Source organism: Rhizobium sp. 01T417 (genome assembly GCF_056398905.1).
Genome location: NZ_JBFTQH010000012.1, coordinates 1 through 112,148, shown reverse-complemented (window position 1 = coordinate 112,148; position 112,148 = coordinate 1). Strand labels below are relative to the sequence as shown.

General features: G+C 61.3%; 109 protein-coding genes, 2 tRNA genes, 1 other RNA gene and 2 pseudogenes (1 of these 114 running past the window's edge). 52 read left to right on the top strand and 62 right to left on the bottom strand.

Annotated elements, in window-relative coordinates:
* From AC1DPR_RS14610 to purU, 5 genes and pseudogenes are all read right to left on the bottom strand, one after another.
* Positions 1-287, bottom strand: the 5' end (the start) of a protein-coding gene (locus AC1DPR_RS14610) for an ABC transporter substrate-binding protein (protein WP_026371532.1). It extends 1,243 nt beyond the left edge of the window; the window shows 287 of its 1,530 coding nt (coding positions 1-287); its start codon is at positions 285-287; the stop codon falls past the left edge of the window.
* Between the two features lie 121 nt (positions 288-408).
* The gene (locus AC1DPR_RS14605; RefSeq protein ID WP_018855334.1) at positions 409-1,449 is read right to left on the bottom strand and encodes a P1 family peptidase; all 1,041 of its coding nucleotides are present in this window, start codon (positions 1,447-1,449) and stop codon (positions 409-411) included.
* A gap of 109 nt (positions 1,450-1,558) precedes the next feature.
* On the bottom strand, positions 1,559-1,753 hold the full coding sequence (locus tag AC1DPR_RS14600) for a hypothetical protein (RefSeq protein WP_007529092.1): 195 nt from the start codon (positions 1,751-1,753) through the stop codon (positions 1,559-1,561).
* 521 nt (positions 1,754-2,274) lie between these two features.
* Positions 2,275-5,201 (bottom strand): annotated as a pseudogene (locus AC1DPR_RS14595) (aminotransferase).
* A gap of 109 nt (positions 5,202-5,310) precedes the next feature.
* Entirely contained in the window at positions 5,311-6,195 is an 885-nt protein-coding gene (gene purU, locus AC1DPR_RS14590; RefSeq protein WP_018855336.1) for a formyltetrahydrofolate deformylase, read from the bottom strand.
* Positions 6,196-6,543: 348 nt separating this feature from the next.
* Here purU and AC1DPR_RS14585 point away from each other — a divergent pair, with 348 nt between their 5' ends.
* Positions 6,544-6,879 carry a hypothetical protein gene (locus AC1DPR_RS14585; protein WP_026371533.1) on the top strand — a complete coding sequence of 112 codons (336 nt, stop codon included), beginning with the start codon at positions 6,544-6,546 and terminating at the stop codon, positions 6,877-6,879.
* A 240-nt stretch (positions 6,880-7,119) separates the two neighbouring features.
* Here the strand turns inward: AC1DPR_RS14585 and AC1DPR_RS14580 are convergent.
* Positions 7,120-7,204, bottom strand: a tRNA-Leu gene (locus AC1DPR_RS14580).
* Positions 7,205-7,381: 177 nt separating this feature from the next.
* Between AC1DPR_RS14580 and AC1DPR_RS14575 the strand changes: the two genes are divergently transcribed.
* Positions 7,382-7,810, top strand: a complete 429-nt coding sequence (locus tag AC1DPR_RS14575; RefSeq protein WP_018855338.1) for a BA14K family protein — start codon at positions 7,382-7,384, stop codon at positions 7,808-7,810.
* A 2-nt stretch (positions 7,811-7,812) separates the two neighbouring features.
* On the opposite strand, the gene AC1DPR_RS14570 is transcribed toward AC1DPR_RS14575, so the two are convergent.
* Positions 7,813-8,109 (bottom strand): Rdx family protein, encoded by a 297-nt coding sequence (locus AC1DPR_RS14570; protein WP_018855339.1) that lies wholly within the window; start codon positions 8,107-8,109, stop codon positions 7,813-7,815.
* Between the two features lie 119 nt (positions 8,110-8,228).
* Here AC1DPR_RS14570 and AC1DPR_RS14565 point away from each other — a divergent pair, with 119 nt between their 5' ends.
* Complete coding sequence (locus AC1DPR_RS14565) at positions 8,229-8,966, top strand: type 1 glutamine amidotransferase (RefSeq protein WP_018855340.1); 738 nt, start codon at positions 8,229-8,231, stop codon at positions 8,964-8,966.
* A 27-nt stretch (positions 8,967-8,993) separates the two neighbouring features.
* Here the strand turns inward: AC1DPR_RS14565 and AC1DPR_RS14560 are convergent, their stop codons facing one another.
* The 6 genes from AC1DPR_RS14560 to AC1DPR_RS14535 form a co-directional block, all read right to left on the bottom strand.
* Positions 8,994-10,907, bottom strand: coding sequence for a glycoside hydrolase family 127 protein (locus tag AC1DPR_RS14560; protein WP_192304051.1), 1,914 nt, complete (start codon positions 10,905-10,907; stop codon positions 8,994-8,996).
* A 25-nt stretch (positions 10,908-10,932) separates the two neighbouring features.
* Positions 10,933-11,796, bottom strand: coding sequence for a carbohydrate ABC transporter permease (locus tag AC1DPR_RS14555; RefSeq protein WP_477816580.1), 864 nt, complete (start codon positions 11,794-11,796; stop codon positions 10,933-10,935).
* The gene (locus AC1DPR_RS14550) at positions 11,796-12,710 is read right to left on the bottom strand and encodes a carbohydrate ABC transporter permease (protein ID WP_018855343.1); all 915 of its coding nucleotides are present in this window, start codon (positions 12,708-12,710) and stop codon (positions 11,796-11,798) included. The genes AC1DPR_RS14555 and AC1DPR_RS14550 overlap by 1 nt, the downstream gene beginning before the upstream one ends.
* Positions 12,711-12,783: 73 nt before the next feature.
* Positions 12,784-14,022 (bottom strand): ABC transporter substrate-binding protein, encoded by a 1,239-nt coding sequence (locus AC1DPR_RS14545; protein ID WP_018855344.1) that lies wholly within the window; start codon positions 14,020-14,022, stop codon positions 12,784-12,786.
* 41 nt (positions 14,023-14,063) lie between these two features.
* Entirely contained in the window at positions 14,064-15,086 is a 1,023-nt protein-coding gene (locus AC1DPR_RS14540) for a LacI family DNA-binding transcriptional regulator (RefSeq protein WP_018855345.1), read from the bottom strand.
* A 182-nt stretch (positions 15,087-15,268) separates the two neighbouring features.
* Positions 15,269-16,558 (bottom strand): ABC transporter substrate-binding protein, encoded by a 1,290-nt coding sequence (locus tag AC1DPR_RS14535; protein WP_018855346.1) that lies wholly within the window; start codon positions 16,556-16,558, stop codon positions 15,269-15,271.
* Positions 16,559-16,698: 140 nt separating this feature from the next.
* Here AC1DPR_RS14535 and AC1DPR_RS14530 point away from each other — a divergent pair, with 140 nt between their 5' ends.
* From AC1DPR_RS14530 to AC1DPR_RS14520, 3 genes are read left to right on the top strand one after another with little or no spacing between them, the layout of a single operon-like run.
* Positions 16,699-17,718, top strand: coding sequence for a LacI family DNA-binding transcriptional regulator (locus AC1DPR_RS14530; RefSeq protein ID WP_018855347.1), 1,020 nt, complete (start codon positions 16,699-16,701; stop codon positions 17,716-17,718).
* Between the two features lie 14 nt (positions 17,719-17,732).
* Complete coding sequence (locus AC1DPR_RS14525) at positions 17,733-19,589, top strand: DUF2264 domain-containing protein (RefSeq protein ID WP_477816579.1); 1,857 nt, start codon at positions 17,733-17,735, stop codon at positions 19,587-19,589.
* Positions 19,586-20,596 carry a hydroxyacid dehydrogenase gene (locus tag AC1DPR_RS14520; protein WP_113470476.1) on the top strand — a complete coding sequence of 337 codons (1,011 nt, stop codon included), beginning with the start codon at positions 19,586-19,588 and terminating at the stop codon, positions 20,594-20,596. Before AC1DPR_RS14525 ends, AC1DPR_RS14520 begins: the two co-directional genes overlap by 4 nt.
* On the opposite strand, the gene AC1DPR_RS14515 is transcribed toward AC1DPR_RS14520, so the two are convergent.
* Both AC1DPR_RS14515 and AC1DPR_RS14510 read right to left on the bottom strand, forming a co-directional pair.
* Complete coding sequence (locus AC1DPR_RS14515; protein WP_018855350.1) at positions 20,593-21,867, bottom strand: Gfo/Idh/MocA family protein; 1,275 nt, start codon at positions 21,865-21,867, stop codon at positions 20,593-20,595. The two genes, AC1DPR_RS14520 and AC1DPR_RS14515, sit on opposite strands and share 4 nt — an antisense overlap.
* A 158-nt stretch (positions 21,868-22,025) precedes the next feature.
* Complete coding sequence (locus AC1DPR_RS14510) at positions 22,026-22,703, bottom strand: TetR/AcrR family transcriptional regulator (protein ID WP_025659756.1); 678 nt, start codon at positions 22,701-22,703, stop codon at positions 22,026-22,028.
* 200 nt (positions 22,704-22,903) lie between these two features.
* On the opposite strand from AC1DPR_RS14510, the gene AC1DPR_RS14505 reads away from it, so the two are divergent.
* The 7 genes from AC1DPR_RS14505 (at position 22,904) to AC1DPR_RS14475 (ending at position 31,622) form a co-directional block, all read left to right on the top strand.
* Positions 22,904-24,190, top strand: coding sequence for an ABC transporter substrate-binding protein (locus tag AC1DPR_RS14505; RefSeq protein ID WP_477816578.1), 1,287 nt, complete (start codon positions 22,904-22,906; stop codon positions 24,188-24,190).
* A gap of 5 nt (positions 24,191-24,195) precedes the next feature.
* Positions 24,196-25,152: a carbohydrate ABC transporter permease gene (locus AC1DPR_RS14500; protein WP_025659754.1), complete on the top strand. Its 957-nt coding sequence runs from the start codon at positions 24,196-24,198 to the stop codon at positions 25,150-25,152.
* Positions 25,145-26,029, top strand: coding sequence for a carbohydrate ABC transporter permease (locus AC1DPR_RS14495; RefSeq protein WP_018855354.1), 885 nt, complete (start codon positions 25,145-25,147; stop codon positions 26,027-26,029). Before AC1DPR_RS14500 ends, AC1DPR_RS14495 begins: the two co-directional genes overlap by 8 nt.
* 21 nt (positions 26,030-26,050) lie before the next feature.
* Positions 26,051-27,124, top strand: a complete 1,074-nt coding sequence (locus AC1DPR_RS14490) for a Gfo/Idh/MocA family protein (protein WP_018855355.1) — start codon at positions 26,051-26,053, stop codon at positions 27,122-27,124.
* Between the two features lie 24 nt (positions 27,125-27,148).
* Complete coding sequence (locus tag AC1DPR_RS14485) at positions 27,149-28,228, top strand: ABC transporter ATP-binding protein (protein WP_477816577.1); 1,080 nt, start codon at positions 27,149-27,151, stop codon at positions 28,226-28,228.
* A gap of 66 nt (positions 28,229-28,294) precedes the next feature.
* Positions 28,295-29,170, top strand: coding sequence for a phosphotransferase (locus AC1DPR_RS14480; RefSeq protein WP_477816576.1), 876 nt, complete (start codon positions 28,295-28,297; stop codon positions 29,168-29,170).
* A gap of 1 nt (position 29,171) precedes the next feature.
* Positions 29,172-31,622: a GcvT family protein gene (locus AC1DPR_RS14475; RefSeq protein WP_477816575.1), complete on the top strand. Its 2,451-nt coding sequence runs from the start codon at positions 29,172-29,174 to the stop codon at positions 31,620-31,622.
* A gap of 260 nt (positions 31,623-31,882) precedes the next feature.
* Here the strand turns inward: AC1DPR_RS14475 and AC1DPR_RS14470 are convergent, their stop codons facing one another.
* Both AC1DPR_RS14470 and uxaC read right to left on the bottom strand, forming a co-directional pair.
* Positions 31,883-33,337: a mannitol dehydrogenase family protein gene (locus tag AC1DPR_RS14470; protein WP_112642205.1), complete on the bottom strand. Its 1,455-nt coding sequence runs from the start codon at positions 33,335-33,337 to the stop codon at positions 31,883-31,885.
* Positions 33,334-34,749: a glucuronate isomerase gene (uxaC, locus tag AC1DPR_RS14465; protein ID WP_113471391.1), complete on the bottom strand. Its 1,416-nt coding sequence runs from the start codon at positions 34,747-34,749 to the stop codon at positions 33,334-33,336. The genes AC1DPR_RS14470 and uxaC overlap by 4 nt, the downstream gene beginning before the upstream one ends.
* A 181-nt stretch (positions 34,750-34,930) precedes the next feature.
* Here uxaC and AC1DPR_RS14460 point away from each other — a divergent pair, with 181 nt between their 5' ends.
* Together AC1DPR_RS14460 and AC1DPR_RS14455 are read left to right on the top strand one after the other, a co-directional pair.
* The gene (locus tag AC1DPR_RS14460; protein ID WP_018855361.1) at positions 34,931-35,140 is read left to right on the top strand and encodes a SlyX family protein; all 210 of its coding nucleotides are present in this window, start codon (positions 34,931-34,933) and stop codon (positions 35,138-35,140) included.
* A 118-nt stretch (positions 35,141-35,258) separates the two neighbouring features.
* The gene (locus AC1DPR_RS14455) at positions 35,259-35,702 is read left to right on the top strand and encodes a PACE efflux transporter (RefSeq protein ID WP_113471390.1); all 444 of its coding nucleotides are present in this window, start codon (positions 35,259-35,261) and stop codon (positions 35,700-35,702) included.
* A 72-nt stretch (positions 35,703-35,774) separates the two neighbouring features.
* On the opposite strand, the gene AC1DPR_RS14450 is transcribed toward AC1DPR_RS14455, so the two are convergent.
* Both AC1DPR_RS14450 and AC1DPR_RS14445 read right to left on the bottom strand, forming a co-directional pair.
* Positions 35,775-37,256 carry an NAD-dependent succinate-semialdehyde dehydrogenase gene (locus tag AC1DPR_RS14450; RefSeq protein ID WP_018855363.1) on the bottom strand — a complete coding sequence of 494 codons (1,482 nt, stop codon included), beginning with the start codon at positions 37,254-37,256 and terminating at the stop codon, positions 35,775-35,777.
* Positions 37,257-37,288: 32 nt separating this feature from the next.
* Positions 37,289-38,566 (bottom strand): 4-aminobutyrate--2-oxoglutarate transaminase, encoded by a 1,278-nt coding sequence (locus tag AC1DPR_RS14445; protein WP_018855364.1) that lies wholly within the window; start codon positions 38,564-38,566, stop codon positions 37,289-37,291.
* 199 nt (positions 38,567-38,765) lie between these two features.
* Between AC1DPR_RS14445 and AC1DPR_RS14440 the strand changes: the two genes are divergently transcribed.
* From AC1DPR_RS14440 to AC1DPR_RS14430, 3 genes are all read left to right on the top strand, one after another.
* Complete coding sequence (locus tag AC1DPR_RS14440; RefSeq protein ID WP_477816574.1) at positions 38,766-39,572, top strand: MerR family transcriptional regulator; 807 nt, start codon at positions 38,766-38,768, stop codon at positions 39,570-39,572.
* Positions 39,573-39,645: 73 nt separating this feature from the next.
* Positions 39,646-40,269, top strand: a complete 624-nt coding sequence (locus AC1DPR_RS14435) for a ribonuclease D (protein ID WP_477816573.1) — start codon at positions 39,646-39,648, stop codon at positions 40,267-40,269.
* Between the two features lie 230 nt (positions 40,270-40,499).
* Positions 40,500-42,044 carry a hypothetical protein gene (locus tag AC1DPR_RS14430; RefSeq protein WP_477816572.1) on the top strand — a complete coding sequence of 515 codons (1,545 nt, stop codon included), beginning with the start codon at positions 40,500-40,502 and terminating at the stop codon, positions 42,042-42,044.
* Between the two features lie 84 nt (positions 42,045-42,128).
* Here AC1DPR_RS14430 and rpsA read toward each other — a convergent pair whose 3' ends face one another.
* From rpsA to AC1DPR_RS14415, 3 genes are all read right to left on the bottom strand, one after another.
* Complete coding sequence (rpsA, locus tag AC1DPR_RS14425) at positions 42,129-43,832, bottom strand: 30S ribosomal protein S1 (protein WP_018855368.1); 1,704 nt, start codon at positions 43,830-43,832, stop codon at positions 42,129-42,131.
* Between the two features lie 166 nt (positions 43,833-43,998).
* Positions 43,999-44,646, bottom strand: a complete 648-nt coding sequence (gene cmk, locus AC1DPR_RS14420; protein ID WP_025659740.1) for a (d)CMP kinase — start codon at positions 44,644-44,646, stop codon at positions 43,999-44,001.
* 8 nt (positions 44,647-44,654) lie between these two features.
* Positions 44,655-45,296, bottom strand: coding sequence for an FMN-binding negative transcriptional regulator (locus AC1DPR_RS14415; RefSeq protein WP_018855370.1), 642 nt, complete (start codon positions 45,294-45,296; stop codon positions 44,655-44,657).
* A gap of 238 nt (positions 45,297-45,534) precedes the next feature.
* Here AC1DPR_RS14415 and AC1DPR_RS14410 point away from each other — a divergent pair, with 238 nt between their 5' ends.
* The 4 genes from AC1DPR_RS14410 (at position 45,535) to AC1DPR_RS14395 (ending at position 47,896) form a co-directional block, all read left to right on the top strand.
* On the top strand, positions 45,535-45,921 hold the full coding sequence (locus AC1DPR_RS14410; protein ID WP_018855371.1) for a TIGR02300 family protein: 387 nt from the start codon (positions 45,535-45,537) through the stop codon (positions 45,919-45,921).
* A gap of 150 nt (positions 45,922-46,071) precedes the next feature.
* Positions 46,072-46,147: transfer RNA gene (locus tag AC1DPR_RS14405), tRNA-Ala, on the top strand.
* A 188-nt stretch (positions 46,148-46,335) separates the two neighbouring features.
* Positions 46,336-47,046 (top strand): YoaK family protein, encoded by a 711-nt coding sequence (locus AC1DPR_RS14400; RefSeq protein ID WP_018855372.1) that lies wholly within the window; start codon positions 46,336-46,338, stop codon positions 47,044-47,046.
* 64 nt (positions 47,047-47,110) lie between these two features.
* On the top strand, positions 47,111-47,896 hold the full coding sequence (locus AC1DPR_RS14395) for a YdcF family protein (protein WP_477816571.1): 786 nt from the start codon (positions 47,111-47,113) through the stop codon (positions 47,894-47,896).
* A 5-nt stretch (positions 47,897-47,901) separates the two neighbouring features.
* On the opposite strand, the gene AC1DPR_RS14390 is transcribed toward AC1DPR_RS14395, so the two are convergent.
* The gene (locus AC1DPR_RS14390; RefSeq protein ID WP_018855374.1) at positions 47,902-48,384 is read right to left on the bottom strand and encodes a hypothetical protein; all 483 of its coding nucleotides are present in this window, start codon (positions 48,382-48,384) and stop codon (positions 47,902-47,904) included.
* Between the two features lie 124 nt (positions 48,385-48,508).
* Between AC1DPR_RS14390 and AC1DPR_RS14385 the strand changes: the two genes are divergently transcribed.
* Entirely contained in the window at positions 48,509-49,144 is a 636-nt protein-coding gene (locus tag AC1DPR_RS14385; protein WP_018855375.1) for a trimeric intracellular cation channel family protein, read from the top strand.
* A 2-nt stretch (positions 49,145-49,146) separates the two neighbouring features.
* Here the strand turns inward: AC1DPR_RS14385 and irrA are convergent, their stop codons facing one another.
* Positions 49,147-49,566, bottom strand: a complete 420-nt coding sequence (irrA, locus tag AC1DPR_RS14380; protein ID WP_018855376.1) for an iron response transcriptional regulator IrrA — start codon at positions 49,564-49,566, stop codon at positions 49,147-49,149.
* A 305-nt stretch (positions 49,567-49,871) separates the two neighbouring features.
* Here irrA and fabA point away from each other — a divergent pair, with 305 nt between their 5' ends.
* Genes fabA through fabI form a run of 3 tightly spaced genes read left to right on the top strand, consistent with a single transcriptional unit; the run spans position 49,872 to position 52,480 of the window.
* Positions 49,872-50,387 carry a 3-hydroxyacyl-[acyl-carrier-protein] dehydratase FabA gene (gene fabA, locus AC1DPR_RS14375; protein WP_016552232.1) on the top strand — a complete coding sequence of 172 codons (516 nt, stop codon included), beginning with the start codon at positions 49,872-49,874 and terminating at the stop codon, positions 50,385-50,387.
* A gap of 58 nt (positions 50,388-50,445) precedes the next feature.
* Positions 50,446-51,669 carry a beta-ketoacyl-ACP synthase I gene (fabB, locus tag AC1DPR_RS14370; RefSeq protein WP_018855377.1) on the top strand — a complete coding sequence of 408 codons (1,224 nt, stop codon included), beginning with the start codon at positions 50,446-50,448 and terminating at the stop codon, positions 51,667-51,669.
* A gap of 4 nt (positions 51,670-51,673) precedes the next feature.
* Complete coding sequence (gene fabI / locus AC1DPR_RS14365) at positions 51,674-52,480, top strand: enoyl-ACP reductase FabI (protein ID WP_025659735.1); 807 nt, start codon at positions 51,674-51,676, stop codon at positions 52,478-52,480.
* Between the two features lie 50 nt (positions 52,481-52,530).
* Here fabI and AC1DPR_RS14360 read toward each other — a convergent pair whose 3' ends face one another.
* The 11 genes from AC1DPR_RS14360 to rimP all read right to left on the bottom strand — a co-directional run bounded on the left by AC1DPR_RS14360 (position 52,531) and on the right by rimP (position 65,150).
* Positions 52,531-52,938: a nuclear transport factor 2 family protein gene (locus AC1DPR_RS14360; protein ID WP_113471387.1), complete on the bottom strand. Its 408-nt coding sequence runs from the start codon at positions 52,936-52,938 to the stop codon at positions 52,531-52,533.
* Positions 52,939-52,969: 31 nt separating this feature from the next.
* Positions 52,970-53,986, bottom strand: a complete 1,017-nt coding sequence (locus AC1DPR_RS14355) for a class I SAM-dependent methyltransferase (protein WP_477816570.1) — start codon at positions 53,984-53,986, stop codon at positions 52,970-52,972.
* A gap of 75 nt (positions 53,987-54,061) precedes the next feature.
* Entirely contained in the window at positions 54,062-56,212 is a 2,151-nt protein-coding gene (pnp, locus tag AC1DPR_RS14350; RefSeq protein ID WP_018855381.1) for a polyribonucleotide nucleotidyltransferase, read from the bottom strand.
* 319 nt (positions 56,213-56,531) lie between these two features.
* Positions 56,532-56,801 carry a 30S ribosomal protein S15 gene (rpsO, locus tag AC1DPR_RS14345; RefSeq protein WP_025659731.1) on the bottom strand — a complete coding sequence of 90 codons (270 nt, stop codon included), beginning with the start codon at positions 56,799-56,801 and terminating at the stop codon, positions 56,532-56,534.
* Between the two features lie 157 nt (positions 56,802-56,958).
* Complete coding sequence (locus AC1DPR_RS14340; protein ID WP_113471385.1) at positions 56,959-57,810, bottom strand: alpha/beta fold hydrolase; 852 nt, start codon at positions 57,808-57,810, stop codon at positions 56,959-56,961.
* Positions 57,811-57,934: 124 nt separating this feature from the next.
* On the bottom strand, positions 57,935-58,867 hold the full coding sequence (truB, locus tag AC1DPR_RS14335; protein WP_018855384.1) for a tRNA pseudouridine(55) synthase TruB: 933 nt from the start codon (positions 58,865-58,867) through the stop codon (positions 57,935-57,937).
* 12 nt (positions 58,868-58,879) lie between these two features.
* Positions 58,880-59,290, bottom strand: a complete 411-nt coding sequence (gene rbfA / locus AC1DPR_RS14330; RefSeq protein ID WP_018855385.1) for a 30S ribosome-binding factor RbfA — start codon at positions 59,288-59,290, stop codon at positions 58,880-58,882.
* A gap of 75 nt (positions 59,291-59,365) precedes the next feature.
* The gene (gene infB / locus AC1DPR_RS14325) at positions 59,366-62,089 is read right to left on the bottom strand and encodes a translation initiation factor IF-2 (protein ID WP_477816569.1); all 2,724 of its coding nucleotides are present in this window, start codon (positions 62,087-62,089) and stop codon (positions 59,366-59,368) included.
* Positions 62,090-62,190: 101 nt separating this feature from the next.
* Complete coding sequence (locus AC1DPR_RS14320) at positions 62,191-62,880, bottom strand: RNA-binding protein (protein ID WP_018855387.1); 690 nt, start codon at positions 62,878-62,880, stop codon at positions 62,191-62,193.
* Complete coding sequence (gene nusA, locus AC1DPR_RS14315) at positions 62,880-64,484, bottom strand: transcription termination factor NusA (RefSeq protein ID WP_007798988.1); 1,605 nt, start codon at positions 64,482-64,484, stop codon at positions 62,880-62,882. The genes AC1DPR_RS14320 and nusA overlap by 1 nt, the downstream gene beginning before the upstream one ends.
* 60 nt (positions 64,485-64,544) lie before the next feature.
* Positions 64,545-65,150 (bottom strand): ribosome maturation factor RimP, encoded by a 606-nt coding sequence (gene rimP, locus AC1DPR_RS14310; protein WP_018855388.1) that lies wholly within the window; start codon positions 65,148-65,150, stop codon positions 64,545-64,547.
* A gap of 228 nt (positions 65,151-65,378) precedes the next feature.
* On the opposite strand from rimP, the gene AC1DPR_RS14305 reads away from it, so the two are divergent.
* On the top strand, positions 65,379-67,010 hold the full coding sequence (locus AC1DPR_RS14305) for an MFS transporter (protein WP_018855389.1): 1,632 nt from the start codon (positions 65,379-65,381) through the stop codon (positions 67,008-67,010).
* 8 nt (positions 67,011-67,018) lie between these two features.
* Positions 67,019-67,474 (top strand): GNAT family N-acetyltransferase, encoded by a 456-nt coding sequence (locus AC1DPR_RS14300; RefSeq protein ID WP_018855390.1) that lies wholly within the window; start codon positions 67,019-67,021, stop codon positions 67,472-67,474.
* 7 nt (positions 67,475-67,481) lie between these two features.
* Here AC1DPR_RS14300 and AC1DPR_RS14295 read toward each other — a convergent pair whose 3' ends face one another.
* Both AC1DPR_RS14295 and recR read right to left on the bottom strand, forming a co-directional pair.
* Positions 67,482-68,735: a lytic murein transglycosylase gene (locus tag AC1DPR_RS14295; RefSeq protein WP_018855391.1), complete on the bottom strand. Its 1,254-nt coding sequence runs from the start codon at positions 68,733-68,735 to the stop codon at positions 67,482-67,484.
* A gap of 8 nt (positions 68,736-68,743) precedes the next feature.
* Positions 68,744-69,349 (bottom strand): recombination mediator RecR, encoded by a 606-nt coding sequence (gene recR / locus AC1DPR_RS14290; protein ID WP_018855392.1) that lies wholly within the window; start codon positions 69,347-69,349, stop codon positions 68,744-68,746.
* A 56-nt stretch (positions 69,350-69,405) separates the two neighbouring features.
* On the opposite strand from recR, the gene AC1DPR_RS14285 reads away from it, so the two are divergent.
* Positions 69,406-70,029: an MOSC domain-containing protein gene (locus AC1DPR_RS14285; protein WP_477816568.1), complete on the top strand. Its 624-nt coding sequence runs from the start codon at positions 69,406-69,408 to the stop codon at positions 70,027-70,029.
* Here the strand turns inward: AC1DPR_RS14285 and AC1DPR_RS14280 are convergent.
* On the bottom strand, positions 70,026-70,562 hold the full coding sequence (locus tag AC1DPR_RS14280; protein WP_018855394.1) for an RBBP9/YdeN family alpha/beta hydrolase: 537 nt from the start codon (positions 70,560-70,562) through the stop codon (positions 70,026-70,028). The two genes, AC1DPR_RS14285 and AC1DPR_RS14280, sit on opposite strands and share 4 nt — an antisense overlap.
* Before the next feature lie 109 nt (positions 70,563-70,671).
* Between AC1DPR_RS14280 and AC1DPR_RS14275 the strand changes: the two genes are divergently transcribed.
* On the top strand, positions 70,672-71,154 hold the full coding sequence (locus AC1DPR_RS14275) for an Lrp/AsnC family transcriptional regulator (RefSeq protein WP_113471380.1): 483 nt from the start codon (positions 70,672-70,674) through the stop codon (positions 71,152-71,154).
* A gap of 83 nt (positions 71,155-71,237) precedes the next feature.
* On the top strand, positions 71,238-71,765 hold the full coding sequence (locus tag AC1DPR_RS14270; RefSeq protein ID WP_018855396.1) for a DUF992 domain-containing protein: 528 nt from the start codon (positions 71,238-71,240) through the stop codon (positions 71,763-71,765).
* Position 71,766: 1 nt separating this feature from the next.
* On the opposite strand, the gene AC1DPR_RS14265 is transcribed toward AC1DPR_RS14270, so the two are convergent.
* From AC1DPR_RS14265 to ffs, 4 genes are all read right to left on the bottom strand, one after another.
* Positions 71,767-72,378, bottom strand: a complete 612-nt coding sequence (locus tag AC1DPR_RS14265) for a LysE family translocator (RefSeq protein WP_018855397.1) — start codon at positions 72,376-72,378, stop codon at positions 71,767-71,769.
* Between the two features lie 72 nt (positions 72,379-72,450).
* On the bottom strand, positions 72,451-72,774 hold the full coding sequence (locus tag AC1DPR_RS14260) for a YbaB/EbfC family nucleoid-associated protein (RefSeq protein ID WP_018855398.1): 324 nt from the start codon (positions 72,772-72,774) through the stop codon (positions 72,451-72,453).
* A 22-nt stretch (positions 72,775-72,796) separates the two neighbouring features.
* Positions 72,797-74,665, bottom strand: a complete 1,869-nt coding sequence (locus tag AC1DPR_RS14255) for a DNA polymerase III subunit gamma/tau (RefSeq protein WP_113471379.1) — start codon at positions 74,663-74,665, stop codon at positions 72,797-72,799.
* A gap of 46 nt (positions 74,666-74,711) precedes the next feature.
* Positions 74,712-74,808: signal recognition particle sRNA small type (ffs, locus tag AC1DPR_RS14250), an RNA gene on the bottom strand.
* Between the two features lie 88 nt (positions 74,809-74,896).
* On the opposite strand from ffs, the gene AC1DPR_RS14245 reads away from it, so the two are divergent.
* The 5 genes from AC1DPR_RS14245 to AC1DPR_RS14225 all read left to right on the top strand — a co-directional run bounded on the left by AC1DPR_RS14245 (position 74,897) and on the right by AC1DPR_RS14225 (position 77,742).
* Positions 74,897-75,307, top strand: coding sequence for an HIT domain-containing protein (locus AC1DPR_RS14245; RefSeq protein ID WP_026371535.1), 411 nt, complete (start codon positions 74,897-74,899; stop codon positions 75,305-75,307).
* Complete coding sequence (gene nudC, locus AC1DPR_RS14240) at positions 75,304-76,272, top strand: NAD(+) diphosphatase (RefSeq protein WP_018855401.1); 969 nt, start codon at positions 75,304-75,306, stop codon at positions 76,270-76,272. Before AC1DPR_RS14245 ends, nudC begins: the two co-directional genes overlap by 4 nt.
* Before the next feature lie 17 nt (positions 76,273-76,289).
* Positions 76,290-76,973, top strand: a complete 684-nt coding sequence (locus AC1DPR_RS14235) for a helix-turn-helix transcriptional regulator (RefSeq protein ID WP_018855402.1) — start codon at positions 76,290-76,292, stop codon at positions 76,971-76,973.
* Between the two features lie 72 nt (positions 76,974-77,045).
* Entirely contained in the window at positions 77,046-77,270 is a 225-nt protein-coding gene (locus AC1DPR_RS14230) for a hypothetical protein (RefSeq protein ID WP_477816567.1), read from the top strand.
* A gap of 103 nt (positions 77,271-77,373) precedes the next feature.
* Positions 77,374-77,742, top strand: a complete 369-nt coding sequence (locus tag AC1DPR_RS14225; protein ID WP_018855404.1) for a VOC family protein — start codon at positions 77,374-77,376, stop codon at positions 77,740-77,742.
* 48 nt (positions 77,743-77,790) lie between these two features.
* On the opposite strand, the gene AC1DPR_RS14220 is transcribed toward AC1DPR_RS14225, so the two are convergent.
* Complete coding sequence (locus tag AC1DPR_RS14220) at positions 77,791-78,651, bottom strand: prephenate dehydratase (RefSeq protein WP_018859768.1); 861 nt, start codon at positions 78,649-78,651, stop codon at positions 77,791-77,793.
* A 10-nt stretch (positions 78,652-78,661) separates the two neighbouring features.
* A complete protein-coding gene (locus AC1DPR_RS14215; protein WP_113471377.1) occupies positions 78,662-79,417 on the bottom strand; it encodes a 3-deoxy-manno-octulosonate cytidylyltransferase in 756 nt (251 codons plus the stop codon).
* A gap of 154 nt (positions 79,418-79,571) precedes the next feature.
* Between AC1DPR_RS14215 and AC1DPR_RS14210 the strand changes: the two genes are divergently transcribed.
* Positions 79,572-80,147 (top strand): c-type cytochrome, encoded by a 576-nt coding sequence (locus tag AC1DPR_RS14210; protein ID WP_018859766.1) that lies wholly within the window; start codon positions 79,572-79,574, stop codon positions 80,145-80,147.
* A 59-nt stretch (positions 80,148-80,206) separates the two neighbouring features.
* On the opposite strand, the gene AC1DPR_RS14205 is transcribed toward AC1DPR_RS14210, so the two are convergent.
* Positions 80,207-81,154 (bottom strand): AEC family transporter, encoded by a 948-nt coding sequence (locus tag AC1DPR_RS14205; RefSeq protein ID WP_113471376.1) that lies wholly within the window; start codon positions 81,152-81,154, stop codon positions 80,207-80,209.
* Positions 81,112-81,360 carry a hypothetical protein gene (locus AC1DPR_RS14200; RefSeq protein WP_162763461.1) on the bottom strand — a complete coding sequence of 83 codons (249 nt, stop codon included), beginning with the start codon at positions 81,358-81,360 and terminating at the stop codon, positions 81,112-81,114. Before AC1DPR_RS14200 ends, AC1DPR_RS14205 begins: the two co-directional genes overlap by 43 nt.
* A 298-nt stretch (positions 81,361-81,658) precedes the next feature.
* On the opposite strand from AC1DPR_RS14200, the gene AC1DPR_RS14195 reads away from it, so the two are divergent.
* The 4 genes from AC1DPR_RS14195 (at position 81,659) to AC1DPR_RS14180 (ending at position 84,210) form a co-directional block, all read left to right on the top strand.
* Positions 81,659-81,868 carry a cold-shock protein gene (locus tag AC1DPR_RS14195; protein ID WP_018859764.1) on the top strand — a complete coding sequence of 70 codons (210 nt, stop codon included), beginning with the start codon at positions 81,659-81,661 and terminating at the stop codon, positions 81,866-81,868.
* A 52-nt stretch (positions 81,869-81,920) separates the two neighbouring features.
* Entirely contained in the window at positions 81,921-82,460 is a 540-nt protein-coding gene (locus AC1DPR_RS14190) for a hypothetical protein (protein ID WP_113471397.1), read from the top strand.
* A gap of 347 nt (positions 82,461-82,807) precedes the next feature.
* Positions 82,808-83,047, top strand: a complete 240-nt coding sequence (locus tag AC1DPR_RS14185; protein WP_062375539.1) for a hypothetical protein — start codon at positions 82,808-82,810, stop codon at positions 83,045-83,047.
* Positions 83,048-83,217: 170 nt separating this feature from the next.
* Positions 83,218-84,210, top strand: coding sequence for an adenosine kinase (locus tag AC1DPR_RS14180; RefSeq protein WP_018859761.1), 993 nt, complete (start codon positions 83,218-83,220; stop codon positions 84,208-84,210).
* Here AC1DPR_RS14180 and AC1DPR_RS14175 read toward each other — a convergent pair.
* The gene (locus AC1DPR_RS14175; protein WP_018859760.1) at positions 84,203-84,742 is read right to left on the bottom strand and encodes an SH3 domain-containing protein; all 540 of its coding nucleotides are present in this window, start codon (positions 84,740-84,742) and stop codon (positions 84,203-84,205) included. The genes AC1DPR_RS14180 and AC1DPR_RS14175 overlap by 8 nt on opposite strands.
* 181 nt (positions 84,743-84,923) lie before the next feature.
* Between AC1DPR_RS14175 and AC1DPR_RS14170 the strand changes: the two genes are divergently transcribed.
* Entirely contained in the window at positions 84,924-85,925 is a 1,002-nt protein-coding gene (locus tag AC1DPR_RS14170) for a 2-hydroxyacid dehydrogenase (RefSeq protein ID WP_018859759.1), read from the top strand.
* Here AC1DPR_RS14170 and AC1DPR_RS14165 read toward each other — a convergent pair.
* The 3 genes from AC1DPR_RS14165 to recF are packed head-to-tail and all read right to left on the bottom strand — an operon-like array spanning position 85,922 to position 88,337.
* Positions 85,922-86,395, bottom strand: a complete 474-nt coding sequence (locus tag AC1DPR_RS14165; protein WP_025659715.1) for a GNAT family N-acetyltransferase — start codon at positions 86,393-86,395, stop codon at positions 85,922-85,924. The two genes, AC1DPR_RS14170 and AC1DPR_RS14165, sit on opposite strands and share 4 nt — an antisense overlap.
* Positions 86,392-87,216: a molybdopterin-synthase adenylyltransferase MoeB gene (locus AC1DPR_RS14160; protein WP_113471373.1), complete on the bottom strand. Its 825-nt coding sequence runs from the start codon at positions 87,214-87,216 to the stop codon at positions 86,392-86,394. The genes AC1DPR_RS14165 and AC1DPR_RS14160 overlap by 4 nt, the downstream gene beginning before the upstream one ends.
* Positions 87,213-88,337, bottom strand: a complete 1,125-nt coding sequence (recF, locus tag AC1DPR_RS14155; RefSeq protein WP_113471372.1) for a DNA replication/repair protein RecF — start codon at positions 88,335-88,337, stop codon at positions 87,213-87,215. Before recF ends, AC1DPR_RS14160 begins: the two co-directional genes overlap by 4 nt.
* A 159-nt stretch (positions 88,338-88,496) precedes the next feature.
* Between recF and AC1DPR_RS14150 the strand changes: the two genes are divergently transcribed.
* The 3 genes from AC1DPR_RS14150 to AC1DPR_RS14140 all read left to right on the top strand — a co-directional run bounded on the left by AC1DPR_RS14150 (position 88,497) and on the right by AC1DPR_RS14140 (position 90,706).
* Entirely contained in the window at positions 88,497-89,210 is a 714-nt protein-coding gene (locus tag AC1DPR_RS14150) for an LssY C-terminal domain-containing protein (RefSeq protein WP_477816566.1), read from the top strand.
* Positions 89,211-89,307: 97 nt separating this feature from the next.
* Positions 89,308-90,144 (top strand): carbon-nitrogen hydrolase family protein, encoded by an 837-nt coding sequence (locus AC1DPR_RS14145; protein ID WP_477816565.1) that lies wholly within the window; start codon positions 89,308-89,310, stop codon positions 90,142-90,144.
* A gap of 94 nt (positions 90,145-90,238) precedes the next feature.
* Entirely contained in the window at positions 90,239-90,706 is a 468-nt protein-coding gene (locus AC1DPR_RS14140; protein WP_477816564.1) for a group III truncated hemoglobin, read from the top strand.
* 8 nt (positions 90,707-90,714) lie between these two features.
* On the opposite strand, the gene AC1DPR_RS14135 is transcribed toward AC1DPR_RS14140, so the two are convergent.
* The gene (locus AC1DPR_RS14135) at positions 90,715-91,236 is read right to left on the bottom strand and encodes a GNAT family N-acetyltransferase (protein WP_477816563.1); all 522 of its coding nucleotides are present in this window, start codon (positions 91,234-91,236) and stop codon (positions 90,715-90,717) included.
* Between the two features lie 21 nt (positions 91,237-91,257).
* On the bottom strand, positions 91,258-91,824 hold the full coding sequence (locus tag AC1DPR_RS14130; protein ID WP_113471394.1) for an XRE family transcriptional regulator: 567 nt from the start codon (positions 91,822-91,824) through the stop codon (positions 91,258-91,260).
* Positions 91,825-91,964: 140 nt separating this feature from the next.
* On the opposite strand from AC1DPR_RS14130, the gene lepA reads away from it, so the two are divergent.
* Positions 91,965-93,797: a translation elongation factor 4 gene (lepA, locus tag AC1DPR_RS14125; RefSeq protein ID WP_477816562.1), complete on the top strand. Its 1,833-nt coding sequence runs from the start codon at positions 91,965-91,967 to the stop codon at positions 93,795-93,797.
* 63 nt (positions 93,798-93,860) lie between these two features.
* On the opposite strand, the gene AC1DPR_RS14120 is transcribed toward lepA, so the two are convergent.
* Positions 93,861-94,316, bottom strand: a complete 456-nt coding sequence (locus tag AC1DPR_RS14120; RefSeq protein ID WP_018859749.1) for a GFA family protein — start codon at positions 94,314-94,316, stop codon at positions 93,861-93,863.
* 661 nt (positions 94,317-94,977) lie between these two features.
* Between AC1DPR_RS14120 and AC1DPR_RS14115 the strand changes: the two genes are divergently transcribed.
* Genes AC1DPR_RS14115 through AC1DPR_RS14095 form a run of 5 tightly spaced genes read left to right on the top strand, consistent with a single transcriptional unit; the run spans position 94,978 to position 100,429 of the window.
* Positions 94,978-96,558 carry a peptide ABC transporter substrate-binding protein gene (locus tag AC1DPR_RS14115; RefSeq protein WP_018859747.1) on the top strand — a complete coding sequence of 527 codons (1,581 nt, stop codon included), beginning with the start codon at positions 94,978-94,980 and terminating at the stop codon, positions 96,556-96,558.
* A 48-nt stretch (positions 96,559-96,606) separates the two neighbouring features.
* Positions 96,607-97,530 carry an ABC transporter permease subunit gene (locus AC1DPR_RS14110; protein WP_018859746.1) on the top strand — a complete coding sequence of 308 codons (924 nt, stop codon included), beginning with the start codon at positions 96,607-96,609 and terminating at the stop codon, positions 97,528-97,530.
* A complete protein-coding gene (locus tag AC1DPR_RS14105; protein ID WP_062375524.1) occupies positions 97,527-98,444 on the top strand; it encodes an ABC transporter permease in 918 nt (305 codons plus the stop codon). The genes AC1DPR_RS14110 and AC1DPR_RS14105 overlap by 4 nt, the downstream gene beginning before the upstream one ends.
* Position 98,445: 1 nt before the next feature.
* The gene (locus tag AC1DPR_RS14100) at positions 98,446-99,453 is read left to right on the top strand and encodes an ABC transporter ATP-binding protein (protein ID WP_113471369.1); all 1,008 of its coding nucleotides are present in this window, start codon (positions 98,446-98,448) and stop codon (positions 99,451-99,453) included.
* Positions 99,446-100,429 (top strand): ABC transporter ATP-binding protein, encoded by a 984-nt coding sequence (locus tag AC1DPR_RS14095; RefSeq protein ID WP_018859743.1) that lies wholly within the window; start codon positions 99,446-99,448, stop codon positions 100,427-100,429. Before AC1DPR_RS14100 ends, AC1DPR_RS14095 begins: the two co-directional genes overlap by 8 nt.
* Positions 100,430-100,509: 80 nt before the next feature.
* On the opposite strand, the gene AC1DPR_RS14090 is transcribed toward AC1DPR_RS14095, so the two are convergent.
* From AC1DPR_RS14090 to AC1DPR_RS14050, 9 genes and pseudogenes are all read right to left on the bottom strand, one after another.
* Complete coding sequence (locus AC1DPR_RS14090) at positions 100,510-101,967, bottom strand: MltF family protein (RefSeq protein ID WP_113471368.1); 1,458 nt, start codon at positions 101,965-101,967, stop codon at positions 100,510-100,512.
* Positions 101,968-102,075: 108 nt separating this feature from the next.
* Positions 102,076-103,104, bottom strand: coding sequence for a trans-3-hydroxy-L-proline dehydratase (locus tag AC1DPR_RS14085; protein ID WP_113471367.1), 1,029 nt, complete (start codon positions 103,102-103,104; stop codon positions 102,076-102,078).
* Between the two features lie 9 nt (positions 103,105-103,113).
* Positions 103,114-104,758, bottom strand: a pseudogene (lhpI, locus tag AC1DPR_RS14080) (cis-3-hydroxy-L-proline dehydratase).
* A gap of 83 nt (positions 104,759-104,841) precedes the next feature.
* Positions 104,842-106,092 (bottom strand): NAD(P)/FAD-dependent oxidoreductase, encoded by a 1,251-nt coding sequence (locus AC1DPR_RS14075; protein ID WP_018859739.1) that lies wholly within the window; start codon positions 106,090-106,092, stop codon positions 104,842-104,844.
* A 7-nt stretch (positions 106,093-106,099) separates the two neighbouring features.
* Positions 106,100-106,822 carry an amino acid ABC transporter ATP-binding protein gene (locus tag AC1DPR_RS14070; RefSeq protein WP_018859738.1) on the bottom strand — a complete coding sequence of 241 codons (723 nt, stop codon included), beginning with the start codon at positions 106,820-106,822 and terminating at the stop codon, positions 106,100-106,102.
* On the bottom strand, positions 106,815-107,468 hold the full coding sequence (locus tag AC1DPR_RS14065; RefSeq protein WP_018859737.1) for an amino acid ABC transporter permease: 654 nt from the start codon (positions 107,466-107,468) through the stop codon (positions 106,815-106,817). The genes AC1DPR_RS14070 and AC1DPR_RS14065 overlap by 8 nt, the downstream gene beginning before the upstream one ends.
* Positions 107,469-107,480: 12 nt before the next feature.
* Complete coding sequence (locus AC1DPR_RS14060) at positions 107,481-108,146, bottom strand: amino acid ABC transporter permease (protein WP_113471366.1); 666 nt, start codon at positions 108,144-108,146, stop codon at positions 107,481-107,483.
* 69 nt (positions 108,147-108,215) lie between these two features.
* Positions 108,216-109,025, bottom strand: coding sequence for an ABC transporter substrate-binding protein (locus AC1DPR_RS14055; protein WP_018859735.1), 810 nt, complete (start codon positions 109,023-109,025; stop codon positions 108,216-108,218).
* A 184-nt stretch (positions 109,026-109,209) separates the two neighbouring features.
* On the bottom strand, positions 109,210-110,727 hold the full coding sequence (locus AC1DPR_RS14050; RefSeq protein WP_477816561.1) for an aldehyde dehydrogenase (NADP(+)): 1,518 nt from the start codon (positions 110,725-110,727) through the stop codon (positions 109,210-109,212).
* 150 nt (positions 110,728-110,877) lie between these two features.
* Between AC1DPR_RS14050 and AC1DPR_RS14045 the strand changes: the two genes are divergently transcribed.
* Positions 110,878-111,915, top strand: coding sequence for an Ldh family oxidoreductase (locus AC1DPR_RS14045; protein WP_113471364.1), 1,038 nt, complete (start codon positions 110,878-110,880; stop codon positions 111,913-111,915).
* The last annotated feature ends 233 nt before the right edge of the window (positions 111,916-112,148 follow it).

The window sequence follows — 112,148 nt, the reverse complement described above, 5'->3', positions numbered from 1 at the left end:
TCCGGGGAAACCTCCCAGCTCTTGGCGAGCTGTGGCTGGATCTTCCCGGTCTCGTCAATCGTTACAAGGCCTTCGAAAACGTTCTGCCAGGTGACCTGGCCGATCGCGACAGGGGCTGCGATCGTCGGATCAAGGCCGGTTGGCTCCACCGTCATGCCAAGGGTCAGCGTGGTCTTGGCGGCTTCCGCGGGGGTCTGCCCCAGCAGCACGAGGCCAACTGAAACCGCCGCACCGAGATAAAATCGCCGAGCCAACAGCGCCGACGGCGCACGCGAAACCTTCATCAATTTATTCCCCTGTCTGCCCGCCGCCGTGGCGATGACTTTTATGAGCCAACTTGTCACTCCCAAAACGCACACCGCCTGGCGGGAATTAAGGCCGAGATCTGCATTCGGGGTCTCCGTCGATTTAGGCGCTTTGTTTAGACGAACTTGCGCGATCAGGGTAGCGGTCTCCAGGGTAGCGGTCTCGCCAAGCCTGCTGGGCGCCAGCGACTGGCAGTGCGGTGGCCTCAAAGACTCCCCGCGCAATGGCGCGTGCCATGACCATCGTGGCGAGATGGCAGAGCTCGAAAAAGGCGGGCAAATCCGGTCGGGGCCTCCTGCCCGTCGAGGCAGCAAAGACAGTGTCGCCGTCGAAAGGCAGGTGCGCCGGCAGCAGGGCGCGGGCGAAACCGTCATGGGCCATGATCGCGAGACGGTGCGCCTCCTGCTTGGTCAATTCGGCGTCGGTAACGATGGCGCCAATCGTTGTCGCTATCGTGTTCATGCCCTTTAGCCGCATGCGGATGTCGGCTTGTGAGATTGGCGCGGGCAAGCCGAGGCCGCCAAACTCCCGGCCCTGCTCGAACGGCGCCGACCAGAAATGCGGCCCCTCGCCCACTGTCGCCGAGCCAAGCGCATTGACGGCGACGATCGCTCCAATCCGCAGGCCGGTGCTGGTCTCGCCACTTGCCGAACCGAGCCCACCTTTGACGGTCGCGGTTGTGGCACCGGCTCCCGCACCGACGGAACCGAGGGTAAACGGCCCTTTCGCCGATGTCTTGAAGGCTTGATAGCCCATGTCGCGATAGGGCGACTGCAGCCCCCAATCCTTGTCGCCGCCGTTCAGCAGGTCCATCAGGATCGCCTGCGGAACGATCGGCACCTTCAGGTCGCCGACGGGAAAACCTCGCCCGGCTTCCCGAAGTCCCGCCTGAACGCCGCCAGCCGCGTCAAGGCCGAAGGCCGAGCCACCTGACAGCACGAAGGCATCGACTGCGCCGACCGTCATCGACGGATCGAGAAGCGCCGTGTCACGACCGCCCGGAGCGCCTCCGAGAACCACAGCGGAGGCCGTTGCCGGTTCGTCGAAGACGATCGCGGTCACACCTGAGCCGAGCCTCAGATCCGTCGCGTTTCCGACCGAGACGCCATCAATGTCGGTAATCAGATTGAGCAAGCGCGCCACCCTTGTTGAGCAAGAGCGCGATAGGACCGCAATGGCGGTCAAAACACAAGACCGGCCTCACCTTTGGCAAGACCGGTCTGAAATCTGTCAGGGCTGGTTGGGCATGCCCTCAGGCATGGATAGGCTTCGGGTGACGGCGGGTCATCAGATCATGGATCGCGAGCTTCACCTCAGCCGGCGAGCTGAAATGCTGCTCGTCCAGATCGTGAACGTGAAACTTCACTGCGATGAACTTCAACCGGTTCTCATCCGGGATGACGATCCCGACGGGAACGCCTGCGTATTCGATTACTTCTTTTTTCATGCGTAGAACTCCTGCCGCGCGGTATGCGCTGGCGATGGCGAATTGACTTGTCTGATTCCGTTAAGGGTGGACGAAGGTCACATTCGACAGTTCGGGCGGGAGAGAGCGCCCGGACGGTCATTGCCAAGCACAGATCGCCCAGGGAAATTGGCGAGAGTGTCGATGTCAGTCATGTCTCGTTCCTTTCTCTGGCGTTGCGCTTGTTTGAGGCCCTGGTGTTCCAAGACCGGCGACGGCCGCGCTATTAATCTACTTTGTTGGTAGACTATAGCTAGCAGCCTACAAGAAACATATTCCGAAACGTGTCAAAATATCGACCATTCGGAAAATTTCATTCCATTAAGATCGAATTGACTGAAAGAACTCTATCAAGTCTTTGTGCAATTCGCGTGACAGTCCGACGGTCTCTTTCGATCACGGCGCAGAGATAGGAAGTCCCGCTGATTCCGGCAATGGGCATCTGATGAAAAAACGGGAAAGCCTCGAAATGACCGAAATGGTTAACGCGGGCAAAAAACAGGCTACCACCCCTCGGAGAGCACCTTTTCCAGCATGTCGACGAAGAAATCGGCGCTCTCCACTGTCAGGCAAAGGGGAGGCTTGATCTTCAACACATTGAGGTGATCGCCGGTCGGCTGCATCAAGACCCCGAGATCGAGCAGGCGGCCGCAGATTGCCGCTGTCTCTTCGCTCGCGGGTTCCAGCGTCGTTCTGTCGCGGACGAGTTCGAGCCCGAGGTAAAGTCCCATGCCGTGCACCGCGCCGACGATCGGATAGCGGTCGATCAGCGCGACCAGACGGCTCTTGAGATGATCGCCAACATCGCGCGCATTCGCCTGCAGTTCTTCATCGGCCATGATATCGAGGACGGTCATACCCACCACGGAACTGACCGGACTGCCGCCAGCGGACGAGAAGAAATAACCTTCCTTCTCCAGCGAATCGGCAATGGCCCTGGTCGTGATCACAGCGCCGAGCGGATGTCCATTGCCCATGCCTTTCGCTACCGTGATGATGTCGGGGACGACGCCCTGTTGCTCGAAGCCCCAGAAATGGTGCCCAAGCCGACCGTAGCCCACCTGTACTTCGTCGGCGATGCAGACGCCGCCGCGGGCCCGCACCTGCCTGTAGACTGCGGCAAGGTATCCGTCCGGCAGCGATATTCCGCCGGCATTCCCGTAGACCGGCTCGGCGATGAAGCCGGCCAACCCCTCGCCCCGTGCATCGACGGCTTCAAGGGCGTCGACGACGGCCTCCACGTAACCAATCGTCGATTCCGAACCGCGGAACGCACCACGATAGGTATTGGGCGAGAGGACGGCGTGCACCCAGTCGGGCCGCGTCGTCAAAGCCTCCGGATTGTCGGCGATCGAGGTGGACACCGCATCGCTCGCAACCGACCAGCCGTGGTAGGCTTCGAGAAGGCTGAGCATATGCTTGGCGCCCGTGTGCGCCCAAGCTAGTCGCAGGGCGAGGTCGTTGGCTTCCGATCCGCTGTTGACGAGGAACACCGCATCCAGCCCTTCCGGCGCCAGGGAGGTCAGGCGCTCGGAAAATTCCGCAATGGCGCCATAGTGAAAGCGTGAATTGGTGTTCAGCCGCAGCCACTGTTCGCTGACCGCCTCCGCCAGGCGCGGGTGGCCATGCCCCAGAATGGTGACGTTGTTCAGCATGTCGAGATAGGCACGGCCCTCGACATCGAACATATGCTCCTGCCAGCCGCGCTCCATTTGCGGCGGTATTTCGTAGTAGTTCTTCTGCGGCCTTGCGAGATGGGCCTGCCTGAGCGCGAACAACGCTGCCGACGCCGGCTTCGGCGCATTGACGCCAACGCCCAGAAGGGCAGCCGCGATGGACATAGTTCCGACCAGGCCATGGCCTCCTGCGGAGTGCAGAACAGCGGCGGTTCGACGCCTGGCAAGGTGGAGAGTTGTACGCGCAGCCCGCCGAGAGATCCGCTCTCACCGGATATGGTCCCGAGCGGTTGCCCGGGCTCGACCTCGGCTTCGTTTTCAAGCGACGGCTCAATCCCGTCGAGATGAAGGCTGACACCCTCGCCTGCCAGAACGAAATGGTGATCCTTCCGAATGACCTTCCCCGCGAATGGAGCAGCAACCGTGCTGCCGCCCGCAAGACAGACGTCGGAATGCAGCGTGAAGGTTGCGGATGGGGTGGCGCTCCGAGGCTTCGAGCGCGACAATCGGTATTCGCCGTAACGCGTGGCCGCAGTGCCCGTCTCGGCTGCCGCGCGCGCGAGCAGGCGCCAATCCATGTCGGACTGCGCCCAGTTTCCCGCAGCGAAATGCGGGCTTTGGACACCGAGATCGACGAAGGATATGGTCGCCGGGTCGATGTCGGGCAACAATGGACGCCAGTCCTCCATCGAAACCGCGGCCGTTTCGATGCCCACCGCCTTCAGGACCGCGACTTCCATGAGTTCGAATGGAACGGATACCGCCATATCGAATATGCGGCGTTCGAGCTCGAGATTGCCGCGAACATAGTCGTTCTCGGGATCGATCGAGATCTGCTGCTCGCTGCTGGCGACCAGAATGACCGCGCGGGCAACGACGAGCGGCCAGAGCGCGCGTAGCTCCTCCTCGGTGAGCGGATAGACCTCGTGATATGCCTTCACTGCAGGAAGAATGTACTGCGGATCGCCATCAGCCTGATGTAGCAGCGAGGCGCAGGTGACCGCCAGATCGCCGATCAGCCAGCCGCGAATGATGTCGCCGAAATCGATGACGCCGTCAGGGACCAGATGGCCCCGCTCATCACGACGGCTGACAACGTTGTCGCCGGTCACGTCATGGTGCACGGCCTGTAGCCGCAAGGACGGCGCCAGGGGTTGGATTCGCCTCACGGCTGACACCATCGTCTTGGCGATGCGATCACGTGCGGCGCTGTCGGTGATCGCCGACAACAACTGGACCGCGACCGGACCGGCGCGGCGCAGGTCCCATTGCAGGCTGCGGTCGAGACCAGGATGCGTGAAGTCGGCCAGCGACTGCGCCAGGCGGGCGCAGAGAGCTCCCAGTGCCGCCACCGACTCTTTCGGCAGGTGCTTGAGTTGCGTCAGCCCCTCGCCTTCAAGATACTCCAGCAGTCGAACCTGAAAGGTCTGGTCGCGCACGGTGACAGCGACGATGTCCTGCCCGTCCGTCGATGGGATGACGTGAGGAACGCGCGGCGCATCCTCTTTCGTGCCGATGTGGCGGATGGCTGCGTTCTGCGCCTCGAGCTCCACCGTCTCATAGGTCACATGGCATATCTTGAGCACGTAGCTTCGTTCGCCGGTATCGAGGCGATAGTTGCGATCCTGCTGGCTGCCGAGCTCGGTGATCGCTCCTGACAGGCCATAACGCGACTGAAGGATGTCGCCGGCTTCCGCAGCGGTCACGTCAGGGCGTGGCAACGTCGCGCGATCGGCAAGCGTCTCGTCAGTCATGGCATCCCCCGCGGCATGATTCGATTTCGCAGACTACGCAGATAATCGAATCCTTGCCACCGGCAAGCGAGGAGATCGCGGTCGATCGACGGCAAAGCCGCCGCGGCGATCAGCCCATGCGTTCCGATGCGTAGCTGCCCGGACTTGCGGGAAATACGATCGTGCGGTTGCCGTTCAGGAAGACGCGGCGATGGATATGCGCATGGATGGCGCGTGCCAGAACCTGGCTCTCCACGTCGCGGCCGATGGAGACGTAATCGTCGGCGCTCTGAGCGTGGGTGATGCGGGCGGTATCCTGCTCGATGATTGGCCCCTCATCGAGATCGGCCGTCACATAATGCGCCGTGGCGCCAATGAGCTTCACGCCGCGCTCATAGGCCTGCTTGTAGGGGTTGGCGCCCTTGAAGCTCGGCAGGAAGGAGTGATGGATATTAATGATCTTGCCGGACATCTTGCGGCACATGGCATCGGAAAGGACCTGCATGTAGCGGGCGAGCACAATCAGTTCGGTGCCGGTCTGGTCCACGAGATCAAGGAGCTGAGCCTCGGCCTGCGGCTTGTTTTCCTTCGTCACCTTGATGTGGTGGAACGGAATATCGTGGTTCACCACGACCTTCTGATAATCGAAGTGATTGGAGACCACGCCGACGATATCGATCGGCAGCGCACCGATCTTCCAGCGGTAGAGCAAGTCGTTCAAACAGTGGCCGAAGCGCGACACCATCAAAAGCACCTTCATGCGGCTGGCGCCATCATGGATTTCGGCTTCCATGTCGAATTTCTCTGCGACCGGCTTGAAGCCTTCCTTGAGTGCAGCAAGACCGACGCCTTCTTCTGAAATGAAGCTGACACGGGTGAAGAACTTGCCGGTATCGAGATCGTCGAACTGCGACGAATCGACGATGTTGCAGCCCTGATCGGCCAGGTAGTTCGCGATCGCCGCCACGATCCCGCGCGTCGACTTGCACGTCACCGTCAATACATAGCTCGTCATCTGTTTCCGTCCTTCTCGCGCCGCCTGTCGGCCGGCTGCTTAGATCAAAGAGAAAGTCACGGATAGAGCACCGCGCCTTCATTCGTGCAACTATTTGCAAGAGACGCCATCAGAAGCTTTCAGGTTCCTGGCGCCTCCCCGTCGCGATCAACTTACGGCAGAGCGTGCAAAACTCCGTTCCGCTTGCGTCGTCAAGACGCGTATCCCCGCCGTGGGCCGCACTTGCGCGGCCCCTTCGACGAAGTCACGTTTTCGAGATGACGGCCACCCGAGCGAAGCGCTCGCTTGATGGAAGCCGACGCCGCGCCTACATCGACAATAGAGATGTAATACGACGGATCCGGCGATATGCGGTTCGCAAGAGTGTGGTTGATAGCCTTGGCAGCAACCGGCGCAAGTTTGGCGCCCGGCGCGAGCTTTGCCGCGGATTGGCGGCGAGCCGGCGAGCCGCAGGTCCAGTCGATCTATCCCTATGCAAACCTGCCGGGCGTCAAGGCGCAGCCGGATCCAAAGGACGAGGAACAGTATAGCTGCCGGACGGAGACACGGCCGCTGCGCCGCGGATATGACAAAATCTTCCGGACCGGCGGGCTGCCAACCCTCGTCTACGTCTGCGATCGTGACGGCGTGGAAAGTGTCGGCACGCAGGTGCCGCTGCGCGGACACTATCAGCCGGTCCGCTGACCCGTTGGGCTGCCCAGGCGGTCGCCCCTACTGCGCATTATGAGTGTTCGGGAGCCCGTGCAGCCGGATTTTACGCCCAGCATTGTCCGAACGACAGCTCGCTGGCGACAGCGCGCCCAAGTCCTGATCGCAACCGCAATCAGCAGCCTGATCGGACGTCTTTACCTGCGCTGCTAATGTCTTTGGGGGAAGAAATGGGAAGACCTTATATCGGCCTTCACTTTGCATTTCTTAGGGAAATGGTGCCCAGAAGAGGACTCGAACCTCCACGCCTCGCGGCACAGGTACCTGAAACCTGCGCGTCTACCAATTCCGCCATCTGGGCGACGGAGAGCCATGTACGGGGGCGGCCCCTTGCTGTCAACAGGGTTTTTGAAGTTTTCCTGACAGGCAGCAAAAAAGTCGTTGATGCCACTCTTCGCCAGCGCGGTTGCAATCTGAGGCGGCCGCGATAGCGATTGCTGCAAAGGCGTCCTATATACACAGCAGAAAGGATCGTCTGATGGCCGGCTCTCGTAATTTTTGCCTGATCGCGCTCTTCTCCCTGCTGCCCTACACGGCGTTTGCGATGCCGCTCGGCGTGTCTCCGCCCGCCGCCGGCGCATCGGACATCATCCGTGTTGGGTCGACGATGTGTGACGCGCGCGGCTGCTTCACTTTCGGGCCGGTCCAATCGTTCCGCCCGTCCTATGTGCAGCCGAACTATCGGCCGCCGACGGCCACCGGTCCGACCTACTATCGGCCGGCTGCGCGAGGTCGCGGACCGCTCTATTACGATCCCCCGCCCGTGCGCACGGTGCAGCCGAAGGCACAGGGACAACAGTTCCATGTGGATTGGTGCCGTAACCAGTACCGGACCTACAATCCGAAGACTGATCGGTTCCTGACCTATGAGGGTATCTACAAGACCTGCAATTCGCCTTACGACTAGGCTCAGCTTTCCAGCGAAGTGCGATCGACATGGCCGAGATCCCGGCCGGGTTCGATGATGTCGCGCACGCGCTGCTTCAACTCCTTCGGACCGGGAAAGCCGCCATCGCGCTTGCGCTCCCAAATCAGGTCGCCATCGACCCGGATTTCGAAATTGCCGCCGGTGCCGGGAACGAGCGCCACTTCGCCGAGACTGTCGGTGAAGGTCTGCAGAAGCTCCTGCGCCATCCAGCCGGCGCGCAGCAGCCAGTTGCATTGGGTGCAGTAGAGGATCGTCACGCGGGCTTTCTTGTCGCTCATATCAGGGGTTTCCTTTCGTCACTCCGATTTAAGAACTGCCGTGGCGTGGCGCAATCCGTATTGCAATCACCGGGCGCTCGGTGTTCCTCTCGGAGCCAGAAATCGTACTGGAGATGCTGATGCGGGTCGCCGTCATCGAAAACATGAAAAGCACGCCGCTCGGCTCGCTGGGGCTGGCGCTGGCGGAAGCCAAGGCCGAGATCGAGCACTTCTACCCCTGGATCGACGGCAAGCTACCGGCAGGCATTGCCGATCATGACGCCCTGGTGGTGCTCGGCGGCGAGCAGAATGCGATCGACGACGCGAACTATCCCTACCTGCCAGGACTTGCACAGCTCATGCGCGACTTCGCCGAGGCCGACAAGGCGGTGCTCGGCATCTGTCTTGGGGCGCAGATCCTGGCGCGCGCCTACGGTGCGGAGAACCAGCTGAATGCAGGACTGGAGTTTGGCTGGCACTCGGTCAGCAAGTCCGAGGATGGGCACGCGGATCCGTTGCTCTCCAACCTCGAGGCGGATTTCACGACATTCCAGTGGCACAGCGACACCTTCACACTGCCGCAGGGTGCGACGCGTCTTGCAGTGAGCGAGCTTACTCAGAACCAGGCGTTTCGTATCGGGCGCGCGGCCTACGGCACTCAGTTCCATTTCGAGGCCAGCGCATCTGTCATCGATAGCTGGAAGGGCGAGTTTGCGGAATCGATCGAACAGATGGAGCCGGGCTGGCATGAACGCTACGCGGCGCTTGCCTCCGCGCACGCCGCGGCATCAGATGCCACCGGCCTTGCCATCGGCCGCAATTGGGTCCGCATGATCCGAGCGGAAGTCCGATCACAGCCCATGGTCGCCGGCGTTTAAGCCGGCGACTTGACATCCCTAGCCGGCTTAGGTGGCGGAGCGGATCCAGACGAGCATTTCGCCGGGCGCGCGGTTGTCCCACAGATGGTAAGGCACAAAGCGGGCCGTACCCGTTCCGGCTGCCGGCGGCTTGGTCCGATAGAGCGTCGCACCCCAATCCGACTCATCCTTGGTCACAGCGATATCGAGAGCCACCGCACCACCGAGTTCGGCGATCTCAGCCGTCTTCGCGGATATATCCTCGCCGAGCCTGATTCCGTTCAGGCCTGCGCCGTTATCCGTCGCCTCGACGCAATAGACGAGCGGGCCACGCATCAGGGCAGTCCGTCCGGCATCCTGGCGCACCAGCGGGTTTGCCCAGAGAGCGCGTGCTTCGAGCGGAATGTTCAGGTCGATCTTGTCGCCATCGCGCCATTCGCGTTCGATGCGGGCGTAACCATCGAGTTCGACCGAGCCGAGATCGATTGTCTCACCGTTGACGGCAAGTGTCGTCCCCTTTGCCCATTCCGGGATGCGCAGCGAAACCGCAAAGCGTGCCTGCTTGCTCGTCTTGATGTCGAAGTGGACGGCCCCGTGCCAGGGATAGCGGGTCTTTTGCGTCATCTCGACATTGGCATCCGCGATCTTGAACCGCGCGCGTCCTTCGCCATAGAGGTGGACGGCGATCTCGTCATCCGCGACGCCATACATGTAGGAACCGATAGAGGCGAGCAGGCGGGCAATGTTCGGCGGGCAGCAGGGGCAATGGTGCCAGACCCAGCGATGATGCTTGCCGGCACTTTCCAGCGGGTTCTCGTAGAAGAACGTCTTGCCGTCGAGCGAGAGCCCGGCCATCGCGCCGTTGTAGAGTGCCTGCTCCATGATATCCGCATAGCGCCGGTTCGGGCCGCGGCCGAGCATGCGGTTTGCCCAGAACACCAGACCGACGGAAGCGCAGGTCTCGGCATAGGCGCTTTCGTTCGGCAGGTCATAATAGTCGGTGAAGCCCTCATTGGCAGCCGCCGGCCCGATGCCGCCGGTGACATACATCTGCTTGGTCGTCAGATCATCCCACAAGGTTTCTAGGGCGCCGGTCAGGCTGTCATCGTTGTATTCCGTCGCGATGTCGGCCATGCCGGAATAGAGGTACATGGCACGAACGGCGTGGCCGACGACCTTTTTCTGCTCGCGAACCGGCTGATGAGCTTGGCCGTACTCATAGGTCTTCTGGTGAAAGTCCGCTGCACTGCGGCCGTCGCGGTTCGCCTCGTCGGTGAAGAAGTGCGGCTCGGTTCCGCGCTCATCGACGAAGAACTTGGCAAGGTCCAGATACTTCTTCTCGCCGGTCGCGCGGGCAAGCTTGACCAGTGCCAGCTCGACTTCCTCGTGGCCGCAATAGCCGGGAATCTTGCCCGGGCCATGACCGAAGACCGTAATCATGTAATCGGCAAAGCGGCACATGATGTCGAGCAGCTTGCGCTTGCCGGTGGCCTGATAGTAGGCGACGGCGCCTTCCATCAAGTGGCCGGCGCAATAGAGTTCGTGGTGGTCACGCAGGTTGGTCCAGCGACGCTCGGGCTGAACCCGCTGGAACCAGGCATTCACATAGCCGTCCTTGTCCTGCAGTTTCTCATACATGTCGACGATGGCGTCGACCCGGGCTTCGAGCTCCGGATTGGCCCGGCGATAGAGCGAATAGGCCACTGTCTCGATCGATTTGCCGAGGTCGCTATCCCAGAACATCTGCGTCGACCCGCCCCAGGGACCGATGGGGATCACGACGCCGGGGCTCGGCTTGGTGACGTCGATCGCCTGCAGCATACCCGCCGCGACGCAACGGTCGAGCAGCGTTTCAGCGGTGCTGTCGCAGATCGCGTCCTGGCGCTCCCCGAACAGCCCGTGCACATCGACATCCGGCACGGGAAGCGGGCGAAACTGGCGGTCTCTTTTCAACTTGTTCATGGCTTGATCCATCTTTCTTCAGAAGTCATTTCACCGCGCCGGCCATCAGCCCGCGCATGTAGTAGCGTTGCAGAAGCAGGAAAACGATGAGGCAGGGGATCGTCATGACGGCGACACCTGCCTGCACGGCGCCCCAGTTGATCGCCCCGAGACGGCCGGCGCGCACCGCCATCATCAGGACGGGCAGCGTGTATTTCTCGTTGCTGGAGAGCAGCACGAGCGCGGCCAGAAATTCGTTCCAGGCATTGAGGAAGGCAAAGATCGCCACGGTCGCGACGCCCGGCAGCACAAGCGGCAGCAGAACCAGCACGAGCATCTTCAGGTCATGGGCGCCGTCGATACGCGCGGCCTCCTCGATCTCCTTCGGCACCGCGTCAAAGGCGTTGCGCATCATGAACACCGAGAACGGCAGCTGCAGCGTCACGTAGACCAGCGTCAGGCCGAAGAGCGAGTTGTTGAGCCCGAGCCTGGCGAGGATGATGAAGAGTGGCGTGAGGATCGACTGGAAGGGGATCATCAGCGTCGCGATGATCAGGATGAAGAAGACATTCTTCATCGGAAAGCGATAGCGCGAGAAACCGTAACCGGCGAGCAGGCTGATGACCACGGTCAGCACCACGGTCGCAACCGACACGATGAGCGAATTGAGTGTGTGCTGCCAGATGCCGGCACCGAAACTGTCGAGCGAGCGATAGGAATCGAAGCTGATACCGTTCGTCGGCCATGGCGGCAGCGGTGGCAGCCGCGCCTCCGTGCCATGCCGGAGTGAGGCCAGCAGTGTGATGACAAAGGGAGCGAGAAAGAAGATGGCGATGGCTATACCGGTGCCGTGATAGGCGGCCTGCCCACGGACTACACGGCTTCGCTTGCGACCGGTGACGAGGCTCATCAGCGCTCCTCCCCGACACGCAGCAGCCAAAGCTGCACGACACTGATGACCACGAGAATGGCCAGAAGCGCAATCGACAGCGCCGCGCCGTACCCGAGATTGAAGGACACGAAGGACTGGTTGAAGATATAGTAGACGACAGAGATCATTCGGTTTTGCGGCCCGCCTGAGGTCATGATGTAGAACTGATCGAAGGCGAGGATCGAGCCGGTCACGGAGATGATCAGCGCGAGCGCGATCGTCCTGCGCATCAACGGCAGCGTCAGAAAGCGGAAGCGCTGCCACCAATTGGCGCCATCGACGACGGCGGCCTCCGTCAGATCGGTCGGGATCGCCTGCAGCCCGGTCAGCAGGATGATCATTGTAAAGCCGGCTATCTTCCACACGACCATGACGCAGATCGTCAGGAATGCGCTGTCGAAGGTGGCAAGCAGATTGGGGCTCTTTTCGACAAGTCCGAGCGCCTTCAAGGCAGGACCGATGAAACCGCTGTCGACATTGGCCAGCCACACCCACAGCAGCGATGCAGAGGCCAGACCGACGACGACGGGCAGGAAGATGACGGTGCGATAGGTGCTGACGAAGGCCCGCTGCCGCTCGACGAAAAGAGCAAGCGGAAAGGCGACCGCGAAGATCAGGATCGTCACGATGACCGTATAGTAGGCGGTGAAGTTCAGCGCCGCGACGAAGCGGCCGTCATTGAACATGCGGAAGTAGTTGTTGAAGCCGATCCACCGCTGGGCGCCCATCAGCGGCCAGTTGTGAAGGCTCATCCAGGCGGTAAATCCGACCGGCAGCACGAAGAACATGATCACCAGAAGCATCGCCGGAGCGATATAGAGGAGGCCCGTCCATTCCGGTCGTGGGGCACGTCTGCGCACGCATGCTGTCTGCTTTCGACCCGTCACGGTCATCGAAACACTCCGCATCATCCTAGTAAAATCGGCCGGAGGACTGCCACACCCTCCGGCCACGGCCTCTGGGAGATTATTGGCCGCTGTCGATGATCGACTGCATCTCCGACTGTGCATTCTTGAAGGCGCCGTCGACGTCGTCACCGAAGATGGCCGCATTGGTAAAGGTCGCCCACGGACCGTTGGCGCTGTTGATCAGATCGTTGAACTGCAGCGTGTAAGGTGTCTTGGCGACCGATATGGCCTTCAGGCCGACCTGCAACCTCGGATCGAGGCCCTCGAGCACCTTGTCGGCGATATCACCACGGGTCGGCAGGCTACCGTACTTCGCCATGATCTTCTGGCCGTCCATCGAATAGATATATTCGAGGAATTCCTTCACTGCGTCGATCTTCTTGGTGCCCTTGGTGATGACGAAGTTGTCACCGCCGGCAAAGGAGGACGGATTGCCGTCAACGCCCGGGATGAGCGTCACGCCGAAGTTGATGTCGGGATGCTCGGTCACCAGCGTGCCGATCGCGAAGGCGCCAAGGCTCTGCTGCCCAATCTTGCCGTTGGTGAAGCTCAGGAAGTTGGCACCGTTGTCGCTGGCGGCACTTGCCGGGACGAGGTCCTTCTTCACCATGTCGCGATAATAATCGACCGCCTTGCGCATCTGCGGGGTGTCGAGCGTCGCCGTCTTGCCGTCGGCCGACAGGATATCGGCACCTGCACCCCAGGTGAGCGGCGTGAACGTGAAGATCATGCAGCCGCCGCAGCCGCCGCCGGAGAAATAGAAACCGTAGGTATCGTCACCGACCCTGCGGATCTTCTCGGCGTTGGCGGTGATTTCCTCCCAGGTCGCGGGCGCCTTTTCAGGATCAAGTCCCGCCTTCTTGTAGAGGTCCTTGTTCCAGGCGAAGACCGAGGTTTCGACCGACAGCGGCAGGCCGTAGACGCGGTCCTGATAGGTGCCGAGGCGGACGTGCGACGGCGACAGCGAATTGAAATAAGGCAGCTTCTTTGCCCAGTCTGTCAGGTCTTCCAGCTGTCCCGCAGCAGCAAAGGCCGGGTTATAGATGAGGTCCATCGACAACGCATCCGGCGCCTGGCCGCCAGCGATGGCGGTGGCGTATTTCTGGACAAGCTCCGAGAACGGCACCTCGGTCGCGACGACCTGGTTCTCGTGGCTGGAGTTGTAGGCTTCGACAACCTTCTTGAAGGATTCGCCGATACCGGAACGAACCCACATTTCGACTTTCTCGGCGGCCGATGCTCCGGACACCAGGCATAGGGTGGCAACGCTTGTCGCAGCCAACAGACGCTTAATCATGGCACTCCTCCCAAATTGGCGCACTCCTCCGCGCCGGTTCCTCATCTCCTGGGGCTTTGGGCCCCGCATGACTGCCGCACCACGAGGCGGCACGGCAATTTCCTGACGCCCGGCTCCACTGGGCGTCCTTCGGCCAGCGCCAGAATCGTCAATCCGGCCTGGCGCCCCAGCTCCTTCAACTCCATGTCGACGGAAGTGAGCGGTGGCCGCGTCTGGCCTGCGACAATCTCCCAATTGTCGAATCCGACTACGGAAACATCTTCCGGCACCCGAATACCGCGCTCGCGCAGCGCATCGACAGCACCACGCGCGATCTGATCGTTTCCGCAGAAGATCGCGTCCGGCTTTTCGTCCTGACGGCTCCATATCTGCGCGACGGCCTCGTGGCCCCAGGCCTCCGCCCACCGGCCGAACATGACGATCCCCTCCCCGCCGATAACATTGCGGTAGGCACCCGCGCGCTCGCGAACCGAGAAGAAATCCTCCGGCCCCGTGATATGCGCGATCCGTCGACGGCCCATCTTCACCAGCCACTCCACCGCCAATCGCGCACCCTGCGCGTCGTCGGAGCGGAAGGTGACGCTCGTCGGCGTCCCTTCGGTGAAGGCGTAGACCACGGGGACATGCAGGTTCGACAGATCGACCGGAAGCTGCCGGTCCAATCGCTTGCCGGTGGCGATAATGCCATCCACCTGCTTTTCCAGCATGGCATCGACATGGGTCTGACCGAGCGCCGGATCGTCTTCGATGGCGCAGAGAAAAACCGACACGCCGTGATCGACGAGCGCTTCGGAAATACCGGCCATGACCGGCAGCGTGAAGCGCCCGTAGGTATCGTTGGTCAGCAGCCCGATAGTGAAACTGCGCTTGCTCAAGAGGCCCCGGGCGAGCGCATTCGGGCGGAAACCGACCTCGCCGGCAATGCGCTTTACCCGCTCCCGGGTTTCGACGCTCATCCGACCGGTTTCGTTCAGCGCCTTCGAGGCGGTGGAAATACTGACCCCCGCCGCTGCCGCGACGTCGTGGATGGTAATCCGGCCTCTTTTTCCTCCCGCGACGTTCACCGCGCTTCTCCCCATTTGCAGATGAGAAAAGCTTTTCCCAACCGAAGCGTCAAGTGAGAAAAGGTTTTCTCAAGCAAAAATCATACAATTGCCATCAGCGCCTCAGGAGCGGCCGCGAGTAACGAAAATCGCGGCAGGCCAATGCCCGCCGCGATCCAAAGCTTGAGCGATGTGAGCTTCGATCAGCCTTTGATCGTCTCCTTGCCTTCTTCCAGCAGACGGGCGGCCGCTTCGGCAGGCGTCGTCCGCTCGAATGCAAGCTCATCGGCAATCGGGCGGAAGACGCGCTGGTCGAATTGCGTCGAACCGAGCGGCGCAGGAGCAGGGTACTCGCCCACCTGATCCTTCAGCAGGTTTACATACTGCACGGTAGCCTGTTCGGCTGGATTGAGTTGCGGAAGAATCGCCTCGCGCACGGTAGGCGACATAGGCACGCCGCGCTCCACGCCAAGGATCTTGCCGGCCTCGACGTTATTGACGAAGAAATCGATGAACTTGGCGGCAGCCTCACCGTTCTTCGTGGCTCCGCCGACGCTCCAGATCAACGCCGGGCGATAGTAGTGGCCGGAAGGACCACCCTTCTTTTCGCGCGGCAGGAGCGTGATCGCAAGCTTGTTCTTGGAAATCAACTGGTAGCCGACGAGCTGATTGGAATAGGCCATGCCCATCGCCGACTTGCCGAGCGCGAGTGCGTTCGTGTCGATGGTGTTCTGGTCGAGCGTCTGAACGTCGGCAGCGACCGTACCGCCCTTCTTGCGCAGATCTTCCCAGAACGTGTACCACGCCGTTGCATCGTCGGCATTGAAGCCGAGCTTGCCGTCGGCATAGAGGCTCTTGCCGCGCTGGCGCAGCCAGGCATCGAAGACGTAGGTGTAGCGCGCGCCATAAGGGCCGCCCCAGTAATTGTTCTTGCCGCCGGCCTTCGTCAGCTCGACTGCGATCTTGGCGTACTCGTCCCAGGTCAAATCCGCCGTCGGTACCGGAATGCCTGCCTTTTCAAAGGCCGTCTGGTCGAAGAACAGCGCGAAGGAGTTGAGGCCGAGGCCGATGCCGTAGAGCTTGCCGTCGACCGTCGTCAGCTTCAACATATCCTTGCCGAACGAGTCGACCTTCAGCGTCGAAGGCACGAATTCGTCGAGCGGCAGGCATGCGCCGCGCTTCGAATAGTCGGAGATCGTGCTCGGTTCGAGCTGGAAGACGTCGGGCACGGCGCGGCCGGCCATTTGGGTGGCGAGCTTTGTCCAGTAGCCGTTGCCGTCAAGCGATTCGCCGACGATCGATACGCCGGGGTTCTCGCTTTCATAGAGCCTGGCGACATCAAGCGTGCGTTTGGCGCGATCGTTCGATCCCCACCACATGGCGCGCAGCTTGGCATCTTCCGCAAAGGCCGGAATTGAGCTTGTGGCACCAAAGGCCAGCCCGGCAGCGACGCCTGCCGAACCCATCAGAAATGAACGGCGATTGACCTGCATGTTTCATCCTCCTCTTTCATTGCCCCGCCATCCTCCAACAGCTCTACGGGCTTATGCGGCGTAGATTACGCAAAAAATTCATCAATGCAACAAATTATCTTTTGCTTGCAAATTTGCATTATTTGCATAATCTTCGCCGTATGAACGAGATCAAGACCAAGAGACTGCGACAGGCCGACATTGCCACCATGGCGGGGGTTTCCGTATCCACCGTTTCCCGCGTGCTCGCCAATGAGCCCGGCATCAGCGAAAGCGTCCGCCAGCACATTATCAAGGTGGCGGCCGAAAACGGCTACTCGGCGCGCACCGCAACCGGCGCGCTTCGTGGCACCCTCGCCCTGATTGCGAGCGACGGGGTGACGGGCGGGCTTAGCGTCTTCTACGAAGGGATCGTCGAAGGCTTGCGCGCCGGGGCGCTCGATGCCGGTGTCCCCTTCGAGGTGCGGCTGATCCGCGAGAACAGGGCCACGCCTGATGTGGTCCACGAGTACATGCAGACGGCCGGCGCCGGCGGCTTGTTCCTGGTCGGGATCGATTCAAGCGCCGAGTTGCGCGCCTGGTTAGAGGACGCGGCAATCCCGACGGTGCTGGTCAATGGCACCGATCCGAAGCTCAGGCTCGACGGCGCGTCACCCTCCAACTTCTTCGGCGCATATGAAGCGACGACCCGACTGCTGGATGCCGGCCACCGCAAGATCCTGCATCTGACGGGATCGCATCGAAACACCATCCGCGAGCGTGTGCGCGGCTTCAAGGCCGCGATCACCGACGCGGACGGTGCGGAAGGGCGCCTTGTGTCGATGAGCTTCCAGGGCAGCGCAATTCATGAGGCGCACGAGCTGACGTCCGCAGTACTCGCGGAGAAGGCCGGCTTTACCGCCGCCTTCTGCATGAACGACTTCATCGCCGTCGGCGTTCTCGAAGCCGTCACCGAAGCCGGGCTTCGGGTGCCCGAGGATTTCGCCATCGTCGGCTTCGACGATCTTCCCTGCGCGCTGATGACCAACCCGCCGCTATCGACCATGCGTGTCGATCGCGTGGCGCTTGGCAGGGAGGCGGTCAGTCTCATCGTGGCGCGATTCAGGGACCGCAACGCCCCCGCCCGCCAGATTTGCCATGCCGTCGTTCCGATTGCCGGCGGCACCGTTCCGAACCCCTGACATGAGCAATGCCGATGACCTATGATCCCGCCAGTTCAAATCCGCTTGCCAACAATCCGCTGAAGACGCGCGAGGACATGTCGCGCGCGCTTCGCGACCTCTTCGATCCGCTGCTCCCCTATTTCTCGGCCGGCAATGCCCGCGTCCGCCTTGACGGCGCAGCTGCGCATTTCGACCGCGCAGCAGCGGATCTCGAAGGCTTTGCGCGGCCGCTCTGGGGATTGGCGCCGTTTGGCGCCGGTGGCGGCGACTTTGCCGAATGGCATCGTATTGCCGAGGGTATCGCCAACGGTACGGACCCAAAGCATCCGGAATATTGGGGCACGGTCAACGGCCGAGACCAGCGCATGGTCGAGCTTGCGGCGCTCGGATTTGCCTTGGCGCTTGTGCCGGAGAAGGTCTGGGAGCCGCTTGGCGGCCGGGCGCGCGACAACGTGGTCGCCTATCTCAAGCATGCCCGGCAATTCGACTACGCCGATAACAACTGGAAATTCTTCCGCATCTTCGTCGACATCGCGCTCGACTGCGTCGGCGCCAATTTCGACCGGAGCCTGACCAAGCAGTATCTCGAGGAGCTTGAGGGCTTCTATCTCGGCGACGGCTGGTACCGCGACGGCAATGTTCGCCGGATCGACCATTACATTCCGTTCGCCATGCACTTCTATGGGCTGATCTATTCCAAGCTCGTCGATGACGACTACGCACAGCGTTACCGCGAACGCGCCCTCCTCTTTGCAAACGACTTCAAGCATTGGTTCGGCTCGGATGGCGCGACGATTCCCTTCGGCCGCAGCCTGACTTACCGTTTCGCCTGCGCCGGCTTCTGGTCGGCCCTCGCCTTCGCCAATCTTGAAGCGCTGCCCTGGGGCGAAATCAAGAGCCTTTGCCTGCAGCACCTGCGCTGGTGGAAGGACAAGCCGATGACCAACCGCGACGGCATTCTGTCGATCGGCTTCGGCTATCCCAACCTGCTGATGTCGGAAAATTACAATTCGGCTGGTTCGCCCTACTGGGCGTTCAAGGCGTTCCTGCCGCTGGCCCTGGCCGAAGATCACCCTTTCTGGACGGCTGAGGAAACGCCGCCTTTGGAAACTGTAAGCGTCCTGCCGCAACGCCATCCCGGTATGGTGCTCATGCGCAATGGCGGCGACGTCGTCGCGCTGTCCTCTGGCCAGGAGAACCTGCAGATGCGGTTCGGCACGGAGAAATACGCGAAGTTCGCCTATTCCAGCCGCTACGGTTTCAGCGTCGAATCCGACGAGCGCAACTTCGCCGGCGCGGCCTTCGATTCCGCCCTCGCCTTCAGTGATGATGGCCTGCACTGCCGCGTTCGCGAGACCAACCGCGAAGCCAAGCTTGCGGGTGATGTTCTTTATTCCAAGTGGTCGCCATTCCGGGATGTGGATGTCGAAACCTGGCTGGTGCCGGCGGCGCCATGGCACATCCGCGTCCACCGCATCAACACGCCCCGGCCGCTGCAGACGGCGGAGGGTGGCTTTGCGATCGCACGCCGGGATTTCGAGCTCGATACGCTTTTCGCGAATGGCTCAAGCGCCTATGCGATCGGCGAAGCCGATTTCAGCGGGATCACCGATATCGGCTCCCTGACGCCGCGCGCCGGTCTCACGCAGAAGGCTCCGCCGAATACCAACATGATCGTTGCGAAAACGCTGGTGCCGCAACTGCGTGGTGAAATTCCGGCAGGCCAAACGATCCTGATGACCGCCGTCCTTGCCGCCAACGACGCGGGCACTGTAACCGGCGCTTGGACCACTCCCCCAAAGGCTCCTGACGTTGCGGAGCTTGAAGCGCTTGTTGCGAGCGCGGGCATAAGGGTCAGCGCCATCGAGGCGCCGGGGCAGATGCCATGAAGCGCCCCTCCATCGCACTTGCGATGCAGCCTTCGCGAACGGAGCATGTCCTCACCGCGGAGGCCCTGCACCGGCTTGCCGAGATCGGCCAACTTCTCGATCCTCTACCGCTCCGGAGTTTTAGCGACGATCGCGCCCGGCGCATTCTCGCCGAGACTGACATTCTCATCACGGGCTGGGGATCGCCCTATGTCGGGCGCGAGGTAGTTGCGGCGGCCCCACGGCTGCGGCTGATCGCCCATGCGGCCGGAACAGTTAAGGGAATTGTCGACGAGCAGATCTTCGATGCCGGCATAGCCGTGACGCACGCCGCCGAGGCAAATTCGATTCCCGTTGCGGAGTTCACGCTTGCGGCAATCATCTTCGCCGGCAAGCAGGTATTTCGCTTCCGCGACCTCTATCTGGCGGATCGCAATCGCGACCGGACGCACCCGATGCAACGGTTGGCGATCGGCAACTATCATCGCACGGTCGGCATCATCGGCGCCTCACGCATCGGCCGACGAGTGATCGAGCTCTTGCGACCGTTCGAATATCGCGTCCTTCTTTTCGACCCCACCGTCGATGCGATCGAGGCAATCAGCCTCGGAACCGAGAAGGCAGATCTGCCGACACTGATGACGCAGTCCGACATCGTCTCCGTGCACGCACCGTCGCTGCCATCGACGCGCCATATGATCGGAGCCCGGGAGCTGTCGCTGATGAAAGAAGGAGCGACGCTGATCAATACGGCGCGTGGCGCCTTGATCGACGAAGCCGCGCTGCTGGAGACGCTCAGCACCGGGCGGATCGACGCGATCATCGACGTAACGGATCCTGAAGTCCCGGAGACGGCATCGGCCCTCTATGACCTGCCGAATGTGTTCCTGACGCCGCATATCGCCGGCGCGGTAGGGCTGGAGCGCGGGCGGCTCGGGGATATGGCAGTCGATGAAATAGAGCGGTTCACCAAAGGCGAACCGCTCCTCTATCAGATCCTGCGTCGCGACCTCGCCCTAATTGCTTAGCCGGCTTTCAGATTCGTCGAAGCGCCGCCCGCGACGATCTCAGGCATCAGGTCTGCGATCTTGACAACCTTGCCGCTGCGCGAGCTCGTCAGAGCAGCAATGCCGCACAGCACGGACATTGCGCCGGCCCGCGTCCCGGCACGCTGACCAAGCTTGTCTTCCATGCCCTGCTTGAAGATCATGTTGCGCATCCGGTCGTCGCCGCCGTAGTGGCCGCCCGAAGAATGCGGCACGACGATGCGTTCGACGGCCGGCTTGTCCTTCGGGAAATTGCGGACGAGCAGGATCGTGTCCTCGTCAGGCGTCTCCCATGGCTGTTTCTCGTATTGCCTGAGTTCGATACGCCCATGCGTGCCGTTGAAGGCGATGTGGTGGCCTTCGATCGGCTGGAAGGTGTTCAGCGAATAGGAAACGTGGACGTCGTTCTTGTAGCGGATGCTGACGACCATGGTGTCGGGGATGTCGATATCCTCGCGATAGACGCAGCCGTCTCGGAAGTAGCCGTCAATCTTCGACGGATCCTCGTAGAGCGTGTCGAGGAAGGGATCGGCCTCGAGGTCGAGGAAGTAGTCGCACTCACCCGAATGCGGACAGAGCTTGCAGCGTGGACCACGGAAGGGGCCCTTGCGCCCGTAGTTCTGCAGGTCGGCAAAGGAGGTGACGGCATCCGGATCGCTATCCAGATACCAGTTCAAAAGGTCGAAGTGGTGGGTCGCCTTGTGCACGAAGAGGCTGCCGGAATTTTCCGTGTAGGCGTGCCAGCGGCGGAAGTAGTCCGCACCGTGCTTGGTGTCGAGGTACCAGTGGAAGTCGACCGAAGTGACGCGGCCGATCTCGCCGGCGTTCAGCAGTTCCTTGATCCTGGCGGCCGTCGGCGAATAGCGATAATTGAACGAGACATCCACCCGCTTGCCGCTGCGCTTCTCCGCATCGAGGATACGGCGGATTTTGTCGACCGCTGTGGTCATCGGCTTTTCGGTGATGACGTCGATGCCCGCTTCCAGCGCGCGCACGACGATATCGTCATGCGTATAGTCGGGCGTGCAGACGATGACGAGATCGACCTGCTGCTCGGCGAGCATGGCATCGATGTTTTCGTAGATCGGCGCATTGCTGCCGATCATCGTGCGGGCTCGCTCGGCCCGCAGCGAGTTGGTATCCACGATCGCGACGAGATCCACATGCTCGCGCCAGCCGGCAAGCAGTTCCTTGCCCCACATGGTCGTGCCGCGGTTTCCCGTTCCAATCAAGGCAAAGCGACGTTTCTCCATCGAATGATCCTCCTCATGCGTATGAAACGAACAGCGTCCTGACGCCTGGCCGACAAAAACCGCGCCCCCTACTCGCGGCTCATGGCAAGGCTGTAACTAAACGGTTACCTGACGGCAGAGATGGTTTCCTGTCAATAGCCGATCTCGAATTTCGCGGGTCAGGCAGAAATCGATGCGAGGGTCACGTGGACGATGTGGCGTTCCCAGGCATCGAGATTGCCGGGCTCGACCAGGTCGCGGCCGAAAATCGTCGAAAGCGTGTACTGATTGGACAGGTAGAAATATCCGAGCGAGGCAATCGTCAGATAGACATTGAGCGGATCGGCGTTTGCGATGAAGACACCGGCCTTCTTGCCGCGCTCCAGCACGTCGGAGAGTTCTCCAATCAGATGCGAATGCAGCTCCTTGAGCCGGACGGATTGGCGCAGCCAGCGCGCGCGGTGAAGGTTCTCGGTCCCGAGCAGGCTGAGGAATTCGGGATGCTTCAGAAAATACCGCCAGGTAAACAGCGCCAGTTCGCCAATGCCTTCCTGCGGCGTCCGGTCGCCGATATGCAGCTCGCGCTCGGCGGTGCGGATACCAACATAGGCCTCCTCGAGCACCCTGAGATACAGCTGCTCCTTGTCGCCGAAGTAATGGTAGAGCATCCGCTTGTTTGTCCCGGCACGCTCGGCGATGGCATCGACACGAGCCCCGCCCATGCCGTTCTCGGCGAATTCCTTGGTCGCGGCCTCGAGGATTGCTGCACGAGTCCGTTCCGGATCGCGTTGCAGTACACGCTCGGGCGATTGCCGCCTTACTCTCTTCTTTTCCCCATTTCCGCCGGCGCCTTCCATCGGCTCACCTTTCTAATTTCCCCATTGCGCTCATAATACGTTGAGAACAGATTGTAAAAACGAGAAGCGAGAGGAGGGCTATCACATCAGCGCTTGACAGCCTCAACGCTTCTCCATAGCTTGTAACCAATTAGTTATTTGTTGCAAGAGAAACCAGCAAGGAGCGTGTGGAGGCGCTCCCCAAGGGAGGAGGAGAACAGATGACACTACGCGTAAGCAGACGTAACTTCATGGCGGGGGGAGCAACGCTTCTTTCACTGTCCGCACTGGGATCCAAGGCTTTTGCCGCCGACACCCGCTTGCGGCTTCTATGGTGGGGTTCGCAGCCCCGCGCCGACCGCACCAACAAGGTCTCGCAACTCTATCAGACAAAGAATGCGGGAACGTCGATCACCGGTGAATTCCTCGGGTGGGGCGACTATTGGCCACGCCTGGCGACGCAGGTCGCCGGCCGCAATGCGCCCGACGTCATCCAGATGGACTACCGCTATATCGTTGAATATGCACGGCGCGGCGCGCTCGCCCCGCTCGAGTCCTACATGCCGTCGAAGCTCAATCTTGGCGATTTCGACCCGGCGCAGATCGAGGGGGGCAGCGTTGACGGGCACTTCTACGGCGTCAGCCTCGGCGCCAACGCCGCAGCGACCGTTCTGAACACCACCGCGTTCCAGGAAGCTGGCGTCGAACTGCCGACGCAGGCAACCACCTGGGAAGAGTTTGGCAAGATCGGTGCCGAGATTACCAAGGCCGGCAAGCGCAAGGGCTTCTTCGGCTTTGCCGACGGCAGTGGCAACGAACCGCTCCTGGAAAACTATCTCAGACAGCGCGGCAAGGCACTCTACACGGCCGATTCCAAGGTCGCCTTCGGCGCAGAGGACGTTTCTGAATGGTTCGACATGTGGAGCAAGTTCCGCGAAGCGAACGCCTGCGTGCCACCTGATGTCCAGGCGCTCTACAAGGATACGATCGACACTAGCCCGGTCACGCTCGGCAAGGCTGCTGCCGACTACGCGCACAGTAACCAGTTCGTCGGGTTCCAGGCCGTCAGCAAGGACAAGCTGGCGCTGAACAACTATCCGCGCATCAAGTCGGATTCGAAGGGCGGCCACTACCGCAAGCCGTCGATGTTCTTCTCCGTATCCTCGCAGTCGAAGGTGATCGACCAAGCTGTCGACTACGTCAACTTCTTCGTCACCAACCCCGATGCCGCTCTCGCGCTCGACGTCGAACGCGGTATTCCGGAATCGAAGGCGATGCGCGACGTCGTGGCTGCCAAGCTTGATGCAACAGGCAAGATCGCGCTCGACTATGTCAGCGGCCTTGGTGACCTTGCCGGCAAGTTGCCGCCGCCGCCGCCCTCCGGTGCCGGTGAAGGCCAGGTCGTGCTTCGCACGATCGCCGAGCAGATTGCCTTCGGCCAGCTTTCGCCGAGCGACGGTGGCAAGCAGTTGGTCGACGAACTCAGCCGCATTCTCGCCAAAGGCTGACGCGGATGAGTGATGTGATGCGCACGACCGCCCCGGAGGGTATCAAGAGTGAATATGGGGCGGCAGCCCAGGGGCGTTTCAAACGCCTCTGGACCGCCAATGCCCCAGGCTATCTCTTCCTTTTGCCGTGGCTGATCGGCTTCTTCGGGCTGACGCTCGGACCGGCCGTCATCTCGCTCTACCTCTCGTTCACGGATTTCGACATGATCCGGTCGGCCGAGTGGGTGGGCGCGGCAAACTACGTGCGCATCGCAACCGCCGACCCGAAATTTGCCGCAGCGATGCGGGTCACGCTGACTTATGTGGTGCTGTCGGTGCCCTTCAAGCTGACCTTCGCGCTATTGGTCGCAATGGCCCTTAACAAGGGCGTTCGCGGCCTGCCGCTCTACCGCGCGATCTTCTATCTGCCGTCGTTGTTGGGCGGCAGCGTGGCGATCGCCGTCCTCTGGCGGCAGCTGTTTGCCGGCGACGGACTGGTCAATGCCGCACTTGCCCACTTGGGCATCCAGGGACCGAGCTGGATCTCGCATCCGAGCTACTCGCTCTACACGCTCGTGGCACTCAGCGTCTGGCAGTTCGGCTCTCCGATGATCATCTTCCTGGCTGGTCTGCGGCAGATTCCGACCGACATGTATGAGGCGGCCAGCCTCGACGGAGCATCCAAGTTCCGGCAGTTCTACAAGATCACCCTGCCGCTCCTGACGCCTGTCATCTTCTTCAATGCCGTCGTCCAGACGATCGACGCCTTCAAGGCCTTCACGCCGGCCTTCATCATCTCGGGTGGGACGGGCGGACCGATCAATTCGACGCTGTTCTACACGCTTTATCTCTATCAGGAGGCTTTCGGAAACTTCCGCATGGGCTACGCCTCGGCGCTTGCCTGGATCCTCGTGCTGATCATCGCGATCTTCACTGCCTTCTCCTTCCTGACCTCGCGTTATTGGGTGCACTACGATGACTAACGGGATCACCACTGCTGTCACGGCGCCGCCGTCTGATATCACCAAGCGCAGCTTTCCGACGTCAATCGCGATCCACACGCTGCTGATCCTTGGCTCGCTGCTGATGCTCTATCCGCTGCTGTGGATGGTGTCCGCTTCAGTCCGCCCAGAAAACGAGATCTTCTCGTCTACGTCGCTTATTCCGTCGTCTATCGACTTCTCGTCCTACCTGCGCGGCTGGATCGGGCTCGACATCACTTTCGGTCGCTTCTTCTGGAACTCGCTCGTCATCTCGATTTTGACAGTCATCGGCAATGTCGTTGCCTGCTCGCTGGCAGCCTATGCTTTTGCACGCCTGCGCTTTGCCGGCCGGAACTTCTGGTTTGCGATCATGCTCGGCACGCTGATGATCCCGTATCACGTGACGCTCATTCCGCAGTATGTGCTGTTCCTCAACCTCGGGTGGGTGAACACCATCCTGCCGCTTGTCGTGCCGAAGTTCCTGGCAAGCGATGCCTTCTTCATCTTCCTGATGGTACAGTTCTTCCGCGGTATCCCGCGCGAGCTCGATGAGGCCGCCATGATGGACGGCTGCAGCGCCTGGCGCATCTATTGGAAGATCATGCTGCCGCTGTCGCTGCCGGTGCTTGCGACCGCCGCGATCTTCTCCTTCATCTGGACCTGGGACGACTTCTTCGGGCCATTGATCTACCTCAACGATATGAACACCTACACGATCCAGCTCGGTCTGCGCACATTCGTCGACTCGACCAGCGCATCGGATTGGGGCGGCCTGTTCGCCATGTCCACGCTGACGCTGGTGCCGGTGTTCTTCTTCTTCCTGTTCTTCCAGCGCCTGCTGATCGAGGGCATCGCCACGACCGGCATGAAGCGCTGATGCAATTACGGACATAGGTCAATGAGTATCAAGAGAGTTGCCATCGTCGGCTGCGGTATCGGCCGTTCACACATCGTCGAAGGCTACCTGCCGCATCCCGACAAGTTCAAGGTCGTGGCGATCTGCGACCTGAACGAGGAACGCCTGCGGGAAATCGGCGACGAATTCGACATCGCCAAGCGCACGACCTCGTTTGCCGATGTGCTTGATGACGCGAGTGTCGACATCGTCGATATCTGCACTCCGCCCGGCATTCACCTTGAGCAGGTGGTGGCAGCTCTCGCCGCCGGCAAGCACGTCATCTGCGAGAAGCCGCTAACCGGATCGCTTTCCGGCGTCGACACGATCATGGAGGCGGAGAAGACGGCCAAGGGCACGCTGATGCCGATCTTCCAGTATCGCTACGGCGACGGCATCGAGAAGGCGAAGCGGATCATCGAGGCGGGTATCGCGGGCAGGCCTTATCTGGGCTCGGTGGAGACTTTCTGGCGCCGAATGCCCGAATATTACTCCGTGCCCTGGCGCGGCAAATGGGCAACAGAGCTTGGGGGCGTGTTGGTAACCCATGCGCTGCACCTGCACGATATGCTGTTGCATCTGATGGGGCCGGTGTCGAAGGTGTTCGGTCGCGTTGCAACTCGCGTCAACGACATCGAGGTCGAGGACTGTGCGTCGGCGAGCCTATTGATGCAGAGCGGCGCCTTCGTGTCTCTCTCCTGCACGCTGGGCTCCCAGGAGGAGATCAGCCGTTTGCGGCTGCACTTTGAAAACGTCACCTTCGAAAGCAATCATGAACCTTACTCGCCAGGCAAAGATCCATGGAAGATCATCGCCGCGAATGACGATGTGCAGGCGCGCATCAATGCCATCATCGGTCATTGGCGACCGGTCGCGCCGCGCTTTACCACGCAGATGGAGCATTTCCACGCCTTTCTCAGCGGCAATGGACCGCTGCCGGTGACAACAGGGGACGCGCGCCGCGCGCTGGAACTCGTGACCGCCATCTACCAATCGTCCGATACCGGCAGCGAAGTCATCCTGCCAATCGGATCGGACAGCCCGAAGTACGCCGACTGGCGTGCTCGCACGAAATAATGGACCAGGGAGGATCCTGAGATCATGGCAACAAGCGTCGTTCTCCAGAAGGTCGAGAAGCGGTACGGCTCCCTGGACGTCATTCACGGTATCGACCTGAAGATCGATCCCGGCGAGTTCGCGGTCTTTGTCGGCCCGTCAGGCTGTGGCAAGTCCACCCTGCTGCGCATGATCGCGGGGCTCGAGGCGATTAGCGGCGGCGCACTTCTACTCGACAACGAGCGGATGAATGAAGTGGCGCCGGCCAAGCGCGGCATCGCGATGGTCTTCCAGTCCTATGCCCTCTATCCCCATATGTCGGTTTACAAGAACCTTGCCTTTGGATTGGAGACTGCTGGCTACAAGAAAGCCGAAATCCAGCCGAAGGTGAAGCGCGCCGCCGAAATCCTGCAGATCGAAAAGCTGTTGGAGCGCAAGCCGAAGGCACTCTCCGGCGGCCAACGCCAGCGCGTGGCGATCGGCCGCGCGATCGTACGCGAGCCGCGCATCTTCCTATTCGACGAACCGCTCTCCAACCTCGACGCGGAACTGCGCGTGCAGATGCGTGTGGAGATTTCCCGGCTGCACCGCAGCCTCGGCAACACGATGATCTACGTCACCCACGATCAGGTGGAAGCCATGACCATGGCCGACAAGATCGTCGTGCTGAACGCTGGCCGCATCGAGCAGGTCGGTGCACCGCTCGATCTCTACAACAATCCGGCCAACCGTTTCGTGGCAGGCTTTATCGGCAGCCCGAAGATGAACTTCCTGCAGGCGCGCGTCGAGCAGGTCGGCGAAGCCGAGACGACCATCAACGTCTGCGGCAATTCCGTTCGCCTGCCGCGCAGGCTGAAGGCCGACGCCGGACAAACCGTCACTTTCGGCATCCGCCCGGAGCATCTCTCCGTGCTTGAAAACAGCGGTATCACGCTCGCGACCGTCAACGTGGATCTTGTCGAGAACCTCGGCGGCGCGACGATGCTCTATGCAACGACGCCGGATGGGCAGCAACTGACGATCGCGCTCGACGGGCAGCAGAAGGTCGAACGGGGGACGAACGTGAAGGCCTCGTTCGACCCGGCGCGGTGTCACGTCTTCGACGCCTCGGGTGCTACCATCTAGCACGCTTGACAGCCGATCCCGCTCTGGCCATGATTTCAATAGGATAGGCCGCGAGGGGAGACTAGCGTGACGCCTGAAGATCGGATTCATGCACTCGGCATCTGGCAGGGTCCGATCGAGATTGAGCCTATCACCGGCGGCATCACCAACCGGAATTATCTGGTGCGGGATCGCGCGGTTCGCCGTGTCGTTCGGCTCGGAGAAGACATTCCCGTTCATCACATCAGCCGGCAGAACGAGCTTGCCGCCAGCCACGCCGCACACGCAGCCGGGCTTTCGCCGGCCGTAATCCATCATCAGCCCGGCGTACTGGTCCTTGATTTCATCGAAGCCAGGGCGCTGACACCCGACGACATAAAGAATCCCGCAATGCTCAAGCGCGTGGTGCCGCTCGTGCACGCTTGTCATCGGGAGATCGCCCGACACTTCCGCGGCCCCGCCGCAATCTTCTGGGTGTTTCACGTCATTCGAGACTATGCGGCGCATCTCGCTGCCACCGGCAGCACCTATGTTGCGCGCCTGCCAGCCGTGCTTGAAAAAGCGGAGCGGCTCGAGAAGGCGGCCGGTCCCTTTGACATAGCCTTCGGCCACAACGATCTACTTGCGGCAAACTTCCTCGATGACGGCAAGCGCCTCTGGCTGATCGATTGGGACTATGCCGGCTTCAATACACCGCTCTTCGATCTCGGGGGGCTCGCCTCCAACAACCAGCTTGGCGAGGAGGACGAACACCAAATGCTGGAGATCTACTTCGGTCAGGCAGTGACGAGCGATCTCTGGTACCGCTACACGGCGATGAAATGCGCTTCGCTGCTGCGTGAGACGCTGTGGAGCATGGTCTCCGAGATCCATTCCACCATCGATTTCGACTATGCCGGCTATACGGCCGAGAATCTTGCGCGCTTCGAGCGCGTCTACGACCTTTTTGAACAGGATCGATAATATGACGAAGGAATTGCCAAAGACCGCCAAGGCGGTCGTCATCGGCGGCGGCATCATCGGCTGCTCGACGGCCTACCATCTCGGCAAGCTCGGTTGGACGGACACGGTTCTCCTCGAGCGCAAGAAGCTGACCTCGGGTACGACCTTTCATGCCGCCGGCCTCGTCGGCCAGCTGCGCACCAGCGCCAACATCACCCAGCTGCTCGGCTATTCCGTCGATCTCTACAAGAAACTGGAAGCCGAGACGGGGTTGGGCACCGGCTGGAAAATGAATGGCGGTCTCAGGCTTGCCTGCAACGAGGAACGCTGGACCGAAGTCAAACGGCAGGCGACAACGGCGCAATCCTTTGGGCTCGATATGCAGCTGCTGACACCGCAAGAGGCTTTCGACCTCTGGCCGCTGATGACGATAGACGACCTCGTCGGCGCCGCCTACCTGCCGACCGATGGCCAGGCCAATCCGTCCGATATCACGCAGGCGCTTGCCAAGGGCGCACGCATGTCGGGCGTCTCGACATTCGAGGATACCGAGGTTCTCGATCTCGAGATAGACAACGGCCGGATCCGCGCCGTGATCACCGAGCACGGGCGGATCGAGTGCGAGCGCGTCGTTGTATGCGCTGGCCAGTGGACGCGATCCTTTGCTGCGCGCTTCGGCGTCAACGTGCCGCTCGTCTCCGTCGAGCACCAATACATCATCACCGAATCCTTCGGCGTTCCGTCGAACCTGCCGACGCTGCGCGATCCGGACCGGCTGACCTATTACAAGGAAGAAGTCGGCGGCATCGTCATGGGCGGATATGAGCCGAACCCTATCCCCTGGGCGGTGAAGGGCATTCCCGAGGGTTTCCACTACACCCTGCTCGACAGCAATTTCGACCATTTCGAGCAGATCATGGAGCAGGCGCTTGGCCGCGTTCCGGCGCTCGAGGCTGTCGGTGTCAAGCAGCTGCTGAACGGACCGGAGAGCTTTACGCCTGATGGCAACTTCATTCTCGGCGAGGCCCCGGAGCTGAAGAATTTCTTCGTCGGTGCCGGCTTCAATGCCTTTGGCATCGCATCCGGCGGTGGTGCCGGCATGGCGCTGGCCGAATGGGTCGCCAGGGGCGAGCCGCCCTACGATCTCTGGCCGGTCGATCTCCGCCGCTTCGGCAGGCCGCATTTCGATACCGACTGGGTGCGAACCCGCACGCTCGAGGCCTATGGCAAGCATTACACGCTGGCCTTCCCCTTCGAGGAATATTCGAGCGGCCGGCCGTGCCGCAAATCGCCGCTCTACGACCGGCTCAAGGCACAGGGCGCCTGCTTCGGCGAAAAGCTCGGCTGGGAAAGGCCGAACTGGTTTGCCGATCTCTTCGCCAACGAGGAGCCGAAGGACATCTACACCTATGGCCGCCAGAACTGGTTCGATGCCGTCGGCCGCGAGCACAAGGCTGTGCGCGAGGCCGCCGTCATCTTCGACCAGACCTCCTTCGCCAAGTTCGTGCTGAAGGGGCGCGATGCCGAGGCGGCGCTGTCGTGGATCGCCTCCAACGATGTTGCCAAACCGATCGGATCGCTGATTTACACGCAGATGCTGAACGACAAGGGCGGGATCGAATGCGACCTGACCTGTGCGCGCATCGCCAACGACGAATACTACATCGTCACCGGCACTGGCTTTGCGACCCACGATTTCGATTGGATAGCGCGCAGTATTCCGAGGGGAATGCATGCGGAACTTGTCGATGTCACCTCAGCCTACTCCGTGCTGTCTCTGATGGGGCCGAATGCGCGCGCCGTGCTGGAGAAGGTGACGAGCAGCGATGTTTCCAATGCGGCGTTCCCATTCGGTCGCGTCAAGACGATCGGCATTGCCGGCTGCCCGGTGCGGGCGCTGCGCATCACCTATGTCGGCGAGCTCGGCTACGAACTGCATGTGCCGGTTGAATATGCGACGACCGTTTATGATGCGCTGATGGCAGCGGGCGCTCCGCTGCAGCTTACCAATGCCGGTTACCGCGCCATCGAAAGCTGCCGCCTTGAGAAGGGCTATCGCGCCTGGGGCTCGGACATCGGTCCCGATCATACACCTGTTGAAGCGGGGCTTGGCTGGGCCGTGAAGGCGAGGAAGGACACGCCGTTTCGCGGCCGCGAGGCGATCGAACGGCAGCTCGCGTCGGGCGTCAAGAAGATGCTCGCCTGCTTCGTGCCCGAGGATCCCGATATCGTGCTGCTTGGCCGCGAGACCATCTATCGCGACGGCAAGCGTGTAGGTTGGCTTTCCAGCGGCGGCTTCGGCTACACGATCGGGAAGCCGATCGGCTACGGCTATGTGCGCAACCCGGACGGTGTGAGCGAAGACTTCGTGCTGTCCGGCAGCTACGAACTCGACGTGGCACGCGAGCGCGTGCCATGCAGCGTCTCGCTGCAGCCGCTCTACGATCCTTTTATGGCGCGCGTGAAGGCATAGGCATAGGCGTAGGCACTGAGCCTAATAGACCGTCATTCCTGTGCTTGTCACAGGAATCCAGCCACCGGCCGGCGCGGTGAACGACCATAACTCGTGGAAAAGAATCTCCTGCGCCCAAGGACTTCGGCGCTGGATCCCTGTGACAAGCACAGGGATGACGGGTTATGGGAGGGCAACGCGCCAAAACCCAGCCCTAGCCACAGATGGAAGGGCCTCGAAAATCCATACTGCGACGGCCCGCACCGTCGCAGCACCCTTCCTTAGAACAGCGGCAGCTTGTTGTCCTGGATCAGGATCTCAAGCTTGTTCGCCACATCCTCGGTCCAGCCGACATTGCCAGTCAGCGCCGCCGGGAAAAGGCCCGCCAGCCCGAACAGGGCTTTCGACACCGCGCCGCCATTGCGCGGCACGTCGGCCAGGAGCGCAGCAATTTCCCCCGCGCGGGGATCGCGCAATTCGTAGCGTTCGCCATCCCGGTTAACGCCAAGGGCATAGCGCATCCAGGCAGCCACTGCGATCGCATAGGTTTCCGCCTTGCTGCCGTTCGCCAAGGCTTCGCCGGCCGGCTCGAGGAGGCGCTGCGGCAGCTTCTGCGTGCCGTCCATGGCGATCTGATAGGTGCGGTGGGCAATCGCCTTGTTCGCAAAGCGCGCTATCAACTCGTCAGCATAGACTTCAAGATCGATACCGGGCACGGGATCGAGCGTGGCGGCGGCCGCGTTCATGTGGCGGCGCGCAAGCGCCGCAAGGCCGACGTCATCCATGACGTCGCGGATAAATTCATAGCCGCCTATGTAACCGAGATAGGCGAGCAGCGAGTGCGCGCCGTTCAGCATCCGCAGCTTCATCTTTTCGTAAGCGGAGACTTCCTCGACCATCAGCGCGCCGGCCTTTTCCCATTCCGGGCGGCCGTTGGCGAAGTGATCCTCGATCACCCATTGCGTGAAGGGTTCGGTCTCGATCGCCACGAGATCCTGCCTGCCGGTGAGTCTTTCGGCATCGCGATAGGTGGCATCCGTGCTTGCCGGCGTGATGCGATCGACCATGGTCGATGGGAAGGGCACGTTCTTTTCGATCCACTCGCGAAGCTCCGGATCGATGCAAGCGGCGAACTCGAGCACGAGCTGCTTCAGGACGGCGCCGTTGCTCGGCAGGTTATCGCAGCTGAGCGGCGTGAACGGCGCGATACCCTTGGCGCGGCGGCGTGCAAGCCCCTCGACGATGTAGCCGATGACGCCACGGGGCGCATGGCGGTTGGCAAGGTCGGCGGCAATGTCGGGATGCTTCAAGTCCAAGCCGCCGGTCGCGGAATCGAAGCCATAAGCCTTCTCCGTGACCGTCAGACTGACGATCTTGATCGCGGGGTCCTCAAGCCGGGCAAGGAGATCGCCGGGATTGCGGGTCGCCACATGCGCGCGCAGGATCGGACCGATGACATTCGCCGTCGTACCCGATGTATCGCGCACGAGCATCGTATAGAGGCCGTTCTGCTCATTCAGGTGATCGGCGACGTCGGCTGTCCGCAGGCTCGCGACCTCGATGCCCCAATCGCCACCGGCGGCCGCAATCGCGGCATCCGTGAACGGCGCGAAATGGGCGCGAAAGAATGCGCCGGGACCGAGATGCAGGATACCCGGCTTCAACCCGTTGCGATTATAGCCGGGAAGCTTGGCAGTCGGCGCGAGGTCGGAAAGGCTCGTCAGACGTTCGGTCACAGCTTGTATGCCTTCTTCGCATTTCCGTAGGAGAGCTCGCCGGCGACGATCTCGGCTTCCTTGCGGGACATGCGGTGTTCGGTCACGAACTGCGCCAGGAAGCGGCAGACCTCGCGGCGCCAGACATCGTGGCGCGCCGGGATCGACAGAAGCGCGCGCGTATCGTCGTTGAAGCCCGCCAGGTTGGCGAAACCGGCCGTCTCCACCATCTGGTCGAGATAGCGGCGAATGCCGTTCGGGCTGTCATGGAACCACCAGGGCGGGCCGATCATCAGGCAGGACCAGTGGCCGGCCATCGGCGCCAGCTCACGGGCATAGGTCGTCTCGTCGAGGGTGAAGAGGAGGACGCGCAGGCCCGGCGCATGGCCGTACTTTGCGAGCATCGCCGAAAGCCCGCCGACCCAATCGGTCGGCGTCGGGATATCCGCGCCCATGTTCGGGCCGCGGGTCTGGAACAGTTCGCGATCGGTGTTGCGGCGCGAGCCGGCATGGATCTGCATCGTCATGCCGTCTTCGGCTGAAAGCCCGGCCATTTCGGTCAGCATCTGGCCGCGGTAAAGCTCCGTTTCCTCGGCGCTCAGCGTCCCCTTGTGCGCCTTGTCGAGCAAGCGCTGCTTGTCAGCCAGCGGCAGGTCCGCCGTGAAGGCCGTCGGCACGCCATGGTCGGTGGCAGTCGCGCCGTACTGGCGGAAATAGGCGCGGCGCTTGCGGTGGGCATCGATCAGCCCATCCCACTTTGTCACGTCGCAATCGGTCAGTTCGCCAAGCCGAACCAGGTTTTCGCGGAAGCCGACGGCATCCGGGTCGGTGACGCTGTCCGGCCGGTAGGTGGTGCGGACGCGGCCGATCCAGCCGTCTTCCGCCATCTTCTGGTGATGCACCAGCGGGTCGAGCGCGCCCTCGGTCGTGGCGATCGTCTCGATACCAAAGCGCTTGTGCAGGGCGCGCGGGCGGAACTCCGGCAGCGCCAGCTGCGCATTGATATGGTCGTAAAGCGCATCCGCATTTTCAGGCGTCAGCGGCTCCTCACAGCCGAGGACGGCCGACATCGCATGATCGACCCAGAGGCTGGAGGGCGTACCGCGGAAGAGATGGTATTGCGCGGCGAAAGCGCGCCAGATGTCACGGCCCTTGGCGACCGGCTTGCCGTCGAGGCGAGGCACGCCGAGATCGTCGAGCTTGACGCCAACGCTGTGCAGCATGCGGAAGAGATAATGATCCGGAATGACAAGCAGCGAGGACGCATCCTCGAACGGCTTGTCGTCGGCAAACCACGAGGGTTCCGTATGCCCGTGCGGGCTTACGATCGGCAGGGCCCGAACCGTCTCGTAGAGGTCCCGCGCGACCGTTCGGATTGCCGGATCGGCCGGAAAGAGCCGGTCTGGATGAAGAAAGCCGTTACCAAGATCCATGAGAATTCCTCCCTGAAGGGCTATGGCCCTACCCCACAACGTGGGGCGCGGCAAGGGCTTTTAGTAACCAAACGGTTCACTTTTGCAAATCGCACGTCACCGCCCTCGAAACGATTGACCGCGCGGACTATTTCCGCTTTTCAGATGGCATGACATCGGCCGGTTGCGGCGAGGAGGTTCCATGTCCGAAGAGACGAACCGCATTACAAAGCTCGAGGAAATCGTTGCCCATCAGGCAAAGACGATCGAGGAACTGTCCGACCAGCTGGCCGAACAATGGAAGGCCGTGGAGCAGACGCGGGCCAAGCTGGACAGGCTGACGGAACGGTTTCTGTCGCTTGAGGAGCAATCGCTGGAAGCGCCGGCGATTACACGGCCGCCGCACTACTGAGCAGGGTCCTGCCCTTGTTTTCGACTGCCGGAATACCTATTAAAAGGGTGTGAGGACGACCTCCCCCTCTATGGGCATCAACTCGGGACGACCCGAACATTCCCACTGGGGGTAGACCATGCGTAAAACCGCAGACCGTGTCCGTCACGCCATCAGCTTCGAAATTATCGGACTTGCGCTTGTCACGCCGCTCGGCGCGCTGGCCTTCGGCATGCCTATGGCCGATATCGGCGTGATCGGCGCCGCCGGCGCGACGCTCGCGACAGCCTGGAACTATCTCTACAATCTCGGCTTCGACCATCTGATGCAGTACCTCACCGGCGGCACGCAAAAGAATGTCGCGGTCCGTGTCCTGCACGCGGTCGTGTTTGAGATTGGATTGCTGATCGCGCTGCTGCCGATGATCGCCTGGTACCTCGACATCAGCGTCATTCAGGCGCTGACGATGGATGTGTCCTTCGCGCTTTTCTACGTGGTCTACGCGTTCGTCTTCAACTGGGCCTATGATCGCATCTTCCCGCTGCCGGATTGGCAGCTGGGAGGGCAAGCACAGCAAAGCTAACCGAAAAAGACGGGACCGCCGCGGCCGGCGATCCCGTTTGCAATGCCTCAACTGTCGTGAGTGACGTGTCGCTCAGACATTGCCCATGCAGAGATACTTCATCTCCAGATAGTCATCGGCACCGTGGCGCGAGCCTTCGCGGCCGAGGCCAGACTGCTTGATGCCGCCGAAGGGTGCCGTTTCCGTCGACATCAGGCCGGTATTGATTCCGACCATGCCGTATTCCAGCGCCTCTGCGACACGCCAGACCTTTTTCAGGTCGCCGGCGAAGAAGTAGGCGGCGAGGCCGAACTCGGTGTCGTTGGCCTGGGCGATCACATCCTCGACCGTATCGAAGCGGAAGAGCGGCGCGACGGGACCGAACGTTTCTTCGCGCGCGACCTTCATCTCGCGGGTGACGCCGGTGAGCACGGTCGGTGTGAAGAAGGTGCCGGCACCCTCGACGCGCTTGCCGCCCGTCAGAATCCTCGCTCCCCTCGAAACAGCATCTGCAACGTGGCTCTCCACCTTGGATAGGCCCTGCTCGTCGATCAACGGGCCGATCGTCACGCCAGCCTTGAAACCGTCACCGACGGCCATCGTCTCGACTTTGGCCGCAAGTTTGGCGGCGAAGGCATCATAGACTCCTGACTGGACATAAAGGCGGTTTGCGCAGACGCAGGTCTGGCCGGCATTGCGATACTTGGACGCCAGAGCGCCCTCGACCGCTGCGTCCAGATCCGCATCGTCAAAGACGATGAAGGGCGCGTTGCCGCCAAGCTCGAGGCTGATCTTCTTGATCTGATCGGCGCACTGGCGCATCAGAATGCGGCCGACCTCCGTCGATCCGGTGAAGCTGATCTTGCGCACCTTGTCGTTGCCGCAAAGCTCCTTGCCGATTGCCGGGCCGTCTTCTCCGACGATGACGTTGAAGACGCCGGCCGGAATACCGGCCTGCTCGGCGAGAACGGCAAGTGCCAGCGCCGACAGCGGCGTCTGCTCGGCAGGCTTTGAGACGACCGCGCAGCCGACAGCCAGCGCCGGGGCGATCTTGCGAGTGATCATCGCGGCCGGAAAATTCCAAGGCGTGATCGTGCCGACGACGCCAACCGGCTGCTTGATGACGATCATGCGCTTGTCGCTCGACGGCGCAGGGATTGTCTCGCCATAGATGCGTTTGGCCTCTTCCGCATACCATTCGACATAGGCTGCAGCGTAAAGGATCTCGCCGCGGGCCTCGGGGAAAGGCTTGCCCATTTCAGCGGTCAGGATGGCGGCCAGTTCATCGGCATGAGCGACCATCAGGTCATGCCATTTGCGCAGAATCCCGGCGCGCTCCTTTGCGGGCCGCGCGGCCCAGGCCGGCTGAGCAGCGTAGGCGGCGTCGATTGCTTCCCGCGTCTCGGCAGCCGCCATGTCGGGCAGCGAGGCGAGAACCTCGCCGGTGGCAGGATTGAGGACGTCAAAGGTCTTGGTCGCGCCGCCGGCCGTCCAGCTACCGTTGATATAGCCGGCATCGCGCAGGAACGGCGAGGAAAAGGGAACGTGTTTTGTCAATGCAGTTGTGAATGCCATGTCATGTAACTCCAGGCAAAGAAGGGCTGGCCCTACTTACCGCTTGCTTCGAGGATCGAGGCTTCCAAAATGTCGAGCGCTTCGCCAAAGACACTATCCTGGATCGTGATCGGGGCGAGGAAACGGATGACGTTTCCATGCACGCCGCACGTCAGCAGGATCAGGCCTTTCTCAAGCGCAATCAGGCGAACCTTGTTGGCGAAATCGGCGCTCGGCAGCTTCGTCGTCTTGTCGTTGAACTCGACAGCATTCATGAAACCCGGACCGCGGATATCGACGATTTCAGGCACCTTTTCGCGCAGTGATTCCAGGCGCTGCTTCAACCGGTTGCCAAGCTGATTGGCGCGATCGCAGAGATCTTCGTCCTTGATGACGTCGAGGACTGCGTGAGCCGCAGCTATGCCAAGCGGATTGCCTCCATAGGTACCGCCGAGACCGCCCGGTCCGGGCGCATCCATGATCTCGGCACGACCCGTGACGGCGGCCAGCGGGAAGCCGCCAGCGAGGCTCTTTGCCATCGTCATCAGGTCGGGTGCGACCTCATGATGATCCATCGCGAACATCTTGCCGGTACGAGCAAAGCCGGTCTGCACCTCATCGGCGATCATGAGGATGCCGTGTTGGTCGCAGAGTTCGCGCAGCGCCTTCATGAAGGCGACCGGCGCCGGGTAGAAACCACCCTCGCCCTGAACTGGCTCGATAATGATGGCGGCAACACGCTGCGGATCGACATCAGCGGCAAACAGCTTCTTCAGCGCGGCCAGCGACTGATCCGGCGTCACGCCATGCAGCTCGACCGGAAACGGGACATGGAAGACATCGCCCGGCATTGCGCCGAAACCGACCTTGTAGGGCACGACCTTGCCGGTCAGCGCCATACCCATGAAGGTGCGGCCATGGAAACCGCCGCCAAAGGCAATCACGGCGGAGCGGCCGGTCGCGGCACGGGCGATCTTCACCGCATTCTCGACGGCTTCGGCACCTGTTGTGACGAAGATCGTCTTCTTCTCGAAGTTGCCGGGCGTCAGCGCATTGAGACGCTCGGCCAAGTGGACGTAGCTCTCGTAAGGCACCACCTGGTGGCAGGTGTGGGTGAAGTGATCGAGCTGATCCTTGACGGCTGCGATCACGCGCGGATGCCGATGGCCGGTGTTGAGGACGGCAATGCCGGCCGCGAAGTCGATATAGCGTCGACCTTCCTTGTCCCAGATCTCGGCATTTTCTGCGCGATCGGCATAGATCTGCGTCGTCATGCCAACGCCACGCGAGATTGCGGCATTCTTTCGGTCTGTGAGGGTGGTCGCGGCCATCGGTGCGTTCCTGCTCTGGAATGGATGAACTATCTTGCATAACTTCGGCAAGACATGTAGAAAATTCCTACATTTTTCCTGCAAGAATGCAAGCTCCATTTGCCGCTTCAAACTGCTGTCGTTTTCAGCGATGGTCGTCGAAGAAAAACTAGGTCGAACAAGACCTCAAGAAGACAAACGAACCGGGAATATTTGGCTTATGAACAACGGTATGCCCGTGCGCTACAAAGTGGCGGAGGCGGCAAAATCAGCAGGCGTTTCCGCATCGACCTTGCGCCTTTGGGAAAGCCAGGGCCTCGTCGTTCCGGATCGGTCGGAAACCGGGCACCGGCAATACAGCGCCGAGGACGTCGCACGGTTAAAAAAGATAGCCTGGTATCGAACCGAGCGCGGACTCAATCCGGCCGCCATTCGCGAGGCATTGGAAAGCGAGGAACCATCTGAAAATTCGGATGCGTCTGACGCCTCGGATCTAGGTCGGCGGCTGCGCAGTCTGCGCCACGGCGCCGGCAAGACACTGGATCAGGTTGCCGGTGACGTTGGCATTGCTGCCTCGACACTGTCGACGCTCGAACGCACCTCCCAGGGGGTGAGTTTCAAGACGTTGCACGACCTTGCGGCATATTATGGCACCACGGTTTCCAGGCTTTCTGGGGAAGAGCGCGACGACATGCCCGAGGTCGTCCGCGCCCGCGCTTGGCGCACATGGCCGGAAACGACGCCAGGTGTCACGGTGCAGCTTCTGGCCGAGGGCCGCACGATGATGGATTGCCACCGTTTCGTGCTCGCACCCGGTGCGGCGAGCGAAGGCGCCTACCGACACGAAGGGGAGGAGTTCATGCACGTACTCTCCGGGAGGCTGGAGCTGGTCCTCGATTCCGATCAGTTCTTCGATCTCGGACCCGGCGATTCGCTCTATTTCGAAAGCCGTCGCTATCACTCCTGGCGCAACCGTCACGATGGCGAAACCGTCCTCATCTGGATCAATACACCGCCGACATTCTGAGCCTTGGCGGTATCGCCCGCCATGGCTTTGCGCTATAGGCCACAAGTGACAGTTCGAGTGTGAGAAGAAATCGATGGCAGCCATCATACGTTACCATGAAGGTGATATTTCCGCGGCTGATGCCGCCCGCTATACCGGAGCGATTGCCATCGACACCGAAACGCTGGGCCTTGTGCCGCGCCGCGACCGACTGTGCGTGGTGCAACTCTCACCGGGCGACGGCACGGCCGACGTGATCCGCATCGCCGCCGGGCAGAAGGAAGCGCCGAACCTCGTGGCGCTGCTTGCCAATGAGCAACAGAAGATCTTCCACTATGGCCGCTTCGACATTGCCGTCTTGTTCCACACCTTCGGCGTCACCATTCAGCCGGTGTTCTGCACCAAGATCGCCTCACGTCTCTGCCGAACCTATACCGATCGGCATGGACTGAAGGACAATCTCAAGGAAATGCTCGACGTCGATATTTCCAAGACGCAGCAATCCTCCGACTGGGCTGCCGCAACTTTGTCCCCTGCGCAGCTGGAATACGCGGCCTCTGACGTGCTTTACCTGCACGCGCTGCGCGACAAGCTGACCGAGCGGCTGGTGCGAGACGGCCGCATGGATCATGCCAACGCCTGCTTCCAATTCCTTCCGATGCGCGCCAAGCTCGATCTGCTCGGCTGGGAAGAAGCCGACATTTTCGCCCACAGCTAAGACGTTTCTGGATTTTGCACGTATTGAACCGGGCGCGGCGATGCGCGTACCGGCCATTAGCAATTCGTTAACGCCGCTTCGTTAGATTGTTTACCAATTTTTATGCATTCAACGGCGCGATGGAGCGCCGCGTCGGGCAGACCGAACTGCCGGGGAATGCAACGGGCCGGATGAGCGCGGCCTTCTGTGTAGCCTGCCTTCACCGCACTTTACGAAAGAAGGAGCATGACATGTTGTCTCCGGTTCGTGCAGCGTCAAACGGAAGCCTTTCCTCCCAGAGCCAGACCGCGGCCGTCAGTACCGATGGCCTGGTGCGCGCGGCCAGCGCCGTTGCTCCCGTGCATCAGATTCAGGGCGCCGATCTCAATTCTTCTGTTGCCGGCAAGCTCAGCATTCTTCTGCTAGCTGTCCGGGCGCGGATGGTCGACGCCCTTCTCGATGTGCTCAGTGCCACGAGCGAGGCGCTTGCGACCCCGCGCGAGGACGACGAAACCGACCTAGCCTTTGCCTCCCGCATGGCAGCTGCGATCGAGAAGCTGCCGCCGGCGAAGATCGAAAAAGTCGAGCGACAGCTTGCGATGCAAGGCCACGCAGTTCCGCTTCGCCTGCTTGCAGAGGCGCTCCGGAACCCGGCTGGACCGGAGGCTGCCCGCATCGCCACCTATCTTGAAACGATCCGCTACAAGGATCGCGATCTCGCCGCCCGCGCCGTGGTTCGCTCCTACGGCCAGAACGACGCCTCGCCGACGCGCCAGGAACAGCGCACGGAAATTCGCATCCATAGGGACAATCTTGCTGGGACTGCGCAGGTACCTCTGCCGACAAAGCAGGAACCGGAATCTGCACGGCCGCAGACCGCACTGGTTGCCGCGGCCCATATCGATGGCGGCGACGAGCGGACCGAACTCATCAAGAACGATGCAGTCGCTGACGAACCGATCGTCAATCCGACCGCCAAGGCGTCCGCCGAAGAAACACTCGCGGAGCCTAATCAAGATGTGCAGGAGAGCGTGCCGCCCAGGCACGCCGCGGATCCGGCACGGGAAACCGTGCAAGCCGAGACCGCTCGGACAACGTCCAAGGACGACCCGATCATTCCGAAGAGCTGGCCGGCGATATCAGCCTCGCTGTCGAACGATACCACGAAGCTGATCGTTACAATCATTCAGGACCAGGAAACGGAAGTGCTGCTGGAAGCCGTCGATCCCGATCCTGCGGTCGAGATCGATATCATCCTCGACGAAACGGTCCTCGCCGATCTGCCGGAAGAATTGACCACCCTGCCCGATCTGCATCCATTGCCGGAGGGCATTGCGCGCCAATCGCCCCTCATCGCGGAACAACCGGCAACCGAAGCGGCCGCAGCGGCGGCAAAAAGACACCCTGCCGCGGAACCGCCAGCACCCTTGACGGTGCAGCAAGCGATCGACGAGACCTATGCGCCGGTGCTCATGAAAATCGTCGAGGGCGTGCCGTACGCCACGCAGCCTTACGAGTTCTCGAAGGACGAGACCGACGATAGTGGCGCCCACGCGATGTACCGCGAGGACCACAACGGCGGCGAGCCGTCGGAAGAGGAAGAGCGGCAGGGCGAGCCGTCGGACGACGACGAAACGGACATCCTGATGGACAGTGAGGCGGCTGCAGCGATTGCCGCCCGAGAAAGTCTGATCAAGGCTGGCACGCCGCCTCACCGCCCGGCGCCGGCCCTGCCAATCGCCGTGAGTGGCGACGAAGCCTATTCGCTCTACCGACGCAAGGTCGACTGGGAATAGCTCGCCATTGCAACGACAGTACAGAAACGAAGAACCCGCCGGATCGCTCCGGCGGGTTCTTTTGTTCTTCAAGCCTGCTGGCGATTATTCGCCGCCGCGGTTCTTCAGAGCCGCGCCGAGAATGTCTCCGAGCGAAGCGCCGCTGTCGGACGAACCGAACTGAGCAACAGCTTCCTTCTCTTCCGCGATTTCCAGAGCCTTGATGGACAGCATGATCTTGCGGTCCTTCTTGGAGAAGTTGGTGACGCGGGCGTCAACAACCTGGCCAACCGAGAAGCGTTCCGGACGCTGCTCGTCGCGGTCGCGCGACAGGTCTGCGCGGCGGATGAACGACGTGATGTCTTCGTGGTCGACGAGCTTCACTTCGATGCCGCCGTCGTTGACTGCGATGACTTCGCAGGAAACGACTGCATTCTTGCGCAGGTCGCCCGAAGCTGCGGCTTCGCCGACAGCGTCCTTGCCGAGCTGCTTGATGCCGAGCGAGATGCGCTCCTTTTCGACGTCAACATCGAGAACGACCGCCTTAACGACGTCGCCCTTGTTGAACTCTTCGATGACCTGTTCGCCCGGACGGTTCCAGTCGAGGTCGGAGAGGTGCACCATGCCGTCAACATCGCCGTCGAGGCCGATGAACAGGCCGAATTCGGTCTTGTTCTTGACTTCGCCTTCGACTTCAGTGCCAGCCGGATGGTTGCGAGCGAATGCCGCCCACGGATTTTCCAGCGTCTGCTTGAGGCCGAGCGAAATACGGCGCTTGGACGGATCGACTTCGAGAACGACGACTTCGACTTCCTGGCTCGTGGACAGGATCTTGCCGGGGTGTACGTTCTTCTTGGTCCAGGACATTTCCGAAATGTGGATCAGGCCTTCGATGCCCGGCTCCAGCTCGACGAACGCACCGTAGTCGGTGATGTTCGTGACGGTACCGGAAATCTTCTTGCCTTCCGGATACTTGGCCTGGATGCCATCCCACGGATCCGACTCGAGCTGCTTCATGCCGAGCGAGATGCGGTGGGTTTCCTGGTTGATGCGGATGATCTGAACCTTGACCTGCTGGCCAATGGACAGGATTTCCGACGGATGGTTCACACGGCGCCATGCCATGTCGGTGACGTGCAGCAGGCCGTCAATGCCGCCGAGGTCAACGAACGCACCGTAATCGGTGATGTTCTTGACGACGCCGTCAACAACCTGGCCTTCTTCGAGGTTCTGAACGATTTCAGAACGCTGCTCGGCACGGGATTCTTCCAGAACCGTACGACGCGAAACGACGATGTTGCCGCGGCGCTTGTCCATCTTGAGGATTTCGAAGGGCTGCGGGTTGTGCATCAGCGGGGTAACGTCGCGGATCGGACGGATGTCGACCTGCGAACGCGGCAGGAAGGCAATCGCGCCGTCGAGGTCAACCGTGAAGCCGCCCTTGACCTGGTTGAAGATAACGCCTTCAACGCGCTCACCAGCTTCAAACTTGGCTTCGAGCTTGACCCAGCTTTCTTCGCGGCGAGCCTTCTCGCGCGACAGAACTGCTTCGCCAAGAGCGTTTTCGATGCGCTCGACGTAAACTTCGACTTCGTCGCCGACCTTGAGCGAGCCGTCCTTGGCCTTGGCGCCGAATTCCTTGAGTAGGATGCGACCTTCGACCTTGAGGCCGACGTCGACAACGGCAGAGTCCTTCTCGATTGCCGTTACGATGCCCTTGGTGACATAGCCTTCAGCCAGGTCGTGCTTGGCAAAGGATTCTTCGAGAAGGGCCGCGAAATCTTCGCGAGAGGGAGTAGCTACTGACATGTAATCTCCTGCATATCCGAATCCGGATACGTATGCGCCGGTTGGTTCGTGTTGAACGGGCCTGAACCCAGTCCGCTTCCTGTCGGGAAGCAATCCGGCGCTTGGACGGAATTTCAGGCTTAGTCTTCGGAAGCGGCCCAGGCAAAGCTTGGGCAAATCGCTCGAATTAGGTATTTCGGCTCAAAGCTGCATCGATGATCGATTTCGCAGCTTGAAACGCGGCCTCTATACTCATTTCCGACGTATCAAGCAAGTGCGCGTCTTCGGCTGGTTTCAAAGGGCTGTCGGCCCGTCCCATGTCGCGTTCGTCGCGGCGCTTGACGTCGTCGAAAATGGCATCGAAATCGGCAATTCCTCCCTTGCCTGTTATTTCGTCGTAGCGGCGTTTCGCCCGAACCTCGGGACTTGCCGTTACATAGAGCTTTACCGGCGCCGCCGGGCAGACGACGGTTCCGATATCACGGCCGTCGAGCACCGTTCCGGGCGCCTTTTCAGAAAACCGCCGCTGCGCCTCCACCAGTGCACGCCGCACCGAAGGCATGACCGCGATCTTCGAGGCCGCCTCGCCAATCTCATGCTTCGAAAGTATATCGCGATCGAGACCGGCCAGTTCAACCTCGCGCGCCATCTTTTCTGCCACCGCCTCGTCGTCGAGCGTCAGGCCGGCGTCAAGCAAAGCCTTTGCCGTCGCGCGGTAAGTCAGCCCCGTGTCGAGATGATGAAAGCCGTAGGTCTCCGCGATGCGGCGCGAGAGCGTTCCCTTGCCTGCGGCTGCGGGTCCATCGATGGCGATCGTAAACTGTTTGGAGCTCATCTGTCCGTTCATTTCTCCGCCAATCCGCCGTAGCGGCGGACGAGATCGACCATGTCTTCCCGACCGGACTCTTCACCGAGACCGGCAACAACACCTTCGCGATCAGCAACCGGTCGGTTCTGGCTGACCTTCCACTTGCCTTCAATCGCTGCAATCTCGATTTCGACGCCGATGATGCCTTTCATCTGCGCGCGGATGAAATCATCAGGCGCATCACCCACTGCCCAAGGCCTGTCGCGTGGGCCTTCCTGTTGCGTGGTGATCGCGTTGATCTGCTGAAGCAGCCAGTCCGCGTCGTCGATGACACGGGCCCTGCCCCTGACCTGTACGATCGCGTAGTTCCAGGTCGGCACGACTTTACCGGTCTCCTGCTTCGTCTGGTACCAGGATGGCGTGATGTAGGCATCGGCGCCCTGGAAGACGGCGAGCACATCCGCGCCGGCGTCGATATCGCGCCACTGCGGATTGGCCTTGGCGAGGTGAAGGCGCAAGATCCCCTTTTCGGAGGCTGCGGCATCCAGATGGAAAGGGACCGAATTCGCCATCAAGCCCGAAGCACCCGCAGTGATCAGCATGCCGAGCGGATGTGCCCGGATCAAGGCGTGCTGGACACTCAAATCTTCCTCACGAAAATGCGGCGGCTGGTACATTTCTCGCACCTATCCCGGCAGCCGGCCACGCGCCGATCTACCCTGCAAATGAACAATCGCCGGCTCACTATCACAAATGGCGGCGCCGGTCATCTGGCGCGCATGAGCGATGCATGAAGTTTGGCTTTGACATGCCGTGCTGCAACGATTATGGGGACCGGCTTATAAATTCCGAATAGAACGCCGGGTTTCACGGCATTTGCCGAATCTTGATTCGGCCATTCTCACGAGGCTAACAGTGGCGAAAGCTGAACTTGGAACGAAGCGTACCGATCCGGAAACCGGCAAGAAGTTCTACGACCTGAACCGGGATCCGATCGTTTCTCCCTATACGGGCAAGTCCTATCCGCTCTCCTTCTTCGAGGAAACCTCTGCTGCCGCAGCAGCTGAAGCCCAGGATGAAGAGGAAGTGGCAGAAGTCGATACCGAAAGCACGGAAGTCGAACTGGTGTCGCTCGAGGACGCTGATGAAGGCGCATCCGGCGACGAGATTCCAGATATGGGTGATGACGACGTCGAAATCGAAGGCGACGACGACGACACCTTCCTCGAAGCCGACGAAGACGACGATGACGACGACATGAGCGACATCATCGGCGTCACCGGCGACGAAGACGAAGTCTGATCGGATTAAGTCTCGGCCCGGACGAGAAAATTTCGCCGGGCCGATTTTTTTGGCTTGCTATCTCCAAAAACCGGAAGTAAGAAGCCGCCACTCCGCGAGGCAAGCGCTTCGCGAAGCATCCCAGGACCGGCCTAGCCGGACCGCCTTGATGGGGCTATAGCTCAGCTGGGAGAGCGCTTGCATGGCATGCAAGAGGTCAGCGGTTCGATCCCGCTTAGCTCCACCAAATTTCTCCCGACACGAATAACACTGGCTGTTCGACGCGTTTGGAACCACTTTCGTCTTAACGGCTGTCGCGCCCGAGGACTGTTCGCTCGCGGTCATTTCCTCATACACTGCTTTGCCAAATTTTTAGCAACTGCGGGTATGTATGGTTCCGATGCCGACTGATCGGCAGCCTGGAGCCTTGGTTCAATGACACGAGAAAGACGGCGGCGCATCATACACACGCGCAGAACGACGACCGGCCTGGTGCTTGCCGGCGCGATTTCCTTTCTGGCGGGTATGACCGATGCGACCGGACTGGCGCTGACCGGTGATTTCGTGTCGTTCATGACGGGCAACACAACGCGCGCCGCCCTGTCGCTCGGCGGCGGCGATCTACGGCATGCGGCCATTCTACTCTCGGCGATCATGGTCTTCGTGCTTGGCAATGCGGCCGGGATCGTGATCGCGCATTTCGCGGACCGGCGCACGTTCGCCGTGCTTTCCTGCGTCAGCATCGCGCTGGCTACCGCCTCTCTCATGATGGGCGAGAGCGTGGCGATGCCGCGCTTCTATCTCATCGTCGCTTCGATGGGGATGGTGAACGCGGCCGTGGAGCAGATCGAGGGGCTGCCGATCGGGCTGACCTATGTGACCGGAGCGCTCTCGCGTTTTGGGCGTGGCCTTGGGCGCTGGATTATCGGCGACAAGCGATTGGAGTGGACGATCCAGATCGTACCGTGGGCCGGCATGTTTGCGGGCGCGGTGATGGGCGCGCTGCTCACACAGATCGCGGGTGCAGCGGCCCTGTGGGTGATTGCCGTCTTTGCGATGCTGGTTGCGCTCGCCTCTCTGCTCATCCCCAAACGCCTGCAACGTCGGTTTAACGCCACGCCACGTTCGGCGGTGCGCACGAAATGAAGTCGCAATAGAAGCCTATCGAATCAGATAGATGGCGGGCGGAAACCGCTGAAGGAAGACATCCTTGTTTCTCTTTTCAAAGCTCATCTGGATTTTCGGGCAGCCATTGTCGCTCGCTTTCCTTTTCGTCCTGTTTGCCCTGGTGACGGGCCTTGTCCGCTGGCGTGCGACAAGTCTCGTTTCGTCGGCGATCGCGGGCCTGATTTTGTTCGTCACGCTCTACACCACCGTCGGCAACTACCTTCTGCAGGGTCTCGAGGATCGGTTTGTCAAACCGCACGATCCGCCAAGCCTGCAGTGCATGATCGTCTTGGGCGGTGCATTCGAGAACGAGGTGAATACCGCCCGCCACGGAATAGAGCTCAATGCCGGGGCCGATCGCTTCGTCGAAGCGCTGCGCCTGGCGCAGAAATTTCCGCAGACGCGAATCCTGATTTCCGGCGGCGATGGATCGATCTCCGGCATCTACGAAGGTGACGCGGCGATATCGGCGCGCTTCTTCCCGATGTTCGGCATTGGCCGAGATCGCCTGGTCGAAGAAACGACATCGCGCACGACCTTCGAAAACGCGATGAACACCAAGGAGCTTCTGGCAAGCCAAGGTCTTTCGAACTGCCTGCTGATCACCTCCGGCTACCATATGCCGCGATCGGTCGGCATCTTTCGTAAACTTGCAATCGACGTCGTGCCGTGGCCGACGGACTACCGCACTGACGGGCGAGAAAACCTTGGCTTCGATTTCACGCAGCCGAGCCGGAATTCCCAGAACCTGGCAACGGCAATCCGCGAATGGTTCGGGCTCGTCGGCTACTACCTCGCCGGCCGCACTTCAGAGCTCTATCCGGGCTGAACTAGCTATTTCTTGGAGATCGTCACGAACTTGGTGCCGCGCACACGGGCTGTGACGACACAAGGCTCCTTCGCCTTGTCAGCATCCGGACGATCGCAGAAACGCGGGTGCATCTTCATTGCCAGCACCATGTTGCCGAAGCGCTTCACGAAGTCATAACCGTAGACCTGGGCGGTCGCGATCATGAAATAGCCGCCCTCGGCGACCTGCAGATAGAAATTATAGGTGCAGCCGTCATCATTGCACTGCGGACCCTTCTCGCCGTCGCAGGTGAGCTCACCCTCGTTGACGACGGCGTCGATCAGACCGTCATTGTTGATATCCTGGCGGAGGACGAAGCCGTCCGAAAATTCCGCCTTGGTGCACTGCTCCTGAAAGTGCTTCTTCTCATAGACCTCCGGATCCGAGATAAGCGATTGCTGTGCGAAGGCCGCAACTGGGGCGACGAGTAGCGCGGCAAGGTTCAGAGCGATCAGGAGCGTTTTCACGAAGGGTTTCTCTTTTGGTCGAATAAGGACGCTGTTGGCCGGACAGTTTGCTTGATCCGGCTTGCGCCGCCCTTGCCGCCGTGATTCATATTCGAAAGATTACGCGCCGGTTCTGGAGGACTGCATGCCGCTGTTCGTCTATGTGGATTATGTCGGCGTTGCGCTTTTTGCGGCAACAGGCGCGCTCGCGGCGTCGCGGAAACAGCTTGACCTGATCGGCTTCCTGTTCTTCTCCATCGTCACGGGGACGGGTGGCGGTACGGTGCGCGACATTGTCCTTGGCCGTGTGCCGGTGTTCTGGGTTCTGAACCCGACTTACGTCATCGTCTGCTGCGCTATCGGCGTCCTGGTGTTCTTTACTGCCCACCTCGTTGAATCGCGCTATCGCTTGCTGATCTGGCTCGATGCCGTAGGGCTGTCGGCTTACTGCGTGATGGGTGCCGCGAAGGGCCTCGCCGCCACGGGCTCGCCAACGATCGGCATCGTGACCGGGACGTTGACGGCGACCTTCGGTGGCATCCTGCGCGATCTACTGGCCAACGAGCCGTCCGTGCTGTTGCGGCCCGAAATCTACATCACGGCAGCACTGGTCGGCGGCGGCATATTTACGGCTGCGAACGCGCTCGACCTGCCGCTCTATGCGGCCTCTGCCGTCGGTGTCGTCGCGGCATTCTCAGTGCGCGGCGGCGCGCTCTATTTCGGTTGGACCTTTCCGACCTACAAGGCAAAGCCCGGCCGGCATCCTGACGATGTGATGTGAAATCAGCGCCGCTTCGCGCGCAGGCGGATCACGACGTCGACGTGGGCGATTTCCAGCCCTTCCGGCGGCTCCGGCAGATTGCCGATCGTCAGATTACTAACCGGGATATCCAGCACGTCGTTTTCGCCTTCGACGAAGAAGTGATGGTGGTCGGAGACGTTGGTGTCGAAATAGGTCTTGGCGCTTTCGACTGCGAGAACGCGGATCATCCCTGCTTCGGTAAACTGGTGCAGCGTGTTGTAGACGGTCGCCAGCGACACCGGCACTCCCGCCTGCACGGCCTCCTCGTGGAGTTCCTCGACCGTCAGGTGCCGATCGCCTTTGGCGAAAAGCAGGTCACCGAGCGCGACGCGCTGGCGCGTCGGACGAAGGCCGGCGTGTCTCAGCCGTGCCTCAATGGTAAGCGGGGCCTCTGCCACCATCCGACGAACTCCGGTTTAATCTAGCGTCAAGCAATCAGGTTTCATTAGCCATATAACTTTTGCGCAAAAGCGTTTCAATAGTTTCAATGGGGACAAAGAGTGCGAAAACGCCGCAAAATCGGGCTTTTGGCGCAATTAGTGCTGGCCGGGGGCTTGGCCTTCCTGTATGCGACCACCAAATAAGGCGCGCAGCCGGTCCTCCGGAGGTTGGATGAAGCTCAGTCATGCTTATGCTTCATTTTCCGCTGAACTTGGACTAAACGTTCACATCCATCGGCATAGTTGCGGGGGGAATTAGAGTTTTCATGGCGACGAAACAATCCAGCTTCAACTACGAGGAAATTCTGGCCTGCGGCCGCGGCGAACTGTTCGGTCCGGGCAACGCACAGCTTCCTCTCCCGCCGATGTTGATGGTTCATCGCATTACCGACATTTCCGAAACCGGTGGCGCCTTCGACAAGGGCTACATTCGCGCTGAATACGACGTGAAACCCGACGACTGGTATTTTCCCTGCCACTTCCAGGGTAACCCGATCATGCCCGGCTGCCTCGGCCTTGACGGCATGTGGCAGTTGACCGGCTTCTTCCTCGGCTGGCTGGGCGAGCCCGGTCGCGGCATGGCGCTTTCAACCGGCGAAGTGAAGTTCAAGGGCATGATCCGCCCGACCACGAAGCTGCTTGAGTACGGCATCGATTTCAAGCGCGTCATGCGCGGCCGCCTGGTTCTCGGCACCGCCGATGGCTGGCTGAAGGCCGACGGCGAAACCATCTACCAGGCAACCGACCTGCGCGTCGGCCTGTCCAAGGACAAAGAAGCCTGATTGCACCGGGCGTAGTTGCCCGGTTTCCAAGTTAGAAAAAACGAAAAGGTCGAAACACATGAGACGGGTAGTTGTTACGGGTCTGGGTGTTGTCTCCTCGATCGGCAATGATGCCGCCGAGGTCACTGCGTCGCTGCGCGACGCCAAGTCCGGCATTTCCTTCTCCAACGATTTTGCTGAGCACGGCTTCAAGTGCCAGGTCTGGGGTCGCCCCTCGCTTGATCCGACGGATCTGGTCGACCGCCGCGCCATGCGCTTCCTGAGTCAGGGCGGCGCCTGGAACCATGTGGCAATGAAGCAGGCGATTGCCGATTCCGGTCTGGAAGAGAGCGACATCAGCAACAACGAGCGCACCGGCATCATCATGGGCTCCGGTGGACCTTCGACGCGCACGCTGATCGAAGCTGCCGAGATCACCATCAAGAACAACAGCCCGAAGCGCATCGGCCCGTTTGCCGTGCCGAAGGCGATGTCCTCGACGGCATCGGCAACGCTCGCCACCTGGTTCAAGATCCACGGCGTCAACTACTCGATCTCGTCGGCCTGCTCGACCTCGGCACACTGCATCGGCAATGCCGCAGAGATGATCCAGTGGGGCAAGCAGGACGTGATGTTCGCTGGCGGCCACGAAGACCTTGACTGGACGATGTCGAACCTCTTCGATGCCATGGGCGCCATGTCCTCCAAGTACAACGAGACGCCGGCAACGGCGTCGCGTGCCTATGATGTCAGCCGCGACGGCTTTGTCATCGCCGGCGGCGCGGGCGTTCTCGTCCTGGAAGAGCTGGAGCGTGCCAAGGCGCGCGGTGCAAAGATCTACGCTGAAATCGTCGGCTACGGCGCGACTTCGGATGGTTACGACATGGTCGCTCCGTCGGGCGAAGGCGCGATCCGCTGCATGCGCCAGGCGCTCGCGACGGTGAAGGGCGATGTCGACTACATCAACACGCACGGCACCTCGACCCCTGTTGGCGACAGCAAGGAAATCGGTGCAATCCGCGAAGTCTTCGGCGACAAGATCCCGCACATCCAGTCGACCAAGTCGCTGACGGGCCATTCGCTGGGCGCAGCCGGCGTGCAGGAATCGATCTACTCGCTGCTGATGATGCAGGCTGGGTTCATCGGCGAAAGCGCGCATATCACTGAGCTCGACCCTGAATTCGACGGCGTTCCGATCGTTCGCAAGCGCATCGACGATGCCAAGATCGACATTGCCCTTTCCAACTCCTTCGGCTTCGGCGGCACCAACGCCACGCTCGTCTTCCAGCGCTACAACGGATAATAATATGACGGGAATCATGCAGGGTAAGCGCGGCCTCATCATGGGTGTCGCGAACAACCATTCCATCGCCTGGGGAATTTCGAAGGCGCTGGCAGCACAGGGAGCGGAACTTGCCTTCACCTATCAGGGCGATGCTCTCGGCAAGCGTGTTAAGCCGCTGGCCGCCGAAGTCGGTTCAGAATTCGTTCTGCCGTGCGACGTCGAGGACATCGCCTCGGTCGACGCTACCGTCGATGCCATCAAGGAGCGCTGGGGCACACTGGACTTCGTCGTTCACGCCATCGGCTTTTCCGACAAGAACGAGCTGAAGGGCCTTTACGCCGACACCACGCGCGACAATTTCAGCCGCACGATGGTGATCTCCTGTTTCTCCTTCACCGAGATCGCCAAGCGCTGCGCGCCGCTCATGAATGCCGGCGGTTCGATGCTGACGCTGACCTACAATGGCTCGACGCGCGTCATCCCGAACTACAACGTCATGGGTGTTGCAAAGGCTGCTCTCGAGGCGTCGGTGCGTTATCTGGCTGCGGATTACGGGCCGAGCGGGATCCGCGTCAATGCGATCTCTGCTGGCCCGATCCGGACGCTTGCGGGCGCTGGCATTTCCGATGCACGCGCAATCCTCTCCTGGAACCAGCGGAACTCGCCGCTGCGCAAGACGGTGACGATCGATCAGGTCGGCAATTCCGCCCTTTATCTGCTGTCGGACCTGTCGGCAGGCGTTACCGGCGAAATCCATTTCGTAGATGCAGGCTTCAACATCACCTCGATGCCGACACTGGACGCACTGCGCACGGCAGACGTGGAATAAGGACCGAAGCCGGGCTTGGAAACGAGCCCGGCTTTTCCGAAACGCATCCCCTAGGGATGCGTGACCTGCCGCAGAATAGCAGCCGAATCTCTGGCGCCCCAGCGGGTCGCAATCTTTCCGTTTTCGACGACAAACCACTCCATCGCGGTGAGCTCGTAGCTCTTGTCAGTCGGGTCTTTACCCACGAGACCGCGGAAGAAGCCGGAATAACGCCCGCTTTCCCGGTAGCGGACGACGACGTTCTTCCCCTCGGCGGCGATATCGAGGATCTCGAGGTTGATGTTCATCCCCTCGTGAAGCTCACGCCAGATAGGCTCGACCTCATCGAGACCGCCATATCCCAGAACACCGTAAATCCGCGCATCGGCGGCAAAAAGCTCGCGCAACGCCGCCATGTCGAAGCGGTTGAACGCCTCGACATAGGCCGTCACGAGTTGCTTGTTTGCTTCCGCATCCATAGCTCCCCCTCCCCTTTGGGCTGTTCCGCGGCTACTTCTTCGCCCACAGCACCTTGAAGCGCGCATTGCGGCAAGTTTCGCCGCTCTCCTTGAAGTTTGCTGCAAGCACCGGCTCGTAGGGCAATCCGCGATTGGCAACCAGCAAGAGACGCCCGCCTCCGCGCAGCGCTGAGGCAGCGGTCTTGATCATCGCCTGACCGAGTGACGGTTCCGCCGCATGTCCTTCATGGAAGGGCGGGTTCATGATGATGAGGTCGTACCTGTCCTTGACCGGTTCGCTCGCCAGGTCATGCCAGAAGAAGCGCGCCGGCACGTCGGGGCAGTTCTCCGCCATGTTGCCCTTGGCGGCTTCAAGAGTCGCGTGGTTGGCCTCGTAGAGGTCGAGGCGACTGACACCCGGCGAGCGCTCCGCCAGTTCGACGGACAGATAACCCCAGCCGGCGCCAAAGTCGGCGACATCACCGGTGAAATCGGCAGGCAGACGCGAGGCGAGCAACTCCGAGCCATCATCGACGCGGTCGTGCGAGAACATGCCGGCCGCGGCCAGGAAACGGCCATCCACGCGCACGGAGGGCTTGGAAAACTTGCTGACGACCTCACTAACGTCGGCCGGCCGTCCGAACCAGAGCGCCACGCCGTGATATTTCGGCATGTGTTCGATCTCGAGGCCGAAGCCCTCCATACGCTTACGGAGCGACTGGACCCCATCCTCCTTGCCGCCGGCGATGACGATCAGGCCGCCCACCTTCACGTGCTGAAGCGCGGCAGCGATGTTCGCCTCGTTCTCGCCCTTGTGCTTGTTGCAGAGAACCAGCGCGGCATCGTAGTCCTCGCCTTCGATCTCAGGCGTGGTTTCGATCCGCTGCGAGAGGAGTTGCCTAAACAGCGGCCGGAAGCCCTGTACGGCGCTCAGCGAGGCGGCAAAGCCCTCCGGCAGGGCAAAGCCTGCCTCGGCGCCGAGGAAGAGCACACGCTCGCCCTCGCCGGGCGCTTCAACGGTACCGCTGGCAAAGGGATGGAACAGGGTCTTCAGGGTTTCGCGGCTCATGATCTCTTCTCGCCTTCGGATACAAAAAGGGCGCGGGAAAACTCCCACGCCCTCGAACGGTTTGAAAGGCGCGGCTTATTCAGCCGCTTCCTCCTTCTTCTTGTCGGACTTTTCGGCAGCCGGGAGTTCCTGGCCAGTTGCCTGGTCGACAACCTTCATCGACAGGCGGACCTTGCCACGCTCGTCGAAGCCGAGGAGCTTGACCCAGACCTTCTGGCCCTCCTTGACGACGTCCTGCGTCTTGGCAACGCGCTCGGATGCAAGCTGCGAGATGTGGACGAGGCCATCGCGGGCGCCGAAGAAGTTGACGAAGGCGCCGAAGTCGGCGGTCTTGACGACCGTGCCTTCGTAGATCTGGCCAACTTCCGGTTCAGCAACGATCGAGTGGATCCACTTGCGGGCCGCTTCGATTTCCTTGCCGGACGAGGACGCGATCTTGACCGTGCCGTCGTCTTCGATGTTGATCTTCGCGCCGGTCTTTTCGACGATTTCGCGGATGACCTTGCCGCCGGAGCCGATGACTTCGCGGATCTTGTCGACTGGAATGTTCATGACTTCGATGCGCGGTGCAAACTCGCCGAGCTGGCCACGGCTCTCGGTGATGGCCTTGGCCATTTCGCCGAGGATGTGGGCGCGGCCACCCTGAGCCTGGCCGAGAGCGACCTTCATGATCTCTTCGGTGATACCAGCGATCTTGATGTCCATCTGCAGCGAGGTGATGCCGTCTGCGGTACCCGCAACCTTGAAGTCCATGTCGCCGAGGTGGTCTTCGTCACCGAGGATGTCGGAGAGAACCGCGAAGCGGTCGCCTTCGAGGATCAGGCCCATGGCGATACCGGCAACCGGCTTGGCGAGCGGTACACCAGCGTCCATGAGTGCAAGCGATGTGCCGCAAACGGTCGCCATCGAGGACGAGCCATTCGATTCGGTGATCTCGGAGACGACGCGCAGGGTGTAAGGGAACTGCTCAGCAGACGGCAGCATCGGACGGATGGCGCGCCACGCGAGCTTGCCGTGACCGATTTCGCGGCGACCTGGGGAACCCATGCGGCCGGTTTCGCCAACCGAGTAGGGCGGGAAGTTGTAATGGAGCAGGAAGCGCTCCTTGTACATGCCCGTCAGGCTGTCGACGTACTGCTCGTCTTCGCCGGTGCCGAGCGTGGCAACGACGATCGCCTGCGTTTCACCGCGGGTGAAGAGCGCCGAACCGTGAGTGCGCGGCAGGAGGCCGACTTCCGAGACGATCGGACGAACGGTTTCGAGGTCGCGGCCGTCGATACGGCTCTTGGTGTCGAGGATGTTCCAACGAACGATCTTCGCCTGCAGGTGCTTGAAGATCGCGCCGACTTCTTCGGCCGTGTACTTGGCTTCGCCTTCTTCCGGCAGGAAGTGTGCCTTGACCTTCGCCTTGACGGCGTCGACGGCAGCGTAGCGTTCAGCCTTCTGCGTGTTCTTGTAGGCGGTGCGAAGCTCGGCTTCGAAATGCTTCAGCATCTCGCCTTCGAGTTCGGAGTAGTCTTCCGGCTGGAAGTCACGCGGTTCCTTGGCAGCCACTTCAGCGAGCTTGATGATCGCATCGAGGACCGGCTGGAAGCCCCGGTGGCCGAACATGACGGCGCCGAGCATGACTTCTTCATTAAGTTCCTTGGCTTCGGATTCAACCATCAGAACGGCGTCGTGCGTACCTGCTACAACGAGGTCGAGGATCGACTCTTCCATCTCGTCGAGATGCGGGTTCAGAACGTATTCGCCGTTGATGTAGCCGACGCGGGCGCCACCGACCGGGCCCATGAAGGGAACGCCCGACAGCGTCAGAGCTGCCGACGCAGCAACCATCGACAGGACGTCGGGGTTGTTTTCAAGGTCATGCTGGATGACGGTGACGACGACCTGCGTGTCGTTCTTGTAGCCTTCCGGGAAGAGCGGACGGATCGGGCGGTCGATCAGGCGGGAAACGAGGGTTTCGTTTTCCGACGGACGGCCTTCGCGCTTGAAGTAGCCGCCGGGGATCTTGCCGGCTGCGTAGGTCTTTTCCTGGTAGTTGACGGTCAGCGGGAAGAAGTCCTGGCCCGGCTTCGGCGCCTTGGCGGAAACGACGGTGGCGAGAACCACGGTTTCGCCGTAGGTCGCGAGAACGGCACCGTCAGCCTGACGGGCGATCTTGCCGGTCTCGAGCTTCAGCGGGCGGCCTGCCCACTCGATTTCCACACTATGAGTATCGAACATATGTCTTGTCCTTCAATGCGGGAACATGCGCCTCGCCTTCCAAGGCACGGTGCACGGTCAACCGCGATCGGTGTGACGCATCATGGGCAAGACAACGGGAGGCTTTACATTCATCGGTCCATAAGAGACCGGGCCAAAGCTTGTGAGGCTCTGGCCAAAAGCATCCGGCAATCCTGCCCCATGACAGGTCAACGGTTGGTTTAGCAGAACCGGCCCATCCGGGTCTGCCGGGCAATCCGCCACGCGTGGCGGGATGGGGAAGTCTCTCCCCGAAAAAATCCGGCGGGCGTCCCAAGGGGAACGCCCGCCGAAAAAAGCCTTAGCGGCGGATACCCAGGCTGGTGATCAGCTTGGTGTAACGGCCTTCGTTCTTCTTCTTGAGGTAGTCAAGAAGCGAGCGGCGGCTGGAAACCATCGTCAGCAGACCACGTCGGGAATGGTTATCCTTCTTGTGGTCCTTGAAGTGGCCGGTCAGGTTGTTGATACGCTCGGTCAGGATGGCAACTTGAACTTCCGGAGAACCGGTGTCGCCTTCGAACGTTGCGTATTCCTTGATCAGAGCCGTCTTGCGCTCAGCAGTAATCGACATCGGATGTTCCTTTCTATGAGAGGAGATTAGGTCGCCAAAAGCCGGGATGTCGTCCAGCTTCGGCCGCGAATGCATCCGGGCAGAGCCCGATTGCTGGCGCTGCGTATAAACCAAATGCGCTGCAATTGAAAGAGGCATGCCGCAGATGGCCGATTCGTCACTTTCCAGCTATGGCATCGCGGATCATGGCATTGTAGCCCTCTGGATCCTGCAGCATGGCGAAGTGGCTTGCGTCCTTGAGGATCACCAGCTTCGAACCTGGAATTTGTTTGGCCATCATCTCGGTATGGTCGAGCTTGATTGCCTCGTCGTGGTCGCCGATCGTCAAGGTGACGGGTACCTTGATCTTGCCGAGGTCGTCGGCTGTCCAGGCAGGCTGGCTTCCCCACATCGCGGAGATCTGGGTGACGAAAGCATCATACTCGTTCGGCGTCGGCGACAGCTTCTTGTAGGTCTCGCCGGCCGCATCGATGTAGCCGCTGAAGGTCTTGTTGGTCATGACGTCGGCTTTGACGCCGTCCGTCGTCACATTCGCCGCCTGCGCGATCACGCGCGTCAGCTTCTCCGGGTTCTTCATCGCCATGTCGATGCCGATGATGCCGCCATCAGACCAGCCGACCAGGGTGACCTTGTCTAGCTTCAGATAATCGAGCAGAGCGACATAGTCGGAGGTCATCAGATCATACCCGAACGGCTGCTCGCTGCGCGTCGAGCGGCCATGCCCGCGGCTGTCGGCGACGATCACCAAATGATCCTTGGCAAACTCGGCCACTTGATAGCCCCAGACATCGGCGCTGCCGAGTCCGCCGTGGATGAACAGCATCGGCTCACCCTCGCCGTATTCGGCGTAGTACATCTTGATGTCGTTGACGGGGGCCATGCCGCTCGTCTTTGCGGTCGGCATTGGCGCGAAGGCTGGCAACGTTGCCCAGCGCTCCGCGGAATAAGCGTTGGCGGCTATCAAAACCGCGGAGAAGAACATCAGGATGCCGGCTGCAAGTCTGCGCATAACTGTCTCCCTGATCTGAAGGACCCGACGGCCCAGATCAGGGAAACATATCCCAATGCCGAGCATTGACAATTGCTATCTGTGGTTTGGCCGACCCACCGCAAAACCGGAGGTTTAACGATCCTCAGCCAAAGACCCGCTTTGGGCGGAACTCGCCCTGACCGATCTCGCCGATCGCGATCAGCTTGCCGCGGGACGTGGCATAGGCTTCGCTTTCGGCAACCGGCGCATCGCGACCCCGCACGAGGATCGGATTGCCCATCTTCAAACGATGCGCCTGGTCGTCATTGACAACGAGGTGCGGCAGTGAGGAGAGCGCTTCGCTGGTGTCGATCAGCAGGGCATCCAGCGCTGCAAGCCGTTCGTCCGCGTCTTCGACTGCCTCGATCGCGACGAGATCGGCAAGTGGTATCATGGTCTCTTCGGCAAAGGGCGCGACAAAGCTGCGACGCAGGCCGGAGATATGGCCATAGCAGCCGAGCTCGCGGCCGAAATCGCGCGCCAGCGCACGCACATAGGTACCCTTGCCGCATTCGACTTCGAAATGCGCCGTATTGGCATCCTGGCAGGACAGCAGCGTCAGGCGGAAGATCTCGACTTCGCGAGAGGGGATTTCCACTGCCTCACCGTCGCGCGCCAGATCGTAGGCGCGCTCGCCTGATATCTTGATGGCGGAAAACTGCGGCGGAACCTGGCTGATCACACCGGTGTACTTCGGCAGGAGGTCGCGGATCTGCTGTTCGCTCGGGCGCTTGTCGGAGCTCTGCGTTACATCGCCCTCAAGATCGTCGGTTGCGCGCTCCTCGCCCCAGGTCACGGTGAATTCGTAGATCTTGCGACCGTCCATCACGTAGGGAACGGTCTTTGTCGCATCGCCAAGGGCGATTGGCAGCATGCCCGAGGCCAGCGGGTCAAGCGTGCCGGCGTGACCGCACTTCTGCGCCTTGAACAGCCATTTGATCTTGGAAACGGCTTCGGTGGAGCCGAAATCGACCGGCTTATCAAGGATCAGCCAACCCGAGATCGGGCGGCCCTTCGGTTTACGTGGTTTGGACATCAGTCTCTTCTACTATTCTTCTTCGGTATCGCCGTGATCGAGATCGCGGCTCACCTCAGGCGAGCGCAGCAACTCGTCGATCTTCTTGTAATTGTCGAAGCTCGTATCGTCGCGGAAGCGGACCTCCGGCATGTACTTCATCTGCCGAAGCTGCGACCCGAGGCGGCCGCGAATGTATTTTGCATTGCGGTTCAGCGCGCCAATCACCGCATCATGATCCGTCACACCAAGTGGCGTCACATAGGCCGTCGCGATCTTCAGATCGGGCGACATGCGGACTTCGGAGATGGAAATGACGGTCTTCTCGATCACGTCATCGCGCACTTCGCCGCGCTGCAGAACCTGCGTGATCGCGGCGCGAACCTGCTCGCCGACGCGCAGCATGCGCTGCGAAGGTGCGGAGGTTGTTGGTCTTGTTGCCATTTTTCTTTGCCTCAAAAGGTTCGGGCGCCGGCCTCAGTTGATCCGGCGCCCGTCCAAATTTCCAATATCACACGATCAGAGCGTACGGGTGATGTGCTCGACGCGGAAGCACTCGATCGTGTCGCCGGCGCGGATGTCTTCGTAATTCTCGAAAGCCATACCGCATTCCTGGCCGGAATGCACTTCCGAGACTTCATCCTTGAAGCGCTTGAGCGTCTTGAGCTTGCCTTCGTGGATGACGACGTGGTCGCGGACGAGGCGAACGCCGACACCACGTTCGACCTTGCCTTCGGTAACGCGGCAACCCGCGACCTTGCCGACTTTCGTGATGTTGAACACCTCGAGGATCTCGGCATTGCCGAGGAAGGTTTCGCGACGCTCTGGCGACAGCAGGCCCGACATCGCTGCCTTCACGTCATCCACCAGATCGTAGATGATGTTGTAGTAGCGGATTTCAATGCCCTGGCGCTCTGCCAGCGTACGAGCCTGTGCGTTCGCACGGACGTTGAAGCCGATGATCGCGGCGCCAGATGCCTCGGCAAGCGAGATATCCGATTCCGTCACACCGCCGACAGCCGAGTGAACGATGCGGGCACGAACTTCGTCCGTACCGAGCTTTTCGAGTGCGCCGGCGATCGCTTCAATCGAACCCTGCACGTCGCCCTTGATGACCAGCGGGAACTCCTTGACGCCTGCGGACTGCAGCTGCGTCATCATCTGTTCCAGCGAGCCGCGCTGGCCCGAATGGCGGGCGGCAGCCTTGTCGCGAGCGAGGCGCTGACGATATTCCGAGATCTCGCGGGCGCGGCCTTCGTTTTCGACGACGGCGAACTTGTCACCTGCCTGCGGCGTGCCGGAAAGGCCGAGCACCTCGACCGGCATGGCCGGCGGGGCTTCCTTGACATGATCGCCCTTGTCGGTGACGAGGGCGCGGACACGACCCCAGACATCGCCGGCAACGATGATCTGGCCGGGCTTAAGCGTACCGTTCTGAACCAGAACGGTGGCAACCGAACCACGGCCGCGATCGAGCTGGGCTTCGATGACCGTGCCTTCCGCGGTGCGGTTCGGGTTGGCCTTGAGGTCCAGGATTTCGGCCTGCAGCAGGATGGCTTCCAGCAGCTTGTCGAGGTTCAGGCCCGTCTTGGCGGAAACTTCGACGTCAAGAACTTCACCGCCCATCGATTCCACGAAGACTTCGTGCTGCAGGAGTTGCGTGCGCACCTTCTGCGGATCGGCGGTCGGCTTGTCGACCTTGTTGATCGCCACGATGATCGGAACACCAGCGGCCTTGGCGTGGTTGATCGATTCAATCGTCTGCGGCATGACGCTGTCGTCAGCGGCAACGACCAGGATCGCAATGTCGGTCGCCTGCGCACCACGGGCACGCATCGCCGTGAAGGCGGCGTGGCCGGGGGTGTCGATGAAGGTGATCTTCTGACCGTTCTGCTCGACCTGATAGGCGCCGATATGCTGCGTGATGCCGCCAGCTTCGCCGGCAACCACGTTGGCATGGCGGATGGCATCGAGCAACGAAGTCTTGCCGTGGTCAACGTGGCCCATGATGGTCACAACAGGCGGACGCGAAACGCGATCGCCCTCTTCGTCGGCAACGTTGAAGATACCGAGTTCGACGTCGGATTCCGAAACGCGCTTGACGGTGTGGCCGAATTCGCCGGCGATGAGTTCAGCGAGGTCGGCGTCGATGACGTCGCCCGGCTTCATCATCTGGCCTTCCTTCATCAGGTACTTGATAACGTCGACCGCACGTTCGGACATGCGCTGCGACAGTTCCTGGATGGTGATGGTCTCCGGCAGGATGACTTCGCGAACAACCTTTTCGCGGGTTTCCTGCATCTGGCTGCGGCGGAACTTTTCCTGGCGGCGGCGCATGGCGGCCATGGAACGGCCACGTGCCGTGCCATCTTCGTCGACGCCGGCAGTACCGATCGTCAGCTTCCCGCGGCGACGTTCGTCGTCGGTCTTTGGACGTGTCGTCACCGGCTTTGCCGGTTCCGGGCGTACGACGCGACCGCGAGCGGGTACGCCGCGCGGGGCGCCGCGGTCCTCATCTTCGCTGTCACGGCGACGAGCGCCCGGCGCTGCGGCCGCGGCCGGAGACGGCCTCGCGGGAGCCGCGGACGGCGCCGCATCGGAGCGGCGTGCGGGCGGAGTCTGGGCCTGAACACGCGGCGCTTCAGTGCGCGCTTCGACCGCAGCGGGTGCGGGAGTTGCAACGGCCGTGGCAGCTTCGGCAACGCGCTGAGCCTCTTCGGCAGCGCGACGCTTAGCCTCTTCGGCTTCCGCGGCCTGGCGCACAGCCTCTTCGGCGGCGCGGCGCTTTTCTTCCTCGGCGCGGCGAACCGCATCCTCGGCATCGCGAACTTGTGCCATGGCAAGCGCGCGCCGGCGGGCATCCATTTCTTCCGGCGAGAGGTGGTTCAAGACTACCGGACGCGGACGATCCTGCTGGCGCGTCTGCGAAGACGGCTGCTGCGGACGTGACTGCTGGCCACCGGACGGATGAATGCGTGGGGCAGGGGCCTGCGGTGCGCGCGGCTGATGCGCGACCGGGGCCGGCTCGGCGGCACGGGCGGGCGCCGCCGCAGTGCCCGGCGTAATCGGGCGCTCGTCTTCCGGACGCATCGGACGCCGCTTGCGGGTCTCGACAACGACCGCCTTGGTGCGGCCGCGGCCCATATCCTGGCGCACGGTGCCCTGGCTCATGCCCGACGGCTTCAGGGTCAGAGTCTTCTTGCCCGGTCCGTTCAGTGTCTTGTCGTCATTGCTATCGGTCATTCGTTCCCGTTCCTTCGGACAGGGAGCGATGACGTCATCAGGCCCTGTCAATCAAATATGTCGATCAATGATCTGGGGACCGGACAAGTCCGGTGACCGCATCATTGTTTTTGCCGGCCAGCGCCGCCCGCTGCCCGGGACTGACCGCCATTGCGGTACTGTTCGAGCATCTTTGCGCGCTTCACTACACCCTCACCCGCCTGCCCTGCAAGCACTGCAGCATGGATAAAAGCGTTCTGGCCCATCAGGCCTTCCATTTCGCTCTCCGAGAAGAGACGGTAGGAAGGTACTTCCTCCTCGGTCTCCATTCCGAGGTGCCAGGCCTTGCGGGCCTGGTCGATTTTTCTCACGCCATCTTCGGCGGCATTCGTTGCGTGGAACACGGCGATCGCGGCTCCACTCCTGACTGCGGCATCCACTTTCGCGGAGCCGGTAACGAACTGCCCCGCCTTGCGAGCCATGTTCATCATCTGCATCAGCTGCTGTACGAGCAGCGTATCGACGGTTTCGCCGAGCTCGGCTGCCGCCTTCACATCCGCTTTCAAGGCACGCGCAAAGAGCTTCTTCGCCACGGCCTTGTCGACCAGCGAGCGATCGATCTTGACCCAACATCCGCGTCCCGGAAGCTGGCGCTTCAGGTCGGCGACCACAGTCCCATCAGGAGCAGCAACGAAGCGGATCAGCTCATCCTGCGATCCGCTTTCGCGTGTCACGATGCACATGCGACCATTCACGTCATATCCTGCAAGATCGTCGTCCTCAGGAGAGACGCTCGGCTCACGCGCGGACATTATACTTCCTGCTCGGCCTCGGGAGCTTCTTCAGCTTCCGCGTCCTTTGCGAGGTCTTCCTCGGTGATCCAACCAGCCGCGAGGCGGGCCTGGACAACCATCTGCTCGGCCTCGACGCGCGAAACGTCGAACTTGGAGAACAGGCCTTCGAACTTCTTGGTCTCGCCGTTCTTGCGCTCGCTCCAGCCGACGAGATCGTCAGCGGCGCAGCCGGCGAAGTCCTCGATCGTCTTGATGCCGTCTTCGCCGAGCGCGACCATCATCTGAGCGGTCATGCCGTCGATCTGACGCAGTTCGTCGGAAACGCCGAGCGCCTTGCGCTTCTCGTCCATTTCGGCTTCCAGGCGCTCCAGATATTCGCGGGCGCGCGTCTGGATTTCCTGTGCGGTGTCTTCGTCAAAACCGTCGATCGAGGCAATTTCGTCGAGATCGACGTAAGCCAGTTCTTCAACTGCCGCAAAGCCTTCCGACGCCAGAACCTGGCCGACCATTTCGTCAACGTCGAGCGAATCCATGAACAAGTTGGTGCGCTCGTTGAATTCCTTCTGACGGCGCTCGGATTCCTCGGCTTCCGTCATGATATCGATGTCCCAGCCAGTCAGCTGCGATGCCAGGCGGACGTTCTGGCCGCGGCGGCCGATGGCCAGCGACAGCTGCTCGTCCGGAACCACGACTTCAATGCGCTCTGCATCTTCGTCGAGAACGACCTTGGCGACTTCAGCCGGCTGCAGGGCGTTGACGACAAAGGTCGCCGGGTCCTGCGACCACGGAATGATGTCGATCTTTTCGCCTTGGAGTTCGCCGACGACGGCCTGAACACGCGAACCGCGCATACCGACGCAGGCGCCGACCGGATCGATCGAGCTGTCGTTCGAGATCACGGCGATCTTGGCGCGCGAACCCGGATCGCGGGCAACCGACTTCACCTGGATGATGCCGTCGTAGATTTCAGGCACTTCCATCGTGAAGAGCTTGACCATGAACTGCGGATGCGTGCGCGACAGGAAGATCTGCGGGCCGCGCTGTTCACGACGAACATCATATACGTATGCGCGGACGCGATCGCCATAGCGGACGTTCTCGCGCGGGATCATTTCGTCGCGGCGGATGATGCCTTCGCCGCGGCCGAGGTCGACGATGACGTTGCCATATTCGACGCGCTTGACGGTGCCGTTGACGATTTCGCCGACGCGATCCTTGAACTCGTCGAACTGGCGGTCGCGCTCGGCTTCACGAACCTTCTGAACGATAACCTGCTTGGCGGACTGAGCAGCGATACGGCCGAAATCCATCGGCGGCAGCGGATCGGCAATGAAATCGCCAAGGGCTGCATCCGGGTTGCGGTCGCGGGCCAGCTCAAGTGGAATCTGGGTCGAATAGTCTTCGGCCTTGTCGACAACTTCGAGCAGACGCTGAAGACGGATTTCGCCGGTCTTCGGGTTGATGTCGGCGCGGATGTTGGACTCGGTGCCGTAGCGGGAGCGCGCTGCCTTCTGGATCGCGTCTGCCATTGCGGCAAGTACGATCTCGCGGTCGATGACCTTTTCGCGCGCCACTGCATCTGCGATCTGCAGAAGTTCGAGCCGGTTCGCACTGACTGCCATTGTCTTATCTCTCCGTCTTGGCGTCCCGGGTTCCCGTCCCTGGAGCCACAAGTTGATCGGTTATTCTTCGTCTTCCGCTTCGTTCTGGTTCGCGGCCTCTGCCTTCGCCAGCTTGTCGGCGCGCAGGGCATCACGGATCAGATCGTCGGTCAGAATGAGCTTTGCATCGGCGAGAGCCGTGAACGGAATAACGATATTCTGCTCTTCACCCTCGGAAACCTGGTCACGCTCGAGCGTGAAACCGTCTGCGTCGGTCGCAACGATCTTGCCACGGAAGCGCTTGCGGTTGCCGACCATGATCGACGTTTCGCACTTCAGAAGGTGTCCCTGCCAGCGCACGAAATCGGATTTCCGCACCATCGGGCGATCGATACCCGGCGAAGACACTTCGAGATGATACTCTCTATCGATCGGATCTTCCACATCGAGAACCGGAGAAACGGCCATCGAGACCTCTTCGCAGCCTTCGACATCCATCGTTCCATCATTGCGTTCGGCCATGATCTGCATGGTGGCGCCGTTCTGGTTGAGCATGCGTACACGGACCAGGCGATAACCCAGGTCGATGAGCACAGGCTCGACGATGTCGGCAAGGCGCTGGTCGAGACCGGTCTCGGTGATCAGCCGCGGCTCAAGTTCATTGTCTGCTTTCGTCGGATCCGACAAGCGATACGCTCCTCGCAATTTCATGCTTTTTGGATGATCGCGGTAATAAAAAAGAGCGGGTCCTTGCGGCCCACTCTTCATCAAAACGATCAAGATTTGAGAGCCATATAGGCCCGTTTTCAAAAAATTGCAAGGTCCGTCGCCAACCTTCGGCCCAATGGGCGCCCGAGGTAGCCAGCGGCGTCATTCAGCATATATTGGCTCCGAGGACCGTCATCGGGAGGGATCGTGCCTTACACTTCGTCGACACTGGCGCCGCTACGGCACGAAACCTACCGGAGGATCTGGTTTGCAAGCCTCGCTTCGAACTTCGGGGGACTGATCCAGGCGGTCGGCGCCGCCTGGATGATGACGACCATCACGGCATCGGACAATATGGTTGCGCTCGTGCAGACATCGACGGCACTGCCAATCATGCTCTTTTCGCTTGCATCGGGCGCCCTTGCAGACAGCTTTGATCGCCGCCGGGTGATGCTGATTGCGCAATATTTCATGTTTGCGGTTTCGGCCGTGCTCAGCATCTCCGCCTACTTCGGCTGGCTTTCGCCCTGGCTGCTCCTCTTTTTCACCTTCCTCATCGGCTGCGGCACGGCGTTGAACAACCCGTCCTGGCAAGCCTCGGTCGGCGACATGGTGCCGCGCGTGGATCTGCCGGGTGCGGTGACGTTGAACAGCGTCGGCTTCAATATCACCCGCAGTGTCGGACCCGCGATCGGCGGCGCCATCGTCGCCGCTGCCGGCGCGGCTGCAGCCTTTGCCGTCAATACAGTGAGCTACTTCGCGCTGATCTATGCGCTGCGGCGCTGGAAGCCGACCCCGCCGGCCTCGACCCTCCCGAGGGAGACGCTCGGCAGCGCCGTCTTTGCCGGCCTTCGTTACGTGTCGATGTCGCCCAACCTGCAAAAGGTGCTGCTGCGCGGGCTCGTCTTCGGGATCAGCGCCAGCTCGATCCTTGCACTGCTGCCGATCGTGGCGATCAACCTTGTTGTCGGCGGTCCGCTGACCTACGGCCTCATGCTCGGCTCTTTCGGCATCGGCGCCATCGGCGGGGCTATCCTGAACGACCGGCTGCGCGAACGCTTTTCGAGCGAGGCGATCGTGCGGATTTCCTTTACCGGCTTTGCGCTGAGCGCAGTGATCGCCGCTTCCAGTCCGATTGCCGCGCTGACCTGTGCCGGGCTGGTGATCGCAGGCGCATGTTGGGTGCTGGCGCTCTCGCTGTTCAATACGATCGTGCAGCTGTCGACGCCGCGTTGGGTCGTCGGCCGCGCCCTGTCGCTCTATCAGACGGTGACCTTCGGCGGCATTGCCGGCGGCAGCTGGCTCTGGGGCGCGGCAGCCGACCGCTATGGCGTTGCCAATGCCCTGCTCATCTCGGCCTTCGTCATGCTCTTCGGCATCGTCATCGGCCTGCGCTTTGCCATGCCGGCCTTTGCCTCGCTCAACCTGGACCCGCTGAACCGCTTCATCGAACCGGCGCTCGGCCTCGATATCACGCCGCGCAGCGGTCCAATCGTCGTCCAGATCGATTACGAAATCGCAGACGCGGACATTGCCGACTTTCTGGCCCTGATGGGCGAGCGGCGACGCATCCGCATTCGCGACGGCGCGCGCAATTGGGCGCTGATGCGCGATCTCGAAAAACCGGGCCGGTGGACGGAGACCTACCACGCGCCGACCTGGGTCGAATACATCAGGCACAATCAGCGCCGCACGCAGGCCGATGCGGAAAATATCGAACAGTTGCGGGCGCTCCACCGAGGCGAAGAACTGCCGCAGGTGCATCGACTGATCGAGCGCCAGGCCATTCCGCCCAGCGATGACGTCTTCTACAAGGCACCGATCGACCTGCATCATTGAGGCAAGACATGCATTCCTTCCGCCCCGCGCGCCGTTCGGATCTGGCTGATATCATTGGCTTGCTCGCCGAGGACGACCTCGGCAGCGCGCGCGAAATCGTTTCGGATCCGCCGGATGCGAGATATGTCGCTGCGTTCGATGCCATCGAAGCCGACGCCAATCAGCTGCTGGCGGTCGCGGTGGATGGGCGCGATCGCGTCCTCGGCTGCTTGCAGCTGACTTTCATTCCCGGCCTGTCCCGAACAGGTGTTTGGCGTGGGCAGATCGAAAGCGTGCGCGTCGCCAAGAGCGCGCGTGGCACGGGCCTAGGCTCCGATTTCATTGAATGGGCTGTTGCACGCTGCGCCGAGCGCGGTTGCGGTTTGGTACAGCTGACCTCGGACAAATCACGGCGCGACGCCATCCTTTTCTACGAGAAACTGGGATTTGTCGCGAGCCACGAGGGGCTGAAGCGCAACCTCTAGGCTCTAGCTACTTCAACCTTCCGATCATCGATGCCTCGGGATAGCAGGTCGGCGTCAAGCCGTTTTTCTCCTGCCACTGGCCGATGGAACGGCGGGTCTTGTAACCGGGGAGACCATCGGAGCCGCCGACGTCGTATCCCTTTTTCTCCAGCGCCTTCTGCATCGTCGCGACGTCGGAGCGCAGCATTTTGCCGACATCGCCCCAAGGCCCCTGGAAAGCCCCGGACCCATAGGCGATGCGATCGGCCAGGTTGCCGATAAAAAGCGCATAGAGGTCGGAGTTGTTGTATTCCTTCAGCACGTAGAAGTTCGGCGTGACGACAAACTCCGGACCGTCGCGCCCAGCAGGGACGAGCATCATGCCGGACGCCTTGCCCTCGCCGGAAGGGAAAGCCTTGCCTGATATGCGCGTGATACCGAGTGAGACCCAGTGCGACACGGGCTTGGCGAGGTCCGGCCCCTCTTGCGCGCAGGATACGCCATCGGGGATGCTCACTTCGTATCCCCAGCCACGACCGCGCTGCCAGCTCTTCTGGGCAAGGAAGTTCGCAATAGAGGCAAGCGTATCGGGAACCGATGTCCAGATGTTGGGGTGGCCGTCGCCATCGAAATCGACCGCATATTTCAGATAGCTGGTCGGCATGAACTGCGGCTGGCCGAGCGCGCCGGCAGATGACCCCTTGAATTCGGCCGGCGTCGCGTCACCGCGATCGATGATATGCAGAGCGGCGAGCAATTCGGTGCGGAACATGTCCTTGCGCGTCGACATAAAGGCCTTGGTCGCCAGCACCTCGATGGCGGAATTCGGGATCTTGGCAGCCCCGAAGCCGGTTTCGCGCCCCCAGACGGCAAGGACGATCGAGCCGGGAACCCCGTAGGCTTTTTCAATCTTCTTCAGCGTCGAGGCATATTGCGCGGCAAAGCCGCGGCCGGTGCTCCCCAGCCGCTTCAGCCGATCCTCGTTGAAGTACGGCGCGGGCGAGGAGAATTCGGCCTGCGTCTGCTTCTGTTCCTTGGCAGGTGGGAAGCCGGGAGGGGCGAGATCGGTCAAGGTCCAGTTCAGCTCGACGCCCGCAAAGGCTGCTTGAAACGCCTTCTCGGAAATGCCATTGCGCTGCGCCTCCGGCCAGAGATCGGCCCTGACCCACTTTTCGAACTGCGCTTCAACATCGGCCTTGGAAGCGGAAAAAGCTGGCGGGCCTGACAGTGCCAGCAGCGCCGCCGTCGCGATCAAGAGGCGCCCGAAAATGCGCTTGCTCATGCTTCCCCCTAGATTGCCGTGCGGGCTCTGAGCGCCGCCTGCAGCGTTCCTTCATCGAGATAGTCGAGTTCGCCACCGACCGGGACGCCATGGGCAAGGCGCGTGATCTTGACGTTCAGTCCGGTCAGCTGGTCGGTTATATAGTGTGCTGTTGTCTGCCCCTCGACGGTGGCGTTGACCGCGATGATCAGTTCGCGGATGCCGCCGGCCGTGACGCGCTCGATCAGGCCGCGAATGTTGAGATCATCCGGGCCGACGCCATCCAAGGGAGACAAGGTGCCACCGAGGACATGATAGGCGGCGTTCAGCGCGCCGGCGCGCTCCAACGCCCATAGGTCGGAGACATCTTCGACGACGATGATGACGGACTGGTCGCGCCGGTCGTCCGTGCAGACCGTGCAGGGATCTACCGTATCGACATTGCCGCAGAGAGAGCAGATCTTGACCTTGTCGTAGGCCTCGCCCATAGCGTTCGACAGCGGGCCGAGCAGTTGGTCTTTCTTCTTGATGAGATGCAAGGCAGCGCGGCGCGCGGACCGCGGACCGAGGCCGGGGACCTTTGCCAGAAGCTGGATCAGTTTTTCGATTTCGGGGCCGGTGACTCGCTTTGCCATGAGCGGTTATTAGCCCATATGCTGCAAAAACGGAAACATGTTGGGAGCGCCGCTTGATGAAAATCCTCGCCGTCTGCATCGGCAGTGCCGAGCGGCTGCCCGGCAAGAGCTACAAGACGGGCATCTACAAGCATCCCATCACCGGCAGCGTGCTCGTCGATGCGGAGGGCGTGGTCGGTGATGCGATCTGCAACCGGAAGCATCATGGCGGCGTCGACCAGGCCGTCTATCTCGAGGGGTCGCTGACGCTCGACTGGTGGTCGAAAGAGCTTGGGCGGCCGATCGTGCCAGGCACATTCGGAGAAAACCTGGTGATCGACGGTCTCGACAACCGCTCCGTTTCGGTCGGCGATCGATTCATAGCCGGCGATCTTGTTCTGGAGGTTACCAGTGCGCGCATTCCCTGTGCGACCTTTGCCGCCCGGATGGGCGACCCGCGGTTCGCCAAGCGCTACGCGCGAGCTGCCCGGCCGGGCATCTATTGCCGGGTGCTTCACGGTGGAGCAATCACCGCCAGATCAACGGTCGACTATCAGCCTTATGACGGCGAAAAGGTTACGATGCCGGAGATGATCGCCACCTTTGGCAAGACCCTCGCCGCCCAAGATCGCAACCGCTATCTGGAGGCTCCGATCCACTACAAACTTCGGAATATTCTGGAAGTGCAGGCCGGCGCCTAGCGCAAGCGCACCTCAAGGGCCGCCAAAGCCGCCCGTCCCTCCGGCCAATCGCCAAGCCCACTGGCTCCGTTGATGTGACCGCGGGCACCAATATTTGTGAATTGGCTACCCCACTCATCAGCCCTGGCACGTGCGTAGTCGAGCGAACCGTACGGGTCGTCGCTGCTGGCTACGACAAGCGAGGGGAACGGAAGCGCCCCGAGAGGTGTTTCGGCAAAGCCGGCTGCTTCCGGCGGGTAGGCTGCGGCGCGCGGGTCCGGCGGCGCGACGAGCAAGGCGCCGCTGGCGCGATGCCTGGCCCGCCGTGCCCAATGCGCCACCAGCAGGCAAGAGAGACTATGGGCAACGAGAATCGGTTCGGCCTCCGCCTGCCCGACTGCCCTGTCCAGCGCCTCAATCCAGTCCTCAAGGTCCGGCTGATCCCAACTCGAGGGTGAAAAGCGCCGAATGCGACGGTCGGCCGTCTCCCATCGGGACTGCCAATGGGTTTCGCCAGACCCGCCAATGCCGGGCACCGTGATGATTTCTCTCATCGCTTCCTTCCTGTTGCTCGACGGACAAGTTGCGCGAGAGGGGCCGCAAATGACATAAGAAATCATCGGCAAAGTCATCGCTCAGCCGATAGATTAAAGGCGGGCATTCATGGCCGATTTCATGAGCCGACAACTCGACCCAACTGACATGATGATTATCGAGATCATGCAGGCTGATGGGCGCATTTCCGTTTCCGAGCTGGGGCGCAAGGTCGGCCTGTCGCAGCCGGCAGCCTCCGAGCGGCTGAAACGCCTGGAGGAACGGGGGATCATCAAAGGCTACGGCGCCCGTATCAATACCGCGGCGCTCGGGCTGGGCATGATGGCCGTGATCCGGCTACGCACCACCCACGAACATATCCGCACCTGCCTCAAGCAATTTGCCGACATGCCGCAGATCATCGAAGTTCTCAGGCTGACAGGAGAGGATTGCTTCGTCTTGAAAGTCCTCGTCCCTTCGCCCTCCGAGCTTGAAGTCATCGTCGATAGCATCGCGCGCTATGGTGCGGTCACCACCTCGCTCGTCTTGCGTGGGGAGCCGACCAAACCCGTCGGTCGCGAACTGATGAAATTGGCGCGAAACCACGTCTGAGGTGATTTCAACGGCTGCCACTTGCTGACGAGAAGGAGCCTCCTAGTTTTTCATCCACGGGGTGCAAATCGAAGGAGGCTCGCATGTCCATCGCAAGACTTATCGCGGCGGCAGTCATCGCCGCAACGGCCACTACCTTCCTATCAGCAACGCCGGCTGCAGCCCGCGTCAAGGTCGGCTCGTTGGGCTGTGATATTTCTCCCGGATTCGGCGTCATCATCGGCTCGAAACGGACGCTAAACTGCATATTCACGCCGTCCTCGCCCGATCGACCAAGCGAACGCTACACCGGCACGATCACCAAGTTTGGTGTCGATATCGGCGCTCTCGCTGGCGGCGGATTGATCTGGCTCGTCTACGCGCCGACAAACCGGCTCGACGGCGCCCTGCAGGGCAGCTACTCCGGCGTCGCAGCCAATGCGACGGTCGGCCTCGGCGTCGGGGCGAATGTCCTGATCGGCGGTTTCGAGGGCTCGATTGCTCTGCAACCTGTCTCGGCTGAGGGCACGTCCGGTCTCAACATCGCGGCAGGCGTTGCCAATATGATCCTGACCTGGGTGCCGCCGGCACCACCGCCACCAGCTCCCAGGCGGCATGTGTCACAGCGATAGCCTAGCGCATCGCGATCGCCAAAGCGGCGCCGGCCATCGTTCCGGCGCTGGCGCGGTTGGCCGCGCGAATAGCACGACGGCTCCTCAGGAAGCGCCGGGCTTTGGCAGCAAGCAGCGTCCAACTGAAGTCGATGAAGATCAGCACGAAGAGCATGGTGGCCACGAGTTCTGCCCAACCGACGATCGTTACCCCGCGAACGTCGATGATCGAGGGCAGCAGCGCCATGTAGAACATCATGATCTTCGGGTTGCCGAGCGTCACCGTCATGCCGGCGAGGAAAAGCCTTGTGGGTGATTGCGCCTCGGGCAACGCTTCGCCATCACTATCGGGCGACGCGAACCACATTTTCCAGGCAAGATAGAGCAGGTAGCAGACGCCGAGCCACTTGATGGCAACGAAGGCATAGTGGAAGGTTTCGGCGATCGCCGCCAAGCCGGCGACGGCGCAGGTCAGCCAAATTGCTTCGCCGAGCCACATAGCTGACAGGAAAGGCAGAACGTCACGGGCGCCCTTGGAAATCACCCGGGCGACGAGTGCGGCAACGCTCGGACCGGGAGAGCCGGCGGCCACGAACAATGCGCAGGCAAAGACAAACAGACTGGTCAACGTCATCGGCAATCCTCCTGTTGCGTGACGGAAGCGATGCCAGCGCAGCTGACACCGCTCTCTTGGTCTACCGGCTGGTCAGAACGGCATCTTGAAGCCAGGAGGAATCGGAAGGCCGGCGGTCAGCGCCTTGGTCTTTTCGGCAGCGGCGGCTTCCGCCTTGTCCTTGGCATCCTTATGCGCGGCAACGATCAGGTCTTCGAGGATTTCGACATCGTCTTCCTTGAAGAGGGACGGGTCGATCTTCAGGCTCTGCATCTCGCCCTTGCCATTGAGGATCACGGTGACGAGACCGCCACCCGACTTGCCTTCCGCCTGGAGTTCGGCGATCTCCGCCTGCATCTTCTCCATCTTGGCCTGCATTTCCTTGACTTTGCCCATCATGCCCATGATGTCGCGCATCGTCTCGCTCCTTCTCGATACTCTAGAAAATTATGTCGTCGCCGGGCAGGATGTCGCCCTCTTCGGATTCGGCAGCGGCAGGCGCCTTGACTTCCTCTTCCTCTTCCGGCTCGGGCGCCCTTACGCGGACGTCGATGATCTTGGCGCCCGGAAACTGGGCGAGGATCGCCGCCACATCCGGATCTTGGCGCGCGTCGCTGACCTGCTGCGCCTTGGCGTTGGCTTCGGCCTCGACGATCGTCGGCTGAGCTTCCTCGCGGCTGAGGCTGACGATCCAATGGATGCCTGTCCAGTCCTTGAGCTTGACAGCCAGTTCGTTCAGCAGCGTACCGGGGGCGCCTTCGGTCAGATTGACGTCGAGGCGGCCGGGCTCGATGCGAACCGGGCGTACGAAGTTGCGCACCAGCGCCTTGACCTTCACATCGCGCTTTTCACCGGCCAGATTGGCGATATCGGTGATCGAGTTTACCGAAACCAGTGGTTTCGGCGCCTCGGCCGGCTTCGTCTCGACGCGGCCGACCGGCACGTTCTGCGGGTCGGGATTAGGGACGGCGCGCAGCATCGCGGTCGGGCCGGCGGGCTGCGGGCGCGGGATCGACTCGGTCGATCGTGCCGCCAGATTGCCTTGATAGTTCACCGTTGCGCCGCCACCGCCGTTGCCCGATGGGACGGATGGACGGCCGCCACCGTTCGTCTCGGAAAACTCCGCGAGGCGACGGGCGGCGTCTTCCGGCGCCGGCAGATGGGCGGCATGTGTCAGTCGGATCAGCACCATCTCAGCGGCGCCGGCCGGGCGCGAGGAGCCTTCGGCTTCCGGAATGCCCTTTAGTAACATCTGCCAGATGCGCGACAGCGTCGTTACCGCCACGCTCTGCGCGAATTCGGCGGCCTTGGTACGTTCGATTTCGCTGAGCGAAGGATCGTTAGCGGCATCCGGCACGTATTTCAACCGCGTGACCAGATGCGTGAAATCAGCGAGATCGGTCAGCACGGCAACGGGATTGGCACCGGCTTCATACTGGCTTTCGAATTCGCCGAGCGCTGCTGCGACATCGCCTTTTACGATATGATGAAAGAGATCGACGATGCGGGCGCGGTCGGCAAGGCCGAGCATCCCGCGCACCGTTTCCGCCAGCACCGCGCCGCCGCCATGGGCGATCGCCTGGTCGAGCAGCGAGAGACCGTCGCGCGCCGAACCTTCGGCGGCACGGGCAATCATCGCCAGCGCATCCGGCTCCGCCTCGATGCCTTCCTTCGATGCGATCGTGGTAAAGAGCCCAACGAGATCGGAGGCACTGATGCGGCGCAAGTCGAAACGCTGGCAGCGCGACAGGACGGTGATCGGGACCTTGCGGATTTCGGTGGTAGCGAAGATGAACTTCACATGCTCCGGCGGCTCTTCGAGCGTCTTCAGCAGGCCGTTGAAGGCCTGTGTCGAGAGCATGTGCACTTCGTCGATGATGTAGACCTTGTAGCGCGCCGAAACCGGGCGATAGCGCACCTGCTCGATGATCTCGCGGATATCGTCGATACCCGTGTGGGATGCAGCGTCCATCTCGATGACGTCGACATGCCGGCCTTCCATGATCGCCTGGCAATGCTCACCCGGGATCCGCAGATCGATCGTCGGCTTGTCGATGTCAGCGGTCTTGTAATTCAGCGCGCGAGCGAGGATGCGGGCGGTCGTCGTCTTGCCGACCCCGCGCACGCCGGTCAGCATGTAGGCTTGGGCAATACGGCCGGTCTCGAAGGCGTTGGTCAGGGTCTGAACCATCGGCTCCTGGCCGACCATCAGATCCGTGAAATCCTTGGGGCGGTATTTGCGTGCCAGCACCCGGTATCCGGTGCCCGTCGAGGCGGCATCTTGTGACTGTCGCTCGGTGTCGCTCATCGCCCTGCTTATCACCCGGACCGCCCGAGCAAGAATGGAGAGAAAGGTGGGAGGCTGGCACGATGACCCGTGCCGGGCTCGTTAGGGCTGCTTCCTTCCGGACCTGACCCGGTTGGCGAGTGGCTCGTCCACCACCAACCTCCCGGATGCACATATCGGCAATATCGCCATCAAAAGCAAGCCAAGCTCAAAAAAAACTGCTAGCCTCAGGAAAACATGGAGGAATGCCTGTTGGACGAATTCAAACTCGACCGTCGGCTGGAGAGCGATAGCGACCGAGTTATTCAGACCGGGCTCTGCGATCTCAGGCTGTCGAAGGACGCCCGCTGGCCGTGGCTGATTCTCGTGCCACGCAGAACGGATATCAGCGAAGTCTTCGAACTGACGCCCCTCGATCAGGTGTTGCTGACATTCGAGACGGAGATGGTCGCCTCCGCCCTGAAGAAGATCACCGGCGCCACAAAAATCAATATTGGGGCCCTTGGCAACATCGTCCGTCAGCTTCATGTTCATGTCATTGCCCGCTTCGAAGGCGATGCCAATTGGCCAAATCCCGTCTGGGGTTTTGGCAAGGCTGAACCTTACGCGGCGGATAAGAGAGATGACCTTATAGAGAAGTTGCGGGAAGCCCTTTCATCATGAGCCGTTCGCTTTTCGATTCGGATGTTCCGCATCCGGAACCCAGTAGCCTGACTGCCTTCGCAGCCAATGACCTGATCCGTGATTCCGAACATCGCGACGAGACATCCGTCGACAAGGCGCTTGCCAAGGAAGGAACGCATATCTTCGCCTTTGCCGGCGACAAGCTGGTCTTGAAGCATGACGGGCAGGTGCTTGATCCGCTGTTTGCACGCTACGAGCTGAAGGACCTGCGGCCCAACTGGGATGAGACCGTCCTGCTCGGCTATCGAAAAACCGGGGAGCCGCGCCTTGCCGTGCCGGTGGGTGTTCCGGAAGAAGAGTTGGCCAGCCATTACAAGCCTTCGGATGGCCGTTCGCTATTTCGCGAGATGCTGATCGACGAGGTTCTACTCGGGGAGTTTGCGCAGGGAGCGAGCCTCATCCGCTGGAACCGCGACAACAAGTTCTGCGGCCGCTGCGGCTCGACCATGGAGATCCATATCGGCGGCTACAAGCGCGTCTGCACAGCCTGCGGACATGAAATCTTCCCGCGCACTGACCCCGTCGTCATCATGCTCACGATCGACGAGGAGCGCGATCTCTGCCTTCTTGGCCGCAGCCCGCATTTCGCTCCGGGCATGTATTCCTGTCTTGCCGGTTTCGTAGAACCGGGTGAGACGATCGAGAACGCTGTGCGCCGTGAGACGCTGGAAGAATCCGGAATTCATACCGGACGGATCCGCTATCACGCTTCGCAACCCTGGCCGATGCCCCATACGCTGATGCTTGGCTGCTTCGCCGAAGCCAAGTCCAAGGACGTCAAGTACGATACCCAGGAGCTGGAGGACTGCCGCTGGTTCACGCGTGAAGAAACGCTTGAGATGCTTGAACGCCCCGGCGTGACCGGCAAGGCACCACCGCCCAAGGGGGCGATCGCCCATCGGCTGATGCGCGATTGGATAGAGTGGAAAAGCAATAAGGCCTGACAGAACGAGGCCCTGACATGGCACGCTCCGAACGCCTTCTGACGTTGCTGCAAACCCTGCGGCGCTATCGCCGGCCGGTCAGCGGCGCTGTGCTTGCCACCGAAACTGGCGTCAGCATCCGCACGCTTTATCGCGATATTTCGAGCCTGCAGGCACAGGGCGCCTTGATCGAAGGAGAGCCAGGTCTCGGCTACGTGTTGAAGCCGGGTTTCATGCTGCCACCGATGATGTTTTCGCAGGACGAGATCGAGGCGCTCGTCCTCGGTTCGCGATGGGTTGCGCGCGCCGCCGATCCACGCCTTGCCGCCGCCGGCGCCGATGCCCTCGCCAAGATCGCCGACGTGCTGCCGCAGGAGATGCGAGACGAGATCGAGACCTCGACGCTGCTCGTCCATCTCCGACCGCCCGTTGCCGACAAGGCTGATCTCAGTGCCATTCGCAAGGCGATTCGCGCCGAACGAATCCTCAAGTTGACCTACTCGGATGAGGGCGGAACCGTCTCCGTCCGCAATATCTGGCCTTTCGCGCTGAGCTATTTCGAGCAGGTGCGGGTTGTCGTTGCCTGGTGTGAATTGCGTCAGGATTACCGCCACTTCCGCACCGACCGGATCGTCGAAATGATCCCTCAGGACGGCCGTTATCCGCGCCGGCGCGCGGTCCTGCTCAAGGAATGGCGAGACCAGCAAGATATTGCATCCTGACCGCGACACTACTGCCATAAACTGACAGTGGTCAGCGCTATTATCGGTACCAATCCAATAGGAGGACCGATGATGATGAGCCTGAACCTGAGCCGATCTACGCGCGGCAACCATGCTGTCGACGAGACCTCTTCCGATGCAGGATATCCGCAATCCACGCTGCTGCGCATGATGCTGAACGCGTCGCGCCAGATGGCGCATCGCAGGTGTTCGCGCCTCGATCCGGACACCATGCCCGAGTGGAAGAAACGCGATCTCGGCTTCGTCGATTGGGTCAGCCCCTGCCACGAAGGCTAGCCGCACACGACACAACTCCCAAGACGCATGACCGACCGCCGCCGCTGCCAACGAGGCAGCGGCGTTTCTTCGCCTGCCAACCTGTCACAACGAGGACGACCCGATGAACAGCCCGAACCTCATCATTCTCTACGTCAAGGACCCGGCCACAAGTGCCGGTTTCTACCGGTCCTTGCTCGGCCGAGAGCCTGTCGCCGAAGCCCCGAACTTTGTCGCCTTCGCGCTTGATGGCGGCTTCACGCTCGGCCTCTGGCGGCTGAGCAAGGTTACCCCGCAGCCGTCCGCTACGGGCAGCCGCGCCGAGATCGCCTTCATGGTTCCCGGCGAGAACGGCGTGTCGACGCTTTACGAGGATTGGCGCAAGCGCCAGTTGCCGATCGCGCAGGACCTTACGGACATGGATTTCGGCCCGACCTTCGTCGTGCTCGACCCGGACGGCCATCGCCTGCGTGTGTGTGAGCCGGACAAGTAAATCACAAAGAAAAGGGCGCCCGAAGGCGCTGCCCGAAGGCGCCCTTTTTCATTTCTGCAGTTGGCCCCGCATTGGGTGGCCCTTGTAGACGCCGAGGATGCGCACCTTCTCGGAAAAGAAGCGCAGCTCCTCCAATGCACGCCGGACATTCGGATCGTTCGGGTGACCCTCAATGTCAGCATAGAACTGCGTTGCGACGAACTTGCCGCCCAGCTGATAGCTCTCCAGCTTGGTCATGTTGATGGTGTTGGTCGCAAAGCCGCCAAGCGCCTTGTAGAGTGCGGCCGGGATGTTTCGGACGTTGAAGACAAACGTCGTGACGAGCTTCTCCTCAGCCGAGCCGCGATGCGCCCATTCCTCGTCGCGTGAAAGGATGACGAAGCGGGTGACATTGTTTTCCGTGTCCTCGACATTCTCAGCAACGATGTCGAGACCGTAGAGATCGGCGGCAAGGCGCGGCGCCAGCGCCGCCATCGAGCGGTCCCCGGTTTCCTTGACGAGCTTTGCAGCACCTGCCGTGTCGCCAGCGATCACCGGCTTCCAGCCGTGCGAACGCACGATCTTGCGGCACTGCCCAAGGGCGTGGATGTGGCTGTGAACCGTGCGGATCTCATCCTTGGTGACGCCCGGGAGCACCATCAACTGGAAGCGGATCGGCATGAAATACTCGCCGATGATGTGCAGGCGGGACTCCGGCAGCAAGTGATGAATGTCGGCGACGCGGCCAGCGATCGTGTTCTCGATCGGGATCATTCCGATATCGGCATCGCCGTTCTCGACCGCCACGAAGGCATCCTCGAACGTCTGGCACGGCAGCGGCTCCATGGTCGGAAACATGTCACGGCACGCCATGTCGGAGTTCGCGCCGAACTCGCCCTGGAAGGCGATCCTGTTGGTGGTGATGTTCATGGAAAATCCGTCATTTCGTTCTTGCGGAGAGAATGCGCCGCGCCTTTTCAAGGTCGGCGGGAGTATCGACACCGAGCGGAACCGTGTCAACGATCTCGACATCGATGCGCATGCCGGCTTCCAGCGCGCGCAGCTGCTCCAGCGACTCGCGCTTTTCCAAGGCCGATGGTCCGAGCGTAACGAAACGCTCCAAGGCCGAGCGGCGGTAAGCATAGAGGCCGATATGGTGATAAAGCGGTCCATCACCGTAGGGTGCCGTCGTGCGGGTGAAGTAGAGCGCCTTCAGGCGGCTTTCCGAGATCGGCGAGCCGACGACCTTGACGATATGCGGTGCCGTCTTGTCGGCCTCGTCCTCGATCTCGATCGTCAGTGTTGCGATGTCGACGCTCGGATCCTCCAGCGGGCGCAGCGCGGCGCGAACGGTCTCCGGCTCGATCGTCGGAAGATCGCCCTGCACGTTGACGACGAACTTGGCTTTCCCCTCCGGATCCACCTTCATGAGCGCCTCGTAAATGCGATCCGAACCGGACTGATGATCCTTGCTGGTCATGATGACTTCAAAGCCTGCCGCGGCCACGACATCATGGACCTGTTGGTCATCAACCGCGACAACCACGCGGCCAATTTCGGCTTCCTTCGCCCGCAGCGCCACCTGCACGATCATCGGCAGCCCGCAAATATCGGCGAGCGGCTTGCCTGGAAGACGGGTCGATGCCATGCGGGCCGGGATCAGCACGAGCACGTCATCTAAATTTGGACTGGTCATTGTTCGGGCCTTCTAATCCGGGCGGAAAGGTGTCAAAAAGTCTCACGCAACAGGCCATTTAGACTGTTGCAACGAATAGCCAAAAGACATAGGTTCCGCGCGATTTCAAGATGGTCCGGTTTTATGTCTGCCGGCTGCAAGGGGAGCATTGCAGATGAATTCATACGTGAATATGGCTGTGGGGGCACTGCTCGGAACGGTTTTCGTTCTGATGACCGTCTCCATCGCGTCGGAGGGAATCTTTCATTCGGAGAGCCCGGAGAAGGAAGGTTTCGCGATCGTCGCCGAAGAGGCCGCTGCCGCTGGTGGCGGCGAGGCCGCACCGGCTGCAGCCGTTCCGATCGCACAGCTACTTGCAAAGGCGGACGCCAAGGCCGGCGAGGCTGTTTTCAAGAAGTGTCAGGCCTGTCATGACGCGACCAAGGGGGGACCGAACAAGGTTGGTCCGAACCTCTTCGGTCTCGTCGATCGTCCGATCGCCACGCATGAAGGCTTTGCCTACTCGTCGGGCATGAAGGACTTCTCCAAGGGCGGCAGCGAGAAGTGGACCTTCGATCATCTGAACCACTTCCTGGCAGCACCGAAGAAGTACGTTGCCGGCACGGCAATGGGCTTTGCCGGTCTTCCGAAGGACACGGATCGCGCCAACGTCATCCTTTACCTTCACACGCTGGCCGATTCGCCGGTTCCGCTTCCGGATCCGAACGCACCGGATAGCGCGACGCAGTAAGTCGCTGCTCGGTTCCAGACGAAAATCGAAGCCCGGCTGACGCCGGGCTTTTTCTTTGCCTAGCCGCCGAGCAAAAAGGCCCAGAACGAAACGGAGATGGCGCCAAGCGCCGTCGTTAGCGTGATCGTCGAAGCTGCCAGGCTGTGGCCGACACCGAAACGGTTGGCGATCAGCCAGGCGTTGACGCCCGTTGGAACCGACGAAATCAGCACCAGGGCCGCCGTCCAGTCACTGGCAAGCCCGACCAGATGGCTCGCCGCCCAGACGCAGGCCGGCAACAGCAACAACTTGAAGGCGGAGGTGACGCTGGCGATGCCGGCGTTGCCTGAAATGCCGTATTTCTCAAGCGCCATGCCGAGTGAAATCAGCGCGACCGGCCCGGCGACACCGGCGATCTGATCGATTATGGCGCCTACCGGTCCCGGCATGGTGAGCCCTAACAGGTGCATGGCAGCACCGCCGGCCAAGCCGATCACCAGCGGGTTTTTGACGAGATTGTGGGCGATCTGGCGCACCACTTTGGCGATGCTGCGCTCCTTCTTGCCGGCGATCTTGTGCTCGGCGCGCTCCATCAGGATGGTTCCGATAATCATCATCACAGGCAGATGGACCGCGATCAGAATCGAGAGCGGCACGAGCCCCTTGTCACCGACCGTGCGCTGAACGAGCGGCAGTCCGATGAAGATGGTGTTGGCGAAGGCTGACGATACACCGGCAAGCACGCCAATGCGGTCATCGCGCCCGAAGAAGCGCGTCGCGGCGATATGGGCCGCGACCCAAGTCACTCCGACGCCCGAGAAATAGGCGATCCAGAGACGGAAGGGCGAGGCACCGTGAAAATCGGCGTTGGCGATCGTGCGGAACAACAACAGCGGCACGGCGATCTTGAAGACGAACTCGCTCAGCGCATCGCCGATCTCCGCCTTCATCAGCCGTATTTTCACGGTCAGCCAGCCGATAAGGATCATGATAAAGATGGGAAGGACGTCGAAGATGATGGCTGACATTCAATGCGGCTGCCTTGCGAGGGAATAAGCATGCCTAGCAGCAAAACGGCCGTGATGACAAACCGCCAAAACATAAAAGCAAAAAAAGCGGGCTCTGCCCAGGGCTCTGCCCGCTTTTCCGCATCCGGTCCTGCCGGATAGCCGGTCTGCAATGCTGCCAGTTCATCCGTGGTCAGCGTCACTCCGGTATCGTCGAAGGGCGTCATTCCCTTCTTCATTGGCTGCCGCTCGGAAGCCGCTCATGCCAATATCGTTGAGGATGCTTATAGGACGGGGAAATGACATGCGGATGACGGATTCCCGCTATATGAAATGCGAGGGACCACCAGCCGCACGCTTATAGGTGGGACGCAACCGGGTCGTCTTGGCATGCGCAAGCTCAGAAGTCGGCCACGGCCACCAGAGCAACGCGGTGTCCCGCTGTATTTTCAAATGCTCTTGTGCCCACCGGCAAAATCGTGCGATGTCCGATGCCGGCTGGGGAGACCAACATGGGGGTAAATTTTGCCAACAGGTAAAGTCAAGTGGTTCAACCAGGACAAGGGCTTCGGATTCATCACTCCGGATGACGGCGGAACCGACGTCTTTCTTCACATCACGGCCGCTCAACGAGGCGGGATCGACACCGTGAAAGAAGGAATGGGCATAGCGTTCGAAGTAGCGCAGGACCGTCGAACCGGCAGAACGTCTGCCGACAATGTCCGGCAAGTTTGAAAACGGTCAGTGCGGCCGAAGGGCCGCACTGACTCCGCCGCTCGGAGACGACATGAAGCGTACTTTGGCTGCCTGCCTCGTCATTCTCTTTGCCGCTGGGCCATCATTTGCCGATGACGCGAGTTCCAAACTTTCATTTTTTTACGACAGCTGCGTTTCCTCTGGCCCGGACTTCGAGCGCACGGCTGAGCGTGCGAAAGCCGACGAATGGCCTTCGATGGCAGAGGATATGGCGCTGACCTTCACCCCGATGGAGAATCCGGAAGCGCTGGAAGGATGGATCGTCAGCGGCGGCGAAGCTGAGAGCTTTCAAGCGCTGGTGGTCTCGCGGGCGGATGTCGGCGACAAAACCGTCGAAGGCTGCACGGTGGCACTGGGGGACGTCGACGCGGATGTTTTCGAGAAAGCGCTGGTCGAGAAAGTGAACGCTGTCTCGGCGGGTGAAGAGCAAGGGCAGGATCGCGTTTACAAGCGATATACCGCCACCATCAACGGGCGCAGCGAGGCGATCACCTTGACGCTCCCGCTCTATGCAAAGGGTTCCGATCAGATCATCGCCAGCACCGTGGCAGAGCAGCAGATCGAACACTAGCTCGCCGCCGTCGGCCATGCGCCCTTATCAGATGATATGAGATTTTAATGTCGGAGGCCCGTCGTCCGAATGGAACGGCTATGGCTTTGCACGCATCCTGTGACGAGAGGTCACGAACCCCGGCCGCCCGTCGAGGGCATATTCACGTGACCTGTTTGCCAACCAGCAGGAAACGTACATGCATCCCCCAAAGGAAGCCATTTGTCGTGGAGATCAAGAAAACACGTCGTCTTTTTCCAGGTCGCCATCAAAAAGCGACTTTCATTTGGAGAAAGCCAGCCCCGACGACGAAAAGCGCGCCCGCGAGGTTGCGCAGGGCACACGACCAAACGACGAAAGATAGTAGGATGGTAAGCAGGAACCTCCCCCATGAGTATTTCTTCCTCAACGGCGCACGTTCCGACGGACCGGTTATCGGCCATATCGACGGCACACCGATCCCCGCTCGCGTAGTCGACACCAGGGGCAGCCGCTATCGTTTCGTTGGAATTGCCCGTCGCGATCGACGTGGCAGGCTCGATGTCACTGCCTTGCGCAAGAACGAGTGGCTCGTAAAGCCCGACCTGATCTATGCTGCCGCTGCTTGAGACGCGCCTTTTGAACGCCGCGGTCACGGGGGGGCGGCCGGCGACATTTGACCCGTCACAGTGCATTTTTGCGATGAGATAGACGGCCCAGCGGCATTTCCGCTTCCCATGCGGCGAAAATTCGCTAAGACCGGTCACCGGCTATCACCTAACCCGGGACCTTCCCTTTCATGACCAAATTCGATGTTCTGACTGTCGGCAACGCGATCGTCGATATCATCGCGCGTTGCGACGACCAGTTCCTCATTGACAATGAGATCACCAAGGCCGCGATGAACCTCATCGATGCCGAGCGCGCAGAACTTCTCTATGCGCGCATGGGACCGGCGGTGGAGGCTTCCGGCGGCAGCGCCGGCAACACGGCCGCGGGTGTGGCGAGCTTCGGCGGCAAGGCCGCCTATTTCGGCAAGGTCGCGGAAGACCAGCTCGGCGAAATCTTCGCGCACGATATCCATGCGCAGGGTGTTCATTATCAGACACAGCCGAAGGGGACATTCCCGCCGACCGCGCGCTCGATGATCTTCGTCACCGAAGACGGCGAACGCTCGATGAATACCTACCTCGGCGCCTGCGTCGAGCTCGGGCCCGAAGACGTCGAGGCCGATGTCGTCGCCCAGTCCAAGGTCACCTATTTCGAAGGCTACCTCTGGGATCCGCCGCGCGCCAAGGAAGCGATCCGCGAATGCGCCCGTATCGCCCACGAGAACGGCCGTGAGATGTCGATGACGCTTTCCGACAGCTTCTGCGTCAACCGCTATCGCGGCGAATTCCTCGACCTGATGCGCTCCGGCACCGTCGACATCGTCTTCGCCAATCGTCAGGAAGCGCTGGCGCTCTATGAAACCGACGACTTCGAAGAAGCGCTGATCCTTATCGCCAAGGACTGCAAGATCGCGGCCGTAACGATGAGCGAGAACGGCGCCGTGATTCTCAAGGGCAGCGAGCGCTTCTACGTGGATGCGATCAAGATCAGGGAACTGGTCGACACCACAGGCGCGGGCGATCTCTTTGCCGCTGGCTTCCTCTATGGCTACACACAGGGTCGGACGCTGGAAGACTGCGGCAAGCTCGGCTGCCTCGCGGCTGGCATCGTGATCCAGCAGATCGGCCCGAGGCCGATGAAGTCGCTTGCCGAGGCCGGCAAGCAGGCGAACCTTATTTAAAGGCTTCGCCTGGATAAGCGCCCCAGATTTCCGACTGCGCCACCCATCCTTCGGCGCCGTCTATCTTGGCAAAGCACCAGTCGCCATTGCACTCGCCGATGTTCATCATGACGCCGGGCTCGAGCTTGGCGACGACGCTTGCCGACGGCTGGGCATCGCGGCGCATGTTGACGTAGACAGACTTACCCTTGCCCTTCATCCACGGGGCGGCGATTGCCGCACGCGAGCCCGACAGCAGCGATTGGTTGACCCAACCCTCGGTGCCGTCGGCATCGCGGATCTGGCGCCAGTTGTCGTATTCCTGAATGATTTCGACCGGCAGGCCGGCCTTCAGATACATCCATGAGGCCGCATAGTCGGTGCCAGGGCCGATGCGCAGGTTGACGCGCTTGGACTTGAGCGTGACGAAGCGCGGCAGCGGCAGGCCACTTGGTCCCTTTGCAGCCTGTGCGGAGGCCATTTCAGCCGTTCCCGCAGAAAGCACGAAACCGATCGCAAGGGCGAGGCAAGATTTCAGGACTTTGCTATGCATGGGACTTCCGTTTGCTCAGAGGAGGGCAGGACTGCTGCCTGATTCCGGGAATTCGACATTCCTGCGCACGCTGAGCGAGTTTTGTTTGTCTTCGCGCGCGGGTCTGGTAGAAATTCCCCGGAACGGGAAAATTATCCCGCGTCTTGGTTAAGGACCTCTGAACAAGTTAGCGCCGGCGCACATGACGACGAAGAAAAAACCGAAGGTCTACATCACGCGGAAGCTGCCCGATGCGGTCGAGACGCGCATGCGCGAACTCTTCGACGCGGAACTCAATATCGACGATGCACCGCGCTCCAAAGCCGAGCTGATCGCTGCCGTCAAAAGCGCCGACGTGCTCGTTCCGACCGTCACCGACCGGATCGATGCCACGGTGATCGAGGAGGCCGGGCCGCAGCTGAAATTGATCGCCAGCTTCTCGAACGGCACCGATCACATCGACGTCGAGGCGGCGGCTCGCAAAGGCATCACCGTCACCAATACGCCGAACGTGCTGACCGAAGACACCGCCGACATGACCATGGCGCTGATCCTCGCCGTTCCACGCCGCTTGGGTGAAGGCGCGCGGGTGCTGACCGACCATCCCGGCGAGTGGCCCGGCTGGTCGCCGACCTGGATGCTCGGGCGACGGATCCACGGCAAGCGCATCGGCATCGTCGGCATGGGGCGGATCGGGACCGCCGTTGCGCGCCGCGCCAAGGCTTTCGGCCTCTCGATCCACTATCACAACCGCAAGCGCGTCAACCCGGCGACCGAAGATGAGCTGGAGGCGACCTACTGGGAGAGCCTCGACCAGATGCTCGCCCGCGTCGACATCGTTTCTGTCAATTGCCCCTCGACACCGGCAACGTTCCATCTGTTGTCGGCCCGCCGTCTGGCGCTGCTGCAGCCGACGGCCTACCTCGTCAACACCGCCCGCGGCGACGTGATTGACGAAGCGGCACTGATCAAGAGTCTGCGGGAGGGAAAGCTGGCGGGCGCCGGTCTCGACGTCTTCGAGAATGAACCGGCGGTCAATCCGAAGCTCGTCAAGCTCGCAAATGAAGGCAAGGTCGTACTTTTGCCGCACATGAGCTCGGCGACGATCGAAGGCCGCATCGACATGGGCGACAAGGTGATCATCAACATCCGCACCTTTATCGATGGCCATCGCCCGCCGAACCGCGTGCTGCCGGGCCGCTAGGCCGGAACAGGCTTGCGCATCTCGATCGATGTCGTCCTGGTGAATCCGGGATGGGCATTTTCAGCAGTCTTCTCAAATCCCCAGCGGATAAAGACATCGTGGTTTTCGACAAGCTCGATGCGCGTTTCGAGCCTCAGTGATGGCAGGGAGTGGGACCGCGCCACCTCTTCCGAGACCGCCAGCAGCCGACGGCCGATACCCCGGCCCTGCGCGTCGGGCGCGATCGCCAGCTTGCCGACATAGAGGCAGGCTTCTTCTGGTCGCAGAAAGACGCAGCCACATAAAGCGTCGCCTTCCATTGCCGCATAGGCGATTTCAGAACGCGCCTTATCGGCAAGCGTCGTCGGCGTGAGCTTCAAGGCGGAGGATGGCGGATCGATCCGGTCGTTCATATAGGCGAACGACGACAGGACTAGCGCCAGCAACTCCTCCCAGCGTTGAAAGTCTTCATCGATCCGAATGATGTTCATGACGCCGGGCTCTGTTTCTGGCGACGCCTCTTGTAGCGGATCGTGTCGAAGCGGGCGGCAAGCGCATCATAGAGCAGCAGCCGTCCAATCAGCGGTTCGCCCGTGCCGGTGACGAGCTTGATCGCTTCCATTGCCATCAGCGTGCCGATCACGCCGGTCAGCGCACCGATGATGCCGGTCTCCGCACAGGCCGGGATCAGACCAGCCGGCGGCTTCTCGGGGAAGAGATCGCGATAGGTTGGGTTCGGTTTGCCATCCTCCACCGTCTCGTAGGGCTTGAGCACTGTGACGGAGCCATCGAAGCGACCAACCGCGCCTGTCACCAAGGGGATTTGCGCAGTCTCGGCAGCGTCGGCCGCCGTATAGCGCGTATCAAAATTGTCGGAGCCGTCGATCAGCAGATCGAAGCCTGAGAGATGGCGGCGCGCCGTGTCAGGCGAGAAGCGCTCTTCGAAGCGGATCACGTTGACGTGCGGGTTCAACCTTGCAATCGCTAAGGCGGCGCTCTGCGTCTTCAGTTCGCCGATCGTGCCGGAATCGTGGATCACCTGCCGCTGCAGGTTGGAAAGCGAAACGCGGTCGTCATCGGCGATACCGAGCGTGCCGACGCCGGCGGCTGCGAGATATTGCAGGACCGGCGCTCCCAGCCCACCGGCACCGATGACAAGCACGCGGGCGGATTTCAGTTTCTGCTGGCCTGCGCCACCGATCTCGGGAAGCAGGATATGGCGCTGATATCGCGCGATTTCTTCCGGGCTGAGCGGTTCCATGGGCGCGATGCTAGCATGGCCTTTGGTTGAGGGGGAAGCGGCATCGGTCATTCGAAAACCTTTCCATCGGCGACGGTGAAGAATTGCGCGCGCTCGCCGAGAGCGGAAAACATGGCGCAGTCCGTGCCTGTCATGAAGGCCTGGCCGCCGAGCGCGTCAATGAGGTCGAAAAGCGCAGCACGCCTGCCTTCGTCGAGATGCGCGGCAATCTCATCAAGCAAGAGAATCGGCGCATGGCCCGTGAGATTAGCCACCAGACGGGCATGGGCAAGAATCAGTCCGACCAGCAGCGCCTTCTGCTCGCCGGTGGAACAGCGCGATGCTTCCATCTGCTTTTGCCGGTGGCGGACAAGCAGATCTGCGCGATGGGGGCCGTCGAGCGTGCGGCCGGCCGCGGCATCGCGGTAGCGGCTCTCGGCAAGCATAGCCGCATAGTCATCTTCAAGATCAACGGCGGGGCGCGAGAACTGACCATCCATAAAGCCCGCAAGCTCCAGCGCAGCGGCGGGAAAGGGCGAGGTTTCGTGCGTCTCGTCGATGAGGCGGGCAAGAAGACCGAGCATCTCCTGGCGTGCCATCGCCATGGCAATGCCGAGGCTTGCCATCTGCTGTTCGAGGCCGGAGAGCCAGGCGGGATCGAAGCGACGCTCGTCGAGCAGCTTGTTGCGGCTGCGCATGGCGCGCTCGAAATCGCTGGCACGGCGGCCATGGGCCGGATCGAGCGACAGCACGAGCCGATCAAGGAAACGGCGGCGCTCGGACGAACCACCGGTGAAGAGGCCATCCATCGAGGGCGTCAGCCACAGGAGACGGAGATGGTCGGTCAGTTCATCGGCCGACTTTGCAGGCGTGCCGTTGATCCGCAGGCGGCGGGAAATGCTGTCGTCGGTGGTATCGACACCCGTGCCGATTTCCACCTCGCCTTCTATGCCATCGAGCTCCGCGAAGATCGAAAATCCGGCCGTCGCACCGACACGGGTGACATCGCCATAGGTGGCACGACGCAGGCCGCGGCCCGGCGACAGGAAGGATACGGCCTCCATCAGATTGGTCTTGCCGGCGCCATTGTCCCCCGTCAGCACCACATGCCGACCGTCGAGCGACAGCGAGACAGACGCATAGTTGCGAAAGTCGGTCAGCTTGAGACGGGACAGGGAGACCTTGTGCGGCATTCGATATCCGGATTCGTGGTGCCCGAGAGCTAAGCGCAACGGGGCCGGATGGCAAGGGTGCGGGTGTAGTCGGGATGCCGATGATGCATGGGTGCGCACCTGGATGTTGGCCACATGACCGGAGAATCGTATGATGACGTCGAGGTTGGGGGGACTTCGATGAGACGTTTGACGAAAACACGGATGGCGATCGGCGCTGTGGCGGTCTTGTTGGTCGCCTATCTGCTTGTCACTTATTTCCTCATTCCCGAAATATGGATCCATCGCGACGCCAGCCGTATTGCGGAATTCGGTCCAATGGTGACGACCACCAAGCAGGATATTCCCGGCGACCCCATCAATGTTGGGCTCGTCGGTTCGAAGGAGAACGTGCTTCGGGCATTTGCATCGGCTGGGTGGGACCCGGCCGACAAGATCACGCTGCGGACATCAGCCGAAATCGGCTTGAGCGTCGTGCTCGATCGGCACGACCTCGACGCTCCCGTGAGCCCATTGCTGTTCGAGGGCCGCCAGCAGGATCTGGCATTTGAAAAGGCCGTGGGCAAGAGCGCCGACGAGCGCCACCACGTCCGTTTCTGGCAAACCAAGAGCAGCGGTGCAGATGGGCAACCGCTGTGGCTTGGATCGGCGAGTTTTGATCGCGGGGTAGGCTTCAGCCACGATACCGGCCAGATCACCCATCACATCGCGCCTGATGTCGACGCTGAGCGAGATCTTGTTATCGGCGATCTTCAGGCAGCCGGGCAATTGTCGTCGACTTACGAGATCGCGGGCATCGGCGCCACGAGGACCGGCCGCAACGGTGGCGGCGATCCCTATTTCACCGATGGAAAGGCGCTGATCGGCGTGCTGCGCGCTGTCGGCGCCCCTTAACGCGCTTCGCCTCGCGCACCTTCATCGTCGCCAATTTGCGGTTCCAAATAGCGTCGAATAGTTGAAAAATGCGAGCCGAATCGCGAGAGGTGCGCCGTTGAAGATAGCCGCACCACAGACCATCGTTTCGCCTGACATTACCGCGAATGGCCGAACAATCCGGAGCATGATTGCGGCCACCGCTGCTGATGGCGCGCGGGTCATCAATTTCTGCGAAGGCGCACTTTCGGGATATTCGAAATCGCAGATCCTGCATTCCGAGGACTGGGCCAGCTTCGATTGGCGGCAGCAGGAGGCCGAGCTTCGGGCAATCGCCGATCTCTGTGGTGATCTTCGCATCTTTGCGGTTGTCGGCGGAGCACATCGGCTGGCGGAGGGCTACCCCCCGCACAACAGCCTGTATGTCTTTTCCGAAACCGGAGTGCTGCTTACCCGCTATGACAAGAGGTTTCTGTCGAACAGCGAACTTGGCGGCTGGTACTCTCCCGGCACCGCGCCGATCACTTTCGATATCAACGGCTACCGATTCGGTTGCGCGATCTGCATCGAAGCTACGTTTCCGGAGGTATTCCAGGAGTATGCCAATCTCGGCGTCGATGCCGTGCTCTTCTCCTCCTATGGCATTCCCGAATATTTCCAGATTGCGCTGCGCGCGCATGCGGGGCTGAACTGCATCTGGATCAGCGTTGCAACGCCGGTGCAGAAGGCCGCCAAGGGGCCGGCCAGCATCATCGGCCCGGATGGAAAATGGGTGGCGCAGTGTGCTGCCACTCCCGAACCAGGCCTGGCAACCGCGGTGTTGAACCGAGACGACCCGGCATACGACATTCCGCTGCAGAAGGCCCGACCGTGGCGCCTCAAGGCGCGACAGGGTGATATCTATCGCGAGAGGATGGCGGACGATCCCCGAAGCGAAGACCGAAGCGGCTACTGACGCGCAATGCTGCCTTGCGTCGCGGTCCCTTCATCTCGAGACGCAGATGGCCTATATGAGCGCTGTCGCGGATTGCGACGCGCCGGAGTTGACGATGGATACAGAAATTCAGGGCCGCGCGGCACATGTCGCCGCCATACGCGAGCGTGCCGAAGCCGAGATGAAGGCGATGGGCGTCGACGAGGCGTTCATCGATCGGTTGGTCGAGACGTTCTACGCCCGTGTGCTGCAGCATGCGACGCTTGGACCCGTGTTTGATGCCCGGCTTTCCGGCCGCTGGTCCGACCATATGCAGAAGATGAAGAGCTTCTGGTCATCAATTGCCTTTCGCAACGGCGCTTATGGCGGCAAGCCGGTGCAGGCGCACACGGGCGTCGCGAACCTGACGCCCGATCTCTTCCCGCAATGGCTGGCACTGTTTTCCGCGACGCTCAGCGATATCGCGCCGAACCCTGAGGCCAAGACCTGGTTCATGACGACCGCTGAACGCATCGCCAAGAGCCTGACGCTGTCGCTGTTCTACAATCCAGCACTTGACGCGCCCCAGGCCAAACCCGCCTGAGCGCCACTTCAGGCGACACGCTTGTAGAAAAATGTGGTGGCGCAGAGGCCGCCCTCCGGCCACAGCGCATAATCCGGGATGACACCGACCGGCTCCCAGCCCAGCCTGGGGTAGATCGCCTCGGCATCGCTGCCGGTTGCCGTGTCAAGCACGAGGAGCGTCTTGCCGCGGACGGCGGCTTCTCGTTCCGCATTATCCATCAGCAGACGTGCAAGGCCCTTGCCCCGGGCCGAGCGATGCACCAACAGCTTCTTCAGATCGCCGCGATGCGGCTGATTCGGCATCTGTGCGGCACCGACCTGCACCGTGCCAACGGCTCTGCCGTCGATCTCCGCCACGAGGAGCAGCGTTGCACCGGACGCGACGGCATCGGCGACGCCCTGCCAGTAAGGCTCGGCATCCGCGTTGCCATAAGGCTGCATGAAGCCGACCGAGGCGCCGCCGTTGACGCAATCGGTCAGCACGTCGCAGAGGTCGGGGATCGCCGCACGGGCTTCTGCCGCATCAAGAAGGCGGATCGTAGCTGTCATCACTTTTTCTCCTGAAATGAATTAGCGCCCGCGCCGATCGAGTACGACGCAATAGCGGGCGGGAATGTTGCCGGGGTTATGAAAAACATGGCCTTCGCCGACCGGCATGAACAGGCAGTCGCCAGGCAGCAGTCGGTAGACGGTGTCGCCCGTCGTCATTTCCATTTCGCCATCGAACAGCCAGACATGCTGTGTCATGCCGTTGCTGGCTGCGTGCGGCGGGAAACTAAGGCGACCGCCTGGCGGGAATTCGACATCGACGATATCGACAGACGAAGCGGCTCCCGGCGGGGAGACGGAGCGCCTGACGTAACCGGTCTCCGGATCCCGCCAGACCTGCTGGTCCTGACGGCGCGACAGCGGCGAGACCTCGCCGTCCTCGGCAAAGAAGGCCGACAGCGACAGGCCGAGCGCTGCGCAAATCCTGGCGAGGAGCGGGGCCGTCGGGCTCGCTTCGCCGCGCTCGATGCGGGAGATCATCGCCCGGCTGACGCCGGAGGCGTTGGCCAGGTCTTCCAGCGTCAAATTCCGCTCGATCCGCAGTCTGCGGATGCGAAGGCCGATCGCCGTTTCGAGTTCTTGTTCCATCATTGGATCCGATTTTCTATTATAATAGACTTTCACGATCTGATAATAGAATCAAGTATGATGTTTCGGTCCGCGAAACGGCGACTTATCGTAAACGAACCCCTGCTTTTCCGCTTTGCGGCAAGGGTCGGCGCTGCTATATGGCGCGCATGAGCACCAATTCGACGACTCCGCTTTCCCATATCCGCAATTTCTCGATCGTGGCCCACATCGACCACGGCAAATCGACGCTTGCCGACCGCCTGATCCAATCGACCGGCGGCCTGGCCGAGCGCGAGATGTCCGAGCAGGTGCTTGACAACATGGATATCGAGCGCGAGCGCGGCATCACCATCAAGGCCCAGACGGTGCGTCTGCACTACAAGGCCAAGGATGGCGAGACCTATATCCTGAATTTGATCGACACGCCCGGACACGTCGACTTCGCCTATGAGGTCTCGCGCTCGCTCTCGGCCTGCGAAGGTTCGCTGCTCGTCGTTGACGCCAGCCAAGGCGTGGAAGCCCAGACGCTCGCCAACGTCTACCAGGCGATCGACAACAACCACGAGCTTGTCACCGTCCTCAACAAGATCGACCTGCCAGCCGCCGAACCTGATCGCATCAAGGAACAGATCGAGGAAGTGATCGGTATCGATGCCTCGGAAGCCGTGTTGATTTCGGCAAAGACCGGCCTCGGCATCCCCGATGTCCTCGAGGCAATCGTTCAGAAGTTGCCGGCGCCGAAGAGCCCCGGCGGTGAAAAGGCACCGCTGAAGGCGCTGCTCGTTGACAGCTGGTACGACACCTATCTCGGCGTCATGGTCCTCGTCCGCGTCATCGACGGCGTGCTGACCAAGGGCCAGACGATCCGCATGATGGGCACGGACGCCAAGTACCAGGTGGAACGCGTCGGCGTGCTGACGCCAAAGATGGTCAATGTCGACAGTCTCGGGCCTGGCGAAATCGGCTTCATCACCGCCTCCATCAAGGAAGTGGCCGATACGCGCGTCGGCGATACCATCACCGATGACAAGCGCCCAACGACGCAGGCCTTGCCGGGCTTCAAGCCGGCCCAACCGGTCGTGTTCTGCGGTCTCTTCCCCGTCGATGCCGCGGATTTCGAGGATCTGCGCGCGGCGATGGGCAAGCTTCGCCTGAATGATGCCTCCTTCTCCTTCGAAATGGAATCATCGGCCGCACTCGGCTTCGGCTTCCGTTGCGGCTTCCTTGGCCTGCTGCACCTTGAGATTATCCAGGAACGCCTTGAGCGCGAATTCGACCTCGACCTGATCGCCACTGCGCCTTCGGTCGTCTACCAGCTGACGATGACCGACGGCAGCGAGCGCGAACTGCACAACCCGGCTGACATGCCCGATGTCGTCAAGATCGACGAGATCCGCGAGCCCTGGATCAAGGCGACGATCATGACGCCTGATGATTACCTCGGCGGCATTCTCAAGCTCTGCCAGGATCGTCGCGGCATCCAGACGGAACTCACCTATGTCGGCACCCGCGCAATGGTGACCTACGAGTTGCCGCTCAATGAAGTTGTCTTCGACTTCTACGACCGGCTGAAGTCGATTTCGAAGGGCTACGCCTCCTTCGACTATCACCTCGAAGGCTACCGCGAAGGTAACCTCGTCAAGCTGTCGATCCTCGTCAATGGAGAGCCTGTCGATGCGCTCTCCATGCTCGTCCACCGCGCGTCTGCCGAGAAGCGTGGCCGCGACATGTGCGAGCGGCTGAAGGAACTGATCCCGAAGCACATGTTCAAGATCCCAATCCAGGCAGCGATCGGCGGCAACGTGATTGCCCGCGAGACCATCTCGGCGCTGCGCAAGGACGTGACGGCCAAGTGCTACGGCGGCGACGCCACCCGAAAGCGCAAACTTCTGGACAAGCAGAAGGAAGGCAAGAAGCGCATGCGCCAGTTCGGAAAGGTGGAGATTCCACAGGAAGCCTTCATCGCCGCGCTCAAGATGGGCGACGAATAAAAGCATCATTTTCAGCCCGGCCGGCGCACGACGCGTGGCCGGGCTTTTTGATCCTGCGCTGCCTCAACTGCAGGCCATGTATTCCTTCACCAGCCCTTGATAGGCGTCCATCGACGGCAGCGCCTCGTAGCTGCGGACCGCGCCGGTTTCGGCGAAGGGCAGTTTTTCGCGGGTCCAGGTCTCGATGAACGGCCGGAACCAGCGCGGATCGTCCAGCATCGTCGGACGCAGGTTGACGAACCAATCCATCCCGTCCGATCGCGTGAACATCCAGGTCATGCAGTGGCCGCAGAAATAGTGGTGCGCCTCGACGCCGTGCAGCCCACCGATGACGGGCTCTCCTTCGGTGATTTCGAAGGCCTCCGCCGGGATCGCGGCACTCAGCGAAAAGGCGCTCGACGACATCTTCTGGCACCCTGTGCAATGGCACGCCATGGTCAAAAGCGGCTTGGCGCGGATCTTCAATCGCACGCGGCCGCATCGGCAGCCACCGGTCCAAGGTAGATTTACTTCGGTCATCGCGACCTCCCTTCGTCATGCTCAATCTAGCGGCAGGCGGCGCGGCGTCAAACTGTCGGCTGCAGGCAAACCGGCATCGCCTCCTAGGAATCGGAAAGCCATGATCGCGCGGATATTCGCGCCACTGGCAGCGACCAAGCGATAGCGACCTTTGGATCGAGTGCACACTGGCCCACCTCCGCACCGGCCCGCTTGTCGACCAGAATCAACGCACCGTTTTCCGTCAGCGTCTGCAAGCCACGGGCGAAGACCGGTGCCACCCAATCCAGTCGGTCCCCGAAATCGCGGGACAACGCAGCATTTCAAAAACAGACGGCGGCAAGATGTCGCAAGCCTATCCGTCATTGAATAGTCAACTTAATTCGCCGCAAAGGCATCAAAAGATGAGCCGGCTACCCTCGGTATCTGCAATCATTGATTGAATGCATTGAAGCTTGCCCATCGTACGAAACGGCACAGCACGGGCGAAATCCCTCCTTCTGCGGCAGGCCGGGCGGCTACAGACTAAATATTTTCGCGGCGGCAAGGAGTGTCGCTCGCTGCTTCATTTGGGGACTTGCAACGGCAAGCCTTTACGATAGGTTGTGCGCTGACCTGAACGTAACTGGTCATGGGAACAAACGACTAATAAAGGCGAAAAGCCTAGAAAGGTGGCCCCCATATGAACTTTCTCACGAAAAAATTCCTGGCTTCAGCCGTGCTTGGCTCACTGCTGGCCGTGACCGCGCACGCCGCGACACTCAACATCCACAATGGCGGCGACCCGCAGTCCCTCGACCCGCAGAAGCTGTCGAGCGACTATGAGAACCGCATTGCTGGCGACATCTTCGAGGGCCTCGTCACCGAAGACCCGAAGGACGATCCGATTCCGGGACAGGCTGAAAGCTGGACCGTCTCGCAGGACGGCAAGGTTTACACCTTCAAGCTTCGCGACGGCATCAAGTGGTCGGATGGGCAGCCGGTGACGGCCGGCGACTTCGTCTTCGCCTTCCAGCGCCTTGTCGATCCGAAGAACGCCGCGGAATACGCCTATCTGCAATTCACCATCAAGAACGCGGAAAAGATCAACAAGGGCGAAATCACCGATTTCAGCCAGCTCGGCGTCAAGGCGATCGACGACAAGACGCTCGAGATCACGCTTGAGAACCCGACCCCCTATTTCATCAATTCGCTGATGCACTACACCGCCTATCCGCTGCCGAAGCATGTGGTTGAAGCCAAGGGCAATGACTGGGTGAAGATCGGCAACATCGTCACCAACGGCCCGTACAAGCCGACCGAGTGGATTCCGGGCGCGTCCGTCACGACAGTCAAGAACGACCAGTACTACGGCGAGAAGGACCTGAAGATCGATGGCGTGAAGTTCTTCACGCTCGAGGATCAGGAAGCGGCTCTGAAGCGCTTTCGCGCCGGCGAATTCGACATCATGACCGACTTCCCGACGGATCAGTATGAATGGATGAAGAAGAACCTGCCGGGCCAGGCCCATGTCACGCCGTTCCTCGCCAGCTACTACTACGTCCTCAACGCCACGAAGCCGCCGTTCGACGACAAGCGCGTTCGTCAGGCCCTCTCGATGGCCGTCAACCGTGAAGTCATCGGCCCGAAGATCCTCGGCACCGGCGAACTGCCGGCCTATTCCTGGGTACCGCCGGGCACCGCGAATTATGGTGAGCCGGCCTATGTGAGCTGGAAGGACATGCCCTACAAGGAAAAGGTGGAAGAGGCGAAAAAGCTGCTCAAGGAAGCAGGCTTCGGACCTGACCACCCGCTGAAGGCACAGCTCCGCTACAACACCAATGACAACCACAAGCGCGTAGCTGTGGCGATCGCCTCGATGTGGAAGCCGCTCGGCGTACAGATCGAGCTCTACAACACCGAAACCAAGGTCCACTATGACGAGATGCAGCACGGTCAGGTCGAAATCGGCCGCGCAGGCTGGATCGCGGACTACAACGATCCTGATAACTTCCTGGGTCTACTCGTTTCCGGCGTTTCGATGAACTATGGCCGCTGGAGCAATGCCGACTTCGACAAGCTCGTCAAGGAAGCGAACGCTCAAACCGACCTGAAGAAGCGCGCCGAAATCTTCAAGCAGGCCGAACAGCTTGCGCTCGACGACAGCGCCGCCATTCCGCTTTATTACTATGTCTCGAAGAACGTGGTCTCGCCGAAGGTCCAGGGCTTCGTCGACAATATTCAGGACATCCATCGCACGCGCTGGCTGTCGGTCAAAGAATAAGGAACACCGGCCCTTCCCGCTGAATGTGGGAAGGGCCGATCCACGACCATGATCAAATATGCACTCCGTCGCCTGCTGTCGACGATCCCCGTGATGTGGATCGCCGTGACACTCAGCTTTTTTGTCTTGCGCCTTGCTCCCGGCGGCCCGTTCGATGGCGAGAGGCCATTGCCGCCGGTGATCCTGAAGAACCTCGCGGCTCACTACAATCTCGACAAGCCGCTGATCGAACAATACCTGATCTACGTCTTCGACGTCTTGAAGGGTGATCTAGGCCCGTCATTCGCCAACGAAGATTTCAGCGTTGCCCAGCAAATCATGATCGGCGTGCCTTACACGTTCACGATCGGGGGCCTCGCCTTCATTTTTGCCATACTTATCGGCGTGACAGTCGGCTGTCTTGGGGCACTTTATCAGAATAAAGCGCCTGACTACCTCCTCGGGCTGCTCGTTCTCGTTGGCCTCGTTCTTCCGAACTTTCTGATTGCGCCTATCCTGCAGCTGGTCTTCGGTATCCATCTCGGCTGGCTGCCTGTCGGCGGATGGGGTGACGGCTCGTTCCGCTATCTCGTCATTCCGATCGTTGTGCTGGCTTTGCCACATGCGGGCCGCATCTCGCGCATGACCCGCGGCTCGATGATCGAGGTGATGAACCAGAACTACATCCGGACCGCCAAGGCCAAGGGCATCGGCCCACGGCTAACTGTTATTCGTCACGCGCTAAAGCCCGCCATGATGCCTGTCGTTTCCTATCTCGGTCCGGCGGCAAGCTACCTTCTCACCGGCTCGCTGGTTGTCGAGAGCATCTTCGGACTGCCGGGCATCGGCCGCTACTTCGTCAACGCAGCGCTGAACCGCGACTACGGCATGGTTCTCGGCACGGTCATCTTCTACATGGTGCTGATCGTCTTTCTGAACCTTCTCGTCGACATTGCCTATGCATGGCTCGATCCGAAAGTGAGAAACCGATGATCCTCAATCCAGCAAAGAGAGAGCTGCTCGCGGCCGAGCTTCTCGAGGCCGAAGGGCTTTCGCACAAGAGCCGCTCGCTGACCAGCGATGCGCTGCGTCGTCTCTCCCGCAACAAGGCAGCAGTCGTCGCCATCATCGTGTTGCTGCTCCTGATACTGGTCGCATTCATCGGCCCGTACCTGATCCCGTTCGACTACGAGGAACCGGATTGGGCGGCGTTTCGCATGCCGCCGGATATGGAAAGCGGCCATTATTTCGGAACAGATCCAAATGGCCGCGACCTGCTTGCGCGCGTGCTCTACGGCACCCGCGTCTCGCTTGCGGTTGCGGCAACTGCCACGATCGTTTCGGTGGTCATCGGGGTGCTCTATGGAGCGATCTCCGGATACATCGGCGGCAGACTCGACGCGCTCATGATGCGCTTCGTCGATATCATGTATGCGCTGCCTTACATCCTCTTCGTCATCCTGCTGATGGTGGTGTTCGGCCGAAACGTCTACCTGCTTTTTGCGGCAATCGGCGCGCTGGAGTGGCTGACCATGGCTCGCATCGTGCGCGGGCAAACACTCTCGATAAAGCAGCGCGAGTTCATCGAGGCGGCACGTGCATCCGGCCAGAAACCGTTCAAGATCATCCTCAAGCACATCATTCCGAACCTGGTCGGTCCAGTGGTGATTTTCGCCGCGTTGACCGTTCCTGAAATCATCGCGACCGAAAGCTTCCTGTCCTACCTCGGCTTCGGTGTTCAGGAACCGCTGACATCACTCGGGACGCTGATCGCCGAGGGCACCGACGCCATGGAAAGCATGCCGTGGCTCTTGGCCTTCCCGGCCTGCTTCCTCGTCGCCCTGCTGATGAGCCTGCTTTTCATTGGCGACGGCCTGCGCGATGCGTTCGACCCGAAGGATCGATAGAATGCAACACGAAACCAAAAACGATACGCTTCTCGAACTGAAGGACTATTCGATCACCTTTGCGACGCCGGATGGCGAGGTGAAGGCCGTCTCGAACATGAACCTGTCGATCCGGCGCGGCGAGCGCGTGGCGATCGTCGGCGAGTCCGGCTCGGGCAAGAGCCAGACCTTCCTCGGCGTCATGGGTCTGCTTGCCAAGAACGGCCGCACCAGCGGCCAAGCACTACTCGAGGGCAAGGATGTGCTGGCGCTAAGGCCGCGCGAGCTCGACCATGTCCGCGGCAAGGACATGGCCATGGTGTTCCAGGACCCGATGACCGCGCTCAATCCGTCTCTGCGGATTTCCCGGCAATTGACGGAGCAGCTTGAGGTTCACCGCGGCTTCACCGCGCGGGCTGCCTCCAACGAGGCGCTCGATATGCTGAAGCGCGTCGGTATCCCCGACCCGACGCGGCGCTTCAGCCTCTACCCGCACGAGCTGTCGGGCGGCATGCGCCAGCGCATCGTCATTGCCATGGCGCTGTTGACGAAACCGAAGCTGCTCATTGCCGACGAGCCGACGACGGCGCTTGACGTGACGATCCAAGCGCAGATCCTCGATCTCTTCAACGACCTGACGGCGGAAATGAACACGGCGCTCGTCATGATCACGCATGATCTGGGCGTCGTCGCGGGCCTCGCGGATCGCGTGGCCGTCATGTATGCCGGGCGGATCGTCGAGGAAGCGCCAGTCGACGAGCTCTTCGAGGTACCGGCGCATCCCTATACCGCTGCGCTGCACGCTTCGATCCCGCGGCCGGACCAGGACGTCGATCAGCTCGCCGTCATTCCCGGCCGCCCGCCCAATCTGCAGCACCTGCCGAAAGGCTGCAGCTTCTCGCCGCGCTGTCCAATGGTCCAGAACGATTGTATCGACGCGTCGCCGAAACTTGAGATGTTGGCGAAAGGCCATTCCGCGGCCTGCTTCCATCCCTTCCCCCGCCGCGAGGAGGTTTTGAACCATGGCTGAACGATCACTCCTAAGGGTCGAGAACCTCACCACCCAGTTCGAAATTCCGTCGAAGAGCTTCTTCAAACCGCCGATGACGCTGACTGCGGTGAACAATGTCAGCTTCGACCTCAGAGAAGGCCGGACGCTGGGGATCGTCGGAGAGTCCGGTTGCGGCAAGTCCACACTTGGCCGCTCGATCCTGCGTCTGTTGAAATCACAGAAAGGCCGCATTCTCTGGCAGGGGCGCAATCTGCTCGACCTGTCGGATGAGGAAATGCGCGCGGCTCGCCGCGACATGCAGATCATCTTCCAGGATCCGATTGCCTCCCTCGATCCGCGCATGACGGTCGGCGACATTATCGCCGAACCGCTCACCGTCTTCGAGCCGAAGCTTACAAAAGCGGAACGCGTGGCGCGCGTACAGGAGATCATGGGTGCCGTCGGCCTCGTGCCTGAAATGATCAACCGCTATCCGCACGAGTTCTCGGGCGGCCAGGCACAGCGCATCGGCATTGCCCGCGCAGTCGTAACACGGCCGAAGCTGATCATCTGCGACGAGCCGGTTTCGGCGCTCGACGTGTCGATCCAGGGGCAGGTCATCACGCTCTTGCGCAAGCTTCGCAAGGAGTTCGGGCTGACGCTGATCTTCATCAGCCACGACCTTTCGGTCGTACGTCTGATCTCAGACGATGTGCTGGTGCTCTATCTCGGCAAGGTGGTCGAGGCTGGCGATTGCGCCACCGTGTTCGACAGCCCGGCGCATCCCTACACGCAGGCGCTCTTCTCGGCCGCGCCAGTGCCCGATCCGAAGCTTGCACGCAACCGGCAGCGTATCCGACTTCAGGGCGACCCGCCCTCGCCGCTCAATCCGCCGCCCGGCTGTGTCTTCTCTCCGCGTTGCTGGAAGGCCACGGACATCTGCCGCACGGAGATGCCGCCAACGGAGCAGGTCAGGCCCGAGCAAACCGCCGCCTGCTATCACATGGACCGGTAAGCCGGCATCGACAGAACTGCAAACGGCCCGCCCGTTTTCCAGCGGGCCGTTTGACCTATTCGACACCGAAGGCATAGTCGCTAGTTCTTGGCAGGTGTGGTCGTGCTCATCGAGGCGCGCTGTGCTTCGACCCGCTCCATCAGCAGGCTGTAGGCGATGTAGTATTTGAAGATGTTGCTGACATATTGGACCGTTTCCCGGCCGACGATGGCAGCTGCGGCATTCTCGACGTTTCCGAACCAGACATTGGGATCGAGCCCCATGTCCTTTGCCTTGGCGCGAAACTTCCGGAGATTTCCCGGACCCGCATTGTAGGCGGCAAACGCCATCAGCTGCTGGTCGCGCGGCGAAACACCCTCCCCCTTGATGGAGACTTCAACCAGATAGCGTAGGTATTTCGCGCCGGCCTCGACATTGAGATCCTCGCTCTTGGCGATGCCGGTTATGCCGATCTCCTTGCCCGCCGCCGTGGCAGGAAGCAGTTGCATCACGCCGACGGCGCCCCTCGGACTACGCCGCGACTGGTCAAGCTGGGATTCCTGATAGCCCTGCGCCATCAGCATCAGATAGTCGAACGAGTACGTGCCCGCATGCTTGCGGAAGATTTCGACCAGTTCCTTGAAGCGATCGACATCGGCAGGCGAATAGGCACGCCGCAGAATCGTATCGCTCTTGAAATAGCGGTTGCGCAGCAGATTGCCGAAGGTCGTGCCAACCTTGTGCTGCTCGGCGAACTTGTCGAGGACGGCTTTCAACTGCGGACTATTCTTGCGGATCGCCCAGGCGATCTGCCCGTGAGTGGCCACGGCGACATCAGGATGGACCTTCAATTCCGTGAACACCTTCGCCCATATGTCGGCCTTGTATCCATCGACCACCGTCCAGGGCAGGAGGCCGGCATTCACCATCTCCATGAGATCCTCGTCCTCAAGGTTCTCGTCGATCGGCTTGACTTGGATCTCCGGCTTTCCGTCCTTCTTCAATTGCTCGTTGAGCGACAGAAGATGCTCGTAGTAGCTGCTCGTCTGACGGACGCGGATTTCCTTGCCTGCCAGATGGGCGATGTTGGTAACCGCCTCCGCGGATGGCCCTGATACCAGCACCTCGCTCGCGTCGCTGTAGATCGGCGCGCTGAAATCGACGTCCTGAAGCCGCGCAGGGGTGACCGTCAAGTTGGCCATGATGATGTCGCCGAGCCCTTCCTTGAGGGCTGGAATCAATCGATCTCGCCCGGTCGGAATGAAGGCGACGCGGATGTGTTCGATCGCTTTTTTCCTGCCCTTGTTGAGCTCGGCCTCCAGGGCCGTCCCAAACTCCACCGCGGTTCCGAACTGGCGTCCCTTGTCGATGAAATAGATGGTCTTGCTGTATGGCACCAGGATTCGAACGAGGCGGATCTTGGTCATAGCATCGAGATCGCCCGTATTCGGCTTCGGCATGATCCCGCCGACCTCGACATTCGTTTGGGCGAACGCAGCAACCTGACCGAACAGAATGGTGATGATTGCAAGCACTATGCTGAAAAGAAGACGTCGCATGACTTGCCCCCAGCTGATGCTGCGAGCGTACCACGTCTGTTGCACAATCAAAGGTGTGCAGGCGCCTTGAGCGGAGATTATCCGTACCGCTCAAGGCTGGTCAGGCAATCAGCGGGCACCCCAGGTATCGGTCAACCGATAGCCTTCCGGCCAGGGGTCGGACGGATCGAGCATGTGCTGATGGGTACCGGTAATCCAGGCGCGGCCGGAGATCTCAGGCAGGATGGCCGGGCGACCGCCAACATCGGTCGTGCCTAGAATGCGGCCAGAGAACGTGGAGCCGATCAACGACACCGCAGTCAGACGATCTTCGAGCGTCATTTGTCCACGCGCGTGCAATACGGCCATGCGGGCCGACAGCGCCGTTCCCGTGGGCGAGCGATCGACCTTGCCGGGCTGGATCGCGACGGCTGCACCCGCACGTAGACCTTCGGCGGTACGCTCCACCGGCCCTGCAAAGAGGCAGAAGGAGAAATGATTCCAGTCCGGATTTTCCGGGTGATGAAATCCGAGCGCGGCGTTGGCGGCATTGGTAATGCGCACGCCGAGCTTCGCAATGTCATGGGCCTCGTCGGGCGACAGGCTGAAGCCCATCGCCGCCGCATCGACGATGACAAAGCTGTCACCGCCATAGGCGGTATCGATGGTCAGCGTACCCACGCCCTCGACTTCCAGCTTCGCATCCAGTCGTTCCGCGAAGCTTGGTAGGTTCTGCACGAAGATGCGCTCGGCCTTGCCGTTGCGGCACTCGGCGCGCACACGGACGAGCCCGCCGGGCGCTTCGAGGGTAATCTCGGTGATCGGCTCCTGCATCGGCAGGATGCCGCTGTCCAGCAGCACCGTGGATACGCAGATCGAATTCGATCCCGACATGGGTGGCGTATCTTCCGGCTCCATGATGATGAATGCGGCATCGGCGTCGGGATGCTTCGGTGGCACCAGCAAATTGACGTGCCGGAAAACGCCGCCGCGCGGTTCGTTCAGCACGAAATTGCGCAACGTCCCGTCTTGCGCAATCCAGCGGCTTTGCTCCCAGATCGTTTCGCCGGGCGGCGGCGTCACACCGCCGACGATGACATCGCCCACTTCGCCCTCGGCATGGGCGGAAACGACATGGATGGTCTTGGTGCTGTGCATGATACCTCCTCAGGAAAGCCAATCGGGCAACTGGGGCGGAACGCGCCCAGTCAGAGCGGCGGTGACGCAATCGGCAAGGCTGCCGAAGCGAACGGCACGACCGGAAAGGCCGGGGCCATAGTGGGCATATTTGCCCGAGTTCGTCATCAGGGAGCGGGTTCGCGTCGGGAACACGGGCTCGGAAATCGAACACCAGCAGAGATCGGGCAGGACCTGCACGCCTGCATCCTCCAATCTCTTCAACAGGCCTTCGTTGCGCGCTTCGCTGATGACCTGGCGACCGGCGGTCACAATTACCGTGACATCCGCGTGCCGGCTGCGGCCGGCAAGCGCTTCTTCCAAGGCTCGACATTCGGTCAGGGAGGCATGCGGGCTGCCAATGGCAACGAGTTCCACCTCTTCCGGCCCCTCGTTTAGAACCGTCCAGGCCGCAGCCATGTCGGCGCGCGAGATGACAACCCGATCGGCATCGTCGCGGGCCGAGCCGGCAGCTTCGGGCGTAACGCCCTCCACATGCAGCATGGGTGCTGCTGACGTGGTGCCAAAAGCGGCGCACAGCGCCTTCAGGTCGTCCTGCGAAGGCCGCGCGGAGCTTAGGCCGCGCAAAAGCGGGATGCGATCCGGCGCCGCGCGACCTGCGAGATAACCGATGAGCGGCCAGAAAGCGTCATCGACGCGCTCGGGCAATTCGACATCAATGATCCGTCGTGCCTTGCGATGCTCGTCGAGATAAACGCCGGACAGCGGCGCACGTCCCGTTAGCGCGATGCAGAGATCGAGGAAATCGGGGTGTTTTGCCGTCCGCGCGCCGAGCACGGTATTGGCGAAGATCACTGCGTTGGACTCTGCCCATGCAATCGATTCGCCCGCCTGCGGTGCGCTATCCAGCAGATAGGGAGAGCAGGTGAAGGTCGGGCGACAGCCCATGCGCACATAGGCATCGGCAAGCCGTGCAGCCGGGTCGCCGAAGCTTTCCGGAACGCCTTGCGCTTGCCAATTGGCGCGGTCGACGGAAATGGCGTTCATAGTCGTCGGCACGCGGACCTGCGCGCCCATATCAGCCGTCGATATGGCCCTGCGTGACATCCACGAGGCCGCGCGCGCCCTGCTGCGCCGCCATGGCGCAGATGATGCGCATGGCCTGCTGCACGGCGATGCCCTGCTGCCCGTCAAGCATGGCGCGATCTGCATCGTTGAGGTCGAGCGCAGCGGTTGCCGGAGGAGCGATCGGAATCTCCACCTCGTCTGCGACAACCGCCGTATCGCTGATCTCGGCGGTCTTCGCGCGGGAGAGCGCCGCAAAGGCCTCCGGCCCAAGCCGTACGACGGGCAGAGGCTTGCCGAACATTTCGGACGCGATCAGCGCGCCGAGCGTCAACACATCCTCGGCTTCGGAAAAAACCAGGGCGGCCGGTGCGCGACCCGTCAGGACGAGGTCGAGGAGTACGCCGGAACCCGTGCAGGATCCGCGGCTCGAGGGCATCATCAGAATGCAACCGGTGAGGCGGCTTCCGTGAAGCGGGTGGTGGACGTCGATCACCAAGCCAGTAGCGGGATCGACCCCGCCCCAGAAGCTCAATGCCTCCTTTGCGACAATGACGGGGCCATTCGCGGTACCGCCGAGAATGCTGCGATCGAGTGCGAGGGTTTTCATTTCAACACGAAGCCTTGAGCGGAGGGAGTCATTCACCAATGGGGCTGATGCGGCCAACTGTCATGAGCGCGCTCCCGCTTCCATCAGAATCTTTGGGGTGAGAAGGATGCAATGTCGATCGCCGGCTTCTTGCCCGTGAGCAAATCCGCGACGATGCGCGCGGTGCCAGCCGACTGAGTCAGGCCAAGATGGCCGTGACCGAAGGCATAGACAACGCGCTGCGTGGCGCGGGCGTGACCGACGGCGGGCAGGCTGTCCGGCAAGGATGGGCGGAACCCCATCCACTGGACGCCGCCCTGAGGCTTCAGGCCGGGCAGGAAGCTCTGTGCCTTCTTCAGCATCGCCTCCGATCGACGGAAGTTCGGCGGAAGCTTCAAGCCCCCAAGCTCGACGGCGCCGCCCACGCGGATGCCTGTCGACAGCCGGGTAACGACAAATCCGTGCCCGCCGAAGGTAATCTGCGTGCGCAGATCGAAAGCCTCGGGAGGGAGCGTGGTATTGTAGCCCCTTTCCGTTTCGAGCGGGATATTCTCCCCGATCGTACGGGCCACCTGATGTGAAAATGCACCCGCCGATAGGACCACCTGTGCTGCCCGTCGCGAAGCGCCGCCGGAACTGACGACATCTACGCCGCCATCAACAGGACGCAGTGCGATGACCTCCGCACGCTCGATGGAGCCGCCGATGGCGCGGAAGTGGTCTGCCAGGGCAAGGGTATAGAGCTTGGGATCGGCGATGGAGTACCAGCCAGGCGTGAAGGTGCCATGGGTGAAGCGAGGCGCGATACCAGGCTGGATCTCATTGATGCCGGCCGCATCGAGGTGATGGAACTCGATCCCATGCTCCTCCCGCGCTTTCCAGCCGGGAAGCGAAGCCTTCAGTTCCGCTTCGCCCTCATAGACCTGCAGATTGCCATCCTTGCGCAGCATGCCCACGGTGCCGCTCTGCTGCAGGAACGGCTCAAGCTCCGCCTTCGAAAGGTCCATCAGCGCGGTTTGCGCCGCAGTCGAATGGGCGACACGGCCCGGCGCGCAGGCGCGCCAGAAGCGGAACATCCATGGCGCGATCTGCAAGGCATAGGCTGGCGGCACCGAAAGCGGGCCGAGCGGATCGAGCAGCCACTTAGGTGCTTTCTTGAGGATGCCCGGCGAAGCAAGCGGCAGGATGTCGGTAAAGGCGAAGGCGCCGGCATTGCCAGCCGAGGCGCCGGCAGCGGGACCCTCCCGGTCGAGTACGACCACCGAAAGCCCCCTTGCCTGTGCCGCGATTGCAGCGGATAGCCCAACGACCCCCGCGCCGATTACGATGACATCCGTCTGAATTTGATCGTTCATCATCGCCTCAATGGGTGGCAGCGAGGAAAGCCTGCAACTCCGGATCCTTCGGCGCACCGAACAGCTCTTCCGGGGGAGCGATCTCGGCCATCACGCCCTTGTGGAAGAAGGCGACGCGGTCTGAAACCTCACGCGCAAACTTCATTTCGTGCGTGACGCAGATCATCGTCATGCCTTCGGAGGCCAGCATGCGCAGTGTGTCGAGCACTTCGCCAACCAGCTGTGGGTCGAGCGCCGAGGTGACCTCGTCGAACAGCATGTATTCTGGCGACATGGCAAGCGCACGCGCAATCGCCATGCGCTGCTGCTGGCCGCCCGACATGCGGTTAGGATAGACCTTGAGCTTCTCCCCGAGGCCGACGTGGGTGAGCTGCCTTACCGCGATCGCCTCGGCTTCCGCCTTGGAAAGGCCGAGCACTTTTCGCGGCGCAAGCATGACGTTTTCCAGCACCGTCAGATGCGGAAAAGCGTTCCACTGCTGGAAGACGATGCCGAGCTTGCGGCGAAGCTTGTTGAGGTCGGTCGCCTTGGCATGCACATCCGTGCCGTCGACAACGATACGGCCACTGTCGATGGCCTCAAGGCCATTGATGCAGGTGAGCAGCGTCGACTTCCCCGAGCCGGAACCACCGATTATGGTCAGCACCTCGCCCTTCGGAACAGTGAGGTTGATGCCCTTCAGAACCTCCAACGGGCCGAAGGATTTGCGGACGTTTTCAATCTCAATCATTGGGGGACCACCGTTTTTCGAGATACCCGCCAATCCGGGCGATGGGGAAGCTGATAATGAAGTAGACGGTGCCGCAGATCATCAGGATGAACAGCGGCTCCTGCAGCCGGGTCACGAGAATCTGCGAGGCGCGCAGCAACTCGATCAGGCCGAGCCAGAGCACCAGCGCGGAATCCTTCATGACGCCGAGCGTCAGTCCGATCCAAGACGGCAGCGAAACGCGCGTTGCGAGCGGGGCCACAATATAGCGCATGTCCTGCCACCAGGTCATGCCGAGCGAGCGAGCCGCACGGCGCGTGGTCGGCGGCACCGCGGAAATGCCACCGCGGACGATCTCCGTGCAATAGGCAGCCGTATAGAGCGACAGCACCACGCAGGAGGTCGTGAATGGGGGCCAGCCAAGCCGCATGATCGACTGCAGCGCATTTCCGAGCACAAGCTGGATCAACAAAGGCACGGAGCGGAAGACGTCGAGCGCGAAGGTCAGCGGTGCGGACCAGTAAGGTCCGAGTTCGACGCGGATCATCCCGAAGAAGATGCCGAGAACGGTTCCGGCAGCGACCGAGACGGCCGTGACCGCGAGCGTCATTCCCGCGCCTTGCGCCAGAAAGGCCAGATCACTCCAGGTGAGGGCAGTACTAAACATCTCTCACCTCTCTCAATAACGGAACATGCGCCAGGCGAGTGCCCGGGCGGCAAGGGTCAGAACCTTGGCGATGACGTAGTAGATCACGGCAGCCAAGGCGAAGAATTCAAAGGTGCGGAAGGAGCGCGCATTCAGTTCCTGCGTCACGCCGGTAAGGTCAGTGTTCATACCGACGGTTACGCCGAGCGACGTCATCAGGACCGCCCAGACCATCTGGTTGGTCGCCGGCAGAAACGCCACGCGCAGCATCTGCGGCATGACGATCAGGCGAAAGGCCTGCATCGAGGTCATGCCGAGCGAGCGTCCGGCGCGCGTCTGCGTGTCCGGGATCGCCTTCAGCGCGCCGCGGAAATTTTCTGCCAGGTAGCCAGCGTTGTTGAAGGCAATGCCAACCAGGAGCGCGGTAAACGGCGTGAGGTGAATGCCAAAGTTGCCGAGTCCGAAATGAGCCATGTAGATCTGGAACAGCGCCGGCGTATTTCGGGCGATCTCGACCCAAGCCGTGGCGAAGCCACCAAGGATGCGGTTGCCGGATAGCCGGAACAAGGTCAGCGCGATCGCACAAGCCAGTCCGATGACCATGGACAGGAGCGCAATCTGCATCGTGACCAGCGCACCGTCGAGCATCTGCGGCAATGCCTTGAGTGCCTGGTTCCAGTGGAAGGTGTAGTTGAACATTGCCGTCTCACCTTGTCATAAAGCTGCGGCGCGAGGTCATGCCTCGCGCCGCGGGAGAAACGGTGCGGGTTAGCGGTAAACGCCATTGACCGCGAGCGACGGCAGGTCGCCACCAACCCACTTCTTGTAGAGCTCGGCGTAGCGGCCGGTGCGAACCTGCTGGTTAATGAACAGGTTCAGGTAGTTGATCAGGCCGTATTCCTCACGGTTGGTGAAGAGCGAGACGTAGTCGATGTCGAACGGTGCCTTGCCGACCACAGCGATGCCGGCGAACTTGCCGGTCTTGACGTTGGCCTGGGCAACGGTCGAGGTCGAAACGGTGGCATCGATTTGGCCCTGGCTCAACGCCAGGAATACGTCGGCTTGCGTCTGGTAAGGACGGAACTCACCGACGCCCCAGGCCTTGACCTGCTGTTCGAGTGCGATCGCTTCGTAAGTGCCAGCGGTTGCGCCGACAACCTTGCCCTTCATGTCTTCGAAGGACTTCACGCCCGACTTCTCGTTGGCCGTAACCGCCATCTCGAAGGCGAAGTAGGGAACCGTCATGCCGACAGTCTTGGCACGCTCGAGCGTGTCAGAGGTGGAGGCCACGCCGACATCAACGCGACCCGACATCAGCGCCGGAATACGCTCAGGGAACGGGGTCTCAACGATTTCGGCGGTTACACCCAGCGCCTTAGCCAGATCGTTGCAATAGTCCACGTCGAAGCCGATCGGGTTGTTATTCTCGTCGCGCGAACCCATCGGTGGGAAGTCCAGTACGACCGCGCAGCGCAGCGTGCCCGAGCCGATGATGTCGTCCAACTTGTCGGCCTTCGCCGGGCTGGTCAGAACGGTTGCGGCAGCCAGAAGGCCGAAGGCGAGGACCGAAGGTTTCATTCTATTCTCTCTCCCAGAGTTGGATTGTCGATTGACAGCGAGGCGCACTATTCCCCTTCGGCGCGCGCAAATCAATGCTAAAATACATGAAGTATGCAAAAAGTATAAGTTGAATAGCCGCTACGTCGACAAAAAAGGGCGGCCAAGTCGTGGCCGCCCTTTGCTTTTCTACCCTTGATAGGAATCAGCCGAGAAAATCTTCCGGCAGCAGATCTTCCGGCATGTTCTGGTACGAAACCGGGCGGAGGAAGCGCCGGATCGACATTGTGCCGACGCTGGTTGCGCCGAAGTTGGTCGAAGCCGGATAGGGTCCGCCATGCACCATCGAATCGACCACCTCGACACCGGTCGGGAATCCATTGACCAGGACACGTCCTGCCTTGCGTTCCAGCACGGGGCGCAGACGACGGGCGTCGGCAATGTCACCTGCATCCATATGGATCGTCGCCGTCAACTGACCTTCGAAGCCACGAGCGAGTTTCTCCATCTCATCGATCGTCTGGACACGCACGACAAGGCCGAGCGGTCCAAAGACCTCTTCGCCCAGGGCGTGATCGGCGAGGAACTGTGCGCCGGTTGTCTCAAACAGGTTCGGAGCGGCTGAGCGGCCAGAGGACTCGCTGGCGAACAGCGATTTGACCGTATTGCGAGTTGCAAAGCGTGACTGCCCATCCTGGTAGGCCTTCGCAATGCCATCCGTCAGCATCGTCTGCGGCGCGACCTTGCCGAGCGCTTCGACCGTTGCGGCTACGAAGCGATCGGCTTCGGCGCCTTCGGTCACAACTGCAATGCCGGGGTTGGTGCAAAACTGGCCGGCGCCCATCGTCAGCGACCCGGCCCAGCCCTGGCCGAGCGCTTCAGCGCGTGCCTTCAGCGCCTCGGGCAGCAGGAACATCGGATTGACCGAACCGAGTTCACCGAAGAACGGGATCGGCTCCGGCCGCGCGGCGCAAAGATTGAAGAGTGCGCGGCCGCCGGCGAGCGAACCGGTGAAGCCAACAGCTTTGATCCGCGGATGCTGCACGAGTGCATGACCGACATCACGGTTGCCACCCTGGATCAACGAGAAGACGCCGGGATGAACACCCGTCTTGCGAATAGCGGCCTCGATCGCCTGCGCGACGATTTCGCCGGTTCCCGGATGCGCCGAGTGACCCTTGACGACAACAGGGCAACCTGCCGCCAGAGCGGCTGCGGTATCACCGCCGGCCGTGGAGAAGGCCAGCGGGAAGTTCGAGGCGCCGAAGACGGCGACCGGGCCGACCGGGCGCTGGATAAGCCGGATTTCCGGCCGTGCCGCGGGCTGGCGGTCGGGCAGTGCCGCATCACGACGGCGGTCGAGATATTCGCCCTTTTCGATATGGTCCGCGAAGAGCCGTAGCTGACCGGTCGTGCGGCCGCGTTCGCCCTGGAGGCGAGCTTCCGGCAGGCCCGTTTCCTGGCTACCGATCGCGGTGATCGCCTCGGCGCGAGCTTCGATCTCGTCGGCGATGGCGCGCAAGAACGCCGCGCGTTCTGCGCGCAAGGAGTAGCCATAGCTCCAGAACGCATCTTCGGCGGCCTCGCAGGCGCGATTGACAAGATCTACCGTACCGACTGCAAACTGGTGGTCTGGACCGTGCGCCGGCGCGGATGCAAAAGTACCCGCTCCGTCGAGCCATTCGCCCGCGACGAGGTGTTTTCCATTGGGAGTGAAGACCATCTGCGATTCCTTTCTTGAGAGCCCGTGGTGCTTTACGCGAAAATCCATCCAAAGGCGAATTGCGCATGTCGGATCTTTGTATACTCTATGTATTTATAACATCAACACTCGATCGCCGTCGGCGGCCGGGCCATTCACGAGAGACACGAGATGAGCGACAACACCACCCTGACCGTACCGGCCCTGCAGGAGCGGGTCGATGCGATTTTCCGCAAGGCTGGCCTCAACGAGATCCAGGCCGGCGCACTCGCGCGCGTAATCGTCTCCGGAGAGCGGGATGCCTGCAAATCGCATGGCATCTACAGGATCGAGGGTGCGCTGCGGACCGTCAAAGCGGGCAAAGTGAATCCGGACGCGGTGCCGGAACTTATGCTGCAGGAGGGCTCCGCGATCGTGAAGGTCAACGCCAAGGGTGGCTTTGCCAATCCGGCCTTCGAACTCGGCTTGCGGGCTCTCGTGGAGCGCACCCGATCCTGCGGGCTTGCAGCCCTCGTCATCAACGACTGCACGCATTTCTCCGCGCTCTGGTCGGAAGCGGAAGCCCTGACCGAACAGGGCCTCGCCGGTCTGGTCATGTGCCCGAGCTATGCAACCGTTGCGCCGACCGGCGGCAACAAACCGCTGCTCGGCACCAACCCCTTCGCCTTTGCCTGGCCGCGCGTCGGCCAGCCGCCCTACGTCTTCGATTTTGCCACGTCGGTTGCCGCGCGCGGGGAAATCGAACTGCACCGGCGGGCTGGAAAGTCGCTGCCCGAGGGCTGGGCGATCGATGCCGACGGCAATCCGACGACCGATCCGGAGGCTGCGCTTGCCGGCGCCATGCTGCCGTTCGGCGGGCATAAGGGCTCGGCCATCGGGACGATGATCGAGCTGCTGGCCGGAATCATGATCGGCGACCTGACAAGCCCCGAGGTGCTGGACTATCTCGGCACGACGACGCTGGCCCCTTTCCACGGCGAATTGATCATCGCCTTCTCGCCGGAAGCCTTCGCCGCCGGCCGGCCAGGCAATCCGTTTGCGCGGGCAGAGACCCTGTTCGAGGCCATCGTCGGCCAGGGCGCCCGCCTTCCCTCGCAGCGCCGGTATGCGGCGCGCGCAAAATCGGAGGCCGACGGCATCGCGCTGACCGACGCCGAAATCAAGCAGCTCGAGCGTTTGTTCGCGCTCGGCCTGGAGGCGGTGGCTTGAGCCACCGGCAGAAATCGCCGCCAATACAAAAAGGCCCTCCAATCGGAGGGCCTCAGATTGCTGACAAACCCCTGGCACCGTCTGGGGGTTTGTGATTCATTGGGACATGTTGAAGAAACCTGCCCCCACCCAGACGGCTCTTGAGATGGTGACGCTCGACAGTCTGGTGCCGAAGGATCACCTGCTGCGCAAGATCGACGCGGTGATCGACTTTTCCTTCATCCATGATCGTG

Excerpts from the sequence above, each read along its gene's own strand:
- fabA (WP_016552232.1), top strand. The coding sequence starts at position 49,872 with ATGGCGACGAAACAATCCAGCTTCAACTACGAGGAAATTCTGGCCTGC.
- fabB (WP_018855377.1), top strand. The coding sequence starts at position 50,446 with ATGAGACGGGTAGTTGTTACGGGTCTGGGTGTTGTCTCCTCGATCGGC.
- AC1DPR_RS14165 (WP_025659715.1), bottom strand. The coding sequence starts at position 86,395 with ATGAACATCATTCGGATCGATGAAGACTTTCAACGCTGGGAGGAGTTG.
- AC1DPR_RS14445 (WP_018855364.1), bottom strand. The coding sequence starts at position 38,566 with ATGGCCGCGACCACCCTCACAGACCGAAAGAATGCCGCAATCTCGCGT.
- AC1DPR_RS14215 (WP_113471377.1), bottom strand. The coding sequence starts at position 79,417 with ATGACCAGTCCAAATTTAGATGACGTGCTCGTGCTGATCCCGGCCCGC.
- AC1DPR_RS14200 (WP_162763461.1), bottom strand. The coding sequence starts at position 81,360 with ATGACGCCCTTCGACGATACCGGAGTGACGCTGACCACGGATGAACTG.
- AC1DPR_RS14440 (WP_477816574.1), top strand. The coding sequence starts at position 38,766 with ATGAACAACGGTATGCCCGTGCGCTACAAAGTGGCGGAGGCGGCAAAA.
- rbfA (WP_018855385.1), bottom strand. The coding sequence starts at position 59,290 with ATGGCAACAAGACCAACAACCTCCGCACCTTCGCAGCGCATGCTGCGC.
- AC1DPR_RS14205 (WP_113471376.1), bottom strand. The coding sequence starts at position 81,154 with ATGTCAGCCATCATCTTCGACGTCCTTCCCATCTTTATCATGATCCTT.
- AC1DPR_RS14600 (WP_007529092.1), bottom strand. The coding sequence starts at position 1,753 with ATGAAAAAAGAAGTAATCGAATACGCAGGCGTTCCCGTCGGGATCGTC.
- AC1DPR_RS14260 (WP_018855398.1), bottom strand. The coding sequence starts at position 72,774 with ATGCGCGACATCATGGGCATGATGGGCAAAGTCAAGGAAATGCAGGCC.
- AC1DPR_RS14455 (WP_113471390.1), top strand. The coding sequence starts at position 35,259 with ATGCGTAAAACCGCAGACCGTGTCCGTCACGCCATCAGCTTCGAAATT.
- nudC (WP_018855401.1), top strand. The coding sequence starts at position 75,304 with ATGAGCCGTTCGCTTTTCGATTCGGATGTTCCGCATCCGGAACCCAGT.
- AC1DPR_RS14135 (WP_477816563.1), bottom strand. The coding sequence starts at position 91,236 with ATGACAGCTACGATCCGCCTTCTTGATGCGGCAGAAGCCCGTGCGGCG.
- AC1DPR_RS14210 (WP_018859766.1), top strand. The coding sequence starts at position 79,572 with ATGAATTCATACGTGAATATGGCTGTGGGGGCACTGCTCGGAACGGTT.
- AC1DPR_RS14360 (WP_113471387.1), bottom strand. The coding sequence starts at position 52,938 with ATGGATGCGGAAGCAAACAAGCAACTCGTGACGGCCTATGTCGAGGCG.
- AC1DPR_RS14140 (WP_477816564.1), top strand. The coding sequence starts at position 90,239 with ATGGATACAGAAATTCAGGGCCGCGCGGCACATGTCGCCGCCATACGC.
- AC1DPR_RS14300 (WP_018855390.1), top strand. The coding sequence starts at position 67,019 with ATGCATTCCTTCCGCCCCGCGCGCCGTTCGGATCTGGCTGATATCATT.
- nusA (WP_007798988.1), bottom strand. The coding sequence starts at position 64,484 with ATGGCAGTCAGTGCGAACCGGCTCGAACTTCTGCAGATCGCAGATGCA.
- AC1DPR_RS14160 (WP_113471373.1), bottom strand. The coding sequence starts at position 87,216 with ATGACCGATGCCGCTTCCCCCTCAACCAAAGGCCATGCTAGCATCGCG.
- AC1DPR_RS14570 (WP_018855339.1), bottom strand. The coding sequence starts at position 8,109 with ATGAGCGACAAGAAAGCCCGCGTGACGATCCTCTACTGCACCCAATGC.
- AC1DPR_RS14545 (WP_018855344.1), bottom strand. The coding sequence starts at position 14,022 with ATGATTAAGCGTCTGTTGGCTGCGACAAGCGTTGCCACCCTATGCCTG.
- uxaC (WP_113471391.1), bottom strand. The coding sequence starts at position 34,749 with ATGGATCTTGGTAACGGCTTTCTTCATCCAGACCGGCTCTTTCCGGCC.
- AC1DPR_RS14235 (WP_018855402.1), top strand. The coding sequence starts at position 76,290 with ATGGCACGCTCCGAACGCCTTCTGACGTTGCTGCAAACCCTGCGGCGC.
- AC1DPR_RS14180 (WP_018859761.1), top strand. The coding sequence starts at position 83,218 with ATGACCAAATTCGATGTTCTGACTGTCGGCAACGCGATCGTCGATATC.
- AC1DPR_RS14075 (WP_018859739.1), bottom strand. The coding sequence starts at position 106,092 with ATGAACGATCAAATTCAGACGGATGTCATCGTAATCGGCGCGGGGGTC.
- AC1DPR_RS14510 (WP_025659756.1), bottom strand. The coding sequence starts at position 22,703 with ATGGAAGGCGCCGGCGGAAATGGGGAAAAGAAGAGAGTAAGGCGGCAA.
- infB (WP_477816569.1), bottom strand. The coding sequence starts at position 62,089 with ATGACCGATAGCAATGACGACAAGACACTGAACGGACCGGGCAAGAAG.
- AC1DPR_RS14225 (WP_018855404.1), top strand. The coding sequence starts at position 77,374 with ATGAACAGCCCGAACCTCATCATTCTCTACGTCAAGGACCCGGCCACA.
- AC1DPR_RS14400 (WP_018855372.1), top strand. The coding sequence starts at position 46,336 with ATGACACGAGAAAGACGGCGGCGCATCATACACACGCGCAGAACGACG.
- AC1DPR_RS14460 (WP_018855361.1), top strand. The coding sequence starts at position 34,931 with ATGTCCGAAGAGACGAACCGCATTACAAAGCTCGAGGAAATCGTTGCC.
- AC1DPR_RS14500 (WP_025659754.1), top strand. The coding sequence starts at position 24,196 with ATGAGTGATGTGATGCGCACGACCGCCCCGGAGGGTATCAAGAGTGAA.
- irrA (WP_018855376.1), bottom strand. The coding sequence starts at position 49,566 with ATGGTGGCAGAGGCCCCGCTTACCATTGAGGCACGGCTGAGACACGCC.
- AC1DPR_RS14280 (WP_018855394.1), bottom strand. The coding sequence starts at position 70,562 with ATGAGAGAAATCATCACGGTGCCCGGCATTGGCGGGTCTGGCGAAACC.
- AC1DPR_RS14050 (WP_477816561.1), bottom strand. The coding sequence starts at position 110,727 with ATGGTCTTCACTCCCAATGGAAAACACCTCGTCGCGGGCGAATGGCTC.
- AC1DPR_RS14585 (WP_026371533.1), top strand. The coding sequence starts at position 6,544 with ATGCGGTTCGCAAGAGTGTGGTTGATAGCCTTGGCAGCAACCGGCGCA.
- AC1DPR_RS14525 (WP_477816579.1), top strand. The coding sequence starts at position 17,733 with ATGACCTATGATCCCGCCAGTTCAAATCCGCTTGCCAACAATCCGCTG.
- recR (WP_018855392.1), bottom strand. The coding sequence starts at position 69,349 with ATGGCAAAGCGAGTCACCGGCCCCGAAATCGAAAAACTGATCCAGCTT.
- AC1DPR_RS14535 (WP_018855346.1), bottom strand. The coding sequence starts at position 16,558 with ATGCAGGTCAATCGCCGTTCATTTCTGATGGGTTCGGCAGGCGTCGCT.
- truB (WP_018855384.1), bottom strand. The coding sequence starts at position 58,867 with ATGTCCAAACCACGTAAACCGAAGGGCCGCCCGATCTCGGGTTGGCTG.
- AC1DPR_RS14530 (WP_018855347.1), top strand. The coding sequence starts at position 16,699 with ATGAACGAGATCAAGACCAAGAGACTGCGACAGGCCGACATTGCCACC.
- AC1DPR_RS14255 (WP_113471379.1), bottom strand. The coding sequence starts at position 74,665 with ATGAGCGACACCGAGCGACAGTCACAAGATGCCGCCTCGACGGGCACC.
- AC1DPR_RS14520 (WP_113470476.1), top strand. The coding sequence starts at position 19,586 with ATGAAGCGCCCCTCCATCGCACTTGCGATGCAGCCTTCGCGAACGGAG.
- fabI (WP_025659735.1), top strand. The coding sequence starts at position 51,674 with ATGACGGGAATCATGCAGGGTAAGCGCGGCCTCATCATGGGTGTCGCG.
- AC1DPR_RS14065 (WP_018859737.1), bottom strand. The coding sequence starts at position 107,468 with ATGTTTAGTACTGCCCTCACCTGGAGTGATCTGGCCTTTCTGGCGCAA.
- AC1DPR_RS14110 (WP_018859746.1), top strand. The coding sequence starts at position 96,607 with ATGATCAAATATGCACTCCGTCGCCTGCTGTCGACGATCCCCGTGATG.
- AC1DPR_RS14150 (WP_477816566.1), top strand. The coding sequence starts at position 88,497 with ATGAGACGTTTGACGAAAACACGGATGGCGATCGGCGCTGTGGCGGTC.
- lepA (WP_477816562.1), top strand. The coding sequence starts at position 91,965 with ATGGCGCGCATGAGCACCAATTCGACGACTCCGCTTTCCCATATCCGC.
- AC1DPR_RS14555 (WP_477816580.1), bottom strand. The coding sequence starts at position 11,796 with ATGAGCCTCGTCACCGGTCGCAAGCGAAGCCGTGTAGTCCGTGGGCAG.
- AC1DPR_RS14475 (WP_477816575.1), top strand. The coding sequence starts at position 29,172 with ATGACGAAGGAATTGCCAAAGACCGCCAAGGCGGTCGTCATCGGCGGC.
- AC1DPR_RS14060 (WP_113471366.1), bottom strand. The coding sequence starts at position 108,146 with ATGTTCAACTACACCTTCCACTGGAACCAGGCACTCAAGGCATTGCCG.
- AC1DPR_RS14415 (WP_018855370.1), bottom strand. The coding sequence starts at position 45,296 with ATGTACCAGCCGCCGCATTTTCGTGAGGAAGATTTGAGTGTCCAGCAC.
- AC1DPR_RS14265 (WP_018855397.1), bottom strand. The coding sequence starts at position 72,378 with ATGACGTTGACCAGTCTGTTTGTCTTTGCCTGCGCATTGTTCGTGGCC.
- AC1DPR_RS14220 (WP_018859768.1), bottom strand. The coding sequence starts at position 78,651 with ATGAACATCACCACCAACAGGATCGCCTTCCAGGGCGAGTTCGGCGCG.
- rpsA (WP_018855368.1), bottom strand. The coding sequence starts at position 43,832 with ATGTCAGTAGCTACTCCCTCTCGCGAAGATTTCGCGGCCCTTCTCGAA.
- AC1DPR_RS14355 (WP_477816570.1), bottom strand. The coding sequence starts at position 53,986 with ATGAGCCGCGAAACCCTGAAGACCCTGTTCCATCCCTTTGCCAGCGGT.
- AC1DPR_RS14185 (WP_062375539.1), top strand. The coding sequence starts at position 82,808 with ATGGTAAGCAGGAACCTCCCCCATGAGTATTTCTTCCTCAACGGCGCA.
- pnp (WP_018855381.1), bottom strand. The coding sequence starts at position 56,212 with ATGTTCGATACTCATAGTGTGGAAATCGAGTGGGCAGGCCGCCCGCTG.
- AC1DPR_RS14115 (WP_018859747.1), top strand. The coding sequence starts at position 94,978 with ATGAACTTTCTCACGAAAAAATTCCTGGCTTCAGCCGTGCTTGGCTCA.
- AC1DPR_RS14190 (WP_113471397.1), top strand. The coding sequence starts at position 81,921 with ATGAAGCGTACTTTGGCTGCCTGCCTCGTCATTCTCTTTGCCGCTGGG.
- AC1DPR_RS14435 (WP_477816573.1), top strand. The coding sequence starts at position 39,646 with ATGGCAGCCATCATACGTTACCATGAAGGTGATATTTCCGCGGCTGAT.
- rpsO (WP_025659731.1), bottom strand. The coding sequence starts at position 56,801 with ATGTCGATTACTGCTGAGCGCAAGACGGCTCTGATCAAGGAATACGCA.
- AC1DPR_RS14285 (WP_477816568.1), top strand. The coding sequence starts at position 69,406 with ATGAAAATCCTCGCCGTCTGCATCGGCAGTGCCGAGCGGCTGCCCGGC.
- AC1DPR_RS14275 (WP_113471380.1), top strand. The coding sequence starts at position 70,672 with ATGGCCGATTTCATGAGCCGACAACTCGACCCAACTGACATGATGATT.
- AC1DPR_RS14505 (WP_477816578.1), top strand. The coding sequence starts at position 22,904 with ATGACACTACGCGTAAGCAGACGTAACTTCATGGCGGGGGGAGCAACG.
- AC1DPR_RS14130 (WP_113471394.1), bottom strand. The coding sequence starts at position 91,824 with ATGGAACAAGAACTCGAAACGGCGATCGGCCTTCGCATCCGCAGACTG.
- AC1DPR_RS14270 (WP_018855396.1), top strand. The coding sequence starts at position 71,238 with ATGTCCATCGCAAGACTTATCGCGGCGGCAGTCATCGCCGCAACGGCC.
- AC1DPR_RS14450 (WP_018855363.1), bottom strand. The coding sequence starts at position 37,256 with ATGGCATTCACAACTGCATTGACAAAACACGTTCCCTTTTCCTCGCCG.
- AC1DPR_RS14340 (WP_113471385.1), bottom strand. The coding sequence starts at position 57,810 with ATGCGCAGACTTGCAGCCGGCATCCTGATGTTCTTCTCCGCGGTTTTG.
- AC1DPR_RS14055 (WP_018859735.1), bottom strand. The coding sequence starts at position 109,025 with ATGAAACCTTCGGTCCTCGCCTTCGGCCTTCTGGCTGCCGCAACCGTT.
- AC1DPR_RS14385 (WP_018855375.1), top strand. The coding sequence starts at position 48,509 with ATGCCGCTGTTCGTCTATGTGGATTATGTCGGCGTTGCGCTTTTTGCG.
- AC1DPR_RS14495 (WP_018855354.1), top strand. The coding sequence starts at position 25,145 with ATGACTAACGGGATCACCACTGCTGTCACGGCGCCGCCGTCTGATATC.
- AC1DPR_RS14045 (WP_113471364.1), top strand. The coding sequence starts at position 110,878 with ATGAGCGACAACACCACCCTGACCGTACCGGCCCTGCAGGAGCGGGTC.
- AC1DPR_RS14175 (WP_018859760.1), bottom strand. The coding sequence starts at position 84,742 with ATGCATAGCAAAGTCCTGAAATCTTGCCTCGCCCTTGCGATCGGTTTC.
- AC1DPR_RS14320 (WP_018855387.1), bottom strand. The coding sequence starts at position 62,880 with ATGTCCGCGCGTGAGCCGAGCGTCTCTCCTGAGGACGACGATCTTGCA.
- AC1DPR_RS14070 (WP_018859738.1), bottom strand. The coding sequence starts at position 106,822 with ATGATTGAGATTGAAAACGTCCGCAAATCCTTCGGCCCGTTGGAGGTT.
- AC1DPR_RS14575 (WP_018855338.1), top strand. The coding sequence starts at position 7,382 with ATGGCCGGCTCTCGTAATTTTTGCCTGATCGCGCTCTTCTCCCTGCTG.
- AC1DPR_RS14565 (WP_018855340.1), top strand. The coding sequence starts at position 8,229 with ATGCGGGTCGCCGTCATCGAAAACATGAAAAGCACGCCGCTCGGCTCG.
- AC1DPR_RS14100 (WP_113471369.1), top strand. The coding sequence starts at position 98,446 with ATGCAACACGAAACCAAAAACGATACGCTTCTCGAACTGAAGGACTAT.
- AC1DPR_RS14560 (WP_192304051.1), bottom strand. The coding sequence starts at position 10,907 with ATGAACAAGTTGAAAAGAGACCGCCAGTTTCGCCCGCTTCCCGTGCCG.
- AC1DPR_RS14230 (WP_477816567.1), top strand. The coding sequence starts at position 77,046 with ATGATGAGCCTGAACCTGAGCCGATCTACGCGCGGCAACCATGCTGTC.
- purU (WP_018855336.1), bottom strand. The coding sequence starts at position 6,195 with ATGACGAGCTATGTATTGACGGTGACGTGCAAGTCGACGCGCGGGATC.
- AC1DPR_RS14490 (WP_018855355.1), top strand. The coding sequence starts at position 26,051 with ATGAGTATCAAGAGAGTTGCCATCGTCGGCTGCGGTATCGGCCGTTCA.
- AC1DPR_RS14550 (WP_018855343.1), bottom strand. The coding sequence starts at position 12,710 with ATGACCGTGACGGGTCGAAAGCAGACAGCATGCGTGCGCAGACGTGCC.
- cmk (WP_025659740.1), bottom strand. The coding sequence starts at position 44,646 with ATGAGCTCCAAACAGTTTACGATCGCCATCGATGGACCCGCAGCCGCA.
- AC1DPR_RS14095 (WP_018859743.1), top strand. The coding sequence starts at position 99,446 with ATGGCTGAACGATCACTCCTAAGGGTCGAGAACCTCACCACCCAGTTC.
- AC1DPR_RS14295 (WP_018855391.1), bottom strand. The coding sequence starts at position 68,735 with ATGAGCAAGCGCATTTTCGGGCGCCTCTTGATCGCGACGGCGGCGCTG.
- AC1DPR_RS14085 (WP_113471367.1), bottom strand. The coding sequence starts at position 103,104 with ATGCACAGCACCAAGACCATCCATGTCGTTTCCGCCCATGCCGAGGGC.
- AC1DPR_RS14090 (WP_113471368.1), bottom strand. The coding sequence starts at position 101,967 with ATGCGACGTCTTCTTTTCAGCATAGTGCTTGCAATCATCACCATTCTG.
- AC1DPR_RS14430 (WP_477816572.1), top strand. The coding sequence starts at position 40,500 with ATGTTGTCTCCGGTTCGTGCAGCGTCAAACGGAAGCCTTTCCTCCCAG.
- AC1DPR_RS14170 (WP_018859759.1), top strand. The coding sequence starts at position 84,924 with ATGACGACGAAGAAAAAACCGAAGGTCTACATCACGCGGAAGCTGCCC.
- AC1DPR_RS14120 (WP_018859749.1), bottom strand. The coding sequence starts at position 94,316 with ATGACCGAAGTAAATCTACCTTGGACCGGTGGCTGCCGATGCGGCCGC.
- AC1DPR_RS14105 (WP_062375524.1), top strand. The coding sequence starts at position 97,527 with ATGATCCTCAATCCAGCAAAGAGAGAGCTGCTCGCGGCCGAGCTTCTC.
- AC1DPR_RS14515 (WP_018855350.1), bottom strand. The coding sequence starts at position 21,867 with ATGGAGAAACGTCGCTTTGCCTTGATTGGAACGGGAAACCGCGGCACG.
- AC1DPR_RS14485 (WP_477816577.1), top strand. The coding sequence starts at position 27,149 with ATGGCAACAAGCGTCGTTCTCCAGAAGGTCGAGAAGCGGTACGGCTCC.
- recF (WP_113471372.1), bottom strand. The coding sequence starts at position 88,337 with ATGCCGCACAAGGTCTCCCTGTCCCGTCTCAAGCTGACCGACTTTCGC.